Source organism: Bradyrhizobium sp. SZCCHNS2022 (assembly GCF_032377575.1).
GTDB classification, from domain to species: Bacteria; Pseudomonadota; Alphaproteobacteria; order Rhizobiales; family Xanthobacteraceae; genus Bradyrhizobium; species Bradyrhizobium aeschynomenes.
Window position 1 is genome coordinate 2,279,438 of record NZ_JAUHHZ010000001.1, and the last position, 114,605, is coordinate 2,394,042.

Below are 114,605 nucleotides of genomic sequence, written 5' to 3' on the forward strand. Positions count from 1 at the left end.
CGCTGGCCGACGCGGCAACCACTCTGCTGCACGGCGAGGAAGCCGCGCGCACCGCTGCCGAGACCGCGCGCCGGACCTTCGAGGAAGGCGCGATCGCCGAGAACCTGCCGACCGTCGAGGTGGCAAAGAGCGAGCTCGACGCCGGCCTCGGCGTGCTCAACGCCTTCGTCAAGGCCGGCCTCGTCACCTCCAATGGCGAGGCGCGGCGCCAGATCAAGGGCGGCGGCCTGCGCGTCAACGACGTCGCCGTCACCGACGAGAAGATGGCGCTGACGGCGACTGAGCTGACCAGCGAGGGCGTGATCAAGCTGTCGCTCGGCAAGAAGCGGCACGTGCTGGTCAAGCCTGCATAGCCGCATTCGGTTTTGCCCGCTTGTCAGGGAATGCCGAAAGGCGCTCCCTGGCGGGCATGACGATCAGCGCGCCGCCAGAGCCTGCGCAAACTGAGGAGACGCCGCCCCCGTTGCCCAAGGCCGGGCGCATGGCGTTCGTCGTGCTCGGCCTGTGCTTTGCGCTGTCCGTGCTCGGGCGCGGGCTCGGCGAGAGCTTCACCGTCTTTCTCAAGCCGATCTCCGACGGTTTTGGCTGGGACCGCTCTGAGATCGTCTCGATCTATTCGCTGACGGCGCTCGCCGGCGGCCTCGCGGCGCCGCTGATCGGGCGGCTGTTCGATCATTCCGGACCACGCGCCGTCTTTGCGCTCGGCCTGCTGCTGCTGGGTGCGGCCTTCACGGCGGCCGCGCATGCGCAGGCGCTGTGGCAGTTCCAGCTCAGCATCGGCCTGTGCGTCGGCATCGGCATCGCGCTGATCGGCAACGTGCCCAACTCGATCCTGCTGGGGCGCTGGTTCGGCAAGAAGCTGCCGACAGCGATGGCGGTGATCTATTCGGCGACCGGCGCCGGCGTGCTGATCCTGCTGCCGGGCTCACAGCTCCTGATCGAGGCCATCGGCTGGCGCAGCGCCTATCAACTGTTCGGCGCCGTCGTGTTCATCCTGCTGGTGCCGCTGGCGCTGCTACCATGGCGGCTGTTTGCTGCCGGCGCGCCTCACATCACGAGGTCGGTGGCCGACGAGCTCGCTGATGATGTCTGGACCTTGTCACGCGCGCTGCGTCACCACGCCTTCTGGGCTCTGTTTGCAACCTTCTTCTTCACCGCCGTCGGCATGTATGCGATCGCGCCGCAGGTCGTTGCCTATCTGATCGATGCCGGCTTTGCGCCGCTGCAGGCCGCGACCGCCTGGGGCTTCTCAGGCGTCGTGCTGCTGTTCGGCATGCTCGGCGTCTCCACGCTCGACGGCCTGATCGGACGCAGGCCGTCGGTGCTGTTCTCCTACGCGGTGTCGATCGCGGGCATCCTGATGCTGTGGGCGCTGCAATTCTGGCCAAACATCTTTCTGCTCACCGGCTTCGTCGTCTGCTTCGGCAGCATGATCGGCTCGCGCGGGCCGCTGTTGTCGGCCACGGCGATGAAGATCTTCCGCGGCAAGCGGCTGGGGACGATCTATGGCACCATCACGATCGGCAGCGGACTCGGCTCCGCGCTCGGCTCATGGAGCGGCGGCGTGATCCACGACCTCACGCACGGTTATGACGCGGTCATTGTCTTGGCGCTGATCAGCGTCGTGATCGGGATGATTCCGTTCCTTGTCGTCCCCGCACTTCGCACGTAGCTGCAATCGGCAGCGTTCCGGAGGAACCTCACGAGCTTGTCCGTCCACATAGTGGACATCGCCGAACGATCACGCATTCATGATTAGTAAGCAGCTTGGTGGTAGTTGTTCGGACAACAAGAACGATGAGGACGCCGTGACATTGCTCAGCCACATGAAGTTCCGCACCAAGCTTGCAAGCATGGTGATCCTGGCCATCGCGACGGTCATCGCCATCGTCGCCGTCGCAGGCTGGCTCAGCCGGGAGCGCATGCTGGAAGACCGCATCACCCAGATGCACACAGCGGTGGACCTCATCTACGGTCTCGCCGAGACGCTGCAGACCGAGGTCGCGGCAGGGAAACTATCGGTTGACGAGGCCAAGAACAAGTTCCGCTACCTCGCGCGGCGAATGACGTTCAACAACGGCCAGGGCTATCCGATCGCCTACAACGCCGCCGACTCGGCGCTGCTGTTGAACGCTGCCAATGAAAAGCTCGAGGGCAAGATTCTCGGCACCAAGGACGCCAATGGCGTGCTGATCGCCGATGCGCAGATCAAGGCTGCGCAGCAGAAACCTGAAGGCAGCACGACATCCTATCTCTATCCGCGGCCTGGCCAGACCGAGCCGCTTCGGAAGGTGGTCTTCGTCCGCGCCTTCGCGCCATGGAACATCGTCATGAGCTACGGGCTCTATGTCGACGACATCGAGGCGGACGTCTATGCCCTGCTGGTCCGGCTCGCCGGGATCGGCGCGGCGCTGCTCGTGCTGCTCGGCATCCTGTCCTTCATGATCTCGCACAACGTGGTCGGCGGGCTGCACCGGCTGAAGGACCGGATGCAGGACATCGCCGGCGGCCGGCTCGAGCAGCCGGTGGCCGAGACGGAGCGCGGCGACGAGATCGGTCGCATGGCCGAGACCTTGGAGGTGCTGCGCAGGACGGCGATCACCGCGCGCACGCTGGAGCAGGAACAGGCAGCCACCAAGCAGCACAGCGAAGCGGAAAAGCGCGCGGCGCTGGTTGCGATGGCGGACCGCTTCGACGCCTCCGTCGGTCAGCTCGTTGCGCTGATGGCCTCCGGTGCCGGAGAGCTCGAGGCGACGGCGAAGTCGATGACCGGCACCGCCGAGAGCACCAATGCGCGCGCCACCGCCGTGAGCTCCGCCGCGACGGAGGCGAGCTCGCGTGTGCAGACGGTGGCCACCGCCGCCGAGGAATTGACCTCGTCGATCACGGAGATCAGCCGTCAGGTTGCCCAATCCGCCGAGGTCACCGGACGCGCCGTCGAAAGCGCGCGCCATACCGACGGGATCGTCCGCGCCCTGGCCGACGGCGCCAAGCAGATCGAGCACGTCGCCGAGTTGATCTCGAGCATCGCCGGCCAGACCAACCTGCTGGCGCTCAACGCCACGATCGAGGCCGCCCGCGCCGGCGAAGCCGGACGCGGCTTTGCCGTGGTCGCGGCGGAGGTGAAGAGCCTGGCCAGCCAGACGGCGCAGGCCACGCAGGAGATCGGCGACCGCATCGCCCAGATCCAGAACGCGACGCGGGAAGCGGTCGGTGCGCTCGACGGCATCACCCTGACCATCGAGGAGGTGTCCGCGATCGCCGCCACGATCGGATCGGCGATCGAGGAACAGGGAACGGCCACCGCGGAGATCGCGCGCAACGTCACCCAGACGGCGCAGGCCACCCGCGACGTCACCGCCAACATCGGCGGCGTCTCGACCGCGGCCCATGAGACCGGGAGCGCCGCCGGCCACGTCCTGATCGCCGCCGGCAATCTCTCCAAGCAGGCCGAGCAACTCTCCCGCGAGGTCGACACCTTCCTTGCGGGCGTCAGAGCGGCCTGATTGCTTCGATTTGCTCGAGTGAGCGTCGCCGAACTCCGATGGCCTGCGCGCCTCAATTGTTCGGCGGCAGCTCGCCCGGCGGGTACTGCTGCTTGCCGGTGTTGAAGTCCATGATCTTGCGCGTCACGCCCGGCAGCATCGCCGAGATCGGGTTGATGCGCACCACCGGCTGACTCGGCGTTCCCACGACCTCGTAGGTGACGCCGAACAGGCCTTCATTGCTGCCGCCGAGGAACAGGCCGACAATCGGGATCTGGTTGAACATGTTGTTCAGGCCATAGAGCGGCACGATCGTGCCGGATGCGCGGACCTGGTTGACGTTGTAGTCGATGCTGCCTTCGATGGTCAGGCCGAGCGTCGGCCCCTTCACCACGCCGTCGCGGATCGAGAGCAGCCCGTTCTGCCGGGTGAACTCGGCGCGCAGCATCGTGAAGGCGATGCCTTGCGAGGCTTGCGGCGCGGCACCGGACGCGGCGCGGTCCAGCGCCTGCTCACCCCTGACGGTGAAGTTGCGAACGATCGCCAGCCCTTCCTTGGGGCTGGTGTCGGCGGTCGGCGGCTCCATCGCCAGCTCCAATTCGCCGCCCGCCATCTTCGAATAGGTATCGGCGAAGCGCAGCAGCGCGCCGGCATCGTTGGTCACGAGATAGATCACCTCGCGGCCCTGACGGCGGGCGCGCGGATCGGCGCTGGGCGCCTCGCGACCGACACGGATGTCGGCGGTCACGGGCGTATCGCGGCCGACCTTGCCGCTCAGATTGAAGCTCTTGAAGGCGCCGCCGCGCCTGGAGAGCTTGACGTCGACGCTGCGCAGCGCCTCGCCATTGAAGCCGGCGACAGCGCCGAGCTTGACCTCGGCGTCGAAATCGAGATTGGAGCGCGCCTTGTTCTTGTCGGCGTCCTTGTTGGTGCCCGAGATCGCCGACTTCAGGAAGCCGCGGCCGTCGAACACATCGCCCCGCATCGACAGCTTCAGCACGCCGTCCTGGCCGCGCTCGGCCTTGAGCTGGGTCTTGTCGCCTTCCGACGGCGAATACGTCGGGAAGTTCGCATTCATCAGGTCGCCGTTCTGGTCGACCTCCAGCGAGCCCTTGATCGAGACGCCGCCGCCTTCGATGTTGATGTCCTCGAAGCGAGTCGATTGCGGCTTCGCCACCACGAGGAAGGTCGCCTTGCCCGATTTGCCGGGGTTCTTCACCCAGCCCGGCAGCAGATTGTCGAGTTTCAGCTGCGTCAGATCGGCTTCGACGCCGATCCGGCTGTCACGATCGCTGGCGCCGGCGATCTTGCCGTTGAGCTTCAGCGGGACGTTGCCGGTGATCGCGGTGCCCAGGTCCATGCCGAGTCGCGCCCGGCTGGCATCGTCGAGGATCGCCTGCATCCTGATGTCGGCATCGCCTTCGGTCGGCTTGCGATAGTCGAGGGTCGCCGGCTGGCCGTTGATCTTGACGTCGCCCTTGACCTGATAGCCGGCCGTGTTGGCGACGATCTTGAGCGTATTGGCCTCGAGCTTCTGGTTCATCACCAGTTTGTCGGCGGCAAAACCGTTGAGATCGGCCGTCACCGTGTAGCTGGTGTCGGCCTTGGTGAGCTCGCCCTTGACCGGCATCGCGAGATTGACGCTGGCCTGGAACGTGCCCTTGGTCTGGTTGGGGTCGATCGGCATCGAGGAGAGGTCGCTCAGCCGATCGGACGCGAGAATCTCGGCGGCGGCGGCGACCGGGCCGTCGACCCGCATCCGCACCCGCGACGGCGACGGCTTCGGCGCCATGTCCGGCACCTCGAACACGACGTCGGAGAAGTTGAGCTTGCGGCCTGCCGGCGTATCGGCAACGCCCTGTCCCAACGTCACCGTCGCGGTGCGCCCGGTCACATGCGCCTTCATGTCGGCATCGCGCACCGACGGCAGGCCGTCGACGGGATGAACCGTCACGTTGTTGGCCACGATGTTGACGTCGAGGCCGTCATCGGGAATCGGCGGCCCCTTGCGCGGCAGGTTGCGGGTCGGCGAGTTGACCGCGATGTCCATGCGCTGCACCGAGCCGCGATCGATGCGTTCGATGATCCAGGCGCGCACCTCCGGCACGATCAGAGCCGGCCAGATCCGCTTCATGGCGAGCACCGGCATCGGCGTGGTCGCGAAGCCGAGCTTCAGCCGCGGCTCGCCGGCATAGTCGACGCTGCCGGTGCCGGCGACGCCGATCTCGCCATTGGAGATCTCGGCCTGCGTCAGCAGCACGCGCTTGCCTTCGGTGTCGAAGCGGACGTTGATCGAGATGCGGTTGAAGATCAGCGGCGGATCGTTGGCGATGGCTCCGAGCAGGATCGTGCCGCCGCTGAGGCCGAGCCGCCAGTCGTTGACGCCGTCGTTCGGCGGCTCCAGATGGGCGTTGAGCGTGATACGGTTGGCGCCCGAGATCACCTTGAACGGCGCCACCAGTGCGCGACGGCTGGCGTCCCACTCCATGTTGATCTCGGCGGAGTCGATCGCCATCGGATAGTCAGGCGTGTCGGTGTCGATGATGTTACCGGCGCCGATGTTGAGCTTGCCGCGCATATAGGTCGGCAATCCGTCGCGGCCCAGCTCGCCCTTGATCTCACCGGTGAGCGGCAGGTCCGCCATATAGGTCAGATCCTTCAGCCTGAGCGCCAGCAGGATGTTGCTGGTAGAGACCTTGTCGGCCTTGATGTCGATGGTGCGCACGCCGTTGGCCGGCGGCCCGACCAGGACGCGCAGCAGCCAGGGCTTGGCGCCCTCCTCGCCGAGGCTGAGCGCGACGCCGCCGCCCGAGGGACGGCGCAAGCTGAGACTGATGTTCTCGAACGTCCATTTATTGCCGCGCTGCTGGTCGTCGACGACCAGCACGCCGTTCTTCAGGCCAATCTCGTTCAGGTTCTGACCGTCGAGCCCGGTCAGGCTCAGGCTGTCGAGCCAGTCGAGCCCGGCGAGCAGCCCGTTCTGCGGCGGCGGCGCCACGGCCGTCCCGGATGCAGCCGGCGGGTTTGCTGCCTGCGGCTGGGAGGCTTGGGGTGTGCCGGACGCCGGTCCGGCGGACTGTCCCGGCCGCGGGAAGGTCGGCGGCAGCCCGGCATCGCGCTTGGAGGCGACGCCGGTGGCCAGCGGCTTGCTGGTCTCGCCGGTCGAAACGGTCACGGTGCCGTCAGGGGTGATGCGGATCGCGAGCTCGGCGTCGACCAGCTTGAGGCTCTCGGCGCGCAGCTGGCCCATCAGGAGCGCTGCACCCGACAGCCGCACTTCAGCCTTGGGCGCGCTGGCGACGACGGCGCGATCCTGATCACGCACGACGATGTCGCGGATCCGGACCGCAATCCGGATCCGGCCGGCGCGCTCGATCTGCGTGCCGCCGACCTCGACCGTATTGCCGTGGCCGATATTGTCCTCGATCGCGGCTGCAAGCCACGGCGTCGCCAGATCGAGGCTGATCGGCCCGACACCGAGCCGCAGCCACAGCCCGCCGAAGCCGACGCCCAGAATCAGGAGAAGGACCACCAGCGAGACCACGCAGCGCCGCAACAGCCGGCCGCCCGGCCGGCGCCGCGGACTGGACTCGTCCGAGCGGCCCGAATCGGCACGCGACAGCAGGCGGCGCGCCCGCTGCCCGGCGGCCTCGTCGTGCTCCGCTGCATCTTCGAACTGGCCGGTCACGTCCCAGTCGGCGTCATCCCACTGTTGGCCCTGGGTGTCCGCTTGCAGATGGGGCCGGTGGGGTGATGTCTGTCTTGCCATTGCCTCTCGGTGCTGGCCCCTGGTGTCCGATATGGTGGTGACAATCTGGCTTCGGCCAGATTGGTCGCCGATGGTGCCCCGACCGTTCACGGGGCGCGCCCCTCGCTCGTCGGCATGGCCGCTTCCCGTCGATCCCCGTCACGCTCAACGGGCGCTCCCGAGTCGCCTGCTGTCGTTACGTCCGCCACGCGGGCCGGACGAAGCGCAACATCCCCGTCACTATAACCCGCCGCCGTCAGGTTTGCCCACCCGCTCGTGCCGCTCCACCTGTGCCTCGCCACGGCGACGCGAAATTTGTGGCGGGGAGGCCTGATCCGGGGACGGTACGAGAGTCGTCATTGCTTTGGTACTCACGCATGCTGGTACCCGTGATGTCCAGCGCGTCGCAAGAGGCGTCACCCCCCGTTCGCCGAAGCACGGATGCAAGATCGATCCCGGGACACCGGACAAGAACCGAGATAGTTTCATTCTTGAGCCGCCGAAAGCGACGAAAGGAAGGCGTATGTCAAAGGAATCACGGAAGAAATCCTCTAACCCGGCGTCCTACGGGGCAACGCCCGGGAACCGGGCCGCCGCCGCTGCCAAGACGGCCGCCAAAAAGACCTCCAAGCCGGCAACGACCAAGACCGCGAAGAAGACCACCGCGAAGGCCGGAAACGCCGCCGGCAAGTCCGTGGCCGCCAAATCGGCTCCCGTAAAGGCCAAAGCCGCCAAGCCCGTCGCACCCGCTTCGGCTGGAACCGGGCTTGCCGAAGGTGCCAAGGCCCCTGCCTTCAAGCTGCCCCGCGACGGCGGAGGAACCGCTTCGCTCGCCGACTTCGCGGGCAAGAAGCTCGTGCTGTTCTTCTATCCCAAGGCCAACACGCCCGGCTGCACCAAGGAGGCGATCGACTTCACGCGACTGTCGAAGGATTTCGCCGCCGCCGGCACCGCCGTGCTCGGCGTGTCCGCCGATTCGGTCAAGGCGCAGGACAATTTCCGCGACAAGCACGACCTCGCCGTGCCGCTGATCTCGGACGAGACGCACGCGATGCTCGAGGCCTACGGCGCCTGGGGCGAGAAGTCGCTGTATGGCCGCAAGTTTCTCGGCATCATCCGAAGCACGGTGCTGATCGGCGCCGACGGCCGCGTCGCCAAGGTGTGGCGCAACGTCAAGGTCGATGGCCATGCCGACGCGGTGCTGGCAGCCGTGCGCGACCTGTAGAAACACGCGATGGGGCGTTGGGGGAAAATTAACCATGCAGGGGTCAAATCCCTCCCGTAAATGACGCCGCTGGACGTAACGAGCTCCAGCCGGCGCGGGAGTGCCGATGTCGCATCGTTCCGGCCATCACGCCGAATATCCCCAGCACCATCCTCATGACCGCGGGCACGCCCATTCCCATCGGCGCGCTGCGGCCAGCCATCCGGCACCCGCTGCGGCATCGGCCGCCTCGCAGAGCGACTACACGCTGGTGCATGCCGGCAAGCAGGTGCGCATCGGCCCGGTCGTATTCTGGATCGTGGTCGGCACCGTCAGCCTGCTCGGCGCGTGGTCGGCCGCGACAGCCACCTATTTCGCGTTTCGCGACGACGTGCTGACGCGCCTGATCGCGCGCCAGGCCGAGATGCAATACGCCTATGAGGACCGCATTGCCGAGCTGCGTGCGAAGGTCGACCGCGCCACCAGCCGCCAGTTGCTCGACCAGGAGCAGTTCGACCAGAAGCTCGACCAGATCCTCAAGCGCCAGACCGCGCTGGAGGGCCGCGCCACCGCGCTCGGCAGCATGCCCGACATCACCGGCTCGATCCGCGCGCCGGCGCGGGCGCCGGTCGCGATCGAGCCGCCATCGGCGCCGTCGACGCCCAAACCGTCGCCGATCAGCGACACCGTGATCTTCACTGCGCCGCCGGACCGCGAGGCGCGGCTGGAATCGCGCAGCCCGGTGATGGCCAATGTGCAGCCGAGCCAGGCCACCAAGCTCGCCGGCGTCGACAACGTGCTGACGCGGCTGACCCGCTCGCTCGACCAGGTCGAGGCGCGCCAGATCGCGATGCTGTCCTCCGCCGAGGAGACGCTGGAATCGAAGCTGCGCCGGATGCGCGGCGTGATCACCGATCTCGGCCTCGACATGGGCCATCTCGAAGCGGCCGCGCCGAAGGGCGGCATGGGCGGCCCGTTCGTGCCGGTCAAGCTCGGCGCCGAGTCCGGCCCGTTCGAGCGCCAGCTCTACCGCATCAGCATCACCCGCGCGCAGGTCGAGAAGATGAACCGCACGCTGGCGCTGGTGCCGTATCGCAAGCCGGTCATCGGCGAGGTCGAGTTCACCTCGGGTTTCGGCGTGCGCTCCGATCCGTTCCTCGGCCGCCCCGCAATGCACACCGGCCTCGACTTCCGCGCCGCGACTGGCGATCCCGTCCGTGTCACCGCCAACGGCAAGGTGGTCAACGCCGGCTGGGCCGGCGGCTATGGCCGCATGGTCGAGGTCGACCACGGCAACGGCCTGTCCACGCGCTACGGCCATCTCTCCGAGATCAACGTCAAGATCGGCCAGCAGGTGAAGATCGGCGACATCATCGGCGAGGTCGGCTCGACCGGCCGCTCCACCGGCCCGCACCTGCACTACGAAACCCGCATCGACGGCGAAGCCGTCGACCCGCAGAAATTTTTGCGCGCGGGTGTCCGGCTGAGCGCGGGCTAGCAGGCGTTGCTGAGTTGGGCTTCGCCCATCAGCGAAACACTGCACCTTGAGCCCAAAATCTCTCCCCTGTCATTCCGGGGCGTGCGCAGCACGAGCCCGGAATCCATAACCACGAATGGGAATGATAGACAGCGATGGATGCTCAGTCATCTCGCTCAACAATGGCGGCCTGTGAGTATGGATTCCGGGCTCGCGCTACGCGCGCCCCGGAATGACGGGCAGAGAGATCAATCGTCACGCTCGCAGATCGCCCGCCGTGTCGATCGCCTCACGCCACCAGCGCATGCAGGAAGCGCGTCAGGTCGTCCCACAGCTCGCCCGGCTCTTCCAGGCCAATGCTAAGCCTCACCAAGCCCTCCGCCTCATCCCACGGCCGCACGGTGCGATCCGCCGCGACATCCATCGGCGCGATCAGGCTGTGGGTGCCGCCCCAGGAGGCGCCGATGGCGAACAGGCTGAGATGCCCGAGCGCCGGAGTGATCCGCGCGGTGAACTCCGGCTTGATGACGAGGCTGAACACCGCGCTCGCGCCCTTGAAGTCGCGCAGAAACACCTCTTGACCGGGACAGGACGGCAGCGCCGGATGCAGCACGCGCGCAACCGCCGGCACGTCCTGCAGCCGCTGGGCGAAGTCGCGCGCGACGCGGCCGCTGTGCGCCATGCGCACGCCCATCGTCTCGATGCCGCGCAGCGCCAGCGCCGCCTCGTCCGGCGACACGCCGATGCCGAGCACGCCGAGCACGTCCTTGACCGCCTTGCGCAGGCCGAGGTCCTTCACCGTGATCGAGCCGAGCAGGAGGTCGGAATGGCCTCCGACATACTTCGTCAGCGCCTCCACCGCGACGTCGACGCCATGCGCCAGCGGCTTGAACAGCAGCGGGCTCGCCCAGGTGTTGTCGCACCCCGCGAGCACGCCCCTCGCCTGCGCCGCGCGCGCGATCGCCGGCACGTCCTGCACCTCCATCGTGCCCGAGCCCGGCGACTCCAGCCAGATGAGCTTGGTGCTGGCGTCGATCAGATCGGCGACGCCGCCGCCGATGAGCGGATCGTAGACCTGATACGCGATGCCGCGCTGCGCGAGATAGCCGGCGCACAGGCTGCGCACCGGAGGATAGACGTGATCGGGGATCAGCACCTTGTCGCCGGGCTTGAGCACCGCGAGCATCGTGATCGCGACCGCGGCCTGCCCCGACGGCACCAGCATGGTGCGCGCGCCGCCATGCAGCGCCGTGAGCTGCGCCTCCAGAGTGCGCGTCGTCGGCGTGCCGTGCAGGCCGTAGGTGTAGCCGTCGAGTCCACGCTCGGCGCGCCGCGCGAAATCCCGGGGATCATCATAGACGATCGTCGAGGCGCGATAGGTCGGGACCGCCAGCGACTTGAAGCCGTCCTGGGACACGGCGGGATGCTGAACGCAGCGGGTGAGATCGTGCATGGAAACCTCGTGTGACAACGCGTGCGGCCATGGTAGCGCAACCGCGCGAGCGGCGCGCTCATAACGTCTCAGGACCGGACCGGTATCAGCCCTGCTGATCGAGGACGACATCTACGGCGACATCAGTTTTGGCGAGCACCGTCCACGCCCGTTCGCCGCCATCAGCGCGAAGGCCGACATCATCCTGTGCCGCTCGACGCGGATGACCGACCCCAAAGGCGGCTTCGTGCTGTGGCTGGAGCTGCCGGCGGGCTTCGACGCCGACGCACTCTACGCGCTGGCCATCCGCGAGCGCATCTGCTTCGTGCCGGGCGGGCTGTTCACCGCCAGCGATGGTTATCGCAACTGCCTGCGGCTGAGCTGCAGCCATGACTGGGATGCGCGGATCGAGCGCAGCGTCGAGCGGCTGGGGGAGCTGGCGGGCGACATGCTCGCATAGCCCTCTGCGCCTCCGCGCGCGGCAACTCGCCGGTCAGCGTTTCGCCGGCAGCACGAACACCTGCCCCGGATAGATCAGATCCGGACGGCGGATCTGCTCGCGGTTGGCGCGGTAGATGACGGCGTAGCGCGTGCCCTCGCCGAGGAGACGGCGGCTGATGTGCCACAGGCTGTCGCCGCGCGAGACGGTGATCGTCCTGGCGCCGCCGCCGCGGCCGGGTGAGGACGCCATGTCCTTGAGGTCGGCCGGCGACGCCGCCGCAAGCTGCGTGCGCGCGGCCGATGCGCCGCCGTTTGCCTGCCCCTGGCCGGCGGCCGCAGGCAGCGCGGCCGTGGTCAGCGTCTCCGGCACGTTCAACGGCACCTCCGCGCGCGCCTGAACGGCGCCCGTCTTGGCGTCCACCTCGTCGAGCCGCAGCCGGTCCTTGCCGGCCCAAGAGGCATCCTTGGAGGCATCCTTGATCACCGCGGCGACACGCCCGTCGGCCGTGGCGGTCGCCGTGCTGACGAGGCGGTCGTTGAGATAGATCCGCACGGTCGCCCCGGGCCGGGCGAGGCCGCTGACGCGCAGGTTGCCGTTCGGCTCGAAATCGACGGCCTCGACCGCCACGGCGAGCGGCGCCGAGGCTGCCGGCTTCGACAACACGCGCGTCGGCTGGTCCGGCGCGACCACCGCGACCGTGGGCGGCCGCTTGCCGGCCTCCACCACCACGGCCACGCTCTGCTTGGACGACATCTCCCGGCCATCGGGCAGCCTGGCCCGCAGCGTCAGCTCGAATGTCCCGGCGCGCAGCGGTGGCGGCACCATCGAGAACTGCCCCGCGCGGTCGGCGACCGCCCGGGCATGCGGCTCGCCATTGCGCAACAGCTCGACGGTGGCGCCCGGCGCGGCGCGGCCGGCGACCACAGTCTCGCCTGTGGGCTCCACGCTGACCACGTCGAATGACGGCGCATCGCTCTCGGCCGCCGGCGGCGCGACCGGCGCCAGCAGCGCAGCCAGCCCGCTCGCCTGCTGCTGCGCGGTCGCGAGCGCCGTGGCGGCCTGGCTCGCGCCGCCCTTCTCCGTCGCTGCCCCCTTCTCTGTCGCTGCGCCCTGCTCCGGCGCCGCGGCACGCTGCGGCACCGGCGCCGCGCGCGGGGCCGCAGCGCCATTGTCGCCAGCGGACGTCCACTCACGCGGAAAGATCGAGAGGTCGTGACCGAAGCGCGGCGCAACGACGACGCCAAATGCCGCAAGCGCGAGCGCCGCAACGGCGCCTCCCGCCCAGATCAGTCGCCGGCCGCTTGCGGTGCTCATCGATCGATCGGTCCCGTTCATGGCGAACACGGAGACCACGGCTCCGTCGGCAGGAATCTCGATCCGCCTCATACCATCATGCGGGCCAAAAAGCCATCGCGGGCCGCCGCGGGCCGAGATCAGCGATCAGCCGCGATCTGCCTCGCGCATTCTTCGAACACGCCGCGCAGGAAGCGGTGGCTGGGATCCTGGTCGCGAAACGAGGGCCAGATCATCGACTCCTTCAGTTTCGGAATCTCGAACGGGAAATCGACGTACTTGACCGCATAGTGCCGCGCCAGGTCCTGCGCGAGCAGCCGATGCACCGTCGCGATCCGGTCGGTTCCGCACAGCATCTTGGGGAGCACGCAGAACGAGTCGACGGTGGAGGCCACGTTGCGCTGCCGGCCCGCGCGCGGGAAGAAGAGTTCTTCGAAGGAATGCGTCCCAGGCTCGCCGAGACGGACGCCGACGTGGCCGGCTGCGAAGTAGTCGTCTTCGGTCAGCCTGCCGCGCCTCAGCTTTCGCGCCTGATCCATCAGGCAGACGTGGTCGTCCGAGAGCAGGTGCATCTGCGGATGCGGAATACGCGACGCATAGAGCTCAGGCAGAATCATCAGATCGATGTCGCCGAGCTGAAACACCTGCTCCACATGCTTGGGCAGATGCGAGATCTCGAGCTGGAAGCCGGCGGCCCGTCGCGCCAGCTCGATCGCGACGCGGGACACCAGGGCATACGTCACATAGTCGGAGGCGCAGATCCTGAAGGTGCGATTGACCTTCGCGGGATCGAAATCCGGCTTCGTGCTGATCGCGGCCCGTGCGCGAATGAGCGTGTCCTTGACCGGCTCGACCAGCGCCTGGGCGAGCGGAGTCAGTTCGAACTGGCGCCCCACCGGCGTGAGCAACTCGTCGGCGAAGAATTCGCGCAGTCGCGCGAGCGCCGCGCTGGTCGCCGACTGGCCGAGACGCAAGCGGTCTGCGGCGCGCGTGACGTTGCGCTCGTCGAGCAACACATCGAGCGCGACAAGCAGATTGAGGTCGAACCTGTCCAGCCGCATCGGCGCAAATCCTCCCATTCCCCCATCATGTATCGATCCTATCGATGCCCAGACACATTACAATCGATTTTGGCGAAACACCGCTCCGGCGTAGCGTGACGTCGGATCAGCGTCGGCAAGGGCAAGAAGCCCTGGGCCATGGAGCCCGCGACCGGTCCGGAAACGGGGAGGGAAACATGGGCCGTTGGAGCTCTGGCGGAGCCGTACTCGGCATCTGCCACGTGGCCGGAATGCTGGACCTGGTGGCATTGCCGGTCTGGGTCGGAACGTTCATCGCATTCTATGGTCTGTCACCGGCCCAGGCCGGTGCGACCGTCACGAGCTTCCTGGCGGGCATCGTGCTCGCGAGCCTCGTGACCGCGCGGCTGCTGACCCGGCTCGACCCGCGGACGGTCGTCGTCGCCGGTTTCGTCGTGGCAGCAGCAGCGTTCGGCTATCTCGCGAGCCGGCCCGTCGAAGCGGTGCCGTTCGCGATGCTTCCGGTCATTCACGGCATTGCCGGGCTTGCGGCGGGAGCGGCCCTGTCGATGACGCACGGCACGATCGGCCGGACGGAGAATCCGCACCGCCTGTTCGGCCTCGCCAACGTCGCCCTTGCCGTGTTCAGCGTCGGCTTTTTCGCGGTGGTGCCGGCCCTGGTCCATTCGGTCAGTCCGAGGCTGCTGTTCGCCGTGTTCGCCGGCAGCATGAGCCTTGCGGCCCTGGCGGCTTCGACCAGCTTCCCGCGCGCCCTCGGCGCCGGCGCGAGCGGCAGCGCCGCGTCGCAGGCCGTCCCGAGACCGACGTGGCTGATCATCGCCGCCGTGATCTGCCTCGCGTTCAACCAGTCGCTGGTGTTTTCCTTCCTGGAGCGCATCGGCGATCACAAGGGCTTCTCGCATGCCGATGTCACGACGGTCCTGGTCGCCGTGGGTCTCGTCAACCTCGTCCCGGGAGCGCTTGCCGCGCTGACGCAGAGGCGGCTGTCGCCCGTCGCCGTCGGCATCGCCGGTCCCCTGGTGCAGGCGGTTCTGGCGCTGGTCATCGTCAACGCCACGGGCTTTGCGGCCTTCGCAGCCTTCGCGATCCCCTACGTCTCGGTCGTGATCTTCACGCACACCTTCCTGTTCGGCCTGCTGTCGCAGATCGACCCGAGCCGGCGCGCAGTCGCGGCGACTCCGGCGATGATGATGATCGGCTCGGCCGCCGGGCCTGCCGTTGCCGGCGCAATCGTGGAGACCTCGGGCTATGGCGGCCTGAGCTACACGGCCGTGATCATCTCCGGGCTCGCCATTGTCCTGATGCTGACCTTCAGGGTGCGTACCGCTGCATCGTCTCAAATCCTGCGCTCGGCGTGAGCCTGGCGCCAACGTCCCATTGTCGAGGAGAGTGCTTCCAATGAACAAACATGTGACCAGCACGGGCGGCCTGCAGTTTCCGCAGGACATCGTCTTCTCGGGCTACGCCGCTCCCGTGCGGATCGAGGGCGAGGTGCACGATCTCGAGGTGATCGGCCGCATCCCGCCCGGGCTCGAAGGCGCCTACTATCGCAACAGCGCCGACCACGCCTATCCGCCCTTGCTCGGCAAAGACATCTTCCTCAACGGCGATGGCATGGTGCACATGGTCCGCATCCAGAACGGCCACGCCGATCTCTCGATGCGCTACGTCCGCACCCGCAAGTTCACGGTCGAGCGGCAGGCACGCAAGGCATTGTTCGGCGCCTACCGCAATCCGTTCACCGACTCTCCTGAGGTCGCCGGCGAGGATGCCAACACCGCCAACACCTCGGTGATGTGGCATCACGGCAAGCTCTACGCGCTGAAGGAATCCGGCCGCCCCTATGAGCTCGATCCGGTCACGCTGGAGACCCGCGGCGAGACCGATTTCGGCGGCCAGCTCGCGAGCCGGACCTTCACCGCCCATCCGAAGATGGATCCGCTGACCGGCGAGTGCATCGCCTTCGCCTATAATTGCGAGGGCACTGCCAGCAACGACATCGAGCTCTACACCATCGCCCCGGACGGCGAGTTCACCCGCAACGAGCGTTTCACCGCCCCCTATTGCTCGATGGTCCACGACTTTCTGGTGTCGCGCAACTTCATCGCCTTCGTGATCTGCCCGATGGTCTGCGATTGGGACCGCGTCAAGAAGGGCGAGCCCTATTGGCATTGGGACAGCCGCAAGCAGACCCATGTGGCTGTGATCCCGCGCAGGCAGGGCGTCGCGGGCATCCGCTGGTTCACGGCGCCGAAGCTCGCGATGCAGACGCACACCTTCAACGCCTGGGAGGACGGCCACCGCCTCGTGCTCGACCAGTTCGTCACGGAATCCGGCTGGCTCAGCCAGTTTCCCGACATCCACAATCCCGAGGCCCGGGAGCTGCCCCCCTTCGGCGAGCGCTGGACGATCGATCTGTCCAGCCCGGACGCCGCGATCGAGATCAAGCGCTTCATCGGCCACATCGGCGAAATGCCGGTCATCGACCAACGCTTCGCCATGAGCCGTGTCAGGCACTTCTGGTTTGGCACCAACAATCCCAAGCTCGGCCCGATGCTGCCGTTCGGCCCCAAGGGGCCGCCCTTCACCTGCCTTGGACATTTCGACGAGGAGACCGGCAAGCTGGACTTCTACTACGCCGGCCCCGACAGCTCGCCGGAGGAGCCCTGCTTCGTGCCGCGCACCGCCGATGCACCCGAGGGCGACGGCTGGCTGCTGAGCATCGTCGGGCGACGGGCCGAGAACCGCACCGATCTCGTCATCCTCGACGCCCGCAATCTGTCTGCAGGACCGGTCGCCACGATCCGCTTCCCGTGCCGTGTCCACGAGGGCTTCCACGGCATCTGGGTCAATGCGGACGTCCTTTAGTCCAGCGCCCATCCGACGCCATCACGCCTCGTATAAGGCCAACAACCGGAGGACACCCATGAGCCGCCTGTACGGTTCACTGCACTCGCGCGCGCATCGCTGTGCGTGGATGCTCAAGGAATTGAATCTGTCATTCGAACATGTGGCGACCAACTTCACCGATGGCAGCACCCATAAGCCCGACTTCCTGAAGATCAATCCCAACGGGCGGGTGCCTGCCTTCGTCTCCGATGAGGTCTGCCTGTTCGAATCGCTTGCAATCAATCTGCATCTGGCGCGTCGCCATCCGAGCGACCTCTCGCCGGCCACGCTCGTGGAGGAGGCCCTCGTCACGCAATGGAGTTTCTGGGTCGTGACCGAGATCGAGAAGCCGCTTCTGCTCGCCGCGGCGAACAGCATCCTGTTCGATGCGGACAAGCGTAATCCGAGCGAGCTCAAGGTGGCGCTGACCAAGCTCAGCCGTCCATTCAGCGTTCTCGATCGTCATCTGTCCGAGCATGCCTACCTGCTCGGCGACCGCTTCACGGTTGCCGATCTGAACGTCGCTGCGGTCTTGACATTGGCGCGGCTCGGCTCCCTCGATCTGTCGGAGTGGCCCCGTCTCGACGAATGGCTCGGAAGCTGCCTGGAGCGTCCCGCCGCCGCAGATTGGAAGACGATCAGCTTTCGGGTGCCGCGGCCGGAGACCGACCTCGGCATGCTCGCCATGTTCGTATGAGAGCTACGCCCGCTCTGTCCTGAAGGATGCCGAACTCATGCTGAAACGCGACGACGCCGTGACCATCATCGATGCAGCGCTGCACGAAGGGCGGGCGCGAAATCTTGCGCCGCTCGCAGTGGCGGTGCTTGATCCCGGCGGACACCTCATCGCCTACCAGCGGGAGGACGGCGCGGGCATCATCCGCTTCGACATCGCCTTCGGCAAGGCCTGGGGCTCGCTCGGCATGGGCTTCGGCTCACGCGAGCTGAGCCGCCGCGCCGGCACTCTGCCGACCTTCTTCACGATGCTCTCAGCGACCAGCGGCGGCCGTCTCGTCGCATCGCCCGGCGGCGTTCTCGTGCGCGGCCGGCACCGTGAGGTGCTCGGCGCGGTCGGCATCTCGGGCGACCTCGGTGACAATGATGAGGCTTGCGCGATCGCCGGCATCGTCGCGGCGGGCTTCCAGACGGACGAGACAAGCCAGGCCTGAGCTAAAACATTCACGCAACCAACGAGCCCTGCTCGGCAGAAACATCCCGAGAGCCAAGAGCCGACGGCAAAGATTTCTATTTCTTTTTTTCAGAAAGTATGTATGATCCGCCCGTCCCGCCTCGTTGCGAGGGGCGTACGCGTCGTCACGGACGTTGAGGCGGGATGCGGTGGACGCGGTGGCGATGCACGACGGGCAGCGCTGGCGCGTACGGTGAAGTCGCGTGGTCCTGACCTCCCGAAGCTGAGGCCAAGTCGGCGTCGGTGCAAGATGCATCGCGCTGATGACGGGGGCAAGAAAGCCCGGTCCCCGGGGAGATCGCGTATAAACCGTAAAGCCATCGCGCAGGGAATGCCGGAGTGCTCGGCTAAACCTGTGGTTCCTGCCGCCTGCATTTTTTTCGCAGGCGGGCCATGGGTGAGGCCTTCACCCGGCATTCCCTGCACCCTCGTATCCGAGGGCTCTCTGTTCAAGAACCTGAGCGCCTGGGCGCGCGGCGGGACGTCTTTCGATGCGCCGCCTCCCCCACACGCACGAAAGCGTGCATTTTACTAAAATTGCAGCTTTTGTGTGCAATGCGTAATCGTACGGTGCTTAGATTTTACGCAACATTTAGGGAGACCCGGCCCTCTAGCGCTGATCTGATGCTCTGCATTCAACTTCCGCATGCAGGGGACAATGGAGTCCGTATCTTGCGCAAGAACCTGCCCGTCACCCAAACCGAATACCCCATTACCGACGAGACGCTGATCGTCTCGCGTACCGATCTCAAGGGCAAGCTGACCTATTTCAACGACCAGTTCGTCGATGCCGCAGGCTTCACGCCCGACGAACTGATGGGTCAGCCGCACAACATCGTCCGCCACCCCGACATGCCGGAAGCGGCGTTCGCCAATCTCTGGGACACGCTGAAGCAGGGCAAGCCGTGGGCCGGTGCGGTCAAGAACCGCCGCAAGAACGGCGACTTCTACTGGGTGCTGGCGAGCGCCTCCGCCATTCGCGAGAACGGCGAGATCACCGGCTATACGTCGATCCGCACCAAGCTGCCGGCCGACCAGCGCGCCGAGGCCGAGAAGGTCTATGGCCTGCTCAACCAGAACAAGGCGCAGGACTATGCGATCAGCGCCGGCATCATCCGCCGCCGTTCGGTGTTCGACCGGCTGTCGTTCTTCACGGGGACGCTGCGGGCGAGGCTGACGACCTTCGCCGCGGTGCTGAGCGCCTTTATGCTGATCATCGGTGCGGCCGGTCTGCTGTCGACCCGCGCGAGCAACGCCGGCTTGAAATCGATGTACGAGGACCGCACGGTTCCTCTCGCGCAGCTGTTCGAAATCAACGACCGGACCCTGCAGAACATGTCGTCGCAACAGTCGGCGGCAGCCAACGGCAAGGCGGGCAAATCCATCGACGGCATCGCGCCCCTGATCGAGGACAACAGCGTCCGGATCTCGAAGCTCTGGGCCGACTACATGGCGAGCTATCTGACGCCGGAGGAGAAGGTCGTCGCTGACGCCTACGCGGTCAAGCGCAAGACCTATGTCGACGAGGGCATCAAGCCCGCGCTGGCCATGCTGCAGCAGCGCAAGTTCGACGAGGCGAGCCAGCATATCGCGACCAAGGGACATGACCTGTTCGAGGCCGCCAAGCATGAGCTCGACAAGCTCGTCGCGATCCAGGTCAAGGAGGCCAAGGGGCTCTACGAGGACGCCGAAAATCAGTATCACGTCGTGCTCGCGCTGGTGGCACTGATGATCCTTGGCGGTGTCGGTCTCGGTGCGATGTTCAGCGTGCAGACCATCCGTGCGGTGCTGAAGCCGCTCAAGGTCCTCAACGATTCGATGCAGAGCATCACGGCCGGCAAGCTCGACAACCGCATCCCGGTCGAGCGCGACGACGAGATCGGCGAGGCGCTGCGCAACCTGCAGACCGTGCAGTCGATCGTCCGCTTCAACAGCGAGGAGGTGAAGGCGGTTCAGCGCTCGGCCGAGGTCAAGCGCAAGGCCGAGATGGACAAGCTCGCCCGCGAGTTCGAAGGCGCGATCGGCGGCATCGTGCAGACGGTGTCGTCGGCCTCGTCCGAACTGGAGAGCTCGGCGGGCACGCTGTCCTCGACCGCGACGCGCTCGCAGGAGCTGGCCACCACCGTGGCGGCGGCCTCAGAGCAGGCCTCCACGAACGTGCAGTCGGTCGCCTCGGCCACCGAGGAGCTGACTTCGTCGGTCACCGAGATCAGCCGGCAGGTGCAGGAATCGGCGCGGATCGCCACCGGCGCCGTCGACCAGGCGCGCACCACCAACGACCGCGTCAACGAGCTGTCGAAGGCGGCCGCGCGGATCGGCGACGTCGTCGAGCTCATCAACACCATCGCCGGGCAGACCAATTTGCTGGCGCTGAACGCGACCATCGAGGCGGCGCGCGCCGGCGACGCCGGCCGCGGCTTCGCCGTGGTGGCGTCCGAGGTCAAGGCGCTGGCCGAGCAGACCTCGAAGGCCACCGGCGAGATCGCCCAGCAGATCTCGGGCATCCAGGCCGCCACCCAGGAATCGGTCACGTCGATCCGGGAGATCAGCACCACCATCGAGCGGCTGTCGGAGATCTCCTCCACCATTGCGGCAGCCGTCGAGCAGCAGGGCGCGGCCACGCAGGAAATCTCGCGCAACATTCAGGAGGCCTCGCGCGGCACGACCGAGGTCAACACCACCATCGTCGACGTCCAGCGTGGGGCCTCGCAGACTGGCTCCGCCTCGGGCGGCGTGCTCTCGGCGGCGCAGTCGCTGTCGCACGAGAGCGACCGGTTGCGCCAGGAGGTCGGCAAGTTCCTCAGCAACGTGCGGGCGGCCTAGTCCGCCCGTGACCACCGCCCGGTCGGCCGGATCGGGCGGTCCCGCATGGTGAAGGCATCATGGCCGGCGCCGCCTTCGCGCAACAGCGCGAGAACAGCAGTCCCGATGTGACAGATTGCGGGTTTCCTTGCGCGGCGTCGCGACATAAGTTGCCGCCCCGGGGGTTGCTTCATGCATGAACTGATCGGCGACATCACGCTCTGCATCCTGTTTGCGTGGGTGCTGGGACTGGCGGCACATTACTGGCGCCAGCCCTCGATTCTCGCCTATCTCGTCGCAGGCTTCGCCATCGGCCCCTTCGGCACCGGCTGGGTGAAGTCCCAGGAATCCATCTCGGTGATCTCCGAGCTCGGCCTGATCTTCATGCTGTTCATGATCGGGCTGGAGATCGACCTGAAGAAGATCATCCGCGCGGGCCCGGTGATTCTGATCGCCGGCGGCGTCCAGCTGCTCGGCGGCGCCGCGCTCGGCATCCTGTTCTTCGTCGCGATCGGCATGCGGATGGGCGCCGAGAGCTATGACGCGCTGTATCTCTGCGTCGCCTGCGCGCTGTCCTCGACCGTGATCATCGTCAAGGTGCTGTACGAGAAGCGCGAGCTCGACACCCTGCCCGGCCGGATCACGCTCGGCGTGCTGGTGCTCCAGGACGTATTCGCGATCCTGTTCCTGGCGGTGCAGCCGAGCCTCGACGACCTCCATGTCAGCGTCATCCTGCTGTCCTTCGCCCGCGCCGGTGCGCTGGTCGCGATCGCGCTGCTGCTCAGCCGCTACGTGCTGCCGGCGCTGTTCCACCGTATCGCCCGGACCCCGGAGCTGATCCTATTGGGCGCGCTGGCCTGGTGCTTCCTGATCGGCGAGATCGCCGAGCGGCTGCACCTGTCGCGCGAGATGGGCTCCCTGATCGCCGGCGTGTCGCTGTCCACATTCCCCTATGCGCTCGACGTGACCGCCAAGATCACCACCTTGCGCGACTTCTTCATCACGCTGTTCTTCGTCGCGCTCGGCATGACCATCCCGATCCCGACGATGTCCGTGGTCGGACTGGCGCTGGTGATCGCGCTGTTCACGGTGGCGAGCCGGCTGCTCACGACCTTCACGCCGCTCTACATGATGCGGCAAGGCCTGCGGGCAAGCCTGCTGCCGGCGCTCAACCTCGCCCAGATCAGCGAATTCTCGCTGGTCGTGATCCAGACCGGCGCTGCCGCCGGGCACCTGAAGAACGGCACGTCGGCCGCCGCCTCCTTCGCCTTCGTGCTGCTCGCAGTGCTCTCGACCTTCGTCATCGTGCGCTCCGATCCGATCGCGCGCCGGAGCATCCCGCTGCTCAAGCGGATCGGCCTGCGCGACCTCGACGCCGGCAAGGACGGCGAGGCCGGCCATGACGGCGGCCATGGCGCGGGCCGACCGATTGTGCTGCTCGGCTTCTTCCGTACCGCCAGCGCGCTCCTCAGCGAGATCGAGCGCAACCAGCCGGCCCTGCTGGAGCAGATCGGCGTGGTCGACTTCAATCCGGTTGTGTTCCGCACCCTGTCCGATCGCGGCATCCAGGTAACCTATGGCGACATCAGCAATGTCGATACGCTGGTCCATGCCGGCGTCGGCCAGGCCGAGCTGATCATCCTGAGCATCCCGGACTCGCTGCTCAAGGGTGCCAACAACGAGAAGCTGGTGCGGCACGTCCGCAGCATCAACGCCACCGCCAAGATCGTCGCCACGGCCGACCTGCTCGCCGACGTCAACGACCTCTACAATGCCGGCGCGGACTACGTGACCGTGCCGCGGCTGAGCGATGCCCAGGTGCTGCTCAACCTGATCCAGGACGCCAGCGCCGGCCTGCTGTCCGAGCGCCGACACGAGGCGGAGACCATGCTGGCCGATCGCCGCGAGGTGCTGCCATGAGCCACGCGCCCATCTGGAACATCCGCTCCGATCCCGGTAGACCCGTGCCATGACAAACAGCCACGTCCATGTCGTCGATCACCCGCTGGTCCAGCACAAGCTCACCTTGATGCGCGAGCGCGACCGCTCCACCAAGGGGTTTCGCGAGCTCCTCAACGAGATCGGAATGCTGCTGGCCTACGAGGTGACGCGCGACCTGCCGATCGAGCTGGTCGACATCGACACCCCGATCGCGCCGATGAAGGCGCCGAAGATTGCCGGCAAGAAGCTCACGCTGGCGCCGATCCTGCGCGCCGGGGTCGGCTTCCTCGACGGCATGCTGGCCCTGATGCCGTCGGCGCGCATCGCCCATATCGGGCTGTACCGCGATCCCAACACGCTGCAGGCCGTCGAGTATTACTTCAAGGCGCCGCAGGATCTGTCCGATCGCACCGTGATCCTGATGGACCCGATGCTGGCAACGGGCAATTCCGCCTGCGCGGCAGCCGAGCTGCTCAAGGCGCGCGGTGCCCGCGACATCCGCTTCGTCTGCCTGCTCGCTGCGCCGGAAGGCATCGCGCAGTTCGAAAGGGAGCACCCGGACATCCCGATCTGGACCGCCGCGATCGACGAGAAGCTGAACGACCACGCCTATATCGTCCCCGGTCTCGGCGACGCCGGCGACCGGATGTTCGGCACGAAGTAGGAAACGTCAGGAGGCGCGCGGCGCGGCACGTAGAACATTGAAGATGCGTCCGTCGATCACCAGCAGCGCGCTTCCGATCACCAGCGCGCCCACGATCTCCCGCAACGAAACGGACTCGCCGAGCACCAGATATCCGAGCAGCATCGTCGTCAGCGGGATCAGCAGCGTCACCAAGGTCACATTGGTTGCACCGGAGCGGCGCAGGACCTGAAAGAACACGATGTAGGCGAAAGCCGTCGACAGCGCCGCGAGGGCGATGATCGCGAGCCAGGTCTGAAGCCCAGGCATCGGCAGACGCCAGGGCTGGTCGACCACCCCCGCGACGACGAGCATCATCGCGCTCGATGCCGACAGCTGGAAGGTGGCGGTCGCAAGCGGCGGCGAGTTGGCCAGGTGACGCCGCCCCAGCAAGGCGGCAACGCCGTAGCTGAACGATGCACCGAGACCGAACAGAATGCCGTAGCCGCCACCGACTGACGACCCTCCCCTCAGGACCACGACGCCGACGAGGCCAACGATGAGACCGGCGACCCGGCGCGCCAAGAGCCCTTCCTCTCCGGCCGCGGCCATCACCGCGATCGTGAAGAGCGGCGTGGTGGCGTTGAGAACCGCAGCAAGACCGGACGTGATGTAAGTCTGCCCGATGACGATCAGGCAGAACGGCACGACATTGTTGAATAGCGCCACCGCAAAATAGGGCCGCCACCCGGCGATCCCCCTGGGGAGATCGAGCCCCCGCAGGCGCAGGATGGGCAGCAGGATCGCGGCCGCCAGGGCGATGCGCAACAGCACCAGCGTCAGCGGCGGCAGCTCCTTCAGGGCCAGGCCATTGAAGATGAACGAGCCGCTCCACAGCAGTGACAGCAGACCGAGCAGCGACCAGTCCCGTGGATCCATCCTGTCATTGGGAAATGCCATCGAAGCCCGCCGCTGTCCGAATGTCGGCGATCGTTGCAGCGGCCGCCAAGAACTGTCCACCCGCTTTCCGTCGGTCCAGAGGCTCGCCGCCGAGGTCAGGCCTTCGGCCGCGAGACCAGTTCGATCATGCGGCCCTCGTCCTCATCGGGCATCGCTGCCTTGGCCTGCGCATAGGCCTCGACTGCGGCCTGCGCCATCACGGGGCGCGCGCCGAGCAGCTCCTCGGCGAGCCGCAAGGCATAGGCCGCGTCCTTGTGGCGGAGCGCGGCGGTGAAGCTGGCGTCGGCGAAGTTGCGGGCGACCATGCGCGGGGCGTGGCGCAGCACCTGCGGGCTCGCCGCCACGCCGCTCTGGATCGCCTCCAGCACGAGGTCCATGTCGAGCCCGGCCTGCTCGGCGATCGCAAGCCCCTCGGCCAGGCCTGCGATCTGCATCGCGCCCAGCAGGTTGTTGATCAGCTTGTAGACCGTGCCCGCCCCTACCGGCCCGAAATGCCGGATGGTCGAGCCGATCGGTGCCAGATATGGCCGCGCGCGCTCGAGGTCGGCGGCGTCGGCGCCAACCAGCAAGGTCAGCTTGCCCCCGGCTGCCGCATCCGGCAGCCCCGTGACCGGACAATCGAGATAGATCACGCCACGCGCATTCAGCTCGCGCGAGAGGCGCAGCGCGTGGTCGCGGGATACGGTCGAGCATTCGATGGCGATCGTGCCCACCCGCATGGTGGCCGCAGCACCATCGGGGCCGAGCCAGACCGCGCGCGAGGCATCGTCGTCGGCCACCATCGTCACGACGGCATCGGCATCGATCGCCGCGTCGGCCGGCGACGTCGACCAACGCGCACCGCGCGCGATCAGATCGTTCGCCTTGGCCCTGCTGCGGTTCCAAACCGCAACGGAATGGCCGGCATCGAGATAGCGCCCGGCCATGCCGTGGCCCATGCGTCCGAGCCCGATGAAGGCAATTCGGGCCGCGGTCAATCGACGTCCTCGATTGCGGCACCCGGCGTCGTGCCGAACGCCCGCTGCGCCAGGGTCGCCGCCATGAACTCGTCGAGATCGCCGTCGAGCACGCCGGACGTGTCGGAGGTCTGCACGCCCGTGCGCAGATCCTTCACCATCTGATAGGGCTGCAGCACGTAGGAGCGGATCTGGTGACCCCAGCCGATCTCGGTCTTGGCCGCCTGGTCGGCTGCCGCCTTCTCCTCGCGCTTCTTCAGCTCGATCTCGTAGAGACGCGCGCGCAGCATGTCCCACGCCTGGGCGCGATTCTTGTGCTGGGAGCGGCCGGCTTGGCAGACGACCGCAACGCCGGTCGGGATATGCGTCAGCCGCACCGCCGATTCGGTCTTGTTGACGTGCTGACCGCCGGCACCGCCCGACCGCATCGTGTCGACGCGCACGTCGGACTCCTTGATGTCGATCTTGATCGAGTCGTCGATCACCGGGAAGATCTGCACCGACGAGAACGAAGTGTGGCGCCGCGCATTCGAATCGAACGGCGAGATCCGCACCAGCCGATGCACGCCCGCTTCCGTCTTCAGCCAGCCATAGGCATTGTGGCCGGAGATCTGGATGGTCGCCGATTTGATGCCGGCCTCTTCGCCGAGCGATTCTTCGAGATACTCGACCTTGAAGCCGTGGGTCTCGGCCCAGCGCGTGTACATGCGCAGCAGCATCGAGGCCCAGTCCTGGCTCTCGGTGCCGCCGGCGCCCGCATGGACCTCGAGATAGGTATCGAACTTGTCGGCCTCGCCGGACAGGAGCGCCTCGAGCTCGCGCCGCGCGACGTCCTTCTTCAGCTCCTTGAGCGCGTTCTCGGCTTCCGTGATCACACCGGCATCGTTCTCGGCCTCGCCGAGCTCGATCATTTCGATGTTGTCGCTGAGTTCACGCTCGACCTTGCCGATGCCGGTCAGCGAATCCTCGAGCGAAGTCCGCTCCTGCATCAACCTCTGAGCTTTCTGGGGGTCGTTCCAGAGATTGGGATCCTCGGCGAGCTTGTTCAGCTCCGCCAGCCTTGCCGTCGATGTCTCGACGTCAAAGATGCCTCCTCAGCAGCCCGACAGACTGCTTGATCTCTTCTACGATTTTTTCGATTTCGGCGCGCATGTCGCTCTCTTCGGGCCGCGGCGGACAACGCCGCGGCAATCACGTCTGACAGGGGATGTAGCTGCGCGCAGCGCAAAGCGCAATCGCCCTGCACCACGACAGCACCAGTTTCACCCGTCTGACCCTAGTAAAGGCTTCCCGTTCCCGGACGGATGATGAAGCCGCCGGTGTCTGGCTGGCCGCCACTCTGCGACGGCATCATGCGTCCATCGGCATCGGCCACGCCGATGACGGAGTAGTTGTCCGGCGGCGCCGTGCCCGGCTTGAACGCCTCCATGATCGTGCGGCCGCCGTCACCGGGGCTCGCGCGCATGCCGGTCTTGGAGTCGACACGGACCAGCTTGATGCCGGCCGGGATCTTGAACGGTGTGGCAGGCTTGTCCGCGAGCGCGAGCTTCATGAAGTCCTTGGCGATCGGCGCGGCGAGATGGCCGCCGGTCGCGGCATTGCCTTTGCCGAGCGGGCGCGGCTTGTCGTAGCCCATGTAGATGGCGACCGCGAGATCCGGCGAGAAGCCGACGAACCAGGCGTCCTTGGCCTCGTTGGTGGTGCCGGTCTTGCCGGCGATCGGCTTGCCGACCTCCCTGAGCACGGTTGCCGTACCGGCCTGCACCACGCCCTCGAGCATCGAGGTGATCTGGTACGCCGTCATCGTATCCAGCACCTGCTCGCGGCGATCGACCAGCTGCGGCTCGCTCTGGTTCTTCCAGCCATCCGGCGCGTCGCAGCCGCGGCACTCGCGGGCATCGTGCTTGAAGATGGTGTGGCCGTAGCGGTCCTGGATTCGGTCGATCAAGGTGGGCTTCACGCGGCGGCCGCCATTGGCGATCATCGAATACGCCGTGACCATGCGCATCGCCGTGGTCTCGCCCGCGCCGAGTGCGTAGGACAGATAGTTCGGCAGCTCATCATAGACGCCGAAGCGGCGCGCATATTCGGAGATCAGCGGCATGCCGACGTCCTGCGCGAGCCGCACGGTCACCGTGTTGAGCGACAGCCGCAACGCGTTCCGCAGGGTCGTGGGTCCGAGATACTTGCCGTTGGAGAAGTTGTCCGGGCGCCAGACCTGGCCGCCCTGCCCCTGGTCGATTTCGATCGGCGCGTCCACGACCTGGGTCGAGGGCGTGTAGCCGTTGTCGAGCGCCGACGAATAGACGATCGGCTTGAACGACGATCCGGGCTGCCGGTAGGCCTGCGTCGCGCGGTTGAACTGGCTCTGGTCGAACGAGAAGCCGCCGACCATCGCGAGCACACGCCCGGTGTTCGGATCCATCGCGACCATCGCTCCGGACACTTCTGGCAGCTGCTCGAGGCGATACTGGCCTTCGACCGGATTGCCTTCCTTGAACAGCGGGTCAGCATAGATCACGTCACCCGGCTGCAGAACCTGGGCAACCGAAGTCGGCACCTTGCCGCGGCCGTTGGGGGTCGCCGCGCGCGCCCACTTCACGCCGTCGAGCGTGATCAGGCCGGTCTGCCGTTCCTTGCTGACGGCGCCGCCCAGCTCGCGCGGCGGCTGAAAGCCGATACGCGCCGACTGATCGCTGGTCTCCAGCACCACGGCCATCCGCCATGGCGAGATGTCCGACAGCGACTTGATCTCCGCGAGCTTGAGGCCCCAATCACCCGAGATGTCGAGCTTGGAGACGGCTCCGCGATAGCCCTGCTCCTGGTCATAGCGCACGAGGCCTGCGACCATGGCCTTGCGCGCCATCACCTGGATCTTCGGATCGAGCGTGGTGCGAACCGACAGCCCGCCCTCATAGAGCTTCTTCTCGCCGTAGCGTTCGAAGATGTCGCGGCGGACTTCCTCGGCGAAATATTCGCCGGCGAAGATGTGCGCGCCGGTGTTGCGGCTCGCGATGGTCAGCGGATCCTTGCGCGCCTTGTCGGCGTCGGCCTGCTTGATCCAGCCGTTCTCCAGGAGACGGTCGACCACGTAGTTGCGCCGCTCGATGGCGCGGTCGCGGTTGCGGATCGGATGCAGGCTGCCCGGCATCTTCGGCAGGGCCGCCAGATAGGCCGCCTCGGCCACCGTGAGCTCGTTGACCGACTTGTCGAAATAGACCAGCGACGCCGCAGCGATACCGTAAGCGCCCGAGCCGAGATAGATCTCGTTCAGATAGAGCTCGAGAATCTTGTCCTTGGAATAGGTGCGCTCGATGCGCATCGCCAGCAGCGCTTCCTTGATCTTGCGCGCGAACGACACTTCGTTGGTCAGCAGGAAGTTCTTGGCGACCTGCTGGGTGATCGTGGAAGCGCCCTGCGGACGGCGATTCGAGCCGAAGTTTTGGGCATAGACGACGGCGGCGCGGGCCATGCCCGTGAAGTCGATGCCGCCATGCTCGTAGAAATTCTTGTCCTCGGCCGCGAGGAACGCGTTGATGACGAGCTTCGGCACCGCCTGGATCGGCAGATAGAGCCGTCGCTCCCTGGCATATTCGCCCACCAGCGAGCCGTCGACCGCGTGCACGCGCGTCATCACCGGCGGCTCGTAATCCTGCAGCTGGGAATAATCAGGCAAGTCCTTGGAAAAATGCCAGATCAGGCCTGCCGCCGCCGCCACACCGACCAGGAAGACAACGGTGCCGGCCGCGAACAGGAAGCCCAAAAACCGCACGAGAAAGCGCATCGGCAAATATCCGTTCCAACTCTTGTTCGTCTCTTGGCTTGGACGCGGCGCGCCGGAAAAGACGCGGCCGCCAAATCACGAGGTCGGCTGCGATGCCACGTGACCCATGCCAGAGCAACGCACGGTCAAGCCTATCAGCGGTCAAGCCTATCACAACTCTGCGGAGAAGGAATCCTCACGTGATTCCGGGTGCCTCGCAGCACGTTTATACGGATGTTGCTGTGGCCAAACTAGGGCTTTGCACGTGGCGGAGCGGGCTTGTCCGGCTTCTCGGCACCCGCATTGGCGACGCGCTTGGCCAGAAAGGCGTCGATCGCCTTGGCCATCGCGTCCGCTGTGCGCGACCGCCACGCCTCGGAAACCAGGTTCCCCATGTCGCCCTTGTTGGAGACATAGCCGAGCTCAACCAGGACCGATGGAACGTCGGGAGCCTTGAGGACCCGGAAACCAGCCGATTTGAGCGGCCGCTTATGCATGTGCACCGCGGTCTTCATGTCATTCATCAATAGTCGGGCAAACCTATTGGAAAACGTGCGCGTTTCCCTCCTTGCCAGATCGAACAGGATGTCGGCGACGTCGGCCGGCTCCTCGGTGAGGTTGACGCCACCGATCTGGTCGGCGCGGTTCTCCGCCTCCGCCAGCCGCTCGGCCTCGACGTCGGAGGCCTTATCGGCCAACGTATAGATGGTGGCGCCCTGCGCGGTGCCCTCGCCTCGCGGCAGCGCGTCAGCATGGATCGAGACGAACAGCGCCGCCGACTGCTTCTGGGCGATCCGCACCCGGTCTCCGAGTGGGATGAAGGTGTCGTCATCACGGGTCATGACTACGCGGAACTTGCCGGATCGTTCCAGCCGGTCACGCAGCGCCTGGCCGAAGGCGAGCACCAGGTTCTTCTCCGGCACCTCGCCACCCTGAGTTCCGTAATCGATGCCGCCATGGCCGGGGTCGATCACAACCACGGGCCGGTTGTCCGGCGGGCCGCCGGCGGGCGGGGCTGCGACGGCGACAGTCGTCGGCGGCGGCCTGACGATGGGAGGCGCAACGCCGCCCGTTGCGGTAACGGGCGACGCCGAATCGGCGCCCCTGGACGGCGTACGGCCGTCGACGCCGATCGCACGCGCGAAAGTGGCCTCGTCCACCTCCTCGAGTTCCAGCACCAGCCGCGGCGGCTGGCCATTGGCGGCATCGAGGACGGTGGAGTTCGCGATTCGGGCGGGGCCGGTGAGGTCGAACACGATTCGGGAGCCGCCGGGCATGACCATGCCATAGCGAAACGCCTTCACCAGCCCGCGGCCGCCGGTTCCCGCCCCTGTCGGCAGATGAAAGCTCACCTGCGGCAGATCGACCACCACCCTATAGGGTTCGCTGAGCAGGAACGCCCGGTACGGCACCGTCTTGTCGAGATCGAGCACAAACCGGGTCTGGCGGGAATCGCCGGCCAGCCGCGCATCCGTCGCGATCGGGAACCCCGGACCGGCGACGGCAGGCGGCACCTGACCGACCGGTCCGCTCTGGGCGCGGGCGGGCGCGAAGGCCGCGCATAACATTTGCGTGACGCAGAGCGCCGCACATCCCAGCAAAGAAAGGTAATTTGCCCGGCGAGCTGCCAATTCCGTGCCTCCGCGGGACCGTCTTACCGCAACCAATCCCAGGGGTTAACCGCCTAATTTTGTCATTTTCGTTAAAGGCCACCGATTGTTGCGGTTCCGCGACGCTTCCCTTGCACCGCCTGTCCATTCCTCGTATGTACGAATGGCTGAAGGCTATTCCTTACTGCCGGTTGTGTCGCGTTCAACCTCCCGGTGAAACGCCGGAAGCTTCGTGATCGGGTTCCTCTTGGTTCGTCGATCGTTGCGGAGATTCCTGCGCCTTTCCGACGCTCCATGAAGCCTGCGCGCCCCCGCGCGGCTGCGACGGAGAGCTGGTCACGAGCCGAGTAGCGCCGTTACAGGCGCCGTCTGGCCGAGACTATCCGGGCACGAGGTCAGATATGGCCAAGGTCAGACACGGCGTAGCCTGATACCACATTCCTAACGGAATGGGTGTTGATCCAGGGCAAGCGTCTCGGCGCGATCTGGCTTTCGGCAAAGAGCAAGGCGGCACCCGCTGCCGCCCACATATTCCAGACGGGCCGACGCTTGATGCGCCAGACTGAGTTGCCAACCATGACCAGCGGACGATCCGCGCCGATGCGGGGCCCGACCCCCGCCCGGCAGATCACCCCGCCGGCCTCACGGTTGGCGCGGCGCGACCAGCTGCGTTTAGGCCTTCCCCTCACCCCCGAATCAGGTGGACCGTCGCGTCGTCCGACAGCGCGCCACGCGCTCGCGGCCAATCGCGTCCGTCGCCTCCAAGAGTTCAAATATGCCCAACAAGATGTTGATCGATGCTACCCACCCGGAAGAGACCCGGGTTGTTGTCGTCCGCGGCAACCGCGTCGAGGAATTTGATTTCGAGACGGCCCAACGCAAGCAACTGCGGGGCAACATCTACCTGGCCAAGGTCACCCGCGTTGAGCCTTCGCTGCAGGCCGCCTTTGTCGAGTACGGCGGCAATCGCCACGGCTTCCTGGCCTTCAGCGAAATCCATCCCGACTACTATCAGATCCCCGTCGCCGACCGGCAGGCGCTGATCGAGGCCGAGGAGCGCGCACACCGCGAAGCCGAGGAAGAGAGCGAGAACCGCTCCAACCGCCGACGCAACCGTCACCGCAGCTCCCGGCGCCGCGGCAGCGGCGAGCGCGTGCAGAGCGAGATCGTCGAGGCTGCCGAGGCGGGTCATCCCGCCCCGGCCGAAGACCATGAGGCCGGGCACGACAATCACGAGCACGACACCTACGAGCATCACGCCTACGCGCACGACGATCATACCGACCAGCCGCAGGCCGAACACGCCGAGGCCCAGGGCTTTTCCGAGGCTGCGGCGGAGGCGCCAGGCCACGAGGCAGCGGGCGAGACTGAGCTGAGCCCGGCGGTGGAGCCGCATGGCGATGCCGACGAGCATCATGATGCCGTCGCGCCCCACGACCAGGCCGAGCACAGCCCGGCTGCGGAGCAGCAGGCCGGCGCGGCTGCAGAGGCTGCGGTCGCTGCGGCCGGCGACGCCCCCGCGGTCGAGGCGGCCAGTGCCGCAGCAGTTGCGGACGAGAATCACGACGACCAGCATGATCATGAGACCCACGGTCATGATGAGCATGACCATGACGAGCATGATCATGACGAGCACGAGCACGACGATGACGTCGCCGACATCGCGCCGGTCGCCGAGCATGAAGGCAATGGCGTCACGATCGTCCCGGGAGACGACAATGATGCAGAGGCCGTTGCCGGCGACAACGAGGATGACGACGAGGACGGCGACGAGATCGAGGAAGAGGTCGTCGAATCCGTGGGCGGTGACGACGTGCTCGAGGAGGTGCCGGAGCGCACCTTCCGTCCGCGCCGCCAGTACAAGATCCAGGAGGTCATCAAGCGCCGCCAGGTGATGCTGGTGCAGGTCGTGAAGGAGGAGCGCGGCAACAAGGGCGCAGCGCTGACGACCTATTTGTCGCTCGCCGGCCGCTACGCCGTGCTGATGCCCAACACCGCACGCGGTGGCGGTATCAGCCGCAAGATCACCTCGGCGCAGGATCGCTCGCGCCTGAAGGAGGTGGTGCAGGACCTCGACGTGCCCGAGGGCATGGGCGTGATCCTGCGCACCGCCGGCGCCAACCGCACCAAGCCCGAGATCAAGCGCGACTTCGAATATCTGCTGCGGCTGTGGGAAACCGTCCGCGACATGACCTTGAAGTCGCAGGCGCCGACCCTGGTCTACGAGGAAGGCTCGCTGATCAAGCGCTCGCTGCGCGACCTCTACAACAAGGAGATCGACGAGATCCTGGTGGCCGGCGAAGCCGGCTATCGCGAGGCGCACGACTTCATGAAGATGCTGATGCCGACCAATGTCCGGGCGGTGAAGCAGTATCGTGACGGTCAGCCGCTGTTCTCGCGGATGGGCGTGGAGAGCCAGCTCGACGCGATGTTCTCGCCGACCGTTCAGCTGCGCTCGGGCGGCTATATCGTGCTCAACCAGACCGAGGCGCTGGTCTCGATCGACGTGAACTCCGGCCGCGCCACGCGCGAGCATCACATCGAGGACACCGCCCTCAAGACCAACATGGAGGCCGCCGAGGAAGTGGCGCGCCAGCTCCGGCTGCGCGATCTCGCCGGACTGATCGTCATCGACTTCATCGACATGGACGAGAAGCGCAACAACCGCTCCGTCGAACGCAAGCTGTCGGACTGCCTGCGGCAGGATCGCGCGCGCATCCAGGTCGGCCGCATCTCGCATTTCGGCCTGCTGGAGATGTCGCGCCAGCGCATCCGCGCCAGCGTGCTGGAGAGCTCGACCGAGCCATGCGCGCATTGCGGCGGAACGGGACATGTGCGGTCGGTGTCATCGGTGGCGCTGCAGCTGCTGCGCAGCCTCGAAGAGACGCTGATGAAGGGCGCGACCCACAATCTGGTGGTCCGCACCCGCACGGAGGTGGCGCTCTACGTGCTCAACCACAAGCGCGGCCATCTGCGCGACCTCGAGAACGGCTTCAAGGTCTCGCTCGCCGTGATTGCCGATCCGAATGTCAGCGGCCAGCAATCGTTCATCATCGATCGGGGCGAGCAGGTTCATACGCTGGAGGCCGCCAAGGCGCTGCTCGTGGCGCAAGCGTCCGCCCCCTCCCTCGTGGCCGAGGACGTCTACGACGAGGAGGAGCCGTTCGACATCGAGACGGAGTCCGAAGTCGAGACCGAGGAGACCGAAGGCCTGTCCGAAGATGGGCAGGATGGCGCTGCGGGTGACGGCGAGCGCGAAGGCACCCGCCGCAAGCGGCGCCGGCGCCGGCGCGGCCGCGGCAGCGAGGCCCGCGAGGGCACGCTGCCGGAAGGCGCTTCCGAATCATCGTCTGCCGAGCCCGCCCTCGCCGCCGATCAGCCGGCCGAGGACGGCGAGGCGGAAGACGATGAGGCTGACGAACAGCCTGCTTTCGCACAGGGCGAGGCATCCGATCAGGCCGGCGGCGAGCGGCGGCCCCGCCGCCGCGGCCGCCGCGGCGGCCGCCGTCGGCGTGGTGGTGCAGATGATGGTCTCGCCGCATCGATCGGCGATGAGCTGGCCCCGCCCCAGGCTTCGGAGGCGGAAGCCGCCGTTGCCGATTTCGACGGCAACGGCGTGTCCCATCACGACGAGCCGGCAGAGCAGGCCACGCCGGAGCTGGCCACAGCCGCTGCCGAGGTCGATCAGGCGGCCGTCCCCACCGTGACGGCTGCGTCACAGCCCCCTGCCGCCGACGTTCAGGTGCAGGAGACCGAGGCGCCCAAGTCTGAGACGCCCAAGTCCGAGACGCTCAAGTCTGAGGCGCCCAAGTCTGAGGCACCCAAGTCTGAGACCGAAAAGGCCCCGCGCCGCTCCACGGTCCGCGAAAAGGTCAGCTTCGCCACCGAGCCCAAGCCGGACAACGCGGTTTCGGCCGTGAACGTTGCCGAGAGCAGTCCGACCGCGCCGGCGGCTGACAGCGCTGCACCTGAGCCGGTCGCAACCGAACCGGCGGACTCGACGACGCCTGCGGCTCCGCGCCGAGCCGGCTGGTGGTCACGCCGCTTCGGCGGGCAGTAATCGCCAACGGCTCCGGCGCCGCCCACCGGCGGGAACCCTTCCGACGCAAAACGCCCGGCCAGATGGCCGGGCGTTTTTGTTGGGCTGGCGTGTGGGATCGGGCGTGCCGACGTCGGCTCAGCCGCTCGCGACCGCGGGCTCGACGTCAGACGGACCGACCTGCCGATCGAGCCGCTTCTGCGGGAGATCGTGATCGAGCCCGCCGCCGCCATGCGGCGAACACGGCGGCGATGCCGTTGCCGGCGATGGTCGTGAGCGCGCATCTCGCTCACGAACTCGTCGATCGAGAATGCGATCATGCACGCGGCATCTGCGCCGGATGACAACCGGCAAGTTGGCCGTCAGTGGGACGAAGCCGGCCCAGTGATGCCGCTGGCGCTCGTCGTAGCCCGGTCGGGACGACCAGGCCAACACCCGGCATGGACCGAGCCGCTCCAGCTTCTCCATCCGCTGTGGCAACACGCTCTCGCACAAGCTCGTGCCGAACACGATCGGGGGCACTTCCTTGACGTAGCGATCCCTGCCCTCGAGCGTGATCCGGAAAAGTGGAAACCGGTTTTCCGAAAAGATCATGCTCAAACAAAGAGATAAGATCATGATGCGTTTCCGCCGAAACGCATCATGATCTAACCGAGCCAGCGCGCGATCCGGGCCACCGCCTCGCGCATGTCGTCGGCCGAGCGTGCATAGGAAAAGCGCACGAAGCTGCGGCCGTGGATCGGGTCGAAGTCGACGCCGGGCGTCGACGCGACGTGGGTTTCCTGCAGCATGCGCTTGGCGAACTCGAAGCTGTCGGAGGTGAAGTCGGAGACGTCGGCATAAAGGTAGAAGGCACCATCGGCCGGCAGGAACCTGGTCAGGCCCGCCTTCGGAAAACCCTCGATCAGGATGCGGCGATTCTCCTGATAGCCGTGCTTGATCGATTCCATCTCGGCGCGGCCATCGAAGGCTGCTTCCGCAGCGATCTGCGACAGGGTCGGCACGGAGATCGCCAGATTCTGCTGGAGACGCTCGATCGGGCGGACCAGGGCATCCGGCACCACCATCCAGCCGATGCGCCAGCCGGTCATGCAGAAGTATTTCGAGAACGAGTTGATGATCAGGGCGTCCGCCGACAGCTCGGCCGCGGTGACCGCGGGAAAGGCATAGTCGAGGCCGTGATAGATCTCGTCGGAGATGAAGCGAATGCCGGCCTCACGCGCGGCCGCAATGACGCCGCCCAGCGCCTCGCGCGACATCATCGTCCCCGTCGGATTGGCGGGGCTCGCCACCAGCACGCCCTTCAGCGGCGTCTTACGATGGGCCGCGAGCAGCGCCTCGCCGGTCAGTGCATGGCGGTTCTCGGCCGTGGTCTCGATCAGCACCGGCTCGCAGCCGAGCGCGGTCAGGATGTGGCGATATGGCGGATATCCCGGCACCGTGACGGCGACGCGATCACCCGGCTCGAACATCGCGAGGAACGCCAGGATGAAGCCGGCCGAAGATCCCGTCGTGATCACGATGCGCGACGGATCGATCTCGCAAGCGTGCGTCTCGCGATAATGACGCGCGATTCGTTGTCGCAGCGACGAGAGCCCGAGCGCGGACGTATAGTCGATGCGCGCCCGATCGAGCGCAGCATGCGCGGCCGCGATCGCGGCCCGCGGGGCCGGCGCGGCGGGCTGGCCGACCTCCATGTGGATCACGTGGCCGCCCTCTGCCTCGATGCGCTCGGCCGCAGCCATCACGTCCATCACCATGAACGGCGGAACATTGCTGCGCGCGGACGGCGCCGTGAGGCTGGCGATCCGCTGTTCCAATGTCGGTATCACTGTCGCATCCACCATCAAGATCTGCTATGCACCCCGGCTGTTCGGACCCGCTCCCTGAACCGGCCGGACCCTCGATGGGTCTCATTCGGGACTTTGTTCGCCGCAGATGAGCCGCATTCCGCCGTTTGGTGGGCAATAGCCCGTATCGAGCCTCACGCCAATTGCAAAGATCGCCTGATGTTGCTCCCTATCGTGCTTCGCAAGAAATTGTCCGGCGGACTCGCCGCGATCATCGCGGCAGCGGTGGCGCTTGCACCGTTCGCGCCCGCTTCGGCGCAGCAGGGCAAGGGACCGCCGATCCTGCGCGACACCGAGACCGAGGTGCTGCTGCGCGAGTACACGCGGCCGATCCTGCGCGCGGCCGGTCTCGAGAAGCAGAACATCCAGATGGTCATCATCAATGATGGCTCGTTCAACGCATTCGTCGCCGACGGCCGCCGCATCTTCGTGAACTACGGCGCGATCATGCAGTCGGAAAATCCGAACCAATTGATCGGCGTGCTCGCCCACGAGACCGGCCATCTCGCCGGCGGTCACCTCGCCAAGCTGCGCCAGCAGCTCGCCACCGCGCAGACGCAAATGATCATCGCCACCATTCTCGGCGCCGGCGCGCTCGCGGTCGGTGCCCGCGGCGGCGGCAATAGCGGGCTGGCCAATGCCGGCGCCGCGACGCTGTCGGCGCCGGGTGAGGTCATCCGCCGCTCGCTGCTGTCCTATCAGCGTCAGCAGGAGGAGAACGCCGACCGGGCCGGCGTGAAATTCCTCAGCGCGACCGGCCAGTCGCCCAAAGGCATGTACGAGACCTTCAAGCGCTTCACCAACGAGAGCCTGTTCGCGGCCCGCGGCGCCGATCCCTATCTGCAATCCCATCCGATGCCCGCCGACCGCGTCGAGGCGCTGGAGGGGCTGGCGCGGCAGTCGCCCTATTGGGACAAGAAGGACGATGCCGCGCTGCAAATGCGCCACGACATGGTCCGGGCCAAGATCTCCGCCTTCATGGAGCGGCCGGACACCGTCGCCCGGCGCTATCCGTCCTCCGACAACAGCCTGCCGGCGCGCTATGCACGGGCGATCTCGACCTATCTCCACGGCGACCTGCGCAGCGCGCTGGGCCAGATCGACGCCCTGATCCAGGTGCAGCCCAGCAATCCCTATTTCTACGAGGTCCGCGGTCAGGCCCTGCTCGAAGGCGGCCGCCCGGCGGAGGCGATCGCGCCGCTGCGCAAGGCGGCGCAGCTCTCCAATAACGCACCGCTCATCAACATGTTACTTGGCCAAGCCTTGGTGGCGTCCGAGAACAAGGCCTACACTGAGGAGGCGATCTCGATCCTGCGCGCGGCGGTCGCGCGCGAATCCGAGGCGCCGCTCGGCTATTCCCAGCTCGCGATGGCCTATGGCCGTAAGGGCGACTATGCGGAGGCCGATCTGGCCTCGGCCCAGGCGGCTTTCCTGCGTGGCGACAACAAAACCGCGCGCGAACTCGCATCGCGCGCCAAGACGCGCTTTGCCGTGGGATCGCCGGGATGGGTCAAGGCCGACGACATCGTCGCATCAAAGCCACTTTCGAGCCAGTAGAACGAAGAGATTGCTGCTAACATCGACGCCGGAATACTCAGATACCACCCCAGCCCTCGCCAAGGACCCGATCATTTTGACCAAAAGGACCTCCTTCATGTCGTCATTCCGCACGCTCATTCCCGCGGCGTTGCTTGCGCTCTCGCTCTGCGCCCTGCCGCAGGTTGCGACGGCAGAGAGCTTCTCCGACAGCCAGCGGAGCGAGATCGAGACCATCGTCAGGAACTATCTCATCTCGCATCCCGAGGTGCTCGAGGAGGCGATGGCCGAGCTGCAGAAGCGCCAGACGGCAGCCGAGGCGGCCAAGCACGCAGCCGGCATCGCCAAGAACGCCGAGATGATCTTCAACTCGCCGCGGGGCGTCGTCGTCGGCAACAAGGATGGCGACGTCACCTTTGTCGAGTTCTTCGATTACAATTGCGGTTACTGCAAGCGCGCGATGCTCGACATGATGGAGCTGATGAAGAGCGATCCGAAGCTGAAGGTCGTGCTCAAGGAATTTCCGGTGCTGAGCCAGGGCTCGGTCGAGGCGGCCCAGGTCGCCGTCGCCGTGCGCATGCAGGCGCCGCAGAAATATCTCGACTTCCACCAGAAGCTTCTGGGGGGCCGCGGTCAGGCCGACAAGGCTCACGCGCTCGCCGTTGCCAAGGAGATCGGGCTCGACATGGCCCGCGTCGAGAAGGACATGGCAAGCCCGGAGGCCAAGGCGACGATCGAGGAGAACTTCAAGCTCGCCGAGGAGATGGGCATGAACGGCACCCCGAGCTACGTGATCGGCAAGCAGGTCGTGATCGGCGCCGTCGGCGTCGAGGGCCTGCGCGAGAAGATCAGCACCGCGCGTTGCGGCAAGGCGAGCTGCTGAGCGAAGCGATTGTGCGATCGAGGACGAAAGGCCGGCTGGATCAGCCGGCCTTTCGCTTTTGAACGGCGCGACGCGCACGCTTCTATGGAGAAAGCTTCATGCTCAGCCTCGTCCGCAGCGCCTCGCGGATGTGGTCCCGCGCAATCTTCTCGGCGCGGTCGGGATCGCGGGCTGCGATGGCCTCGATGAGCTCGGCATGCTCCGTGGCCGCCGTGCCGGGGCGTCCCTCTGCCGCGAAAGTCGTGGTGCCGAGCAGCGAGATCGCGACGTGCATGTCGGCCAGCGCGGAATCCAGATAGCGATTGCGTGCGGCACGCTGGATCGCCCCGTGCATGAGACGATTCAGCCGCGCCAACTCGGCCGCGTCCTCTCCACTCGCAAACCGCGCATGGAGGTCGCGGAGCGCCGCGATCTCGGCCGGCGCGGCATATTGCGCCGCGAGTCGTGCCGCCGCGCCTTCGAGGATCTCCCGCATCGCGTAGAGTTCGAGGATGTCGTTCTGGTCAAGGCTGCGCACGATCAAGCCGCGGCCGCCGGCCGGCTGCACCCAGCCCTTCGCCATCAGCCTGCCGAAGGCCTCCCGGACCGGCGTCCGGCTGACGTTCAGCCGCTGGGCGACCTCGTCCTCGCGCAGCCGGTCGCCCGCGCGATAGACGCCATTCTCCAAGGCCTGGCACAGCGCACGGAACACCGCCTCGCCGAGCGAGACGTTGTCGCGATCAATCGTGAACGTGCGCGTTTCGATGGACATGACCGCACTGTCTCACACCCTCGCTTTGAACAACAGCCGCTGTTGCATATTTTTGTATACAATAGTATACGAAATCGAGATCGTCATTCTCTCGGCGCACGACGTTCCGGCGGTCTCTGCGGGCGTCGCAGCCGAACAGCGAGCGTGCACAGCAGGAGGGGCCGGCCCGCCCGATCAGCCCTGCGTCGGGAACGAGGAGTCATGACGGCTGAGAACGATATTCCCGAGCATCCCGTGGCTTACGACGTCGTCGTCGCGGGCGGCGGCAATGCGGCGCTGTGCGCGGCCATCGCGGCCCGGCACGCCGGCGCCTCGGTGCTCGTGCTGGAAGCGGCCTCGAAGTTCTATCGCGGCGGCAATACGCGGCACACGCGCAACATGCGCTGTGCCCACGACACGGCGACGGCAACGTTGAGCGGCCCCTACACCGAGGACGAGTTCTGGGACGATCTGCTGCGCGTCACCGAAGGCCAGACCAACGAGCAGCTCGCGCGCATGATGATCCGCGAGTCCAAGGAGATGCTCGACTGGATCGTCGAGCAAGGCGTGCGCTTCCAGCCCTCGCTCGGCGGCACGCTGAGCCTGGGGCGGACCAACTCATTCTTCCTCGGCGGCGGCCGGGCCATGCTCAATGCGCTCTATCTCACCGCCGAGCGCCTCGGCGTCGACGTGCTGTACGAGGCCGAGGTGGTGGCGCTCGATATCGACTCCGATCGCTTTCGCGCGGCGATCATCCGGCAGCGCGACGGCAGGACGCGCATCCGCGGCAAGGCGCTGGTGGCCGCGGCCGGCGGCTTCGAATCCAACATCGACAGACTGGTGGAAGGCTGGGGCGAGATCGCGCGCAACTTTCTGATCCGCGGCACACCGAACAACCGCGGCACCGTTCTGGACATGCTGCTCGGCGCCGGCGTGGACAGCATCGGCGACCCGACCCAGTGTCACGCGGTGGCGATCGACGCGCGGGCGCCGAAATATGACGGCGGCATCATCACCCGGCTGGACTGCGTCGTGTTCGGCATCGTCGTCAACAAGCACGCGATGCGCTTCTACGACGAGGGCGAGGACGTCTGGCCGAAGCGCTATGCCATCTGGGGACGCCTGGTCGCGGCTCAACCGGACCAGATCGCCTACATCGTCTTCGACGCCAAATCCGCCAATCTGTTCATGCCGTCGCTCTATCCCGCGATCGAGGCCGCCAGCATCGCCGAACTTGCCGGCAAGCTCGGCCTCGATCCCGACGGACTGTCAGCCACGGTCGCCGCGTTCAACGCAGCGGTGCGCGACGGCAGCTTCAATCCCGACATCCTCGACGATTGCCGCACCGAGAACCTGACGCCGCCGAAATCGCATTGGGCACGGCGCATCGATACCGGTCCGTACTATGCTTATCCCGTGCGTCCCGGCATCACCTTCACCTATCTCGGCGTCCGGGTCGACCACGACGCCAGGATGATGATGAAAGCCGGAGGCTCGGCTCAGAACATGTATGCCGCTGGCGAGATCATGGCCGGCAACGTGCTCGGCCGCGGTTATGCCGCCGGCATCGGCATGACCATCGGCAGTGTGTTCGGACGTATTGCAGGCCGCGGAGCAGCAAGACATGCAGCGCAGTGAGGCGTTGACCGAGGCGGATCGCCTGATGACGATCTGCAACTCCTGCCGCTATTGCGAGGGCCTGTGCGCGGTGTTTCCGGCGATGGAGCTGCGGCGCTCCTTTTCCGGCGGCGATCTCAACTACTTGGCCAATCTGTGCCATTCCTGCGGGGCTTGCTATGTCGACTGCCAATTCTCGCCACCACACGAATTCGATGTTCGCGTCCCCTCCGTTCTGGCGCGTGTCCGGCACGAGAGCTACGCCGATTACGCCTGGCCGCGCACGCTGGCGCCGCTGTTCCGGCGCAACGGCCTCGCAGTGTCCCTGATCACCGTCGTCAGCATCGCCCTTTTCATCATCGGCTTCGTCGCGTTCAACGACCCCAGTGCCCTGCTTGCGAGCCGGCATGGTCCAGGCTCGTTCTACGCGCTGATGCCGCACACCACGATGGCCGCGCTGTTCGGCGCCGCCTTCCTGTGGGCGATCGTCGCCTTGATCCAGGGCGCGCGGGCGTTCTGGCACGACATGGGAGAACCGGCGTCGGTGTTGGCAGAGCCACGCCCGTTGCTATGCGCGATTCGCGATGCCGCGAGCCTGCGCTACCTCGATGGCGGCGGCGTCGGCTGCTACAATGAGGACGAGCGGCCGAAGGATGACAGGCGCTTCTATCACCACCTGACCTTCTGGGGCTTCCTGCTGTGCTTCGCATCGACCAGCGTCGCCACGCTCTATCATTTTCTGCTGCAACGAGAGGCGCCCTACCCGCTGTGGGATCTGCCGGTCGTCCTCGGTACGCTCGGCGGGATCGGCATCGTGATCGGGCCGCTGGGTCTTTATGCCGCGAAACGCAAGCGGGAGCCTGCGATGATGGATGAGGGCAGCCGCAGCATGGACGTCGCATTCCTCGCCATGCTCGGGCTCACCGGCGCAACCGGTCTCGCGCTTCTCCTGCTGCGCGAGAGCAGCGCAATGGGCGTGCTGCTGGCGCTGCATCTTGGTGCGGTGTTCGCGCTGTTCGTCACCCTGCCCTATGGCAAGTTCGTGCACGGCCTCTATCGATTTCTGGCGCTCGTTCGCTACGCCCGCGAGCGCCACTAACTATCCGGTTTGGTCATCCGGCGTTCATCAGCCTGAGCATTCGTTCATTTCGTCGCGACCGGTGACATTTTTTCGGAACCATCGGGCGCACGCGGAACGACTCCAATGTCCTGCCGTTGTCGGCGCGGGCAGTGCCACGACAGAGGAGGATCGAGGATGACTAATCGCTTGATGGTATCAGTTGCTGCAATCGCGCTACTGGCGGGTGCAGGCTTTGCTCATGCGCAGGGCGCGGGCGGTGCAGGCGGCGCGGGAGGCCAGTCCGGCGGCGCTGCGATGCAGGGCGGTGCGACCGGCGGCGCTTCTGGCGGAGCCTCGAGCGGTGGCATGAACGCGCCCGGCGGCGCGGCGATGAATCGGGACAGCGCCTCGCCGTCGGCCGGCGGCTCGTCCGACATGCGCTCGAGCCAGTCGGGTCAGAAATCGGGTGCCGAGACGAAGGGCCAGCGCGCCGAGGACGGCATGAAGGGCCCGAATTCGAAGAGCATGAGCTCCGAGAATGACAAGAGCGGCACCAAGAACATGAAGGCCGAAGGTCGCGAAGGCCGCGACAACAACATGAAGGCCGAGGGCCGCGACAGCAAGACCGGCACCAGCACCAACGCCGAGACCAAGACCGGCGGCGATCGCTCGCAGACCACCACCGGACAGGCCGGCGCAGGCGCCAAGCTCTCGACCGAGCAGCGCACCAAGATCACGAGCGTGATCCGCAGCCAGCGCGTCGAGCCGGTGACCAACGTCAACTTCAACATCTCGATCGGCACCCGGGTGCCGCGCGACGTTCGCTTCCACCCGCTCCCGACCGAGGTCGTGACGATCTACCCGCAATGGCGCGGATATGACTTCATCCTGGTTCGTGAGCAGATCATCGTCATCGATCCTCATTCCTACGAGATCGTGGCCGTTCTCGACACCTGATCCCCGACCAGGCAGGTGGTGGAGAAAAGGGGTGGGCAGCAATGCCTACCCCTTTATGCTGACTGATCACACGCCAGGCGTGCACCGGGCAGCCGGGCGTGGTTAACGAGCGATTTCGGGCACTTGGCAGGTTTTTTTCGTGTGACGGGCAAGCTGCCCCATCCCCACAGGCGGCGCCGAAAGGCTTCCCCTTGGCGGCTTTGTTACCTATAACGCCGCCCACTGCCGCCACACCGCCGGGATGGGAATGGCCGAAGACGCGAACAAGATGATCTACGTCCTCAACGGACCCACCCTCGACGTGCTGGGCACCTGCGAGCCGGAGATTGACGGCCGCGTCACGCTGGCCCATGTGGAGCGTCTGTCCATCGAAACGGCTGCCCGGTTCGGGCTGACGGCTGAGTGCCGCCAGTCCGATCATGCCGCGGTGCTGGTGGAGTCGCTCCACGAAGCCCGGGCCAAGGGGGTGGCAGGCATTGTTCTGAATACCGGCGCACACTCTGGCACCTCGGCTGCGCTTTTCGACGCGCTCATGGGGGTGAAGATCCCCACGATCGAGGTGCACATCGGCAACAGTCACGCTCGCGAGCGTTCCCGGCACCACTCTTTCACGGCCAAGGCCGCGTTTGCGTCAATTTCCGGCTTTGGAATCGACGGCTACCGACTCGCGATCACTGGCCTCGCTGCAAAGATTGGCGCCAAGTCCGCCCCGAAGACCGACATCATGGCGCAAGCCTGACGTCCTTCGCCCCACGTCACACAACGTTTCTGGATCACGATCATGGCGCCCCAGCCCGACGACAAGACCACGGCCAAGTCCGAAGACAGCCAGCTCATCCGCGAGTTGGCCGCGCTGCTGGATGAAACCAGCCTGACCGAGATCGAGCTCGAGCGGGCCGGCCTGCGCATCCGCGTCGCCCGCAACGTGACGGTCGCCGCCGCCGTGCCGTCCGCGATCTCGGCGGCAGCTGCGGCCGTTCCGGTGGTCGCCGCGGCCACGGCGGCCGCCGCCGGCGCCGACCTCTCGAAGCATCCCGGCGTCGTGCCGTCGCCGATGGTCGGCACCGCCTATTGGGCGCCGGAGCCCGGCGCCAAGCCGTTCGTCGAGGTCGGCTCCAAGGTGTCGGTCGGCCAGACCTTGATGATCATCGAGGCGATGAAGACGATGAACCAGATCCCGTCGCCACGCGCCGGCACGGTGACGCAGATCCTGGTCGAGGACGGCCAGCCGGTCGAGTTCGGCGAGCCGTTGGTGATCATCGAGTAAGGGCGCGAATGGCGAGTAGCGAAAGGTGCTGCTCCCTACTCGCCATTCGCTATTCGCCATTCGCTTCGTAGGACGCCATGTTCGACAAAATCCTCATCGCCAACCGCGGCGAAATCGCCCTTCGCATCCTCAGGGCCTGCAAGGAGCTCGGCATCTCCACCGTCGCGGTGCACTCCACCGCCGACGCGGATGCCATGCATGTCCGCCTTGCGGATGAGAGCGTGTGCATCGGGCCGCCGCCGTCGAAGGACAGCTACCTCAACATTCCCGCGCTGCTCGCCGCCTGCGAGATCACCGGCGCCGACGCGGTGCATCCGGGCTACGGCTTCCTGTCGGAGAACGCGCGCTTCGCCGAGATCCTCGCCGACCACAATCTGCATTTCATCGGGCCGAAGGCGGAGCACATCCGCCTGATGGGCGACAAGATCGAGGCCAAGAAGACCGCGAAGCGGCTCGGCATTCCCGTCGTTCCGGGCTCCGGCGGCGCCGTCACCCCGGACCAGGACGCGATGGCGATCGCCAAGGGGATCGGCTTCCCGGTGCTGGTCAAGGCCGCAGCCGGCGGTGGCGGCCGCGGCATGAAGGTGGCGCACACCGAGGCCGACCTGCAGCTGGCGCTGACCACCGCGGCCAACGAGGCCAAGTCGGCGTTCGGCGACGCCTCGGTCTATCTCGAAAAGTACCTGCAGAAGCCGCGCCACATCGAGATCCAGGTGCTCGGCGACGGCCGCGGCGGCGCCATCCATCTCGGCGAGCGCGACTGCTCGTTGCAGCGCCGCCACCAGAAGGTCTGGGAGGAAGGCCCCTCCCCGGTACTCGACGCAGCCGCGCGTGCGAAAATAGGCAACACCGTCGCCAAGGCGATGCAGGAGCTGAAATATATCGGCGTCGGCACCATCGAATTCCTCTACGAGGACGGCGAGTTCTATTTCATCGAAATGAACACCCGCATCCAGGTCGAGCATCCCGTCACCGAGATGATCACCGGCATCGATCTCGTGCTGGAGCAGATCCGCATCGCCGCCGGCGGCGACCTGCCGATGACCCAGGACCAGGTCGTCATCAACGGCCACTCGATCGAGTGCCGCGTCAACGCCGAGAACCCCGTCAGCTTCCGGCCGTCGCCCGGCAAGATCCAGCAATACCACCCGCCCGGCGGCCTCGGCGTCCGTATCGACTCCGCCGTGTACCAGGGCTACGTCATCCCGCCATACTACGACTCGCTGGTCGGCAAGCTGATTGTCCACGGCAAGAGCCGGGTCGAGTGCCTGATGCGGCTGCGGCGCGCGCTGGACGAAATGGTGGTCGACGGGATCGAGACCACGCTGCCGCTGTTCCGCGCGCTGGTGCGCGAGCCCGCCATCATCGATGGCGACTACCACATCCACTGGCTCGAGCAGTATCTGGCGGGTCAGAAGACCGACTGAGCCACCGTTTCGAAAAGTGGCCGCCGAGCCGGAACCTTCCGGCCGGCTCTGCGTTCTGCTCGGTCGGAGCAATTCCGCCAGGGGGCAGTGATTTTCAACGACATGCGAGTATGCGGTGGCGCCTGAGGCGAGACGAAGGCGCACGCTGGGTCAGGTCCTGCTGTTGTCGGCGGGATTTCTGGTGCTGGTCGTGGTCAGCACGGCCTCCGTGCTGCTGGTCAACAAGGCCAGGAGCGACAGCGGCTGGGTGGTGCATACCATCGAGGCCGAGAACCAGATCAATGCGCTGCTGCTGGAAGTGCGGCGCGCCGAGAGTGCGGTGCGCGCCTATGTGCTCACCCAGGGGCAGGAGTTCCGCGGGGATCACGAGGCCGCGGTCGCGGCGATCGGGCCCGTGCTCGACAAGCTGACCACGCTGGTGGCCGACAACCAGACGCAGGTGGAGAATCTCGGCCGCCTGCGCCGGGTCATCGAGACCCGGCTGGCGCAGTTCGATCGTGAGAAGGCCCTCGTCGCCTCGGGCGACCTCGCCGGCGCCGTCGCGCTGGTGCGCGACGCGGGCTCGACCCACAGCAGCAACCAGATGCGCAGGACAGCCGAGGCGATGCGCAGCGAGGAGGAGCGGTTGCTGGCACAGCGGACCGCCAATGCGGACGCGAGCCAGCAATTGGCGGCGATCGTGACGATCGCCGGGTCGGCGCTGGTCGTCGTGCTCGCCGTCATCTCGGTGCTGCTGGTGCGCCGCTCGACCCGCGCCCGCGACGACGCCGAGGCGCAGCTGCGCGAGAGCAACCTCAATCTGGAGGCCACCGTCGACGAGCGCACCGCCGATCTGCGCGAGGCCAACGAGGAGATCCAGCGCTTCGCCTACATCGTGAGCCACGACCTGCGCTCGCCGCTGGTCAACATCATGGGCTTCACCAGCGAGCTCGACGAGCTGCGCAACGACATCTTCCGGCGCATCGCGACGCTGGCGCGGGCCGTCTCGGCATCTCCTCCGCCGGCTGAAGGCGCCGAGCCGGAGCTCGAAGGCGCCGACAAGCAACTGTCGGACGATTTCTCCGAGGCGCTCGGCTTCATCAAATCGTCGATCGCCAAGATGGACCGCCTGATCACCGCGATCCTCAACCTGACCCGCGAAGGCCGCCGTGAATTCGTCCCCGTGCGCATCGACACAAGCGAGCTGATCGAGCAGATCGTCTCGACCCTTGCTCATCAGGCCGACGAGGCGCAGACCACCATCCGCGTCGAGCCCCTGCCCGCCATCGTCAGCGACCGCCTCGCGCTGGAGCAGATCTTCTCCAATCTCATCGACAACGCCATCAAGTACATGAAGCCCGGCGTTCCCGGCGACATCGCCATCCGGGCCCGAACCAAGCTGGGTTTCGCGATCTTCGAGGTCACGGATAACGGCCGGGGGATTGATCCCCGCGATCACCAACGTATCTTTGATCTGTTCCGCCGCGCCGGGACCCAGGACCGTCCGGGTCAGGGGATCGGATTGGCGCATGTGCGCGCGCTCGTGCGCCGGCTCGGTGGGACCATGTCGGTCGCGTCGGAGCTCGACCAGGGCAGCACGTTCACCATCACGCTCCCGATCAACTGGAACGTCTCAAACCGGAACTCAGACCGATGACCATGCCCGTGACGATCATCATGATCGAGGACGACGAAGGCCACGCCCGCCTGATCGAGCGCAACATCCGCCGCTCCGGCGTCAACAACGAGATCAAGCCGTTCACCAACGGTACAGATGCGGTGAAGTATCTGCTGGGTGCTGACGGCACCGGCCTCGATCACAAGGGGCACGCATTGCTGATCCTGCTCGACCTGAACCTGCCGGACATGACCGGCATCGACATCCTCAAGATGGTCAAGCAGAACAGCTTCCTGAAGAGCGCGCCCGTCGTCATCCTGACCACGACGGACGACAGCCAGGAGATCAAGCGCTGCTACGAGCTTGGCTGCAACGTCTACATCACCAAGCCGGTCAACTACGAGAGCTTCGCCAACGCCATTCGCCAGCTCGGCCTGTTCTTCTCCGTCATCCAGGTTCCACCCGCCGCATGAGCTCAGCCGCCCCCACGCTGCTCTACATCGACGACGACGCGGCGCTGGCGCGGCTGGTCGAGCGCGGGCTCAAGCGGCTCGGCTTCACCGTGGAGCATGCGCCGGACGGCAGCGCCGGGCTGCAGCGCATCGCACACGGCGGCATCGACGTGGTCGCGCTCGACCAGTACATGCCGGGGCTCGACGGGCTGGAGACGCTGGAGCGCATCATGGCGCTGCCCGATGCGCCGCCGGTGGTGTTCGTCACCGCCTCCCAGGATTCCAAGATCGCGGTGACGGCCCTGAAGGCCGGCGCAGCCGACTATCTCGTCAAGGACGTCCAGGGCGAGTTCATCCCGCTGCTGCAGGTCGCGGCCGAAGGCGCGCTACGCCAGGCCCGACTGCAGAAGGCGCGTGACGAGGCGGAAGCCGAAGTGCGGGCCTCGCGCGACCGCTACGCCGCTTTGGCGGCCGAGCGCGAAGTTCTGCTGCGCGAGGTCAACCATCGCGTCGGCAACTCGCTGCAGATCATCGCCTCGCTGCTGCATCTGCAGGCCAATTCGAGCACGCAGGACGACGTCAAGGCCGCCCTCACCAACGCCATGGGCCGCGTCGCCGCGGTGGCCCAGGTGCACCGCCGGCTCTACACGTCGCAGGATCTCAAGAGCGTGCTGCTGAACCAGTACCTGGACTCCCTGCTCGACGATCTGCGCCGGTCGGCCGAGGGCAACCGGATGTCGCGGCTCACCCTGAAGGCGGAGCCGGTCGAGATCGATCCGGACCGCGCGGTCGCGATCGGCATCGTGGTCAACGAGCTGGTGATGAACGCGGTCAAATACGCTTATCCCGACGGCCCCGGCCCGATTCACGTCGAGCTGAAGCTCGCCGGCGACGACATCGTGCTGTCGATCGCCGACAATGGCGTCGGCCTCAACGCCACCAGCGACCCGCGTTCGACCGGCATGGGCCAGCGCATCGTCAGCGCCATGGCGACCAAGCTGGATGCGACGGTGGAGCCCGATCCGAGCCATCACGGCACCAAGATCGTCGTGCGCTTCCGCTTGACCAAGGATGCGCCGAAGCCGGCCGCCGCCGCGATGGGCTGAGCCCACGGCAGGAATGCCGGCTGCGGCCAACGGACCATCGCGCCGGCTTCGACATCCTGCTAGACTGAAGGGATGAATTCGCGCGACTCCGCAGCGTCCGAGATCACGCCCGAGGTCCTGCTGCGTGCCTATGCCTGCGGCATCTTCCCGATGGCCGAAAGCGCCGACGACCCGACCTTGTTCTGGGTCGAGCCGGAGTTGCGCGGCGTCATCCCGCTCAACGGCTTCCGCGTCGCGTCACGGCTCGCCCGCACGGTCCGCTCGGATGCCTTCTCCGTGACCGTGAACCAGGCCTTCAAGGCCGTCATGGATGGCTGCGCCGAGCCGCAGCCAGGGCGCGAGGACACCTGGATCAACCGGCGCATCCGCGAACTCTACAGCGGCCTGTATGCGCTCGGCCATTGCCATAGCGTCGAATGCTGGCAGGACGGCGAGCTGGTGGGCGGCCTCTACGGCGTCAGCCTCGGCCGCGCGTTCTTCGGCGAGAGCATGTTCCACCGCGCCCGAGATGCGTCGAAGGTGGCGCTGGTGCACCTGGTGGCACGCCTGATCGCAGGCGGCTTCGAGCTGCTCGATACCCAATATGTCACCGAGCACCTCAAGACGTTCGGCGCGGTCGAGATCCCGCGCCGGCGCTACACCGTCCTGCTCGAAAAGGCCTTGCAGGGGCCAGCCGCCAACTTCCTTCGGCTCCCCGTCGACCGGCCGCTCTCGGGAACCGATGCGCTCGCGATCATCGCCGGGCGCGGCTGAGGCCGCTATCGGAACACGCCGCCGAACGGTCCACCCGCCTGGGGCGGCGGAGGTGGCGGCGGCACCTGCTGGGTCTGGTACTGCGGCGGCGGACGCGGCGCCGCCTGCTTCTGCTGCGGCGGCCGCTTCTGGGCAGGCTGCGGCGCAGCAGGCTTCTGATCCGGCGCGGCACTGACCACGGTGGTCTGCGGCTCTTTGCAGTCGACCAGCCAGATGTCGTAGATCGGGTGCTCGACGCCGTGCAGACCGGGGCTGGCCGCAAACATCCAGCCCGAGAAGATCCGCTTCACCTCGCCCTGCAGGGTGATCTCATCCACCTCTACGAAGGCGTCCGTGTTTGCAGCCTCGGTCGCCGGGCGCGTGTAGCAGGCGTCGGTCTTCACCCGGAGCGCGCCAAACTGCACGGTCTCACCGACTTCCTCATCGAAGTTGATGATGCGGCCGGTGATCTTGTCCAATCCGGAGAAGCTCGCCTTCTTGTTCACGATCTTCTGCGCGGGCGGCTCGGTCACGACCTCGTCCCCCGGCTGAATGGTCGCCGGCGTCTGCGGCACCGCGCCGTTCGGCGGGATCGCCGCGTTCTGGGGCGCGCCACGGGGCGGCGCCGGCCGCTGACCGGGCTGGCCGGGCGGCGCGGCCGCGACGGGCGGATTGTTCTGCGGCAGGACGGTCATTCCAGGCGGCGGCGCCAGCGGCTGCGACTGAACCGGGCCCGGAAGGGCGGCGCCCTGCCCCGGCGGCGGGCGAGTCGGCGCCGGCAGCACGCGGCCCTGCGGCAGTTCGGGGATCTCCTCCTCTTCCTCCGGCGGCGGGATCGGTTCCCCGCGCCGCGGAATGTTGCCCGGCGGGCGAGGCACGGGATCGGAGAAAATAGTACCGATCTGCGCGCGTGCGGGCACGGCCAGCGCGAGGGATGTGGCGGCCAGGAACGCCGCGATACCGGTCAGGACGATTGTTCGGTGCATCTCGCGCGGCTTTATCAGGCGAATCGGGGTTCGGGACAATCAAATCGCGTCATGACCCATCCGCCGCTCTCGATCAGCCCTCCCGTTAACATGCCGAATACGGCGGGGGAAGGGCGACTTACCAGCGCACCGCGAGGTGGTCATCTGGTTCATCCAATGAGATAGTTGCATGATCAGAAGATAGCGTGAAACCAACACGCAACAAGGCCGCAGGCGCTGCAAGCCGGGGCCAAGGGAAGGAAGCACATGCCTGATTCGATTCGTCTCGACGGCCGGGTGGCCGTCGTCACCGGCGCGGCCGGCGTGATCGGCACGGCGACCCTGCAACGGCTGGCGGCGCGCGGCGCCCGCATCGTCGCAGTCGACCGCCGCGAGCAGGATCTGAAGGCCGCCATCGGCGATCTGCCCGCGAGCGCCGAGGCGATGGCCATTGCCGCAGATGTCACTGACGAGGCCGAGGTGGCAGCGTATGTGCGCAGCGCCTGCGAGCGCTTCGGGACCATCGACGTGTTCTTCAACAATGCCGGCATCGAAGGCGAGATCAGGTCGATCACCGACTATCCGCTCGAGACATTCCGCCGCGTGCTCGACGTCAACGTGGTCGGCGTGTTCCTCGGTCTCAAGCATGTGCTGCCTGTGATGCTGAAGCAGAACCGCGGCTCGATCATCAACACCGCCTCGATCGCCGGCCTGATCGGCTCGCCGCAGATCGCGGTCTACAGCGCCAGCAAGCACGCGGTGATCGGACTGACCAAGAGCGCGGCGTGGGAATGCACCGGCACCAATGTCCGCGTGAACTGCATCTGCCCCGGCCTGATCGACAGCCGCATGCTCAGCGCGATCATCGAAGGCCGCAGCGGCGCTGCCGTTCCGATCGAGAAGGTCGTGGACCGCGTCCCGGCACGACGGCTCGGCCAGGGCGCGGAGGTCGCGGCGATCGTCGCCTTCCTCGCCTCCGACGATGCGAGCTACGTCTCCGGCGCTGCCTACACCGTCGATGGCGGCCGCACTGCCGCCTGACACCCCCCTCACCTCACCCGCTTGCTCAACTCGACAGGTCCGTTGCCCATGCCCGTTCAGCTCGATGCCGATGCCGCTGCCGTCTACAAGGCGTTCCAGGAGGCCGGCAGGCCCGCTTATGAGTCGCTGACCCCACAGGAGGCGCGAGACTACTATCTGGCTGCGCGCGTCGTGAGCAATCCTGAGCCGCCCGAGCTTGCGGACGTCCGGGAGCTCGCCATCCCTGCCCCGCACGGCGCGATCCCGGCACGGCTCTATCGGCCCAAGACGGTGCGCCAGACCAATGGCCTTGCACCAGGGCTGGTGTTCTTCCACGGCGGCGGCTGGGTGATCGGCAATCTGGACTCCCACGATGTGGCCTGCCGTGCGCTGGCCCATGAAGGCGAGCTGATCGTGATCTCGATCGACTACCGCCTCGCACCGGAGCACAAGTTCCCGGCTGCGGTCGACGACTGCCTCGCGGCGACACGATGGGTGGCTGATAACGCGGCCTCGCTCGGCATCGACGCCTCGAGGCTCAGCGTCGGCGGCGACTCCGCGGGCGGCAACCTCGCCGCGGTCGTCGCGCTGTCGGCACGTGACGGCAAAGGGCCCAAGCTGTCCGGCCAGGTGCTGATCTATCCGGCCACCGACTTTGCGATGAGCCATCCCTCGCACAGCGAGCCCGAGACCAGCGTGCTGCTGACGCATTCGGTGATCCGCTGGTTTCGTGATCACTATCTCAATAGCGCGGCCGACATTCACGACTGGCGCGCCTCGCCGGCCAAGGCGGAGACGCTGGCCGGCCTGCCGCCCGCCTATGTGCTGACGGCGGGCGCCGATCCACTTCGCGACGAAGGCGACGACTATGCGCGCCGCCTGCGCGAAGCCGGCGTACCCGTGACGCACCGGACGCATCCGGGTCAATTCCACGGCTTCTTCACCATGGGCAAGCTGCTCGAGCAGGCCAATGTCGCAGCGCGCGACATCGGCGCCTGGCTCAAGCAGCTCGATCGTCCGAGCGGCGTCTGAGATCGCGCTGCCCCACGCACTGCAGCCGACGTCGCGTTGGCCGGCCTTGCCGGCCAGCGCGGCCAACTTATCTCGTTGATCGCAGTTGGAGACCGCGCATGAAGACCGTGAACCTCGCCGACAAGCTGAGCCAGTTCGCGAGCCATTGGGACCCGCACGTGGTCGCGGACTACAACGACAATGACGTGATGGTCGTGAAGTTCATCGGCGAATTCCCGTTCCACAAGCATGACACGACGGATGACTTCTTTCTCGTTCTCGAAGGCGAGATGGAGATGGACATCCAGGGAGAGCCCTCGCGGACGGTGAAGGCTGGCGAGTTGTTCGTCGTCCCCAAGGGCGTCGTTCACCGTCCGCGCGCGGCAAAGGAAGTCAAGGTGCTCCTGATCGAACCCAAGGGCGAACCGAATTCCGGCGACGCCGACCGCGAACCCGCGCCAAAGCCGCGGATCTGACGCGCCGGGAAAAGTCAGAGCTTCGGGCTTGAAGTATCCAATCCACAGGAACAGGCGAGCATGACAGACATGGAGACAATTCTGGAGATTGCGCTGGCTTGCTTCAGGCCCGAAGAGTGGGACGAGATCAAGCGGATCTGCACGGATCTGCACGACACCTAAGAGGAATGGCAGGCCAGCGCTCAGGAGGTCATCGATACAATCGAGAGCCACCCGAACGAGCGGGTCGTGAAAGTCATCCTGACCGCGGCCGAGCTTCGGAAGTGGCAGCGTGCGACCGGACGAAAAGTCGATGGCAAGGTTCGCTCCCAGCTCACCGCCAAGCGGGCCGGCAAGGCCGACATCGAGCCTTCAGAACCAGACCTCGCGCCCAGGTCCGACGCAGGTGACCACGGCTGACGTTGGTCGCCCAACGCGTTGTTGTGCATTGCGACGGGCTTGCGCCACGACCGTCCATGCACGAAACGAGGCGGAGCACCGCCGAAATGTCCGCTGTTTTTGCAACGCAACCGAGATAGTGTCCCGGCGTCGCGACAACGGCCCATGGTCGGCTGGCGCGCCCCACTCGGAATAGGATTGCCTCCAATGTTCGAACGTCTGACCCGCCAGCCCGATGATCCCCTGCTCGCTTTGATCGGCATCTTCAAGGCCGATCCGCGCGCCGACAAGGTCGATCTCGGCGTCGGCGTCTATCGCGACGAGGCCGGCAACTCGCCGATCTTCGGCGCGGTGAAGGCTGCCGAGCGATTGATCTGGGAGAGCCAGAGCAGCAAGGCCTATGTGGCGCCGGAAGGCGACCAGGCCTTCCTGGACCTGCTGTGGACGATGGTCGGCGGCAAGGCCTCACCGGTGCACGCCGCCGGCGTGCAGACCCCCGGCGGCTCGGGCGCGCTGCGGCTCGCCGCCGACCTGATCCGGCAGGCCGGCACCGGCAAGATCTGGCTCGGCCTGCCGAGCTGGCCCAATCACGCCGGGATCTTCGAAGCCGCAGGCCTCGCGATCGAGACCTACCCCTATTTCGATGTCGCCTCGCAGACCCTTCAGCTCGATCGCATGCTGGAGGCGCTGCGGCGCGCGGCGCCCGGCGATGCCGTCCTCATCCACGCCTCCTGCCACAACCCCACCGGCGCCCCGCTGGCCGCGCAGGACTGGGCCCGCATCACCGACGTGATCGCGACCCGTGGTCTCGTGCCGCTGATCGACTCGGCCTATCAGGGCTTCGGTGCCGGTCTCGACGGCGACGCCGCCGGGCTGCGCGGAATGATCGCGGCCGTCCCCGAGGCGCTGCTCGCGGTGTCCTGCTCGAAGTCCTTCGGCCTCTACCGCGAGCGGACCGGCGCGCTGTACGCCGTCGCCGCCGCGCAGGCCACGGCCGAGACGGCACGGTCCAATCTCGTCGCGCTCGCCCGGACCAGCTATTCCATGCCGCCCGACCATGGTTCGGCGATCGTGAAGACGATCCTCGGCACGCCGGAGCTGTACGCCGACTGGAGCAGCGAGCTCGAGACGATGCGCCAGCGACTGGCGGAGCTGCGCCACGCCTTCGCCGAGGCGCTCGGCGGCCGCTGGTCCAACACCGTCGCCATCGGCGTCCAGGAGGGCATGTTCTCGCTGCTGCCGGTGACGCCGGCGGAGGTGATGACCTTGCGCGAGAAGCACGGCGTGTACATGCCGACCTCCGGCCGCATCAACATCGCAGGCCTCAAGCTCGCCGACGTCGCGCGGGTCGCCGGCCTGTTCAAGTCGCTCTGAGGCGGCGAGCGTCGAGATGACCGGCGTGACCGAGGCGGTGGTGCAGGAGCGTCACAAGCTTTACGAAGACGCGATGGCGCTGACCTTGGGCACGCTGTTCGTGTCGCTCGGCATGCTCATCTATAGCAAGACATTGCTGCTGGTCGGCAGCACCGCCGGGCTGTCGCTGCTGCTGAGCTACGTCAGCGGCTACGGTTTCGGGGTCAGCTTCTTCCTGATCAACCTGCCGTTCTATGCGCTGGCGATCCGGCGCATGGGCTGGCCATTCACGATCCGCACCTTCGTGGCCGTCGCCCTGGTTGCGGTATTCTCGCGGCTGACGACGATTTGGGTCGACATCAGCCATATCGACCCGCTCTACGCGACCGTGATCGGCGCCGGCCTGACCGGGACCGGCCTCTTGATGCTGTTCCGCCATCGCACCGGGCTCGGCGGCATCAACATCCTCGCGCTCTATCTGCAGGAGCACTGGAAGATCCGTGCCGGCTACTTCCAGCTCGCGGTGGATGCGCTCATCATGATCGTCGCGTTCTTCGTGATTCCGGTCGACCGGCTGGCCCTGTCGGTCCTGGGCATCGTGATCGTCAATGTCATCATCGCCATCAACCACAAGCCCGGGCGCTACATGGCGCTGAGCTGAGGCGCCCCATACGGCCACCCGCGCCGGATGCCGCACTGCCGCGCCGCACCTTGCCAGACGGCTCATTCCATGGGATGAAAGCTCTGGTATGCCAGCAATCGAGGCAATGGGTTACCGCCTCCGTCCGCCCCTCCGGGGCGTCTGACGGGCCTCCTCGGTGCGGCTGGATCACCAATAAGAAAAGCAAACGCACAATCTCAAGCCAATCTCTGGGGAGACCAAGGCATGGCACGCAATATCCTGATTCTCGGAGCCTCCTATGGCTCCCTCCTCGGCACCAAGCTGCTGATGGCCGGCCACAACGTGACGCTGGTCTGCCGCAAGAAGACCGCCGAACTGATCAACCGCGAAGGCACGGAAGTCCGCATCAAGCTGCGCGACGAGCCGGCTCACCGTTCCATCTTCTCGCGCGATCTGCCCGGCAAGCTCGACGCCGCCACGCCCGACAGTGTCGACCTGTCGCGCTATGACCTCGTCGGCCTGGCGATGCAGGAGCCGCAATACACCAACCACACCATCCGCGTGCTGATGGTCAAGATCGCCGAGGCCAAGCTGCCGTGCCTCTCGATCATGAACATGCCGCCGCTCCCCTACCTCAAGCGCATCCCGGCGCTGGCCGACAGCGATCTCGAAGAGGCTTACACCAACGCCCAGGTCTGGGAGCGCTTCACCCCTGGTCTGGTAACACTGTGCTCGCCGGATCCGCAGGCGTTCCGTCCGCCGGAGGAAGGCGCCAACGTGCTGCATGTCGGCCTGCCGACGAACTTCAAGGCTGCCGCCTTCGAGGACGAGAAGCACAACGCACTGCTGCGCGAGCTGGAGCGCGACATCGATGCCGTCAGGCTCGATGGCCAGGACGTGCCGGTGAAGCTCAAGGTGTTCGACTCGCTGTTCGTGCCGCTGGCGAAATGGTCGATGCTGCTGACCGGCAACTACCGCTGCATCACGCGCGGCGAGCCGCAGGCGATCCGCGATGCCGTGCATGGCAATCTCGCTCTGTCGAAGTCGATCTACGAGCATGTCGACGCGATCGCGCGCAAGCTCGGCGCCGATCCGAGCGACCAGGTGCCGTTCGAGAAATACGCCAAGGCCGCCGAGAGCCTGCTCAAGCCGTCCTCCGCGGCGCGCGCGGTCGCCGCCGGTGCCCCCTTCATCGAGCGCGTCGACCTGCTGGTGAAGCTGATCGCGCAGCAGATCGGCATGCCCAGCGCCGAGATCGACCAGACGGTGCAGACCGTCGATTTCAAGCTCAACGAGAAGATCGTGCTGGGCGGCTCGACCGCGCAGTGACGCACGCGCTGCGGTCGGCGCCCGCAAAGCTGGGGGCGCGACATCGTCCGTAACGAGATGTGACTTTGCAGGAACGCGCGACCATCGCATGGTTCGCGCGTTCTTTGATTCACATCGTTCGGAATGAAGATGCCGCCCTCCGGGCCTCTCGCTCTCCCCCTGCAGGCTCTGAGCTGGCTCGGCAACCAGGGCACGCGCGCGATCGTCGCGGTGCTGCTGGCGGCGATCGCGGTGCCGCCGCTCGGCGAGCTGGCGCGGCCCTACGTCACCGAAGCGATTTTTCTACTGCTCTGCATCTCGTTCATGCGCGTCGACGTCGCGATGCTGCGCGCCCATCTGCGCCGCCCGCTGCTGGTGGTGGCGGCGACCGCCTGGACCACCATCGCCGTGCCCGGCCTCGTCGGCAGCATCGCGCGCCTCACCGGCGCCGATGCCGCCGCACCCGACCTCACCCTCGCGCTGATGCTGCAGGCGACGGCTTCGCCGATGATGGCCTCGCCGGCGCTCGCGGCCTTGATGGGACTCGACGCCACGCTGGTGCTGATCACGCTGGTGACCTCGACCGCGCTGGTACCGCTGACGGCGCCGGTGTTCGCCTATGTGTTCATGGGCGAGACCTTGTCGCTATCCCCGGCGACGCTCGGGCTGAAGCTCGCCGGCATTCTCGCCGGCGCGCTGGCTGCGGCCACCGCGATCCGCCTCGTCTTCGGCATTGAGACGATCCGCCGCCACCGCGCGCCGATCGACGGCTTCAACATCTGCATTCTGTTCGTGTTCGCTTCCGCCATCATGGCGCACTTTCTGGCAGATCTGCTGGCAGCCCCGTTCCGCATGCTGGGACTCGCGGTGCTCGCCTTCGCGGTGTTCTTCCTGCTGCTGGGGACCACGATGCTGCTCTTCCGCAACGCCGGCCGCGAGCGCGCGATGGCGCTGGGCATGATGGTGTCGCTGCGCAACATGGGGCTGATGCTGGCCGCGACCGAAGGCGCAATCCCGGGCACCACCTGGCTGTATTTCGCGATGAGCCAGTTTCCGATCCACCTGGCGCCGCAGCTGTTGCGCCCATTCGCCGAACGCCTGCGCGCTGCGCCACGTCCATCCGGTGAAAACGATCAGGCCTTGATCAGCCCTGCACGGGAATGAGGCAGCGCAGCATCACGGCGCCGCGGCCACTCGGTCATTAGGAAGGCTGCTATCAAGTCCGACATGCTTGTTGCTGGCGCGCACGGTCAACGCTACGCTCCGCGCGTTGGTGCAGGAGGAATATGTGACAACATCAGACGATCAGAAGATTTCGGAGGACCGCCGCGAGGCGCTGCGCTACGCGCTCGCGATCGGCTCCGGCGCCGCGCTGGCGTCGGCCATGACGACGACACCCGCATCGGCGCAGGCGGCCGGCGACAACACGCTCGACCGCGTGCGCGCCAACAAGGTGCTGCGCATCGCCGTGCTGCCGGGCGAGCTGCCCTATTTCAACAAGGACCTCGTGTCGGGCACCTGGTCCGGCTTCTCGATCGAGATGGCCAACGACATCGCCAAGCTGCTCGACGTGAAGCTGGAATATGTCGAGTCGACCTATGGCAATTCGGTGCTCGATCTGCAGGCCGGCAAGATCGATCTCGGCTTCGCGCTCAACCCGACGCCGCAGCGTGCGCTCGTGATCGACTTCTGCGGCACGGTGTTCCCGCATCCGTTCGGCGCCATGCTGAAGAAGGGCATGGAGGCGAAGACCTGGGCCGACATCAACAAGCCCGAGGTCAAGATCGCGGTCGACGTCGGCTCCGCCAACGAGGCCGTGGCCCGGCGCTTTGCGCCGAATGCGACCATCAAGTCGCTGAAGTCGCGCGACGAGGTGATGCTGGAGATGGCGTCGGGCCGCGTCGACGTCGTCGTCAACGCGCTGATCCTGGGGCTCACCGCGATCGCCAAGAACCCGAATCTCGGCACCTACAAGATCCTGCAATCGCCGTCGGTCGCCATCCCCTCGAGCATGGGCGTCCGCCGCGAGGCCGACAAGCGCTGGCGCGACTTCCTGGCGGTGTGGATCGACTACAACAGAGGCATCGGCCAGATGCGTGAATGGTTCGTCAAGGGCCTCGGCCTTGCTGGGGTCAAGGCCGAGGACGTCCCGGTCGAAGTGAATATCTGACGCCATCGCCACACGCACCGCCGTCATGGCGAGGAGCGCAGCGACGAAGCAATCCAGGGCTACGCGTGCCGCCCTGGATTGCTTCGCTGCGCTCGCAATGACGGTGAGGATGTTGCTACGCCGAGCCTCTCACGCCTTGTCGTAGCTCATGCCGCGCTCGAAGCGCCGGCCCACGAGCGTCGCCGGAAACAGGATCGCGAAGTAGATGATCGCGATGATGGTGTAGACTTCGAGCGGCCGGTAGGTGTCGGCGTTGATCAGCGTCGCGTTGTAGACGAGATCCGGCACCGCGATCACCGACACCAGCGAGGTGTTCTTCAGCTGCGTGACCGACTGGTTGACATAAGGCGCGAGCATCGGCTTCAGCGCCTGCGGCAGGATCACGAGCCGCATCATCCGCCACGGCCGCAGGCCGAGTGCGCGGGCGGCGTCCCATTGGCCGCGCGGCACGCTCTCGATGCTGCCGCGGATGATCTCGGCGTAGAACGCCCCGCCATACAGCGACAGCACCGTGACGGCCGCGACATGCGCGGGAATGTTGACGCCGATCACCACCGGAAACGCGTAGTAGAACCAGATGATCTGCACCAGCAGCGGCGTGCAGCGGAACAGCTCGATATAGGCGATCAGCAGCCAGTCGATGACCACGGGCCGTCCGAGGCGCACGATGCCGACGACGAGCCCGATGATCGTGCCGAGCAGGATGGTGCCGAGCGTGTAGGCCATGGTCCAGCCGAGCCCCACCCAGAACAGATGGCTGTACTTGGCGAGGATGGCGAAATCCCAGGTGTAGTTCATCGCAGCTCCGAGGTGGCGCGCTCGCGGCCCATCACAGATACCGGCCCGGAGCAAACGCCGAGGCGTCGAACGATGGCGCCTCGCCGGCGATCATCGCGGCGATCGCCGCGCCCGTGGCCGGCCCCGTGGTGAAGCCGATGTGCTGATTGCCGAATGCAAGCCACAGGCCGGAATGTCGCGGTGCCGCCCCGATGATCGGCAGCGAATCCGGCAGGCTCGGTCGCGACCCGCGCCAGGGCTGCGCCACCGCGTCACCGAACTCGACCACGCCGCGCGCCAGCGGCACCACCTGCTCGAGCTGGGAAAAGTTCGACGGCGCATCGCGATCGGTCAGCTCGACGCCGGAGGTCACGCGCACGCCGTTCTCCATCGGCGTCATCAGGAAGCTGCCTTCGGCATCATGGATCGGCCGCAGCAGCTGTCGCGAGGGGTTCGGCGCAAACTCCTGGTGATAGCCGCGCTCGAACGCCATCGGCACGCGATAGCCGAGCGGCCGCAGGATGTCCGGCGACCACGGCCCGAGCGCGACCACAACGTGACGGGCGCGGATCTCGCCGTCGCCGAGCACCACGCGCCAGCCGTCGCCGTCCGACGACAAGGCCCGGATCTCGGACTGCCTGAGCACGCCGCCCGCGCCCTCGAACATCCGCGCATAAGCCTTGGTCACGTTGCCGGGCGAGTCGACCGACGCCGTCTGGCTGTGCAGCAGGCCCACTTTGTAGACCGGCAGCATGTTCGGCTCGAGCGCCGAGATCGCCTGGCGGTCCAGCAACTCGCTCTTGATGCCGTACTCGGCCAGAAAATCCTGCTCGGCCTTGGCCGCGCCGAGCGCCTCGCTGCGCCAAGCCTTGAGCCAGCCGGTCTCGCGGATGCGCTGCGGCTCGCCCGATCGGACGATCCAGTCGCGATGGAGCTTCAGCGACGCGCCGATCAGGCCGTGCAGCGCGGTCGCGCGCGGCCTGACGCGGGACTCCACCGCATTGGCCAGGAAGCGCAGCACCCATTCGACGTTGCGCAGCGTCCATGCCGGATCCCAGCGCAGCGCCGCGCTGTTGTTGCCGAGATAGGACGGCAGCGCCCGAAACAGCGAGGGCTTGTTGAACGGCAGGATCGAGCCGGAGGAGAGAATGCCGGCGTTGCCGTAGGAGGTCTCCTCGCCCGGCGCCTTGCGGTCGACCAGCACCACCGACAGCCCGCGCTCGCGAATGGCGTAGGCCGCGGAGACGCCGACGATCCCGGCTCCCAGCACGATGACGTCTGCGGCCTGCGGAGGACTCTGCATTGATCTGAAATCCATCTACATCAGGGTCAGGCCGCCATCGACCGGCAGCACGGCGCCGGTGATGTGGCCGGCGTCTTTCGACAGCAGGAAGCCGACCGCGGCCGCGATGTCGTCCGGCTCGGCGAGCCGCGCCTGCGGATTGGCCGCGGCGGCCTTCTGCCAGGCCGCCGGATCGAGCGAGCCGAGCCGGCCTTCGTCCTTGCGGGTATAACCGGGCACGACGACGTTGGCGGAGCCGCCGGTTGCCGCGAGCTCGATGGCGAGACACTTCACCAGCGCCTCCAGCGCCGCCTTGGCGGCGGCCGACGCCGGAAAGGTGCCGCCCGGCACGAAGCGATGCGCAACGAAGCTGGAGATCGCGACGACCCGCGCCGCCCCGCTCTGCAGCAAGTCCGGCAGCGCCGCGCTCGCCAGCTCATGGAAGGCGGCCGGCATCACCGCCAGGGAACGATCGAGCCCGTCCCGCGGCAGGTCGCGAAAGCTGCGGCGATCCGCAAAGCCCGCGGCATGCACCAGCGCGTCGATGCGGCCGAACGTGGTCCGCGCCGCCATCGCCAGCTCGGTCGCGACACCGGGCTTCGCCAGGTCGCCGCAATGGAAGCCGACCTCGGCACCGGCCTGCCGGCACGCCGCGGCGACATCGCGCAGACGCGCGAGCCCGGCGTCGTCGGCGCCTTGCCCGTGCAGCATCAGTCCCTGCCCAGGCGCGGCCACGCGGCGCGCCACGGCAGCGCCGATGCCGGCTCCGCTGCCGGTGATGATGGTGACACGCATCGCGTCCTGATCCGCCCCTCGGTTTCGCGGGGCGAACTATAGGTCTCACGCCTGCCGATGCCAACACGCGGACGGACATGCGCCGATGTCCGCCGCGCGGGACTGCATCACACCATCGGCTGTCAGAGAACCCAGCCCAGGCTCAGCACTTGGCGCCGACGCTGCAGGTCTTGGTCGATTGCGAGATCGTGCCGCCGGCCAGGCGACATGCGGCGGCGTTGGCGTTCACGCAGGCCACCTTCGCGGAGGTGCAGCCCGCATGGTCGTTCTTCACACATAGCGTCTCGCTGTAGGTGCTCAGAACGTTGCTGCCCTTCTTGCAGACACACATTCCGGTGACCTCGGCTTTCGCGGCAAAGGCGCGGTCGTGACTGCCGACCGAAACAGCAACAAACAAAATCAGCGACAGAAATACACGCATCATATCCTCCATCGGGAGCGGCAATATACACACTATGCGCGCTTCTCGCCCGTGATACAACTTGAAATTGCCTCAATTGAAATCAATCGGCGGCGTCGAGAACCGCCACCGCGCGTCTGTAGAACTCGGCCGCGCGGTCATGCGTCTGGCCGATGCAGACGACACCCAGCTTGCCGAACTCCGACAAGGCCCCGATCAGGTGGAAGGCGACGCCCTCGCCCGCGGCGGCGTGGAAGTGGAGGCCGTTGACCACGGCGATGTCGACGAGGTCGTCGGGCGTCAAGCCGCGATAGGCGCGGCTTTCGAGATTGTCCGACGCGTAGTAGCAGCGCGGCTGGCCTGCGGGCGTGAGGAATTCGCCGCTCCCAGCATCATAGCGCCCATCGGTGAGGAACTGCAGCATCAGGAACGGATGCGTGGTGCCGCCCTTGCGCAGATTGATCTCGATCGCGACGTGGCGCCAGTCCGGCCCGTCGCGAACGGAGATGAAGTCGACGCCGAGCCGGCCGATCACGCCCTTGCGCGCGAGCGCTTCCGCAACCGCCATGCCGCGGGCCTGGATGTCGCGGCGATAGGCGCCATCAGCGGGAAACCGGCAGCCGAGAAAGATCTGCCCGCTCGGTCCGCCCAACACCTGATCGTGGGTCGAGACCGCATCGACCCGGCCGAGCGGGTCGATGCGCAACTGCGCAGACGGCGACTGCTTGACCTGACCCGGAATGAACTCCTCGACGATGCCGCCCATCCCGCGCAGCTTGGCTTCGAAGATCTCCCAGCTCATGCCGCGGGCTTCGAACGCCATGTCCGGCAGGCGATCGCGCAGCCATCGCGGCAGGCCATGGTCGTCGGGGGCCGCGCTGAGATCGATGATGGCATTGCCCTCGCCGGAAAATCCTTCGTTGAGCTTGACCACGGCCTTGCGCAGCTCCGGCCTGCGGCGCTTCAGCTCCGTCAGCGCATCGGTGAGCGCTCCGGCATCGCAGAGATCCTCGAAGCCGTCGGGCAGATCGATGCCGACCTCCTTGAAGATGCGGCGCGAGCCGCTCTTGGATCCCCATGATGACAGCGCCGGATCGCAGCCATAGATCGGCAAACCCAGTTCGAGCGCCAGCCTGCGCTCCAGCTCGGTCACGGTGAAGCAGCTCAGATGCCCAGGGCCGTCCTGCGCCAGCGCCGCGCGAAGGCGGCCAAGAAGACGCGGACGCGCGAGGATCTTCTGTGTCAGCGGCGCGGCGGACGCATCATCGCAGGACAGCAGCGTCAATCTCGCGCGGGCGTGCCCGCCCGGCACGCCGGGCAGCAGGTGCAGATAGTAGTCGATGATGGTCTCGGAGATCGCCGTACTCGTGAGATAGATCACGCGGGTGCGCGGCATGCGCAGCAGGAGAAGCAGGCACAGCATGCGCTCCTCGTAATGATGCACGCCGGAGACCTTGGCGAGCACCTCGGGGTCGAGGCTCAGGCTCGGCACGATCACCACCGTGCGCGGCAGGCCGGGATCGTCGAACAGCGCCGTGTAGGAGGCGGCGAACTGCGCCTGCAGCGCGGCGAACCGGGCGCGCTCGGCAGCGCCGATGCCGTCCTGCGGAGGGAGCGCGACGCCCGTCATTTGCGCGACCTCTGGGGATCGTTGAGCCGCCGCCCGTCGCGGCCGATGCGGTGCATGAGATAGCCGAGGCAGTCGAGCCTGACGGCATCGGGATCGCGCGTCAGCATCGCCGGGATGGCGTCCTGCGCCAGACGGATGTCGCCGCCGCCATAGTCGAAGTAATCATCGCCGTTTTCGGCGGCGACGACCTCGAGCCGGCAGGTCCCGGCATGCGTTCCGAACGACACACCGGCCTCGAGTTCGGCGAAATTCAGTTGATCGAGATCCAGGCGGAAGCGGAAATCCGCATCACTGCCGTCGAATGAGAACGACGCAGCCGCCGGAACCTTGATGATCGCGAAGGTCCGCATCAGATCGATGTCGGCATCGCCGACAGGATGGCTGGGAAAGTGCTGCAAGGTCAGGGCCGCCTCGATCAGCTCGACGGCATGCGCGACCCCCGCCTCGACGCCCGGCTGGCCGCATTCGACGGTGATGGCCGGACACAGCCGCGACAAGGCCGCCGATTGCACGCCGACAGGCTCCTCGAAATACACGACGGTGCGGCCGAACAGCCGCGCCAGCTGCAACGAGTCGTCGTCGCAGCGATTGACGCAGGCATAATGCGGATTGTTGCCGGTGTTGTTGTGGATGTCGATGCTGGCGAACAGCTGCGCACCCGCGGCGCTCGCCACGACCTCGCGCATGATTGCGGCTTCCGGCGACGAGGCATCCGCGGTGCCGGGCCAGGCGCGGTTGTAGTCGTGCTGGCCGGGCAGCGTGCGCACGCCCGCCCTTGCGGCAGCGACGTTGCCGACGAGCAGCTTGATGGCACGGGCCTGCGGCCTGCCCCTCGCGCGCTTCAGGACGGTCTGGATGGCACGCCAGCCGGTGTCCTCATTGCCGTGCAGCAGCACGCTGACAAACAGCGTGCTGCTCTGCCGGCCCGGCAGATCGAACAGCGACGGCCCGGGCAGATGCCGCCACAGCTCCGGCGCCGGCACGTCGAGCAGCACGTCGGGAAAGTGATCGAACCTTGCGAGCGAGAGCGGACGACCCTCGCCCGGGCACGCCGCGCGTTCAGCGCCATCAGCCGTCAATTTGTCCTGCCTCGAGAGCCGCGCAATTCAACCAGCCTAGTCTCGCCCTGCCCCCTGCCCACTGATTCAGATCAACCAGCGGCCACGGTGCGTGCGGCCCGCCGCAGCGCCTGCGGCGGCTGGCCGAAGGCGCGGATGAAGGCGCGGCGCATCCGCTCGGGATCACGAAAGCCGGTCGCTGCGGCGACCAGCTCGATCGGCTGGTGCGAGGCCTGCACGCGATCGCGCGCGACCTCCAGCCGCAGGCGCTCGATCGCCTTGGACGGCGTGGTGCCGGTCTCGGCGACGAATGCGCGGGTGAAATGGCGCGTGCTCATGCCGACGCGCTCGGCGAGGTCATCCACGGTCAGCGGCGCATCCAGATGCTCGCGCGCCCAGGTGAGCAGCTCGGCAAAGCGGCCACTCGGCGCCTTCAGCTCCAGCAGCGAGGAGAACTGCGACTGCCCGCCGCTGCGGCGATGATACAATACGAGCTGACGCGCGGTCTTCTGCGCGATCTCCTCGCCATGATCCTCGGCGATCATCGCGAGCGCGAGATCGATGCCTGCAGTGATGCCGGCCGAGCTCCAGATCTGGCCGTCGCGGACATAGATGCTGTCCGGCTCCAGCTTGACGTTCGGATAGGCGCGCAGGAACTGCCGCGTGCGCTGCCAGTGCGTGGTCGCCCGCCGCCCGTCCAGCAGGCCCGCTTCGGCCAGCACGAAGGCGCCGGAGCAGACGCTGGCCACGCGGGTGCCGCGGCCCGCAAGCTTCTGGACGAAGTTGAGGGTGCATGCATTGCGGCTCGCCGCCTCCACCCCGTCGCCGCCGGCAATCAGCAAGGTCGAAAACGCCGAGACGGGACCGAATTTCCGCGCCACCATCTCGACCCCCGATGACGATCGCACCGGGCCCGGCTGCGCCGCAATCACCCGGATCGACGGTGCAGCCCGCGCATAACGCGCGGCGATTTCGAACACCGAGATCGGTCCGGCGGCGTCGAGCAGTTGGAAGTCGGGGAAGATCAGCAAGCCGATCATGCAGAGGCTCCGCGAGCGCCTGTCCGAAATCGAGGGAACTTCGACATATGAGACGGCCAGCGGATCATGCAGGATGGCGGGCGTCAACCCCTGTTCCGAACGAGCGCACCATGGCCGAACCACTTTCGATTGCCCTTGTCCTGTTCCCGCATGTCACCCAGCTCGATCTCACCGGCCCCGTGCAGGTATTCTCGAGCGTGCCCGGCGCCACACTTCATTTGGCGTGGAAGAGCCTCGAGCCCGTCCCGACCGACTCGGTGCTGACCTTGCTGCCGACCACGACCTTCGCCGACTGTCCTCAAGCCGACGTGATCTGCATTCCCGGCGGCTTTGGCGTCGACGCCATCCTCAACGACGCCGAGGTCATCGACTTCATCCGACGTCAGGCGGCGGGTGCGAAATACATCACCTCGGTGTGCACCGGCTCGCTCGCGCTCGGCGCTGCGGGCCTGCTCGACGGCTATCGTGCTGCGACCCATTGGAGCGCGCGCGAATGCCTGCCGCTGTTCGGCGCAACCGTCAGCACCGAGCGCGTCTGCATCGATCGCAATCGCATCACCGGCGGCGGCGTGACCGCCGGAATCGATTTCGCGCTGACCCTGGTGGCGCAGCTGGTCGATCGAAGGACCGCAGAAGCGATTCAACTCCGGCTCGAATACAACCCGGCGCCGCCCTTTACGGCCGGTTCGCCGGACACCGCCCCGCCCGAGGTGCTGTCAGGCATGCTGGAGCGGATCGCACCGTTCCGGAAGCAACGCATCGCCGCGGCGGAGCGCGCGGCAGCCGGTCTCAGCCCGCCGCGACGGTGACGGCGGCGAGCCCACGGGCTCTGGGCTGCCGGACAGCAAAAAGGCCGCCCGAAGCATCGGACGGCCCGTTGAGCAGATGATCCCCAGCAAAATCGAATCAGCTGCCGGGGGTCCAGGGCTGATAATCGCCGGTCGCCTTCGGGCGGCGGCCGCTGGCCAGGGTCGATCCCGCCGGGCGGTAGGCGAGCGGCGTCCCCGTCAGATTCGGCAGGTGCGGCTTCTCCCATTCACGCGACTTGTAGCCGTCCTGCGTCGGCGGCACGTCGACCATGTGATGCATCCAGGCGTGCCATTCCGGCGGAATGCGGCTGGCTTCGGCGAGGCCGTTATAGATCACCCAGCGCCGCTCGAAATGCAGCACCGGGTCGATCTTGCCGCCGGCGGTCCGATAATAGCGGTTGCCCTGCGCGTCCTGTCCCACCAGCTCGCCGAAACGCCAGGTCCACAGCTGGGTGCCGAAGGTCTGGCCGTTCCACCACGTGAAGAGCTTGAGAAAGAACTGTTTCATGCGCCTGGGGCCGGTTCTGTGAAGGTCCCGGCTCTGATGCCACCGCGCTTGCGACTTGTCCAGTGTCGCCCCGCCGGCGCCCGCGACGACGCAACGGTTCGCACCCGGGAACGACATCCGCTGCCTGCGGTTAGGTCACTTTCCCCTGATGGAGCGACATCGATGACCAAACTGAAGACATTGAGCGCCGCCGCGGCCGTGGCGCTGATTCTGCCGCTGGCTGCAGCGACGACGAGCTTCGCCCAAGGTCCCGGCGGCGGCGGTGCGGCAATCGGCGGCGGTGGCGGTGCAGCCATCGGCGGTGGTGGCGGCGGCGCGATGGGCGGCGGCGCTGCGATCGGCGGCGGCGGGCGCGGCGGCTTCGCGGGTGGCCCTGGTGGCGGCGGCAGCTTCGCCGGACGTGCAGCCGTTGGCGGCGCAGGATTGATGGGCCGTGGTCCGGCGGCCGGAGCCAATGTCGCCGTGAACAATGGCGGCGGCCGCGGCAATTGGAGTGGCGGCAATTGGAGTGGCGGCGGCTGGCATGGCGGTCATCACGGCGGCTGGCGCCACCGCGGCGGCGGCTTCTGGCCGGGCGTGGGCGTTGGCGTCGGGATCGGCCTCGGCAGCTCCTATGCCTACTACAATGATCCGTACTACTACGGGAACGGCTACTACAACGACTACTCCTACTATGACGACTCGGCCCCGGTCGCCGTGGTCGGCCCGGAGCGCGACGATGCGTACTGCGTCCGGCGCTTCAAGTCCTACGATCCCGCTTCCGGGACCTATCTCGGCTATGATGGCCAGCGTCATCCCTGCCCGTAAACGCAGCGCAATTGCATCACACGACACGGGGGCGGCGAGGTAATTACCTCGCCGCCTTTGCTTCGAGAACGCCTCAATGTTTGTTGTTCTGTGTCCAATACGCCACGTCGCAGACTGAAATTCGACGAAATTTCAACAATGTGCCCCGCGGCGTGCAGATGTATTGCTCGTTCCGGTCCAATATCGATTGAGCTCGTGATTCTGCTTCGATGAGCTGAACGCAGGCCCGGTTGACGACTGCTGATGGAACCTCGATCGCGCAGACCCGAGCGCAGTGCAGATCACTGCGCGCCAGCGGTTATGTCGCTCTCGAACGCGCCAAAAACTTTCGAACAAGGAGGCGCGCCTTGCCGACATATCATCACCGCTTTCGACGCAGCGGCACCGGAACTCGGGTGCATCAGGCTGGCCGGGACCATTCCCGAGCTGCATGCGATCCATGTCGATGACTGAGACACGCGGATGATTCATCAGCGCCTCGCTTTGGGGCTCGGGCTTGGAACTCTGCTGGCGATCGGCGCTGCGTCGACGGCGCTCGACATCAAGTCGCGCCAGGACGCGGCCTGGGTGACCTCGTCGCTGAACATCCTGCAGCGGACCTCCGATCTGCGGCTGTTGCTCAGCGAAGCCGAAGCCACCTCGCGGGGGTTCGCGCTGACGGGGACCGAGCCGTTTCGCGCCGAGTTCAACGCGGTCAACGCCAAGATCCCTGCCGCCGTCGCCGATCTGCAGCGCGCGGTTGCCGACAGCCCGATGCCGGCGCAGCTTCTGAACCAGACCGAAGCCCTCATCAGCCGCAGGCTCGAGATCGCCTCGGACGTGATCCGTCTGCGCGCGGCATCGGACCGCGCTGGGCTGGAGGCGCTGGGCAGCAGAGCCGAGGGGCCGGCGACCATGAGCGCGATCACCGCCAATCTCGATCGCTTCGTCGCCGATCAGCGCAAGCTGCTGGCGCAGCGCTCGGCGACGTCGAAGGCCACGGGAGCGCTGCTGCTGGCGATCGACCTGTGCGGCCTGGCGCTGCTGCTGATCATCGCCGGATACCTGATCCGCCGTGCCTATTACGACGATCAGCTGCTGCGGGCCTCGCTGGTCCGCTCCGAGGCCGAAGCCGTCTCGCTGGCCGAGAGGGCCGAGAAGCAGCATCTCGATCTGGTCGAGGCCCACGAGAAGCTGCGCCATTCCGCCGAGATCCTGCAGAGCACGTTCAACAGCATGGCCGAAGGCGTGCTCGTGATCGACGCCGCCGATACCGTCGTGTTCTCCAATCCTGCCGTCGAGCACCTGCTCGGTTATCGGCACGGCCGCAAACTGTCTGAGGTCAGGTCGCGGCTTCGCGTCTACGAGAGCGACGGCATGACGCCGATTGCGGCACACGATCTGCCGACGCCGCGCGCCTTGCGGGGCGAGTCGTTCGACCGGCACGAGGTCATCGTCCACCAGCCCGACCGGGACGAAACGCTGCGCCTGATGATCAGCGGCCGGCCGCTGCGCGACTCGGCCGGAGGCATCACCGGCGCGGCGATGGTCTATCACGACATTACGACGGCGCACGAGACCGAGCGCCTGCTCCAGCAGGCGCAGAAGCTGGATGCGATCGGCAAGCTCACTGGCGGTGTCGCGCACGATTTCAACAACATGCTGACGATCATCACCGGCACCATCGAAACGCTGGCCGACGAGGTGAAGGACCGCCCCGCAGCCGCCGCCACGGCCGCGCTGATCGGCCAGGCTGCCGATCGCTGCACCGAGCTGATCCGGCACCTGCTGGCCTTCGCCCGCAAGCAGCCGCTGCATCCGCGCGACAGCGACGTCAACAGCACGATCCTGGACATTGCCAAGCTGCTGCGACCGACGCTGGGCGAGCAGATCGAGATCAACTCGATCCTGGAGGAGGAAACGCTGATCGCGCATATCGACTCCGCGCAGCTCGCCAACTCGCTGGTCAACATGGCCATCAACGCCCGCGACGCGATGCCCAATGGCGGCAAGCTGCTGCTGGAATCGCGCCGGGTCGAGCTCGACGAAGCCTATGCGGCAGCCAATGCCGGCGTCACCCCGGGCTCCTATGTCATGGTGGCGGTGAGCGATACCGGAACCGGCATGTCGCCAGAGGTTCGCGACCGCGCCTTCGAGCCGTTCTTCACCACCAAGGGGGCCGGCAAGGGCTCGGGCCTCGGCCTGAGCATGGTCTACGGCTTCGTCAAGCAGTCCGGTGGCCACATCAAGATCTACAGCGAAGAGGGTCGGGGCACCACGATCCGCCTCTACATCCCCGTGCCTAAGGGCCAGCCGGCGATCCCTGCCCCGCCCGAGCCGCCGCCGCCACGCGGCGAAGAGACGATCTTCATCGTCGAGGATGATCCGCTGGTGCAGGACTTCGTCGTCTCGCAACTCCAGAGCCTCGGCTACAAGACCATCACCGCGTCGACCGGTGTCGAGGCGCTGGCCAAGATCGACGCCGGCCAGCCTTTCGATCTGCTGTTCACCGACGTCATCATGCCCGGCGGCGTCAATGGCAAGGAGCTCGCCGAGGAGGCGCTGCGGCAACGTCCCGGCACCAAGGTGCTGTACACGTCCGGCTATACGGACAATGCCATGGTCGAGCACGGCCGCATCGACCAGGCGGCGTTGCTCCTCACCAAGCCGTATCGCAAGTCGGAGCTGGCCCAGATGGTGCGGCGCGCATTGGTCGGCCCGGCGGAGGACACGTCGACCGCCGAGGCGCAACGGCGCGCGCAGTCATCCTGACCGCCGCCCGGAACGGGAACCGCGAGCGGCCTGACAAACTGAGATGGAACTCAAACAGACGATTGGCAGGACGCGCGCTCTTGCTTACAACTCATGACATTCCCTGACCGAATTGTTCGCCGTTCACGATAGAGCAACTCATAATCACGATGCGGCTTGATCGACCGCGCGCCTCCAGCGCCCCTGGACACCAGCAATGATTCGCCGGCGGGTGGCGATCGGGCTCGGCCTTGGAACGCTGCTCGCAGTCGGTGCGGCGTCCACGGCGCTCGACCTCAAGGCGCGCCGCGACACCGCCTTGGTCGAGCACACGATGGAGGTTCTCGAAAAGGCGTCCGAGCTGCGCCTGTTGCTGCGGCAGGCCGAAGCAGCTTCGCGCGGCTTTGCCTTGTCGCGCGCCGACCGTTTCGCCACGGAGTTCCAGGAGACCAGCGGCCTCGTTCCGGGCGCCTGGGCGGATCTGCGACAGCTCGTCCGTGACAACTCCGCGCAGAGCGAGCGGCTACGGTCGATCGACGGCGTGGTGCAGCGGCGCATCGCGCTTGCCGGCGAACTGATCCGTCTTCATGCCGCGAACGATCGCGACGGCCTGCAGGCCCTGATGGCGAACGCCCCAGGTTCTGCGGCGATGACGAAAATCAACGAGACGCTCGATGCCTTCACCGAGCAGGAGCGCCGCCTGCTCGGTGAACGTGGCGCGACCTCGCGGCAGACGGGCACCTGGCTGCTGGCGATCGATCTCGCCGGCGTCGCCCTCGTGCTCGCGATTGCGGCCTATCTGGTCCGGCGCGCCTACCTGTCGGACAGGGCACTGCGGACGTCCCTCACCCGCTCGCAGGCCACCGCAACCTCGCTCGAGGCCCAGGCGCTGCAACAGCGAGGCGATCTCGCCGCCGCCTATGACGAGCTGCGCCGCTCCTCCGCCATTCTCGAGAACACCTTCAACAGCATGGCCGAGGGCGTGCTGGTGGTCGATCCCGAGGGCACGATCATGCTGGCGAACGAGGCGGCGGGCCATTTCCTCGGAACCGATGTCGGCAAGACCTTCGCCGAAATGCTCGCCGCGAACCGCTTCTTCGAGAGCGACGGCATGACGCTCGTTGACGACCGGGAGCTGCCGATTACGCGCGCGCTGCGCGGCCTCTCGTTCGATCGCCGCGAGGTGGTCGTCAAGCCGACCGACGGCCGGCCGCAATTCCGCCTGATGGTCAGCGGGCGGCCGCTGCGCAATTCGGCGGACGCGATCAGCGGCGCGGCGCTGGTGTATCACGACGTGACCGAGGTGCACGAGATCGAGCGCCTGCTGCAGCAGGCGCAGAAGCTGGATGCCATCGGCAAGCTCACCGGCGGCGTCGCGCATGATTTCAACAACATGCTGACGATCATCACCGGATCGATCGAAATGCTGATCGACGCCGTTCACGACCGTCCGGCGGCGGCCGAGCTCGCCGTCCTCATCAGCAGGGCCACCGATCGCTGCACCGAGCTGATCCGTCATCTGCTCGCCTTTGCGCGCAAGCAGCCGCTGCGGCCGCGTGACATCGACGTCAATGCCACGGTGGAGGACATCGCCAAGCTGCTGCGCCCGACGCTCGGCGAGCAGGTCGAGGTCAGGACCATTCTCGCCGAAGGCGATCTCACCGCCCACGTCGATTCCGCGCAGTTGGCGAACTCGCTGGTGAACATGGCCATCAACGCGCGCGATGCGATGCCGGACGGCGGCAAGCTGCTGCTGGAGACGACGAAGACCGTGCTCGATGAGGCCTATGCCGCCGCCAACCCCGGTGTTGTGCCTGGCCCCTATGTCATGGTGGCCGTCAGCGACTCCGGCACCGGCATGCCGGCGGAGGTCAAGGACCGCGCGTTCGAGCCGTTCTTCACCACCAAGGACGCGGGCAAAGGCTCCGGCCTCGGGCTCAGCATGGTCTATGGCTTCGTCAAGCAGTCGGGCGGCCACATCAAGCTGTACAGCGAGGAGAACCGCGGCACCACGATCCGGCTCTATCTGCCGGCGGCGCATATGCTGCAACAGACCGAGCCGGAGCGCGCGCAGATTCTGCCGCGCGGGACGGAGACCATCCTGGTCGTGGAGGACGATCCGCTGGTGCGCGACTTCGTGCTCACCCAGCTCGAGGGCCTCGGCTACACCACGCTCCCAGCCTCACACGCCGCGGAAGCGCTGACCATCGTCGCGCAGGGTCAACCGTTCGATCTGCTGTTCACCGACGTCATCATGCCCGGCGGCATCGGCGGCAGCGAGCTCGCGGACACGATCAGGACGACGCATCCCGGGCTTCGGGTGCTCTACACCTCCGGCTACACCGACAATGCGATCATCGAGAACCGCCAGTTGCTGCCGGACGCGCTGCTGCTGACGAAGCCCTATCGTCGCGCCGAGCTCGCCCAGATGGTCCGCCGCGCCCTCGACGGCGCGCCGGCCGGCGGTGCTAGCCCCGCGTCGCCAGCGCCACCGCCCCGAGCGTGAAGGCGAGCGCGGCGATCTGCCCTGCTCCGAGCGGCTCGCGCAGCGCGATCGCGGAGGCGACGACGCCGATCACCGGCACCGCCATGGTGCCGATCGCCGCCACCGAGGCCGGCAGCCGGGCCAGCGCCGCGAACCAGGCGACATAGGCGACGCAGAACTGGATCACGGTCGAATAGAACATCAGTGCCCAGTCGAGCTGGTCGAGCTTCGTCCAGTCCGACGTCTCCACAGCGAATCCGACGATCACGATCGGCACGCAGCCGATGCCGATCTGCCAGGCCGCGGCCGACAACGGCGGCAGCCTGATCGGCAGCTTCTTGGCCATCACCGTGCCGAGCGCGAAGCCGAACGCGCCGCCCAGCACCATCAGGATGCCCGGCAGCTTGTCGCGGCTGGCCGACAGCCCGTTGGCGCCCATGATCGCGGCAAGGCCCGCGAAGGCCAGCACCAGCGCCAGGACGCGCAGCACCGTCGGCCGCTCGCCGAGAATCGGCCAGGCCAGCAGCGAGGCCCACACCGGCATGGTGTAGGCGATCAGCGCCGCCTCCCCCGCCGGCAGCCACAGCAGCGCCAGCCCCATCAGCACCATCCAGGCGGTGACGTTGAGCATCCCCGCCAGGATCAGCCGCGGCCAGATTTCGCGCGGGACGTAGAGGCTCTGGCTTCTGACGACCGCGAGCAGCGCCAGCAGCAGCGCGCCGACCACGCCGGTGGTGCCGCGCAGCGTTAGCGGCGGCAGCACGCCGACCAGATGCTTGGTGACGGGCCAGTTGAAGCCCCAGCCGAGCGAGGTGATGGCGAGAAACATCAGCCCGGCGGGCGTGATCCGCCCGCTGGCCGTTGGCTTGTCTGTCATGGAATCAACCGGCGCCGTCTGTGGGATGATCAGCTTGCCGGCGTTTGTCCGGGCACACCAGGGATTGTGGGACATGCCTGCCCCGCGTCCTGCCCGTAAGGCGCCGTGAGTCCCGCCGATGCAAGCAAAACACACCCGTGTGACGCGAATAAATTTGCCCCTGTGAACAGCGGGACGAAGCCCTGTGGACAGGACGCCGGCCAAATTTTTTTGGTTTCGAATCCGTGTGGACTCGCCGATAGTTACGTCCATCACGATACCGGCAATCGCCCTGGTTATCCCGTACTTTCCCCCATATTTAGTGTTTGATTAGGGAACCCCCACTAGTCCTTGACGGGGGAAGCGGAGTCGTCCTAGCTTCCGGCCCGGTTCGGCGCTTGATCGTGTTTCTCGTTTCGCCGGCCGCTCCCAGAAGGGTTTTTGAGGACGACCGCGCCAGAAGGCCAGAAGGCCCGGCGTGCGGCTTGTCGTCTGTCCCGCGGCGGGGTGGTCGCGATGACGGGGCTGCGAAGGCCCCCACTAGATGTGGGGGCTGTCTTGCAGCGGCGATGGAGCCGGACGGCACGCGTGAGGCGTTGAAGATAGACGGGACCGGGCGACCGGTTGAACTGCGGCGGCACACGAGATCTCGGGGATGGGACTCGCTAGCCACCGCCTTTGGATGCAATGATCCCGGCCGCGAACGCGGTCCGGCAAGAACAATTGGGGCTCGCGATGCGGATTGAACGGCGCAACACCACCGAAGGACAGTCTCCCTATGCAGGGATCGACTTCCGCCTGACCACGTCCGAGATCAAGAATCCGGACGGCTCGGTGGTGTTCCGGCTCGAGAATGTCGAGGTGCCCGAGTTCTGGTCGCAGGTCGCCTCCGACGTGCTGGCGCAGAAGTATTTCCGCAAGGCCGGCGTCGCCGCGCGCCTGAAGAAGGTCGAGGAAGAGACCGTGCCGTCCTGGCTGTGGCGCTCGGTGCCCGACACCGACGCGCTCGCCGCCCTCCCCGAATCCGAGCGCTACGGCAGCGAGCGCTCCGCCAAGCAGGTGTTCGACCGCCTCGCCGGCTGCTGGACCTATTGGGGCTGGAAGGGCAACTACTTCTCGTCCGAGGAGGACGCGGTCGCGTTCTACGACGAGCTGCGCGTCATGCTCGCCAAGCAGATGGTCGCGCCGAACTCGCCGCAATGGTTCAACACCGGCCTGCACTGGGCCTATGGCATCGACGGCCCCGGCCAGGGCCACTATTACGTCGACTACAAGACCGGCAAGCTGACCAAGTCGAAGTCGTCCTACGAGCATCCGCAGCCGCACGCCTGCTTCATCCAGGGCGTCGAGGACGACCTCGTCAATGATGGCGGCATCATGGACCTCTGGGTGCGCGAGGCGCGCCTGTTCAAATACGGCTCCGGCACCGGCTCCAACTTCTCGCGGCTGCGCGGCGAGGGCGAGCGCCTGTCGGGCGGCGGCCGCTCGTCCGGCCTGATGAGCTTCCTCAAGATCGGCGACCGCGCTGCCGGCGCGATCAAGTCGGGCGGCACCACCCGCCGCGCCGCCAAGATGGTCGTGGTCGACGCCGACCATCCGGACATCGAGGCCTATATCGACTGGAAGGTGAAGGAGGAGCAGAAGGTCGCCGCCCTCGTCACCGGCTCCAAGATCAACCAGAAGCACTTGAAGGCCGTGATGAAGGCCTGCGTCAATTGCGAGGGCTCCGGCGACGACTGCTTCGATCCCGAGAAGAACCCGGCGCTGCGCCGCGAGATCAAGCTCGCGCGCCGCGCGCTGGTGCCCGACAACTACATCAAGCGGGTCATCCAGTTCGCCAGGCAGGGCTATAAGGACATCGACTTCCCGATCTACGATACCGACTGGGATTCGGAGGCGTATCTCACGGTCTCCGGCCAGAACTCCAACAACTCGGTGTCGCTGAAGGACGACTTTTTGCGCGCGGTCGAGACCGACGGCGACTGGAGCCTGATCGGCCGCACCAACAAGAAGGTCGTCAAGACGCTCAAGGCGCGCGACCTCTGGGAGAAGATCGGCCACGCCGCCTGGGCCTCGGCCGATCCCGGCCTGCACTTCAACACCACGATGAACGACTGGCACACCTGCAAGGCGTCCGGCGACATCCGCGCGTCCAATCCGTGCTCGGAATACATGTTCCTGGACGACACCGCCTGCAACCTGGCCTCCGCCAATCTGCTGACGTTCTACAACACGTCCACCAAGCACTTCGATGTCGGCGCCTACGAGCATCTCTGCCGGCTCTGGACCATCGTGCTCGAAATCTCCGTGCTGATGGCGCAGTTCCCGTCCAAGGCGATCGCCGAGCTGTCCTACGAGTTCCGCACGCTCGGCCTCGGCTATGCCAATATCGGCGGCCTGCTGATGACCATGGGCCTGTCCTACGACAGCAAGGAAGGCCGCGCGCTGTGCGGTGCGCTCAGTGCGATCATGACCGGCATCGCCTACAAGACCTCGGCCGAGATGGCCGGCGAGCTCGGCGCCTTCCCCGGCTACAAGAAGAACGCCGCGCACATGCTGCGCGTCATCAAGAACCACCGCCGCGCCGCGAAGGGCGAGGCCACCGGCTATGAGGCGCTGTCGGTCAACCCGGTGCCGCTCGACCACGCCCACTGCCCGCAGGTCTCGCTCGTCAGCCACGCCATCCAGGCCTGGGACGACGCGCTCGCGCTCGGCGAGACCAACGGCTATCGCAACGCCCAGGTCACCGTGGTCGCCCCGACCGGCACCATCGGCCTGGTCATGGATTGCGACACCACCGGCATCGAGCCCGATTTCGCGCTGGTGAAGTTCAAGAAGCTGGCCGGCGGCGGCTACTTCAAGATCATCAACCGCGCCGTTCCCGAGGCGCTGCGCGCGCTCGGCTATCGCGAGAGCGAGATCGCCGAGATCGAGGCCTATGCCGTCGGTCACGGCTCGCTGTCCAATGCGCCCGGCATCAACGCCTCGACCCTGAAGGCCAAGGGTTTCACCGATGAAGCCATCGCCAAGGTCGAGAAGGCCTTGCCGACCGCGTTCGACATCAAGTTCGTGTTCAACAAGTGGACGCTCGGCGAGGACTTCATCACCAAGCAGCTCGGCGTCTCGGCGGAGGCGCTGGCCTCCCCGACCTTCGAGCTGCTCGCCGCGATCGGCTTCACCAAGCGCGAGATCGAGGCCGCCAACGTGCACATCTGTGGCGCGATGACGGTCGAGGGCGCCCCGCACCTCAAGGCCGAGCATTACGCGGTGTTCGATTGCGCCAATCCCTGCGGCAAGATCGGCAAGCGCTATCTCTCGGTCGAGAGCCACATCCGCATGATGGCGGCGGCGCAGCCGTTCATCTCGGGCGCGATCTCCAAGACCATCAACATGCCGAACGACGCCACGGTCGAGGACTGCAAGGCGGCGTATCTGCTCTCCTGGAAGCTCGCGCTGAAGGCCAACGCGCTCTACCGCGACGGCTCGAAACTGTCGCAGCCGCTCAACTCGCAGCTCATCAGCGACGATGAGGACGAGGACGATGCGGTCGAGTCCTTCTACGAGAAGCCGATGGCGGCGCGTGCCACCCAGGTCTCGGAGAAGATCGTCGAGAAGCTGGTCGAGCGCATCGTCGTGATGCGCGAGCGCGAGAAGATGCCGGATCGCCGCAAGGGCTACACCCAGAAGGCGGTCGTCGGCGGCCACAAGGTGTATTTGCGCACCGGCGAATACGATGACGGCCGCCTCGGCGAGATCTTCATCGACATGCACAAGGAGGGCGCGGCGCTGCGCTCCTTCATCAACAACTTCGCCATCGCGGTGTCGCTGGGCCTGCAATACGGCGTGCCGCTGGAGGAGTATGTCGACGCCTTCACCTTCACCCGCTTCGAGCCGGCCGGCCCCGTGCAGGGCAACGACTCGATCAAATACGCGACGTCGATCCTCGACTACGTGTTCCGCGAGCTCGCCGTCAGCTACATGTCGCGCTTCGACCTCGCCCATGTCGACCCCTCCGAGAGCAATTTCGATGCGCTCGGCCGCGGCGTCGACGAAGGCAAGCCGTCGGAGGACGGCCCGAGCCAGCAGGCCGCCAAGTATGTCTCGCGCGGCCTGACCCGCTCCCGCACCGACAACCTCGTCGTGATGCGCGGCGGCTCCTCATCGAGCACGGCCGCGGTCTCCGCCCCGCATGACGGCGGCCCGTCGGGCCGCGTCACCGCCCTCTCCGGCTCCCGCGCCGGCGACGCCATCGACGGCGCCGTCGCCCTGAAGCAGGAGGCGCAGCACGACCTCTCGCCCACCGAGAAGCTCGAGGCCCTGCAATGGAGCAAGGCCGGCACGGCCGCGACGCAAATCGCCTCCAAGGCCGAACGCCGCGCCGAAGCCAAGGCCAAGGGCTACGAAGGCGAGATGTGCTCGGAGTGCGGGAATTTCACGCTGGTGCGGAACGGGACTTGTATGAAGTGTGATACTTGCGGAAGCACGACGGGGTGTTCGTAAGAGAGCCCTCTGATCGACAATCGACCCGCTCATGCCCGCCCTTATCACGACGGGCATCCATGAACACAACGGCGGCCAAAAGGCCGCCTTCAATCTGCTTCCTTATGGATGCCTAAGCATCGGGTTACTTCGGCGAACCTTCTTGGGTCTGCAGTACCTTATCTAAAACTCACGTCTCAACAGCGTATAGGACTTGATCCAACTCGCAGAGCGTAAGCCACGGCGCTCGCCATTCACACACATTACAAAACTCTTCCACCGCAAGCGCCAGCGGCGCCGAGGTCTCGACATCGAACAACCAAAGATCTGGGAAATAGCGGGCGTAGTTGCCTGCTAGATATAACCCAACATAAAGAAACCCAAATTCGTTTAGAGCTGGGTCATTAGTCCACATCCGCCATTCGTCTGCATTTATGGTTGCAGCAGGAGACAGCGGCAACTCCGGAAATCCATTGACCCAGTCGGCCATCAGCCTAATCGCAGCACCATAGCCTGCTTCGCGCACATGCACGCGATCTACAGAGTTCGCGTTAATGCGAATCTTTTCCTTAAAGGCAGGAAAGAGGTCACTAGGATGGAAAATGACATCGTGATTGGCTTTCCACTCCGGCCCCGGCCAAACCTCACCCTCGGATTTTCCGCGAGTCAGGCGGGATTGCAAGCCATGCTGCTCAACGAATTCCATCAATAGCGGCGTACAAGACAGGCAGTCAGCGAATGTAATTCCCACTTCTGGAAGCGAAGGGTATGGAGCATCTATCGCCCCAAATAGCAGCTCATATGCAACGTTAGTTCCTCCATCAGGAAGGAACCTCGTAAGCTTACCAGCAAGAGGATGCTCTCGACACGATCTATGCCAGAGTTCAAACGTACCCCGACGTATACCTCCAACACCATGAGGCCTCGCCCGTATCAGGCTAGCAGCGCGCTCCAGATCGCATCCTTGTTTGATCGAGCCAACGCCTATAGAAAGCCCATGATGCCGATGATCTTCTCTGGCGCGATCTAAGCTACTATTGCCAGACTGTTTGTACAATATCTCGGCCAGCGCCAAGCTCATCGTACCATAGTAAAGCAGGTTAGGTCTCGTAGCCAGCGTGACAGCGCCAGCCGCAACAAAATACTCACGCGCCTGCGTGAGGCAGTAGCGAATCTGCTGCGCCTGCTTTCTTACGTCACGATGAAAACGCTTGGGAATATCATGAAGTTCAATCAGGCGCTTGGTCACCAGATCGATGTTTTGAAACTTGCGCAATCCTGACCATGCATAGGAGCTTTCACTTAAAGTTCGCACTTTCTGTGCTCTTTGAATGATCATAAATAAATATGCCGCCATTAACTTGCAGTCACAAGCCAATTCAGTTGGCCTTGGATCGAGAATCCGCGAATTTTCTACGTAGGACGCTACGGTGACTTTGTACTTTAATATTCAATACAAGCTTGTAGCAAGCCTAGGGCAGACTAGCGGACCGTAATCCGCCGCTTGACCGGATCGGCGCGTTACGCTTCGCTAACGCGCCCTACGGATCGAGCCCTAGGCTCCACCTCCCTGCCCCATGCACCTCCACATCTTCTCCGATCTCCACGCCGACATGGCCGACATCAAGCCGATCGAGACCCTGCCCGGGGTCGATGTGGTCGTCGTCGCGGGCGACGTCTGCGAGGGGGCGGTGAACGGGTTTGTGCGGCTGCGCGAGATCGTGGCGGAGGATGTACCGATCGTCATGGTGATGGGCAACCATGAGTCCTATCACCGCACTTTTCCCGAGGAGCTGAAGCTGGCGCGGGCCGAGGCGGCGCGGTTCGGGGTGCATCTCCTCGAGAACGAGGCGGTCGTGCTCGCGGGCGTGCGCTTTGCCGGCTGCACGCTGTGGACCGACTATGCGATCTTCGACCCCGGCTCCGAGGTCCACACCATGGCGGTCTGCCGCGACCGCATGAACGACCATCGCCGCATCACCTGGCGCAAACAGCCCTGGCTGCGCTTCCGGCCGCAGGAGGCGCTCGGCCTGCACCGGACCTCGCGCAGCTGGCTCACGGGCCTCTTGGAGACGCCGTTCGACGGCCCGACCGTCGTCGTCACCCACCACGCCCCCGGCTGGGGCTCGGTCGCCGAGCGCTACCGCAACGACCGCGTGACCGCCGCCTACGCCTCCGACCTCTCGGCGCTGATCCTGGCGACGCAGCCGTCGCTGTGGATCCACGGCCACATCCACACGCCCTCGGACTATCGCGTCGGCGCCACCCGCGTGATCTGCAACCCGCACGGCTATGGCCGCGAGAACCCGGAATTCGATCCGGCGCTGGTGGTGGAGGTGTCACCCTATGAGGGCCGATGACAGCTGATCGGCTTTGCGCTAGTCTGCTGCCATGAAAACCAAAAAGCTCGCAGACATTCTCGAACGGGTCGAGACTTGGCCGGCCGACCTGCAGGATGAACTGGCCGAGATGGCGCGTGAGATCGACGCCGGCGTCACAGGCGGTGAGTATCGACCGAGCGATCAGGAGCTGGCGGGCATCGATCGGGGCCTGCGCGCTGCGAACGAGCGACGTTTTGCCAGCGAGGATGACGTTGAAGCCGCGTTTTCCAAATTCCGATCCCGATGAGGGTCGTCTATACAGACGAAGCCCTGAGGGATCTCGAAGATATCGCCGTCTGGCTCGCTGATCATTACCCAGTCATAGCACCGGCTGTGGAGCGACGCATCAAGCGCGTCGTGGCCCACATTGCACGTTGGCCCTCGAGCACGCGGCGCGTTGCGGACCGTCCCGATGTCCGCGCGGCGTCGCTCGGCCGCTATCCCTACAAAATCTTCTATCGCATCACCGGCGACACAATCGAGATCCTCCACATCCACCATGCTGCGCGGCAACCCTGGATTCCAGAAGGTTAACGCGTTGAAGGTGGTCTGCCGTGACGTCGGTTGGCAAAGAGGTGCACGCGACGCATCGCTGCACCCCGCACGTGGCTGGGCAGGCTCTCTCCTCCGTCATTCCGGGGCGCGCGAAAGCGCGAGCCCGGAATCCATATTCACCAGCTGCTATGGTGGACGCGCATGATCGCGGCCTGCATCTCGCAACTCATACCCGATCGTGATTATGGATTCCGGGCTCGCGCTGCGCGCGCCCCGGAATGACGTGGGGAGAGAGCGCGCCCTTTTGCCGGCGGGGCCCGCGGCGCTACTTGAAGCACACCGACTTGTCGTTCGGGTCGAACGAATTCCCCGGCATCGGCCGCAGCGGGGTCAGCTTGGGATTGCTCGCCACCAGCCGCTTCGAATACGCCCCGAGCGCGGCGTTCATCGTGTTCAGCCGGTCCTGCGCGTCGGTGCGCTGCAGCGGCGCGGTGATGACGCCTGACGCGTAGACCTCCGCACGCGACCATTGCACGCCCTGCACGATGCGGCCGACGAGGCGCGATTTCAGGTCGGCGGCGCTGTCACCCGCGGCGCTCTTGCCGCCGACGACGTTGGGCGGCAAGAGGCTCGGATTGACGATCCAGCCGCGCGGCTTGGCGACGGTGTTGCCGAACAGGATCAGCTCGTCGACGGTGTTGTTCAGCGCCACGTAGTCGCGCAGCGGCAGGCTGGTGTCGCCGGTGCCGGTCTCCTGGACATGGCTGGCGAGATGCGGCCCCGTCGCGCAATAGGTGCCGAACACCAGCTTCACGTTGCCGGAGTCCAGGTACATGTAGCTGCCGGCATCCGAGCCGCCCGGGGGCGACGGCGCGTCGTCGCCGCAGAACGTGCCGTGCGAGGAGGCATCCTGGAGGGAGTGCAGATAGAGCCCGATGCGGGCGATCTGCACCGGCACCGGCGGCTTTTTGGGGTCGTCGAACAGCACGCCGGTGGTCTTGCTCTTGTCGTCGAGAAAGGATTTCAGCTTGGTGTAGTCGACGACGTCGCTGGTGTTGCTGTTGTCGAGCACCTTGGGGCCGGAGGCGACGTTGATCGCCGGCCCGATGGCGTAGTTCTCGAGCAGCGGCACGGTGCCGCTGATCGTGGCGCCCGCCAGGCATTTCGGGCCGCTGAAGTTCGACGAGCCGTTCGGCACGGTGTATCCGACGGTGCACAGCAGGCCCGGTGCCTCGTCGCCCTTCATCGCCCATTGCCGGAGATCATACAGCGTGCCCTGATACACGCTGTCGATGGTGATCGGATAGCCGGGCGGCGGATAGTGGAACGGATACACCGCCTGGACGCCGCTGGCGCCGTGCACGTCGGTGCCCTGCCCGTTCGGCGAGAAGTTCAGCAGGTAATGATACAGCGGCCCCGCGGTCGAAGCGTTGGTGCGCTGGAAGCCGTTGAAGCTCGCGGTGATGTAGCTCGCGCCCGAATTGGTCGACGACGCCTGTCCGCCGCACTGGTCGATCGGCTTGTATTGCGCGTAGTCGGCGTTCTCATTGTACGCCGCGATCCAATACGCCACGTCGGCGCGATAGCCGAGCGCCTGGGCGATGAAATAGGTGGAATCCGCGTGGATCATGCTGCGGCCGGGCGGGATCAGCGCGAACTGCACCGCCTCGAGCAGACAGCTCCGGTTGAGCGCCTCCGCCGGATCCTTGCACGCGCTGGCCGGCGCGATGCAGTTCTTCAGCCCGTCCCTGACGCGCGGGATGCAGATGTCCTCCAGGAACGCCTGCGCCGGGCGCGGCGTGGTGATCGCCCAGCCGAGTGCCGCTGATCCGATGACGATGGAGAGAGTCGAGACGGCAAAGCCTGTGCGCATGAAAAACTCCTCGGTGATTTGAAATCCGAAAAACGCCTTGTTCAAAAGGGCGAAAGCTCAACAGCCGGCGGCAGCTCCGTGATGCATCAGAGATTCGGCACACCGGATTTGATCCTAGATCAACTGATGAATCAATCTAAAGTTGTTTTGCTGGCGGCTCCGCTCGCTCCCAGGGCAATCGCATGTGACGGTCGCAGTTTTGTGCTCATCTCTTTCCACGTCGTCATGGCCGGGCTTGTCCCGGCCATCCACGTCGGCCGGCAAGCTGAGAACGACGTGGATGCCCGGGCCTTCGCCGCGCCGAAGCGGCTTCGGCCGCGCAGGCGGGACAAGCCCGGGCATGACGGAGTCACTGATCGGCAGGATCGCTCGTCAAGAGACTTCGCATCTCCCCGCTCGCTCCTGCTCTCCGTCGTTGCCAGCCATCACAGCCGTCACGGCTTCTTCACTGGGCGATCCAGTACGCCGAGACGCCTGAGGGTCCATTGAAAGCCGCGGCGTACTGGATGCCCGCCTGCGCGGGCATGACAGCCGAGGTTGTGGCGGCTTGCTGGGTTCACACCGCTTCGCTCGCAACGACGCGGAGAGCGCGGCGCGCCGTCGCGCGGGGCGTGTAGCCCGGATGAGCGAAGCGACGGCGCATGCGTTCCATCGACCGAGTTCATCATCATCGCGCGAGCAGTGATTGATCTCGCGCGCGAGCGCCCTACCTGAAGGGGCCGGCCGCCAGCGCCTTTGGCGGATCATGTGTTCCAACCGGCCCATGGGTTTCAGCATGAGCGCTCAGTCCTCGCCGCACGCATCGACCAACGCCGCCGATGACGGCGGGAGCGCGGCCGTCATCCGCATCGACAGCTTCGCCGCCGCGCGCGCGGTGCTGCGCTCGGGCGACGTCCGGCAGGCCGGCTTCAATGCCGAGCTGGTGCATCGCTTCATCGGCCCGCGCCACGCGCCGGTGTTGTACCAGGACGGCGAGCCGCATCAGAAGCAGCGCAGCGCCACCGCGCGGTTCTTCACGCCGCGCGTGGTGGCGACGCGCTATTGTCAGCTGATGGAGGCGACCAGCCGCGACCTCGTGGCGCAGTTTCGGCAGGCGCGGCGCGCCCGGCTGGATGATCTGAGCCTGACGCTGGCCGTCGCGGTCGCCGCCGACATCATCGGCCTGACCGACAGCCCGCGCGATGCGATGGCGGCCCGGCTGAACCGGTTCTTCAGCGCGCCTGTCGGCAAGAGCGCGCTCGTGACGCTGCGCAACGCCGTGTTCGGCCAGCTCCGCACCCTCGCCTTCTACTGGTTCGACGTGCGCCCGGCCATTCGCGCCCGCCGCGCCGAGCCGCGCGAGGACGTCATCTCGCATCTGATCGCGGAGGGCTATTCCAGCCGCGAGATCCTGACCGAATGCCTCACCTATGGCGCCGCGGGGATGGCGACCACGCGCGAGTTCATCGTGATGGCCGCCGTGCGGCTGTTCGAGGACGACGCGCTGCGTGCGCGCTTCCTCGATGCCGACGAGCCGGAGCGGATGACCATTCTCGAGGAGGTGCTACGGCTCGAGCCCGTGGTGTCCACGCTGAAACGCCGCACCGCTCGCCCCATGACGCTGCACACCGATGCGGGAGCGACGACGATCCCGGACCGCAGCCTGGTGGAGATCGACATCGGCGCCGCCAACCGCGACGAAGCCGCCGCCGGCGCCTGCCCGCATCGGCTCGATCCGGACCGTGCACGCCCGGCCAAGGGCAGCGCCAGCCTGCTGAGCTTCGGCGACGGCCCGCATCGCTGCCCCGGCGCCGCCGTTGCGCTGCACGAGGCCGCGATCTTCCTCGGCGAACTCATGCGCGTCCCCGGCTTGCGGCTGGAGCGGCAGCCGACCAGGACGATCAACCCGGTGAGCAGCGGCTACGAGCTGCGCGATGCGGTGATCGTGATGGATTGAGGCGGACGTGCCAGCCTCCATCCCTTCGTCATTTGGTGGCCATCTACATCCATGATGTTCGAAAGCATCCACACCCTCCGCCGTCATGCCCGCGCAGGCGGGCATCCAGTACGCCGTGGCCGCAGTGATCAAGCCGCACCGCCCCGGCGTACTGGATCGCCCGGTCGAGCCGGGCGATGACGGTGGTGTTTGTAGCACCGGCGCCGGCCTCTCTGACGACGGCTCAGCAGCCGTTACGCCGTACGATGCAATCGGCGCGCTCCCTCAGCGCAAGCCCCCCGTCACATGCAGCGTCTCGCCGGTCACATAGGACGCATCATCGGACGCAAAGAACGCCACGGCCGCCGCGATCTCCTCGGCCTTGCCGACGCGGGCCAGCGGCGTGGCGGTCTCGATCCATTGGCGCATGTCGCCTTCGTGCAGGCCGGCGGCGACGACGCCTTCGGTGACGATCATGCCGGGATTGATGGTGTTGACGCGGATCTTGCGCGGCGCGAGCTCCTTCGACAGCACCGAGGAGATCGCATCCACCGCCGCCTTGGTCGCGGTGTACACGGCGGTGTTCGGCGGCGTCAGCGTCGAAACTCCGGAGGAAATGTTGACGATGCTGCCGCCCGCGGGATTGAAATGCCGCACCGCCTCCTGCGACACCAGCAGCAGGCCGAGCACGTTGAGGTCGAAATGCTGATGGAAATGCTCCGGCGTGATGCCGTCGAGCGGCGCAAACCCATAGACGCCGGCATTGTTGACGAGGATGTCGATCGGGCCGAGCGCCTTGACGGTGGCGGCGACGACGGATGTCACCTGCGCCGCGTCGGTGAGATTGCCGCCGACGGCGACCGCCTTGCCGCCCTTGGCGGTGATGGCGGCGACGACGCGCTCGGCGCCGTCCTTGCTGGCGCTGTAATTGACCGCCACCGCGGCGCCTTCCGCCGCCAGCCGCGCCGCGATCGCAGCACCAATGCCCTTCGAGGCGCCGGTCACCAGCGCCACCTTGCCTGCGAGTCTGCTCATCTTGTTCTCCTCTGCGCCAATGGCACATGCTTCAATAGTTCAGAACTAGTGAACTATTGAACCGGCGCAAGGGCGTCGCTATATCTTTTTTCATGGCGCCATTGTTTCACCCGTCGCGGGACGACATCACCCTGGCCGGCGTGCTCTCAGCCCTCGCCGACCCGATGCGGCTGCGCATCGTCAAGGGCCTGATGGAACAGAGCGACTGCATGTCCTGCACCGCCGCGGCGCCCTGCCCCGACATTCCCAAATCGACGCTGTCGAACCACTTCCGCATCCTCCGCGAGGCCGGCCTGATCCAGACCACGAAGAAGGGCGTCGAGCATCGCAACGTCGTGCGCGAGGCCGACCTCAACGCGCGGTTCCCGAAGCTGTTGAAGACGATCTTGGCGTCCGCCGAATAGCGCGAAGGTGGAGTGGGCAAAGGCGCGCCACTTGCCTTGGTGTGAGTTACGCTCTTTCGCGCGCCGTGCCCATCGCCCGCACCCACCGGCGCCGATCCTGGGCATGCGCCGTCCCTCGCGCCGTTTTGCCTACCCTCCGATTGCGCAGATCGCCTCTGCCTCTGATTTTCGCAGAGCATCCGCATTCACCGCCGTCATGCCCGCGCAGGCGGGCATCCAGTACGCCGCGGCCGCAATGATCAGGCCGCATCGCCGGTCTAGCCGGGCGATGACAACTGAGTTTGTGGTGCGGACGACGGCCTAGCGACAGCTCAGCCAGCCCGCTGCGCTCGCAATGACAGAGTTCGGAGTGCTACTTCTCCTGCTCCATCGTCACCGCGACCGCGCCGACCGCCGACAGCCGCACCTTGTCGCCTTCGACGTCGGCGACGAGGCTCTTGTCGATGAAATGATGATGGCCCTTGTGGCTGCCCTCGCCGCTGTCCTTCCTGGTCAGCTTGATACGATTGCCATCGACGCGATCGACGGTGCCGACATGCACGCCGTCGGCGCCGATGACTTCCATATGTTCCTTGATGTCGTGCACGACGAACTCCTCTGCGGCTGATGTGAGAGCTGCGTCAACCGGCTGATGAGCCAAGGGTTCCGTCGCCCGGCGGGCTCGCAATGACGACGGAACGGCTGTTCGCACCATCGGGCTTCCGCCTTGCCCCCGTCGCACACTTCCGACAAAAATAAATCTATTGCCATTTATCCGAACTTATGATCATCTCTCTTCATCCCGGCCCGCCGAGAGGGGCGCTTCGCGATCGTCACGAGACGTGGGGTCTGGGGATGCGGTGGCCGCAGGCGTGCTGCAGCGGGCTCACGGGCTCGCCGACGAACGGCAGGTGTGCGGACGTGAAGACGCGTGGTCCTGGCCTCCCGGTGCTGAGGCCAAGCCGGTGGTGATGATCCGCCGGCGACGGGGTCAAGAAGCCGGTCCCCGGGGAGATCGCGACATAAGCGTGAAAACCATCGCGCGGGGAATGCCGGGTGTTCTCGGCTGAACCTGTGGTGACTGCCGCCTGCTTATCTTCTGCAGGCGGGCCATGGGTGCGGCCAGCGCCCGGCATTCCCCGCGCCCTCTCGCTTCGGAGGGCCGACGACCGGCAAGCCTCGGGCGCCATCTGCGCCGCGGGATCGCGCTCGCGCGGGCGGTGCTACGCCTTGCGCACGGTGCCGAGGAAGCCCTCGACCGCCACGCGAAAACGATCGGCATCATCGGACATGCGGCGCACGGACTCGACCATCGCAGCTCCCGCATTCCCGGTCTGGCGGTTGAGCGCGGCGACCGAACCGATCGTGTCGGTGACGGCGCGGGTGCCCAGCGCGGCCTGCTGGAAGTTGCGCGAGATCTCGGTGGTGGCGGCGCGCTGCTCCTCGACTGCGGCGGCGATCGCGGTCATCTTCTCGTCGATGCCGGAGATGTTGAGGCTGATGGCGCGGATCGCCTCGACCGACTCGCCGGTGGCGGCCTGGATCTCGGCGATCTGCCGGGTGATGTCGTCGGTGGCGGTCGCGGTCTGCGCCGCCAGGTTCTTGACCTCGCCGGCGACCACCGCGAAGCCGCGGCCGGCCTCGCCGGCGCGCGCGGCCTCGATGGTGGCGTTGAGCGCCAGCAGGTTGGTCTGGCTGGCGATCGCGGTGATCATCTTGACCACCTCGCCGATGCGGTTGGCGGCGCGGTCGAGCATCTCGACGGTGGCGTTGGTCTGCGCCGCCCTCTCGACCGCCTGGCGGGCGTCGGCCGCGGAGGCCTGCACCTGGGCGGCGATCTCGGAGACCGAGGCCGTCAGCTCCTCGGTGGCCGCGGCGATGGTCTCGAGATTGCTGGTCGCGGTCTCCGCGGCGCTGGCCACCGCGGCGGTCTGCTCGGTGGAATCGTCCACCAGCCGGCGCACGTCGGTGGCGGAGGTGTCGAGCTGGCCGGTGGAGCCGCTCATGCTGACGATGACCGCCTGCACGGTGTCGTCGAAGCTCCGGCAGGCGCTGTCGATCGCCTGCGAGCGCTCCAGCCGGCGGCCCTGGTCGAGCTCGCGCTCGCGCGACAGCTGGTCGGCGGTGGCCGCGCTCTCGCGCAGGCCCTCGAGCGCGGCCGCCATCGCGCCGAACTCGTCGGCATGGGCGAATTGCGGCACGGGGGTCTGGTAGTCGCGCTGGCCGATGCGCTGGATCGCCTGCATCAGCGCGCCGACCGGGCGCACCAGGCGGACGCGGACCGCGCGCAGCGCCAGGCCGGCCACCACGAGCGCGGCGAGGAAGGCGATGGACTGCACGATCAGGCTGCTCAGCGCCGCGGTCCTGATCGCCTCGGCACGCGCGATCGCGCCGTCGAGCGCGGTCATGCCGATGGCGATGATGCCGGCGAACGGGCCCTGGCAGAACGCGTTCCATTCGGGGGCCGGCATCGCCGGCTTGCCGCTGCCGTCGAAGCCCTTGGTGAGCTGGTCCATGCGCTGATGCGCGGCATCGACCTCGGCGCGCGAGGACTTCACGACCGAGGTGAGCTGGGCGCTGCCGGCGCCGGCCAAGAGGTCGTCGAGACCGGCCCAGCCGGCCGCGACGGTGCCGCGCCACTGGCCGATCGTGCCCTTTTGCGCGTCGTCGAGCGGCTTGGAGCTGTTGATGTTGGGTCGCATCGCCGAGCATTGCAGCCCGTAGCGGTCGCGGACCTGCCAAGCCAGCCGCCGCGCCTGCACCATCTTGGCGATGGTCGGGTCGGTCATCCAGGCCCGGTTGGACACCGCGAGCGAGGCCGCATTGGCGGCGTCGAGCGTCTTGGTCATCGCGTCGTACCAGGCCTGGGTGCGTGCGAGCACCCGCTCGGGCCGCGGCTTGGCGGCCTCGTCGAACAGCAGCTTGAACTGCGGAACCGTCGCCTCCCAGCTCGATTTCAGCCTGGCCGTGAGATCATCCCGCTCGGGCATGTCGACGCCGGCGAGCGCCGTGACGATGCCGTCATAGCCCTTGGCCTCGATGACCTGATATTCGGTGAGCTTGGCGCGCGGATCCTCCTCGCTGAGCAGCACGCTCTGGATGTCGCCGCGATGGGCGCGCATCACCAGGACGTTCTGGAAGATCGCCTTGTCCGCCGCCGTCAGCTGCTCGGTCGCCACGCTCTCGCGATAGCGGCCGGCAGCGCCGCTCATCAGGATTGCCGTCGACACCAGGATGCCCGCCGCCAGGACCGATAGGAGCACCATCAGCAGGGTACTGACCGACTTCTTCATCACGCACCGCCTCACACCAGAAAGTGGCAGGATGGCGCAATTGCACAAATTCTTCCTTAACCATGGACCGGCACACCGACAGCCGAGGTAATCAGTTGCCGAACAGCCCTGCTCCACTCCAACAAAAATCGCGCAAGCCGCAAAGGGGCCGCCGTTGGCGCAGGCTGCGGCGTGACGTGGTGCGAATCGCACCACGCGCTGCGCGGTGGCTGGGGCGGACGGCGAACGCAGCGCCGCGGTGGCTCAAGCTGGGCTGCATAGCCGTGCTGGCGCTCGGCACCTTCGCGCTGGTCAATCTGGCCTATCACGTCGTCCGCAAGCCGACCGAGTTGTTCGTGGTGACCGGCCATTCGCTCGACAAGGAGCCGGACGAGACGTGGCGGCAATACGGCGCGCTGTTCCGCGAGCATGCGACGCGCGCGATCACGGCGGAGCTGCTGGCAGCTCTCGCGCAGACCGAGAGCTCCGGCAATCCGGTGGCGCGCACCTATTGGCGCTGGCGCCTGGCGTGGAATCCGTTCGCGCTGTATCAGCCGGCCTCGAGCGCCGTGGGCTTGTTCCAGATGACGGATGGCGCGTTTGCCGACGCATCCCGTTTCTGCATCCGCGATCATGAGGTCGTCAGCGACGGCTGCGGATCGCCGAGCCTGTACGTTCGCGCCTGGCCGGCACACGCGGTGGCGCTCACGGTGATCTCGCTCGACCGCCAGGTCGCTGCGGTTCTCGCGCGGCACCCTGCCGCAAAGCCGACGGCACAGCAGAGGCAGGATCTCGCCGCCGTGATCCATCTCTGCGGCTCAGGTCCTGGCGCCGGCTTCGCACGCCGCGGCTTCAAGCCCGACGATGGCGAGCGCTGCGGCGACCACTCGGTGGCGGGCTATCTCCGCAAGGTCAATGCGATGAAGAAGCAGTTTCAGAAGCTCGCAGCATCGGAGCGGAGCTGACGCATCGTCTCCACACGGCAGCATCGGCAGCCCGGCCGGTTCCCCGTTAAGCACGTCGGACGTGCCGCTGTGGGCAAGACGCCGGCGTTAAGACATTGGCAACGAACTGCCGCGCATTTTCTCCATCCCATTAGTACAGGAGTCACCATGTCAGAGATCGGCATTCCCGGCGCGCGCATCCGGTCCTTCGTCGAGCGGATCGAGCACCTCGATGGCGAATTGGCGGAGTTGAACGAGCAGAAGAAGGAAGTGTTCGCCGAGGCCAAAGGCGAGGGCTTCGACGTCAAGATCCTGAAGGAGATCATCAAGCTGCGGAAGCAGGACCAGGACGAGCGCGACGAGCACGAGACGCTGCTCGACACCTATATGCGGGCCATGGAAGCGGCCGAGACGGAGACCGCGAAGGTCCCCGAGAAGAAGGCGGCCTGAGACGCGGCTGGCTCGGCCAGCGACATCTCGACAACGACAGCGCGCGATGTCTCTGCAACGCGCGCTGCGACTGTGGCCCCAGGCGATTTTCCTTGCCCGGTTCCATGCGAGCCTCTAACGCTGCGCCACGCTTCTGCCAGCGCCCGAGGATGAGATGACCGACGCGATGACCTGCCCGCAATGCCGCTCCGAGCACGCTTATCAGGACGGCGCCTTGTGGGTCTGTCCGGAATGCGGTCACGAATGGAGCGGTGACGCCACCGGTGCCGCTGCGGCCGATGACGACGCCATCATCCGCGACGCCAACGGCAATGTCCTTGCTGATGGCGACAGCGTCATCGTCATCAAGGACCTCAAAGTGAAAGGCTCTTCCTCGGTGGTGAAGGGCGGCACCAAAGTGCGCAACATCCGCCTGCAGGAAGCCAGCGACGGCCACAACATCGCCTGCAAGATCGACGGCATCGGCCAGATGAACTTGAAATCGGAGTTCGTGCGCAAGGCCTAGCCTTCAATCCTCCCGGAACATTTCGCGATGCCGCGGCGTTCGGTTGAACAACGGGAGAATGACCATGCTGACGGACGACCAGATCGCAACGCTTGCGGATATCGGTCAGGCGATCGCCTTCTCCCCCGCGCGGCAGGACGAGATCGACGGCCTGATCCGCGAGGGCTACGTCGCCAAGGATGGTGACATCTACGAGCTGACGGCGAAAGGCCAGAAGGTGCTGACGGATCGGGGCGCAGGCCTCAACGAAGCCTGAGCGGACGATCCCGCACCGCCGAGTTGCGTTTTGACAGCCGATGGGCCGCCAGACACCTGGACCATCACGCCCGGATCAAACGGACCCTGGTGCCCCAGGGATCCGCGGTCTCCAAACCATTCGTGAGCGTCGTCAGCGCGGCACCGGCCCGACGCAGCCGCGCCTCCTGTCCAGCGAGGAGCTCTTCGCCGCGAACCTCGAAGGAGAACCAGGACAAGCCGGTGGTGCCATCGTCACGGCGGCCGGCGCCGGCGCTGCGCCAGGTGTTGGCGCCGATGTGATGGTGATAGCGGCCTGACGATAGGAAGGCGGCGCGGTCGATCGTGCGCGTCGGGCTGAGGCCGATCAGCCCGGTGTAGAACGCCGCCGCCTGACCGATATCGCCGACCTTCAGATGGACATGACCGATCCGCAAGTCCTCCGGCGCTCCGGCGTAGTTCGTGGTGCGCGCATCGGTGAGCGCGACCAGATCGTCGACGTCGAGCTGCTCCGTGCCCATGCGAACCGAGCCGTCGCGCCACTGCCACAACTCGGGGGCGCGGTCGGCGTAGACCTCGACGCCGTTACCTTCGGGATCGTCGAGATAGACGGCCTCGCTGACATTGTGGTCGGCAAAGCCGGTCAGCGGCGTGCGGTTGCGCGCGACATGCACCAGCCAGCGCGCGAGGTCCTTGCGGGTCGGCATCAGAAAGGCGGTGTGAAACAACCCGGCGGCGCGCGGCGATTCGCGGTTCGCATCCGGGCGCGGCTCGAGCTCGACCAGCGCCACGCCGCCGGCGCCGAGCCGGACCGACGTCTCCGTCCGCTGCAGCACCGAGAGGCCGATGACGTCGCGGTAGAAGCCGGCGACCTTGTCGGGATCGTTCACGCGCAAGGTCACCATGCCGATCCGAATCGGCGTCCGGCTCGCGAAGGTCGGGCCCGGCGCGGCGCTCTCGCCCCCGCCCTCAGCGCGCGCGGCGGCGACGGCGGCCATTGTGATCGATGAAACGCCGGCGAGCTCAAGAAGCGCGCGGCGGGTGAAATCGACTGTCATCACGTCCCCCAGAATGGTCCGTCTTCCTACGGAACCGCCGCCCGAGGACGCAAGTCCGCCGCCCATCGCCCCCGTCACGTCCGTGTGAAATACGGTATCCGAACGCTTCCCGCATTCGGAATGCAGCGGCGAACCGGGGCATTCAGGACAACCGCCCCTGAACGCCTCAGGACTGCGCAGGCGCTGCCTGCAGTTTGGCTTCGGCGAACGACGGATCGTAGCTCAAATTGAAGCGGAGTAGACGCAGCTAAATCCAAACAGCCAACTGATCAGCAGCGCAGGAGATCGGCCCTCGGAGCGATGCGTGACGTAAGCAGTGAATCCATCACGTTTCTGTCGCCATGAAGTGACACCCGTATCAATCCTTCCCGTAGCAGCACGGCCTGGATTCATAACTTGGCATGAACTCTGCTTTCTCGATCCTCACCGGGTCCCACTCTTTGGAGGCAGAATCAACGTGCTCGTCACTCTCGTCGCAATGCTATGCAACGGCCAGCTCTGCATGGAGAAGGTCGTTACCAACAGCGAGATGTCCGGCATCACGATGGCATCATGCGCAGTCAGTGCGCAGATTGGTATCGCAGACTGGATGTCGAAGGGTCCTTACCACGAGTGGCATCTGCAGAGTTACAAGTGCGTCGCCGGCAAGTACGTGCCGAAGACCAACGCCTGATCGCGTCCCCGGCCGGCTGGCGCCCGGATTCACGGGACCGGCCGCCGGATCCGCCGTCGCGTGCAGCACTGTCGAACGTTGGACGCTCGCGACGTCGCGTTCGGGACAAGCGCGGAAGGAAAACGGCGCTGCTTGTGCGCAAATGAGCCCAGCAGCGGCGTTTTTCAGGCCAGCTCACCGCTGGCCCGCTTCCTGCAACACCCCCTCGTGTCAACGAAGGGATGCGTGTCATGCCGTTCTACAGCTTCCATTGCGCCACCTGCGCGCAGGACGTCGAGTTGCTGATCGGGATTTCGGAAAAGCCGGTGTGCCCCACCTGCGGCGGCCGCAAGCTCGCCCGTCTGCCCTCGCTGCCGGCGCCGCCGGCGCGGAGCCCCGGCATGATCAAGGCAGCGCGCGCGCAGGCTGCCCGTGAGGGACATCTCAGCAACTTCAGTCGAGCCGAACGCAAGAAGGGCTGATCCCCGGATGGCGGCCGGCGGGGTACGTCAGTCCGAGGTGATCTGCACCTCGGGGACATCGTCCTCGGGATCGTCGATGTCGAGCCCATCCTCCTCGTCGAGATCCACACCAGACAGACAAACGTCGCCGTCGTCGATGACGAGTTGGACCGGCTGCAGCGCCTTGCCCTGACAAGGCCCAATGAAGCACCGTCCGGTATCGAGATCGAATTGCGCCCCATGCTGGCTGCAGACGAGGAAGTTGCCCTCCTCATCCATGAACTCGCCCGGACGCTTGTCGAGTCGTGCACCTTGATGCGGGCAGGCATTCTCGAATCCGTAGAAGTTGTTGCCTTTGCGCGTAACCAGGATTGGCCAGGGCTTCGCGCTGCCATCCGGATCACGCCGCTGCAGCACGAAGCCGCGCGCGCTGCCGTCATCGACTTCGTAGGTCGCGCAGATCGCAAACAGCGTGTTCATCAGCAGTCTCCCCTCGCCGCGCAGCGGATCATGCACACGCGATGCGCGCCAAGCGAGCCTCGACGCGCGTCCGCGCCAGGACGCCGGCGTATGGCGCATCCGCGACATTGCGGGGTGCCAGAACGGATCGCAGCAAGGGCCGTGCCACACACCATCGATGGCCGCCGAGGACCGTCTCAGGCCAGGGGCAGGCCGAGCCGGCCAATTCCGGGAAACTTCAGAGCCGGCCGACGCACATCGAGGCCGAGGACCCCGCCGAAGACGTTCAGCTCCAGCCCTTCGATCCAGCCCACGGTGAGACCGAGATAGCCTCCCAGTGAGACGAACAGACCGGTTCCGGAAGCCGTACGTCCCCACCACCCGTCATAGGGGAAGTCCTTGCCGATCGCAGTCGGAGGCAGCACCGCGTTCAGCTCAGGAACGGCGTTCAGAGCCGCCTGCACGAAGGTGTTCGAGTTCGGTCCGGGCCACGCATTGTAGTCGCCATAGGCGCGGAAGCGGTAGCCCTCGATGACGCTGCGAATCCTCGGAATCACACGCTCGGCTTCGTCACCATCAACGGCCAGCACGGTTTCCGGCAGCGCACCGAACCAACGCCCGTCCGGCGCGAAACCGTCGATGCGGATCGGCTCGCCCCACGCCGTGTAGTCGTAGCGTGTGTAGCGCCGGGCGCCCTTGTCCTTGACGACGATCCAGGTGTGGACCGCGAAGATGCCGCGCCAGCGCACCGTCCGTGCAGCGAACACGCGAACGACGGCATCGACGTTCTGTTCGGGAGGCGGCAGCAATCCCGCGCTCGACCGGTCCGCCGCCTGCCAGCCGCTGCCGCGGTCGCTGCGCAGATAGTTTGCGGCGGACAGTGAGATCGGGGCGACGAGGAGCAGCAGGAACAGGAGCACGAGCTTTTTCACGGCAGCCGAGGATGGCGTTCAATTGCAGGACGACCACACGCATGTAGTCATCGCCTTCGCTTGTCGCCATCCACGAGCCGGGCGTTTCCGCGCCTCGCCGCCAAGCCCGGGCTGCGTCAATGTCGCCGGAAACCACCGCCGGGCCCGGAACGACCACCGCCCCGGCCGACGCTTGCGCCCATGCGCGGCCCACTCATGCCCGAGTTTCCGAAATGGGGGGCTGCGCCGGCGAGCGCTCCTCCCCCGCCCATGGCGCGCATGCCGCCCATTTGCGCACGTGCACTCTGCGGCGGGCCGCTGATGCGCCCCATGGAAGGCTGCGCGATGCCGACAGGCATCGCGCTCTGCGCATTGCCGCCCGGCATTCGCGGTCCGGAGGGGCCTGTCGGGTGTGGTGCAGGCGATCCTGTCGCCAAGCGCGGCGTCGGCATGGGCTGACCGCCAGTTCCGGTAGGCGTGCCGGCGACGGGGTGCCCCATCCCGGCAGGACCGCGACCTGCACCGCCGATGTTGGTGCCGGGCTGCGGCGGATTGTGCGCCATCGCTGGTGGATGGTGACGCCAGTAGCGGTTCCAGAACGCATGGCGATGAAACCACGGCCGTCCGAAGTAGAAGCTGCTCCAATACGTGGTCAATACGAACGGCGCCACCGGCACGTATTCCACATATTCGGGCAAAGAGACGTACTGCTCGCGATATAGATAAGAGAGCGCCTTCGCCGCCACCCAACCGCGTTCGCCATCGACGCTGACATCGCACCAGGCCCCACCCTGGATGCAGCCGTGGATGGTGACACGAGTGCCCGCCGGAATGCGCTCGACGACCGGAAAGCCGGTGCCCGGTCCTGCTCGCATCGTGGCCGATTTGCGCAGCAGCCCCGGAGCAGCCGCAGCCAGCGATACGGACGTCGTGAGCATCAGCGCGGCGACGAGACACGTAGTGAGCTTCAGCACGAGCACCTCCTGTCCGCTTCCGGCGGCGCATCGCCCGCGCATGGGACGTCGGCCGCTCCGGCATGAACATGACAGGGATGGTGGCAGTCTATCGCGGCAACCTCACGGCAATCCCATGGAGGCAACGGTATGTCAGCGTGTCAGGACCGCGCTCGGCGGACAGCGACTCACGGCGCGCCGTTGTGCGAAAGGATCTGCGCGACACCGCCCAATCCGCGGCGAAACGCTTCATCGAACGTGACACCACGAAACTCCCAGTGATGCTGCACGCCTGCCGCATCAAGCTGCCATCGCACGACCCAGCCGAGCTCGGCATCGTCCCAGGTAAGCCGGCCCAGCAACGTCGCCTCGGCGCCCGGCACCGTCGCAGCGAGGGTAGCAGGCGGCAGCTCGGCGCGGCCAAGCACGATCGAGCCCGCCTGCGATGCAGGGAGGAGGATGGTGAGGCCGCGCTTGCTCGCGGCGGCCCGCAAGGCATCGCGCTGCAGATCCGACTGCCGATCGTCGGAGGTGACGAGATAGGTCCGGCTGCCCGACGACATTGCCACCACGGCCGCGACCAACGGCCGCGGCGCCAGCCACGGATTGATGTCGAATGAGCGCAGCAGATCGTCGATCTTGCCGCGATCGAACGACACGGTCAGGTCATAGGGGCGGTCGCGTGTCCCCTGCTCATCGCGCTTCGGCTTGCCCGACATCTGGTCGTGATAGTCGAAGCCCGTGACGTATTCGCCCGCCCGCAACTTGAGGGGCGCAAGCCTCTCATCCTCCTTGAGCTGAAAGGCGCCGGACACCTTGATGAGGACATCCTCCAGGCAAAGCGCAAAGCCAGCCCGGCGATTGTCCTCGCCCTGGCCGGTGACGACGGTTTGCGCCCGGTAGAGATCATCGGTCCCTGCCCTTGCGACAGGACACAGACCGACGATCAGCCACAGCGCAAGATACCATGCGCAACATCGCTCGAAACGTCCCCGCAGCCGCATCGCGCGTCCTCGGTGGGGCCAAGCTATTTCTGTCGGTCAAGCTTGATGATCGTCTTCGCTCCGGTGCCGTCGGCGGTCGAGAACGTGACGCGATCACCGGCATGAACCTCCTCGATCATCGCATTGTCCTTGACCTTGAACTCCTCCGCCGCGGCGTTTGCCCCCACTGTTCCAGCCTGAACGCGCTTGATGGCGACGGTTCCATTCAGACGGTTGATGCCCGTCACGACGCCTGCAACGCCTTGGTCCGCGGCAAGCGCAGGCAGGCTCGACACGAGAGCCGCGACCGCGGCCAGAGTGATCGTTGCTGCTTTCATCGCTGTTCTCCTGCTTGATCGCGGCAGACAAGACGCTGCGCCGCTCTTTTGGTTCCGGCTGCCAGCCTATCAGCCCCGACTGCAATCACACATGAACGCGGCCATTCGAGCCGCCGCAACTCATCTGCGCGCCTCATTCTGTCGCGTCCATGCTCAGGTCGGCCTTCAGGCATTCTGCAGGCAGCCCGTCTCATTTAGTCACTTTCGATCGTTTGTCATCACACGCATGGGTCCATCACGGCGCAGGAACCGCGTAACGTCGAATTCATCATTGCGTCATGATGCGCCTTGACAGCATCGGCGCGCAGGAGGAGCATCGCGACGCTGTTTGTTTGCTCGACGATCGATCCACGGCATCGCAGCGGCGAGCCAACGGCAGCAAGCAAACCGGATTGCAAGGAGGCTCTATGACTCCACCTCCGTACCAGAACCGCTGAATGCGACGGTATCGCTTCGGACCATCGCATAGCGGCAACTCACGAACGGCACGCCGGGACTCGGCTTAGAGGGCTGCATCAGCGAGGCATGGCCCCTTGCCGGCCCGGCGCTGTGCCGTGAGCGATGAATCTTCGATGCAGAAGTCTCCACCGGACTCGTTGGCGCCGGGTAACCGAGTCGTGAGTGGTGACTACGCAAAGCCGCCGAGAGCGCCAATGGACATAGCGCCGTTCATGACGCCAATGGACAAAGCAAGGAGCAAAATCCGCTCACGCTCTCAACAGCCGGCATTGCACCATGCCCGACATTGCACGCGACATACCGAGCTGGCGTCGGCTGCGTACCGCAGCTACCTGTTGTAGCAGCTACTTGTTGTAGTCGTAGAAGCCCTTGCCGGTCTTACGTCCGAGTTGCCCTGCGGCCACCATTTCCTTCAGCAGTGGCGCCGGGCGATATTTCGGATCGTTGAAGCCGTTGTAGAACACCTCCATCACCGACAGCATCGTATCGAGTCCGATCAGGTCCGCCAGCGCCAGCGGGCCGATCGGATGATTGCAGCCGAGCTTCATGCCTTCGTCGATGTCGGCAGCGGTGGCAATCCCTTCCGAATAGGCGAAGATGGCCTCGTTGATCATCGGGCACAGGATGCGGTTCACGGCAAAGCCGGGACTGTTCTTGGCGGTGATCGCCACCTTGCCGATGCGCTTGGCGAAGTCGGCCGCCGCAGCGTGGGTGGCATCGGAGGTCTGCAGGCCGCGGATCAGCTCGAGCAGCGCCATCATCGGCACGGGATTGAAGAAGTGCATGCCGATGAATCGGTCAGGCCGGTCGGTCGCGGTGGCGAGCTTGGTGATCGAGATCGACGAGGTGTTGGTGGCGATCAGCGCCTCGGGCTTCAGGCCGGCGCAGAGGTCCTTGAGGATCTTGTGCTTGAGCTCCTCGTTCTCGGTCGCGGCCTCGATGACCAGATCGCAGCTCGACAGCTTGGCCTTGTCCGTGGTGCCGGAGATGAGCGACAGCGCCTTGTCCTTGTCGGCGACCGTCATCTTGTCCTTCTTGACCAGGCGATCGAGGCTCGAGCCGACGGTGGCGAGCCCACGCGCCACCGCCTGCTCGGAAATGTCAACCATGACGATTGGCAGGCCGGCCGCCGCGCACACCTGCGCGATGCCGTTGCCCATGGTGCCTGCTCCGATGATGCCGACCGTCTGAATCATTGCCGATGCCTCTCTCCTGTCGCTCGGGACCTCGTCCCGCAGTCAGGTGTTGCTTAACAGGCTATCGCCTTGCCCGGTAGGCCCCAGCAGGCCCCCGGCGACGCCTCCGGAGGGCCCGGCCTGAGCAGCCCGTCAAGCGGCGGCGAGGCGCATCGATCTGGAACGGATGCATCGCCCTCTCGTTGGTCGTGCACTCGGCCGACGAGATCGGTCGGGCCGAGCAGCGCGGGAGGCGAACGATGGACGGCGGAGCAGCAACATTCTGGGGTTGGGGGATCGGCATCGTCATCCTCGGCCTCGTCCTTGCTTATGCAGCGACGCGGTCCGGACGGTTGCGTCCCGGCGAGCGTGCCAGGCTCGACGAGAACACGCGTGCGTCGATCGCGGCGCACGATCAGGCCGAGCGCGCCAGCGGCGCCGGATCGCGCGTCCCCGGAATGCAGAGCAACACGCCCTATGCCCTGCTGATCCCGATCGTCGTGGTCGCCGCCGCCATCGCGCTGATGTTCTGGTCGTTCGCCGGCGACAAGGGTCCACGGCAGGACGCGCAGGCGACCAGCCAGCAGACCACCGGCAATGCGGCCTCGAAGCAGAGCGCCCCCGCGGCGGCCGCGCCGACCGCCCCAGGCAACGATACGGCCAGCGACAGTGCGCGAGGCAGTGGCCCGCTCAACCAGAGCCGTTGAGACTGTCGCGCACCGCGCTCTGATCATGGCGCCCAGCGGCTGCCGCACTCATGGGCTCGCACGCCGGCAACGCATCAGGCAGCGGGAATTCGCACTCACGCAGTGGGATGGAGGACGGGAATGGGACTGGCTCAATACGCAATCGTCGCGGTCGAAGATCACTGGAGCGTGCTGCACGACGGCAATGTCCACGGCGACTATGCGACCAAGGAAGCCGCATTCGAGTCGGCGGCAGCGGCGGCGACGCTGGCGCTCAAGCAAGGGCACGAGGTTCATCTGAGCGTGCCCGGCAATGATCCGGAGAGGTCAAACAACTAATCAGCTCGATCGGCGGCAGTTCTTTCGGGAACCGACTTCCGCGCGTCGTGAACTGCACGCTAACGTGTGTTAGCGACATGAACGCGCCGATGCCGCACTCTTCCGTCCAGAACGACAGGAGTTCGGCCATGACCCTCAAGAGAAACCGGCACAAGCAGATCATCCCGTTCGCGGAGCGTCTGCAGCAGGCCGCCACGGCCGCGCGCGATGCAGCTGAGCTGCTCCCTGCGGGACTGGAACGCGACATCCTGTTGAAGAAGGCGCTGCAGGCCGAGACCGCCGCGCACATCAACGAGCTGTTGAGCGCCCCGATCATGCAGGCTGCTGACAGATAGCGCTCTCTCTGCGGCAGAGAACCGTATTGCCGCCTGCTGGACCGTGCCACTGCCGAGGCGCGACCGCATCCAAACGCTTGGATTGGGCGAAGACAGGCGTCTCGGCGAGGATGATGATGGCGCGGATCTTGGTCGGCACATCGGGATGGCACTACGCCTCCTGGCGCGGCGCCTTCTTCCCTCCGGCCTGCTGATCAGCATCAGCTGCCGTTCGCAGCGGGCGTGATCAGACCGGGCCGGACTTCGTCTTTGCCTGGAAGGCCTCCAAGTTCATCACGCATTGGAAGCGCCTGTCCGAGCGCTCGGTGAACAGCATCGCGCTGACCGCAGAGAGCCGACCGCCTCGCATGATCCATTTCCAGTTGACGATGTGTGGAAACTAGGCAGCGGAGCCTAGAGGCAGGATCAATCACGGGACGTCGGTGATCGCCAGATTGTCGCGGCACTCCATCGGACCCCGTAGTTCAACGGGATCTTGCAGCGATGATCCAACGTCGTTCCGCGTTCGCGGGTGTGGCCACGCGATCTCATCCGGAACAACGCTGTCATCGGTCCCAACGCTCATGCAAAAAGAAGCGCAGCTGATGAGGTATTATGCTAACATAAGTTATTGTAGTCGCAGCACATGGAACCCCTATAAGCGATCCCGGGGGAACCGCTCTTTGAGTCATCTTGTACGCAAGCTCGAGAACTTCGTCCGCCTCTCTGCGGCCGACCGCCTGATGCTCAACCGCGCAGCGGTGCAGCGGGTCAGGACCTTTGCGCCACGGACCGACATCGCCCGCGAAGGCGAGAAGCCGAAGGATGTCCATCTCATCCTGAACGGCTGGGCCTGCCGCTACAAGCAACTCGAGGATGGCCGTCGTCAGATCGTCTCGTTCTTCCTGCCCGGCGACATCTGCGACCTCAACATCTTCATCCTGCGCGAGATGGACCATTCGATCGGCACCATCACTCCAGTCTCGATCGCCGATTTGTCGCGCGAGTTCTTCGACGAGATCAGCACCGGCTATCCGCGCATCGCCACCGCATTCTGGTGGGAAACCCTGGTCAACGCCGCCATTCAGCGCGAGTGGACGATGAATCTCGGACAGCGCACCGCGTCCGAACGAATGGCACATCTGCTGTGCGAGCTGTTCTTCCGGCTGCGTCTCGCCGGCCTCGCCGAGGACAACAGCTGCAGTTTCCCGTTGACCCAGGCGGATCTGGCCGAGGCAACCGGGCTGTCGAAGGTCCACGTCAATCGCACGCTTCAGGAGCTGCGGGCCAACAACCTGATCGTGCTCAAGGGCAAGATGCTGGTGCTGCCGGATCTCGAGCGCCTGATGAGCGCCGGCCTGTTCAATGCGAATTACTTGCATTTGGATCGAGAAGGTCGTCAGCTCGATGCGAATGAGTGAGGCGTTCCGGGCGCTGCCGCATCCGACTTGCGCGAGGCTGGCCGGCTCGGGCACTCTGCCTGGGAAACGGCGATGGTTGAACAGCGCATGGCTGACGGGCCCTTCGAGCAGGAGATCGTGCAGCGCCTCGGGCTGATGCCGAACCTGTTCCGGCCGACGCCCACGGCGCCCGAGACCGTGCGGCAGTTGTGGCAGCTCGCGAAATGCGCCTATCTCGATGCGCCATTGCCGGCGCTGTTCAAGGAGCGGCTTGCGGTCCATCTCTCACGCCTCAACGGGTCGTCCTATTGCCTCACCCGGCATTTCGGCTTCCTGATCGGGCTCGGCACCCCCGCCGCAGATGCGGCATTTCAGCCGGAGACGCTCGATCAGGCCCGCGCTCTGCTCTCGTTTCCGCTCGCAGATCCCGCGCGCATCACGGCGGCACTGACCCGTCTGGAGGCGGTCGAGGACCCCATCGACATTCCTGAGCCAGGCAGCGACGGCGAGGCCGACCTGCTCGACGCGGCTTCGGCCATGTTCGTTTCGAGCCAGGCGGCCGCTCGCTCGAGGCTGGCGCTTCGCAAGGCGTTCGGCGAGCCCCGCTTCGAAGTCCTGACGGCGTTCATGGCCTATCTGCGCATGGCGCATTTCTGGGCCGACGCCCATCCCGAGCTCTCGCTCGATCCCGACGTGCTGGCAGTCACACGGTCCGATCCGGATCTCGCCATTCGCCTGGCCTGCGGTGAGCCGCGCCACCACGACATGCCGGCGTCTGCCAAGCCCGCTGCAAACGGCAGCGAGGCCAGCGCGCATCGATTGCAGCGCATCCTCGAGATCGACTCGGTCGGCGTGTTGTTCTTCGATCATGTCGAGGGCACGCTGATCGATGCGAACGACGCCTTCCTCAACATGACCGGCTATTCGCGCGAGGAGGTCGCGAACCGCCAGCTGACGTGGCAGCGCATGACACCGCCGGAATGGCGCGTCAGCTCCGCTGCCCAGATCGACCTGCTGCAGCAGACCGGCCGGATCGGTCCGTACGAGAAGGAGTATTTCCGCAAGAACGGCGAGCGCACCTGGATGATGTTCGCCGGCCGCGACATTGGCGACGGCACCCTGGTCGAGCTTGCGATGAACATCGACGACCGCAAGCGGACCGAGGCCGCGCTGCGCGACAGCGAGACGCGCTTCCGCCAGTTCGGCGAGGCGTCCTCCGACGTGTTGTGGATCCGGGACGCAGACAGCCTGCATTGGGAATATATCAGCCCCGCATTCGAGGCGATCTATGGCGCCCCGCGCGCGGCCGTGCTCCAAGGCGATCATATCACGCCATGGACCGATCTGATGCTGGCCGAGGATCGACCACGCGCCGTCGAGAGCCTCGACCGTGCGCGGCGGGGCGAGCGCGACAGCTTCGACTTCCGCATCATCCGACAGACCGACGGCGCGATCCGCTGGCTGCGAATCCGTAGTTTCCCGATGGTCGATGCAACCGGTCACGTCCAGCGCATCGGCGGCATCACCCAGGACATCACCGCAGTCGTGTCGGCCAACGAGCATCAGAAGTTCCTGCTGGCCGAGCTGCAGCACCGGGTGCGCAACCTGCTCGCCGTGATCCGCTCGATCATCAGGCGCACCGGCGACAGCAGCGACAGCGTCGAGGATTTCGCAGGCCATCTCGAGGGCCGCATCTCCGCACTGTCGCGCATCCAGGCCGTGATCACGCGCGATCCGGTCGCCGGCTTCGATCTTGCCGAGCTGATCGCCGACGAGCTGCGCGCAGGCGCCGCGCGCGAGGACCGGCAGTTCTCGCTGTCGGGTCCCTCGCTCCGGATCAAGGCGAAGGCGGCCGAGAGCATCGGGCTTGCGATGCACGAGCTCGCCACCAATGCGCTGAAATACGGCGCGCTGACCGTTCCGCGGGGCTTCATCAGCATCGAATGGCGTCTCGACGAGCGCGACGCGGCCCGTTCTCTCGTGATCGACTGGACCGAGACCGGGATGTCCGGGCACCGGATGACGGCGGGCAGGCAGGGATTCGGAACGGTGCTGCTCGAGCAGATGCTGCCCTATGATGTCGGCGCGCAGGTGACGCGCCGTTTCGAGCCGAGCGGCCTGCGTTGCGAGATCAGGCTGCCGGCCGACGATATCCTGAAGCGCTGACCGGTTGGCAGGGGTCGCCGAGCGTGCAGGGGTTGGCCGCGGTGCAGCCCTGTGCCGTCGGGTAGCCTTCGTCGGTCATTAGGGGTATGCTCATCCTGCGACCTCAGATCAGTGTCGAGCGACGTGCGCAACCGTCCTGCTCTCTGGCCGCAAAGACTGTGGCCGCAAAGGCTCTGGCCGCCAAGTCCGGACTGCAGTGTCTTGATCGTCATGCGTTAGCTGCCATGCGCTGACGGCCATGCCTTTGCCTTGGTTTGGCCTGATATGGCAGGGAGTGCGGAGGACACGAGTGAATCGGCCGAGCATCGGCGCGGCGGAACGATGATGGGGCGTTCCGAGGCATCCGCTCAGGCCACGACCAACACCGTGCACATGCAGAAGCATGCGCACACGGGACAACCGGTATCCAGGTTCTGTGCTGATGCGGCCTCCGGGCCGAGCGTCTCGTGACGTCGTCATCGTCAGACGACCTCGTCATCCGGCGCTGTTACCACGAGACGTTGCTGCCACGAGACGTTGGTACGACGACGTTAGTACGACGACGCGTTGGTAGGACGACACGCTGGTAGGACATGTCGGGTAGGACATGTCGGGACAGAGCCGAGCGCCGCCGCCGAGGCGGACGACAACGGAGGACGGAGCGTCAATGCTTGCAACGACCACCACCAAAGATGCGGATCAGCAGCCCCATGCCGTGATCGATCCCGACATCGTGCTGGCAGCGCGGGCCGACCGGCCCGGCATCGAGGCCGATCGCCGGAGCGTGCAGCGTCCGCCGGAGGTTCCCTCGCCCAAGATCGATCCCGAGTTCCGAACTCAGCCGCCCAGCGGCCTTGCGGAGGTCGAGCGGCGGACCACGGTCGGCACCTGGATCGTGCGCACCGTTCTGGCCGTGCTGTTCGCCGTGGGCAGCGCGGTCGCAGCAGCCGCCTGGCAGAGCTATGGTGACCAAGCCCAGGAGATGATCGCACACTGGATGCCGCGGATCTCGCTGGCCTCGAATGTCGACAAGGATGCAGCTCCGCAGCCGGCAGCGCCAGCGGCGCAGGAGAGCGCCGCAGCCACCCCATCGCAGACGCAGGATCCCGCGACGGGTGCGATCAGCGCGAGCGCGTCGCAGGAGCAGGCGCAATTGCTGCAATCCATGGCTCACGACCTCGCGGCCCTGACCCAACAGATCGGCGAGCTGAAGACGAGCCTCGCCCAGCTGAGGTCCGGCCAGGAGCAGATGGCGCGCGAGATGGCGCGCGTGGCGGAGGCCAAGGCGTCCGACAAGGCGTCCGAGCGGACGGCGGAAGCGCGGCCGTTCGACCCGCGGGCCATCGAGCAGACGATACGGCCGCGCCAGGCCCCGCGGCCCGCAACCGCCGCCGTGACGCCGGGGCAGCCCGCAGCGGCGGTGCCGCACCGCCCGCGGACGCCACCGTCGTCGGCAGCCAACATGGTTCCGCCGCCCCCGGCGCCGATGGCCTTGCCGTCAGCACCGGCCGATCCGGATCAGCCGGTCGTACGCCCGCCGATGCCGGTGCGCTGACGCCGCTGGGCGCAGCGCTCGCAGACATCTCCACCATCATCCGCAGCAGGGTTGATGCAGCGGCCCGATGCACTTGTCGCCACGAGGCTTTCCGAGCTAAGGAACTGCGCCTGAAAAGCCTATCTGCGAGGGGTTCATGAGCCTGACCGATCCGACCGTTCTTTCCACCTCCGACCTCGCCGACCGCATCGCGATCCTGCGCGACAACATTCGCCAGATCACCGAGCAGGCCGCCTCGCAGTCGGGCGCCGCCGACGAGGAGCGCAACGCCGACCGTCTGGCCCAGCAGAGCGAGGAGCTGGAGATCCTGCTCAAGGAGCAGGAGCGCCGCCTCAACAAATAGGCCGCTGCCGGCGCGATCAATTCGCGCTTGCTGCACTGCCCTCGTTGTTGATCGCGCCGCAGTCCGAGGCTAGCCTTACCGAAAATACTTGCCGAAGATAAACGGGAGGTCTGCTCGGTATGCGTTCCAAATTGACCATTGCGGCATTGCTGATGAGCGCGGCCGTGGCTCCGGCCAGCGCCGAGCCGCGCCATGTCTACACGACCTTGGTGCTGGAGGCGTTCGCCACCAAGGTCGAATGCCCCGGCATCGACGTCGCCTATCAGGATCTGGTGAAAAAGGCGCAGGACATGCAGATGCCTGACGGCACCACCGAAAAGGTCCGCAAGGCCATCGCCTACATGCACACCGGCGGCAAGATGGGCGAGAAGCAGGACGACGATCTGATGGCGGAGGTGGCCATCGCCACGCAAACCATCGACCTGGATCAGCGTCGCTTGGGCATGACGAATTGGTGCGAGGCGCACAAGAAGACCCTCGCCGGCTTCATCCGCCCCAAGAGCTGAGATCCAGGGCTGAGACCGAGGGCTGAGACCGAGGGCTGAGACCGCGAGCCGAGAGCATGGCCTGAGCACGCTGGACGATGCACCGGCTGCGGGGCACGCAACGGGGCGCGTCTCCAAACACCGATGCTCGCGCGTCCGCTGAACCGCCGCGGCAGCCTGCATCGGACGGCCGGATGACCTTCGCCGCCTGCGAAGGAACCCGAACGGCCGCCGATGCTTGGCTCTGTCTGATCGCCGCCGCGGAGCAACGCCATGCGCATCGAGACCGCCTTTCTGTTCGACCTCGACGGCACCCTGGTCGACAGCGTCTACCAGCATGTGCTGGCGTGGAAGACGGCGCTCGATGCCGAGAATATCGAGCTGTCGGTGTGGCGCATTCATCGCAAGATCGGCATGAGCGGCGGGCTGTTCACCAACCAGCTGCTGCGCGAGACCGGCTTCGCGATGGAGCCGGACCGGATCGAGCGGCTCAGGCGCGCGCATGCGGCAGCCTACCAGGAGCTCGGACGTCGGGTCCGTCCCCTGCCCGGGGCCCGCGAGCTGCTGGCCTTCCTGACCGATGCCGGCATCCCCTGGGCGATCGCGACATCAGGCCGGATGGAGACGGCCGCCGTCAACCTCGCAGCGCTGGGCGTCGATCCCAGGCAGAGCCCGGTCGTCACGCGCGACGAGGTTCGCTACGCCAAGCCCGATCCCGACCTGTTCCTCGCGGCAGCCGCCCGCCTGGACGTACCGATCGAGCGCGCCGTGGTGGTCGGTGACAGCATCTGGGACATGCTGGCCGCAACGCGCTGCCGTGCGCTCGGCGTCGGCCTCCTCAGCGGCGGCTATGGCTCGGAGGAATTGCGCCAGTCCGGAGCGATCCGCGTCTACGAGGATCCGGCCGATCTCCTCGGCCATATCGACGAGGTCGGCGGCCGGCGCTAGCCCGCGCTCAGCTCTGCGGGCCGGACAGCGAGATGTCGCGCTCGGCGCGGAACACGTTGGCGTAGAGATTGGCGATCCACTGCCGCCCCGTCGAGGTCATATTGAGATAGCGGATCTCGGTCTGGATATGGGGCGCGACGCTGTTCCAATAGAACTGCGGATAGCGGTTGACGATATCGGCGGGCGAGCCGTAGCCCAGCTGCCGGTTGATGCCGACCTCCTCGAATTCGTGATACAGCGCATTGGCCTTGCGGATGTAGTTGGGATCGCCGAGCTGGCCGATCAGATCGGCGGCGCGCACGATCGACTGCTCCTCGTCGAACAGCTGGCCGGCGAGCGGCGGAAAGCGCGTGCCTTCGATGGCGCGTGCGATGCGATCCTTGTCGAGCGGCGCCATGCCTTCGATGCGGTTGATCACGTACAGTTTGGAGCGGTCGACGTGATACGGCATCAGGCTGGCATCCGATGAGCCGCGCGGCAGGCAGATCTTGCGGCCGCCGCGATCGACGACGAACCCGTCGCTGTCGTCCTCCTTGAACAGGCCCCGGACATAGCCGATGTCGTGCAGCAGGCAGGCCATGATCACATGGACGTAGTCTTCCGCCGTCATGTGGCTGTGGAGCGCGCGCCCGCGCAGGATTTCGTGGCCAGCCAGCGTGACCAGCAGCGTGTGCTCGACGTTGTGGTACAGCGCATCGCTGTTGCCGATGCATTCCAGCGCGATGCGCGCGGCCGCCGGAAGCATCTCCGACAGCTGAGTGTGGGAGGATCCGAACCGCCGGCGCATATAGGAGCTGAGGAACCGCTCCAACGCCGCTGCCGCGAGCTCCGGTAAGGTCATCATCGCTGCCGCCCCGCCTCAGACAGCTCAAAACACAACGCTAAAGACACAACTCGGCAAAACGCAAATCGCCAGGACGCTGCTCGAAAAGGCACGGCTCAGGACACGGCTCGATGTCGGACGCGAGCGGTCGAACACATCAGGGCGCAACCGTCCGCGTCGCGCACGGAGCATAGCGCAGGTTGCGGATGTCGGCCACACCCGGATGACGATGCCCGGGAAATTGCGGGCGCCGTCCCATCTCGTTTGGCGGCGGGGCAGCGAGCCGACAGCGAGCCGGATCGCACTCGTCGCAGGCAACGCGAATGCCGCTGCCCGGCCGCAAGGCTCAGGCGACGTCAGCCCGCGGGGTTTCCTCAGGCTGCGCCGCGAGCGCGTCGAGATCGACGAGCGCAGGATCGTCCGGCGTCGGCTCGCTCTGCTGCGGCCCGCTGCCATGGACATGCATCAGCGTCTGCACCCGCCGCGCATTGAGATAGTCGACGTGCTGGTGCGCCAGTGCGAGCGGCAACAGCGCCTTGGGCAGCGCCGTCATGGTGAAGGCGGGAACGCGCTTCACCTCCTCGCCCTCGCGCCAGGTCAGCGGATTGAGCGTGTAGATCATCTGGCGGTCGGTCTCGGGCGCGGGCAATTGCCTGACCTCGGGCGGCGCCAGCAGCGCGACGTTGATGTTGCCCGCCCGCGTGCGCGTCGCCGCCGTACGCAGCTCCCAGCAGATCAGCTCGGCGGCCGACAGCACCTCGCGGCGGATATCGTCGACATCGGCGGCGAAGCGGCTGGCCTCGGTCAACGCGGCACGGCCGCGCGTGACCGCGTCCACGAGGGCCGCCGCACCGATCTCGAAGCGCGGAACCGCCTGCTCGATCGCGGACGCCACCGCCTCGATCTCGTTGGCGGCGCGGTCGCGGTCGCGCTGCGCCACCGCATCGGCAAAGGCGCGTTCGGCCAGGACGATCTGCTCGTCGCATTCGGCCACGGACGCGCGCAGCGCCTTGGCCTTGTGCTCGACCGCCTGCATCTTCGCTTCGGCGCGGTCGAGTTGGCCGTTGCTGGCCCCCGCCTTGGCGAGCCGCTCGGCGGCGACGCGCTTCTCCTCCAGCGCCCGCTCGGCCACGCGCAGCCGCTCCGCCAGCCGCTGCCGCGCCGCCTGCTTGTCCTTCAGCGCGCGCTCGAAGATCTCGACCGGGCTCAGCTCACGCTTGAAAAAGACCATGGCAATATCCCTGGACGGCGGTCGTGCCGACGACGTTGGTCAACGGCGAATCCGCTGCCGAATCATTGCCTGAATCTTGCGGGCAAATTGGGTCGGAAACCAGGATGAGAATGCGGACGCCCCCTCTTGACGGGCAGCCCCTGCCACGAATGCGCGCAGCAGAGTCGGCGCATGCGCCCGAGCGCGCCGCCGACGATTCACTAAAATCAGAACGATGAGGTCAGCTCTGATGCGGCCCGCGCATCATCTTCATGGCTTCCGCGATGTGGCGCCATTCTCTGGCCTCCTCCGCCTCGCCGCCCGTCTCGCATCTTAGCGCCTGTTGCGCGGCCTGCGCGATCGCGGCAGGCCCGTGCATCTCCAGCATCTGGCGCGCGACGGCATGAATCTTCGTTTCGGACATCATACGCGGTGCTCCTATCGCCCTGGAATTCGCCGTTAACCACGACGCACGCGATGAGTTCCAGAATCGCGCAATTGTGTGATTCCGGTCACGGCAGATGCGGTTCCAAAAGGCAACACTGCGCCCGTAATTTACCTTACGTGCTCAATCGTAATTTCGCGCAGCGCGCTGCGCTGCTAGTTGTGAGATAGATTCGAGCGATGGTGGCTGAGGAGCGAGACATGACACAGGTCTTCTTTCATTGCTCCAACGACGATGAGATCCTGATCGACCGGCGTGGAACCGCGGTTCTCGATCTCTCCGAAGCGCGCGACCACGCGACGCGCGTGATGCACGCGCTGATTTCGGCAGAGAGCGAGGAGGACTGGCGCGACTGGGTGCTTCACGTCGCCGATGACCTCGACGAGGAGATCTTCGCGGTGCCGTTCTCATCCATCCTCGGCCGTATGCATTGAGATCGAGGCCCGTGATGTTCGCGTCTGGAAATCTCCGCCTGGCTGCGTTGCGCGATCGCTGGAAGAGCTTCTTCGCGCTGGTCAGCGATCCCTACCGTCCCGAGCGCTACTACATGCGCGGCCCCGGCCCGAAATGGCGCGCGAAGTACGGAACCCGCCGTGTGACGCAGAGCTGACGCACTCGTCGGCCGCCCAGGAAGCGGGTCGTCCCCAACCGCATTCTTCTCGCCACATTTGTCCTTCATTTCGGCGGCGGTGAGACGAAGGGGACATCGCATGACCAGAATGCTGGCCACAACGGCGCTTGCAATCACACTCATGACATCCGCCTTGATGCCGTCAGCGCGAGCCGACGAGCATCGCGGCGGCGATGCTGCGCTCGGCGCCTTGTCGGGCGCCGTCGTGTTCGGCCCGGTCGGCGCTGTCGCAGGCGCCGTGGTCGGCTACACCGCCGGCCCTTCCATCGCCCGCTCCTGGGGCTTCCGACGCTCGCGCGCAGCCCGCTCCCAGCAGGTCCGTCGTCCGGTCCGCGACAGCCAGGCGGCAATGGTCGACTCCGCGCAGCCGCCGCAGGCGGCGCCGCGCAGCGCACCGTCGCAACCGAGGACAGCCGCCGCCGCGCCGCCGGCCCCGCGCGGCCCCGTCGCACCGCCGGTGCAGACGCTCGAATAGACCCCGCGCGGCGGCTCAATAGCCGCGAGCGCGATCGACGACGTTGAGCAGCGGCTCGCCGCGCAGCAGCCGCCGGGCGTTCTCGGCGACCTGCTGCGCAATCGTCTCCCAGGACGCGATCGCCGCCATGTGCGGCGTCACCAGCACGCCCGGCTCGCGCCACAGCGGGTGGTCCGCAGGCAGCGGCTCCTGCTCGAACACGTCGAGCACGGCACCGCGCAGATGACCGCTGCGGATGAGCGCGACCATGTCGTCCATCACAAGGTGCTCGCCGCGGCTGCACAGGATCAGCGCCGCGCCCTTCGGCAACCGGCTCAGACGCGCCGCATCGAGCAGCCCGACCGTCGACGGCGTGAGCGGCAGCAGCGAGACCAGGATATCGGCCTCGCTGAGGAAGTCATCGAGCGCATCGGCACCGCTGAACGTCCTCACGCCGTCGAGCTGCTTGGGCGAGCGCGCCCACGCGCTGACAGCGTAGCCGAGCGCGACGAGACGGAGCGCGGCGTCGGTGCCGAGCGCCCCGAGCCCGAGAATGCCGACCCTGCAATCCCCGGCCGCACGCTGCTCGTAGCGGCGCCAGAGGCCGTCACGCGCATTGCCGATCACGCGGTCGAAATCGCGATGAAAATACAGCGTGCTCCACAGCACGAACTCGGTCATCGCCGAGGTGATGTCGGGATCGACGATCCGGCACAACGGCACATCGGGAACGGCCGGGTCGGACAGGATGTTGTCGACGCCGGCGGCGATCGAATGGATCAGCCGCAGCTTCGGCATCGCCGCAAGCGCGCCGGGCTCCGGCTTCCAGCACACCGCAAGCTCCGCGTCGCGTGCGGCGGGCTCCGGCCAGGATGCGACGGTCACGCCCGGCAGCTCGCGCGCGAGCACCGCCTTCATCGGATCCATCAGCCCCGGGCGGCTGAGAAGTGCAACGCTGATCATGCCGGCCGTAGCCCGCACCATTGCGCGACGAACATCGCAATGGAGAGCGTCGTCTTGCGCACGCTGTCGAGATCGACGCGCTCGTCGAACGCGTGCGGACCGATACCGTAGGGGCCGTAGCACAGCGCCGGAATGCCGTAGTCGACCGTGTAGTAGCGCGTGTCGTTGACCGCCGTGGACAGCCGCACGTCCAATGGCTTTTCGAACACCCGCGCATGAACCTCGGCAAGCGCGGCCTCGGCAGCGCTGCCGGGCTCGCAGACGGCGGGATCGGCCTGGAAGCCGCTCCACACCAGCTCGACCGGATTCTCCGACAGGAAACTATCCGTCGCCTGCGCCCTGGCGAGGCACTGTTCGATGCCGGCCATGGCCTGTGCCGGCGTCTCGCCGGGCAGCACGCCGAGGCGGCAATCGAGATCGCACCAGGCCGGCGTCGAGCTCGCCCAGTCGCCGCCCTTGATGATGCCGACGTTGAACTTGATCGGATCCTTCACGCCTGAGAACCACGCGTTCGAGGTGGCGCGCGCGTTGATTTCCTTGGTGTGCTCCTGGAAGGCGCGGATCAGATGCATCGCCGAGAGAATGGCGTTGGTGCCGGTCTCCGCATAGGCCACGTGCACCGGCGTGCCGCGCACGCGCAGGCGAAACCAGATCGCGCCGACCTGGGCGCGGGTCAGCGTGTGGCCGGTCGGCTCCGGGATCAGGCAAGCATCAGCCGTATAGCCGCGCATCAGGGTCGAGAGCGCGCCGTTGCCGGTGCTCTCCTCCTCGGTCACGGTCTCCAGGTGAATGCGCCCGTCCGGCACGAAGCCGGCGGCCTTGATGGCATCGAGCGCGAAGATCATCGCGGAGACGCCGGCCTTCATGTCCTGCGCGCCGCGGCCGATCATCCAGCCCTCGCGCACGATGGCTTCATAGGGCGCGTCGCTCCAGAGGTCGGTCGGTCCCTCCGGCACGACGTCGATGTGGCCCTGCAAGATCAGGCTGCGGCCCTTGCCCTCGCCGTCGAGCGTCGCCACCACTTGCTTGGAGCCGTCGAGCGCAATGCTGTCCATCGGCGCGGCCTTCGGATGCCGCATCAGGTCGACGTCGGCGAGGTTGAAGCGGTCGACCTTGTAGCCGCGCGCTTCGAACTCCTTCGCCAGCCAGTCCTGCACCGGCGCTTCCTCGCCGCGCAGGCTGCGAAACTGCACCAGTTGCTGCAGGAAGGCGACCTGCTGCTTGAAGTTGGCATCCACAGCGGCGGCGAGCCGCTCCATCACGTCGTTCGGCACAGCCGCCGCAGTTTCAGTCACGCAAAGCCTCCAGCCTTCCCAACTCACCCTGCCCGCGTCACGCGGCCAGGCATTTCTCCAGGATCGCCAGCCCCTCGTCCACGATCGCGTCCGACGCCGTCAACGGCACGAGAATGCGGATGGTGCTCGCAGTCACGCCGCAGGATAGCAGAATGAGTCCGTTCTCGTGCGCCACGCGGGTCACGCGCTTGGTCATCTCGGCATCCGGCTCGTCGCTGCCACGCTGCTTGAGAATATCGAATGCAACCATCGCGCCAGGACCGCGCGGCCCGGAAACCGGAACCAGATTGTTGGCGCGCGAGAAGCGCTCGATCGCCGCCCTCAGCCGTTCGCCGATCGCATTGGCGCGGTCGAGCAGCTTCTCCTGCTCGAACACGTCGAGCACGGCGAGCGCCGCGGCGCAGGCCAGCGGATTGCCGCCATAGGTGCCGCCGAGGCCACCCGGCTCGGCCGCATCCATGATCGCGGCGCGGCCGATCACGCCGGACAGCGGCATGCCGCCGGCGAGGCTCTTGGCGACGCAGATCAGGTCCGGCTGCACGTCGTAATGCTCCATCGCGAACATCTT

103 protein-coding genes and 1 pseudogene (2 of these 104 running past the window's edge) are annotated in these 114,605 nt (G+C 66.4%); 64 read left to right on the top strand and 40 right to left on the bottom strand.

Annotated features, from left to right (window positions below):
* The 3 genes from tyrS to QXZ94_RS10130 form a co-directional block, all read left to right on the top strand.
* A protein-coding gene (gene tyrS, locus QXZ94_RS10120) for a tyrosine--tRNA ligase (RefSeq protein WP_315720288.1) crosses the window boundary here: on the top strand, window positions 1-353 show its final stretch. The gene continues 901 nt to the left of window position 1, outside the view; 353 of the gene's 1,254 nt are visible here — the last part of the coding sequence; the start codon falls outside the window, past its left edge; the stop codon is at window positions 351-353.
* A 56-nt stretch (window positions 354-409) separates the two neighbouring features.
* Complete coding sequence (locus QXZ94_RS10125) at window positions 410-1,672, top strand: MFS transporter (protein WP_315720289.1); 1,263 nt, start codon at window positions 410-412, stop codon at window positions 1,670-1,672.
* Window positions 1,673-1,808: 136 nt separating this feature from the next.
* Complete coding sequence (locus QXZ94_RS10130) at window positions 1,809-3,506, top strand: methyl-accepting chemotaxis protein (RefSeq protein WP_315726187.1); 1,698 nt, start codon at window positions 1,809-1,811, stop codon at window positions 3,504-3,506.
* 52 nt (window positions 3,507-3,558) lie between these two features.
* On the opposite strand, the gene QXZ94_RS10135 is transcribed toward QXZ94_RS10130, so the two are convergent.
* Window positions 3,559-7,254, bottom strand: coding sequence for a DUF3971 domain-containing protein (locus QXZ94_RS10135; RefSeq protein WP_315720290.1), 3,696 nt, complete (start codon window positions 7,252-7,254; stop codon window positions 3,559-3,561).
* A gap of 502 nt (window positions 7,255-7,756) precedes the next feature.
* Here QXZ94_RS10135 and QXZ94_RS10140 point away from each other — a divergent pair.
* Entirely contained in the window at window positions 7,757-8,458 is a 702-nt protein-coding gene (locus QXZ94_RS10140) for a peroxiredoxin (RefSeq protein ID WP_315720291.1), read from the top strand.
* A 106-nt stretch (window positions 8,459-8,564) separates the two neighbouring features.
* The gene (locus QXZ94_RS10145; protein ID WP_315720292.1) at window positions 8,565-9,935 is read left to right on the top strand and encodes a peptidoglycan DD-metalloendopeptidase family protein; all 1,371 of its coding nucleotides are present in this window, start codon (window positions 8,565-8,567) and stop codon (window positions 9,933-9,935) included.
* 268 nt (window positions 9,936-10,203) lie between these two features.
* Here the strand turns inward: QXZ94_RS10145 and QXZ94_RS10150 are convergent, their stop codons facing one another.
* A complete protein-coding gene (locus QXZ94_RS10150) occupies window positions 10,204-11,367 on the bottom strand; it encodes a trans-sulfuration enzyme family protein (RefSeq protein ID WP_315720293.1) in 1,164 nt (387 codons plus the stop codon).
* Window positions 11,368-11,569: 202 nt separating this feature from the next.
* Between QXZ94_RS10150 and QXZ94_RS10155 the strand changes: the two genes are divergently transcribed.
* Window positions 11,570-11,806 (top strand): hypothetical protein, encoded by a 237-nt coding sequence (locus QXZ94_RS10155; RefSeq protein ID WP_315720294.1) that lies wholly within the window; start codon window positions 11,570-11,572, stop codon window positions 11,804-11,806.
* 33 nt (window positions 11,807-11,839) lie between these two features.
* Here QXZ94_RS10155 and QXZ94_RS10160 read toward each other — a convergent pair whose 3' ends face one another.
* Window positions 11,840-13,102, bottom strand: a complete 1,263-nt coding sequence (locus tag QXZ94_RS10160) for a LysM peptidoglycan-binding domain-containing protein (protein ID WP_315720295.1) — start codon at window positions 13,100-13,102, stop codon at window positions 11,840-11,842.
* Window positions 13,103-13,221: 119 nt separating this feature from the next.
* The gene (locus QXZ94_RS10165; RefSeq protein WP_315720296.1) at window positions 13,222-14,142 is read right to left on the bottom strand and encodes a LysR family transcriptional regulator; all 921 of its coding nucleotides are present in this window, start codon (window positions 14,140-14,142) and stop codon (window positions 13,222-13,224) included.
* A 176-nt stretch (window positions 14,143-14,318) separates the two neighbouring features.
* Here QXZ94_RS10165 and QXZ94_RS10170 point away from each other — a divergent pair, with 176 nt between their 5' ends.
* The 7 genes from QXZ94_RS10170 to upp all read left to right on the top strand — a co-directional run bounded on the left by QXZ94_RS10170 (window position 14,319) and on the right by upp (window position 23,606).
* The gene (locus tag QXZ94_RS10170; protein ID WP_315720297.1) at window positions 14,319-15,479 is read left to right on the top strand and encodes an MFS transporter; all 1,161 of its coding nucleotides are present in this window, start codon (window positions 14,319-14,321) and stop codon (window positions 15,477-15,479) included.
* A 40-nt stretch (window positions 15,480-15,519) separates the two neighbouring features.
* Window positions 15,520-16,989: a carotenoid oxygenase family protein gene (locus QXZ94_RS10175; RefSeq protein ID WP_315720298.1), complete on the top strand. Its 1,470-nt coding sequence runs from the start codon at window positions 15,520-15,522 to the stop codon at window positions 16,987-16,989.
* A gap of 58 nt (window positions 16,990-17,047) precedes the next feature.
* The gene (locus QXZ94_RS10180; protein WP_315720299.1) at window positions 17,048-17,707 is read left to right on the top strand and encodes a glutathione S-transferase family protein; all 660 of its coding nucleotides are present in this window, start codon (window positions 17,048-17,050) and stop codon (window positions 17,705-17,707) included.
* Window positions 17,708-17,744: 37 nt separating this feature from the next.
* Window positions 17,745-18,179, top strand: coding sequence for a GlcG/HbpS family heme-binding protein (locus tag QXZ94_RS10185; protein WP_172108503.1), 435 nt, complete (start codon window positions 17,745-17,747; stop codon window positions 18,177-18,179).
* A gap of 692 nt (window positions 18,180-18,871) precedes the next feature.
* Window positions 18,872-21,022, top strand: coding sequence for a methyl-accepting chemotaxis protein (locus QXZ94_RS10190; protein WP_315720300.1), 2,151 nt, complete (start codon window positions 18,872-18,874; stop codon window positions 21,020-21,022).
* A 171-nt stretch (window positions 21,023-21,193) separates the two neighbouring features.
* Entirely contained in the window at window positions 21,194-22,921 is a 1,728-nt protein-coding gene (locus QXZ94_RS10195) for a cation:proton antiporter (RefSeq protein ID WP_315720301.1), read from the top strand.
* A gap of 49 nt (window positions 22,922-22,970) precedes the next feature.
* On the top strand, window positions 22,971-23,606 hold the full coding sequence (gene upp, locus QXZ94_RS10200) for a uracil phosphoribosyltransferase (protein WP_315720302.1): 636 nt from the start codon (window positions 22,971-22,973) through the stop codon (window positions 23,604-23,606).
* Window positions 23,607-23,612: 6 nt separating this feature from the next.
* Here the strand turns inward: upp and QXZ94_RS10205 are convergent, their stop codons facing one another.
* From QXZ94_RS10205 to QXZ94_RS10225, 5 genes are all read right to left on the bottom strand, one after another.
* A complete protein-coding gene (locus tag QXZ94_RS10205) occupies window positions 23,613-24,524 on the bottom strand; it encodes a DMT family transporter (protein ID WP_315720303.1) in 912 nt (303 codons plus the stop codon).
* A 95-nt stretch (window positions 24,525-24,619) separates the two neighbouring features.
* Window positions 24,620-25,501, bottom strand: coding sequence for an NAD(P)-dependent oxidoreductase (locus QXZ94_RS10210; RefSeq protein WP_315720304.1), 882 nt, complete (start codon window positions 25,499-25,501; stop codon window positions 24,620-24,622).
* Window positions 25,498-26,632, bottom strand: a protein-coding gene (prfB, locus tag QXZ94_RS10215; protein WP_315720305.1) for a peptide chain release factor 2 whose coding sequence is annotated in 2 segments (ribosomal slippage) — window positions 25,498-26,562 and window positions 26,564-26,632 — 1,134 coding nt in all. Because the reading frame shifts where the segments join, the coding sequence is not laid out codon by codon here. Before prfB ends, QXZ94_RS10210 begins: the two co-directional genes overlap by 4 nt.
* A gap of 124 nt (window positions 26,633-26,756) precedes the next feature.
* Window positions 26,757-29,264, bottom strand: a complete 2,508-nt coding sequence (locus tag QXZ94_RS10220; RefSeq protein ID WP_315720306.1) for a penicillin-binding protein 1A — start codon at window positions 29,262-29,264, stop codon at window positions 26,757-26,759.
* A gap of 230 nt (window positions 29,265-29,494) precedes the next feature.
* Complete coding sequence (locus QXZ94_RS10225; protein WP_315726189.1) at window positions 29,495-30,811, bottom strand: N-acetylmuramoyl-L-alanine amidase; 1,317 nt, start codon at window positions 30,809-30,811, stop codon at window positions 29,495-29,497.
* A gap of 817 nt (window positions 30,812-31,628) precedes the next feature.
* Here QXZ94_RS10225 and QXZ94_RS10230 point away from each other — a divergent pair.
* Window positions 31,629-34,913: an Rne/Rng family ribonuclease gene (locus QXZ94_RS10230; protein WP_315720307.1), complete on the top strand. Its 3,285-nt coding sequence runs from the start codon at window positions 31,629-31,631 to the stop codon at window positions 34,911-34,913.
* A gap of 117 nt (window positions 34,914-35,030) precedes the next feature.
* Here QXZ94_RS10230 and QXZ94_RS10235 read toward each other — a convergent pair whose 3' ends face one another.
* Together QXZ94_RS10235 and QXZ94_RS10240 are read right to left on the bottom strand one after the other, a co-directional pair.
* A complete protein-coding gene (locus QXZ94_RS10235) occupies window positions 35,031-35,492 on the bottom strand; it encodes a hypothetical protein (RefSeq protein ID WP_315720308.1) in 462 nt (153 codons plus the stop codon).
* Window positions 35,493-35,539: 47 nt separating this feature from the next.
* A complete protein-coding gene (locus QXZ94_RS10240; RefSeq protein ID WP_315720309.1) occupies window positions 35,540-36,739 on the bottom strand; it encodes a pyridoxal phosphate-dependent aminotransferase in 1,200 nt (399 codons plus the stop codon).
* A 162-nt stretch (window positions 36,740-36,901) separates the two neighbouring features.
* Between QXZ94_RS10240 and QXZ94_RS10245 the strand changes: the two genes are divergently transcribed.
* Both QXZ94_RS10245 and QXZ94_RS10250 read left to right on the top strand, forming a co-directional pair.
* Window positions 36,902-38,299: a M48 family metalloprotease gene (locus tag QXZ94_RS10245; RefSeq protein ID WP_315720310.1), complete on the top strand. Its 1,398-nt coding sequence runs from the start codon at window positions 36,902-36,904 to the stop codon at window positions 38,297-38,299.
* A 97-nt stretch (window positions 38,300-38,396) separates the two neighbouring features.
* Window positions 38,397-39,161 (top strand): DsbA family protein, encoded by a 765-nt coding sequence (locus QXZ94_RS10250; RefSeq protein WP_315720311.1) that lies wholly within the window; start codon window positions 38,397-38,399, stop codon window positions 39,159-39,161.
* 82 nt (window positions 39,162-39,243) lie between these two features.
* Here the strand turns inward: QXZ94_RS10250 and QXZ94_RS10255 are convergent, their stop codons facing one another.
* Window positions 39,244-39,912, bottom strand: a complete 669-nt coding sequence (locus QXZ94_RS10255; protein ID WP_315720312.1) for a GntR family transcriptional regulator — start codon at window positions 39,910-39,912, stop codon at window positions 39,244-39,246.
* A 201-nt stretch (window positions 39,913-40,113) separates the two neighbouring features.
* Between QXZ94_RS10255 and tcuA the strand changes: the two genes are divergently transcribed.
* From tcuA to aat, 10 genes are all read left to right on the top strand, one after another.
* Window positions 40,114-41,529, top strand: coding sequence for an FAD-dependent tricarballylate dehydrogenase TcuA (gene tcuA, locus QXZ94_RS10260; RefSeq protein WP_315720313.1), 1,416 nt, complete (start codon window positions 40,114-40,116; stop codon window positions 41,527-41,529).
* The gene (gene tcuB / locus QXZ94_RS10265; RefSeq protein ID WP_315720314.1) at window positions 41,516-42,607 is read left to right on the top strand and encodes a tricarballylate utilization 4Fe-4S protein TcuB; all 1,092 of its coding nucleotides are present in this window, start codon (window positions 41,516-41,518) and stop codon (window positions 42,605-42,607) included. Before tcuA ends, tcuB begins: the two co-directional genes overlap by 14 nt.
* A gap of 156 nt (window positions 42,608-42,763) precedes the next feature.
* On the top strand, window positions 42,764-43,525 hold the full coding sequence (locus tag QXZ94_RS10270; protein ID WP_315720315.1) for a DUF1236 domain-containing protein: 762 nt from the start codon (window positions 42,764-42,766) through the stop codon (window positions 43,523-43,525).
* A 247-nt stretch (window positions 43,526-43,772) separates the two neighbouring features.
* Entirely contained in the window at window positions 43,773-44,264 is a 492-nt protein-coding gene (locus QXZ94_RS10275; protein ID WP_315720316.1) for a type II 3-dehydroquinate dehydratase, read from the top strand.
* A 42-nt stretch (window positions 44,265-44,306) separates the two neighbouring features.
* Window positions 44,307-44,792: an acetyl-CoA carboxylase biotin carboxyl carrier protein gene (accB, locus tag QXZ94_RS10280; RefSeq protein ID WP_315720317.1), complete on the top strand. Its 486-nt coding sequence runs from the start codon at window positions 44,307-44,309 to the stop codon at window positions 44,790-44,792.
* A 77-nt stretch (window positions 44,793-44,869) separates the two neighbouring features.
* Window positions 44,870-46,219 (top strand): acetyl-CoA carboxylase biotin carboxylase subunit, encoded by a 1,350-nt coding sequence (accC, locus tag QXZ94_RS10285; RefSeq protein WP_315720318.1) that lies wholly within the window; start codon window positions 44,870-44,872, stop codon window positions 46,217-46,219.
* Between the two features lie 115 nt (window positions 46,220-46,334).
* Window positions 46,335-47,855: a sensor histidine kinase gene (locus QXZ94_RS10290; RefSeq protein WP_315720319.1), complete on the top strand. Its 1,521-nt coding sequence runs from the start codon at window positions 46,335-46,337 to the stop codon at window positions 47,853-47,855.
* On the top strand, window positions 47,852-48,289 hold the full coding sequence (locus QXZ94_RS10295) for a response regulator (RefSeq protein WP_172109443.1): 438 nt from the start codon (window positions 47,852-47,854) through the stop codon (window positions 48,287-48,289). The genes QXZ94_RS10290 and QXZ94_RS10295 overlap by 4 nt, the downstream gene beginning before the upstream one ends.
* A complete protein-coding gene (locus QXZ94_RS10300) occupies window positions 48,286-49,374 on the top strand; it encodes a sensor histidine kinase (protein ID WP_315720320.1) in 1,089 nt (362 codons plus the stop codon). The genes QXZ94_RS10295 and QXZ94_RS10300 overlap by 4 nt, the downstream gene beginning before the upstream one ends.
* A gap of 72 nt (window positions 49,375-49,446) precedes the next feature.
* Window positions 49,447-50,127: a leucyl/phenylalanyl-tRNA--protein transferase gene (aat, locus tag QXZ94_RS10305; RefSeq protein ID WP_315720321.1), complete on the top strand. Its 681-nt coding sequence runs from the start codon at window positions 49,447-49,449 to the stop codon at window positions 50,125-50,127.
* Window positions 50,128-50,132: 5 nt separating this feature from the next.
* Here aat and QXZ94_RS10310 read toward each other — a convergent pair whose 3' ends face one another.
* A complete protein-coding gene (locus QXZ94_RS10310) occupies window positions 50,133-51,092 on the bottom strand; it encodes a DUF2155 domain-containing protein (RefSeq protein ID WP_315720322.1) in 960 nt (319 codons plus the stop codon).
* Between the two features lie 246 nt (window positions 51,093-51,338).
* On the opposite strand from QXZ94_RS10310, the gene QXZ94_RS10315 reads away from it, so the two are divergent.
* The 9 genes from QXZ94_RS10315 (at window position 51,339) to QXZ94_RS10355 (ending at window position 59,409) form a co-directional block, all read left to right on the top strand.
* Complete coding sequence (locus tag QXZ94_RS10315; protein WP_172109447.1) at window positions 51,339-52,112, top strand: SDR family NAD(P)-dependent oxidoreductase; 774 nt, start codon at window positions 51,339-51,341, stop codon at window positions 52,110-52,112.
* Window positions 52,113-52,160: 48 nt separating this feature from the next.
* Window positions 52,161-53,123, top strand: a complete 963-nt coding sequence (locus QXZ94_RS10320; RefSeq protein ID WP_315720323.1) for an alpha/beta hydrolase — start codon at window positions 52,161-52,163, stop codon at window positions 53,121-53,123.
* A gap of 98 nt (window positions 53,124-53,221) precedes the next feature.
* Complete coding sequence (locus QXZ94_RS10325) at window positions 53,222-53,578, top strand: cupin domain-containing protein (protein WP_172109449.1); 357 nt, start codon at window positions 53,222-53,224, stop codon at window positions 53,576-53,578.
* Between the two features lie 228 nt (window positions 53,579-53,806).
* Window positions 53,807-53,977 (top strand): hypothetical protein, encoded by a 171-nt coding sequence (locus QXZ94_RS10330; protein WP_315720324.1) that lies wholly within the window; start codon window positions 53,807-53,809, stop codon window positions 53,975-53,977.
* Between the two features lie 186 nt (window positions 53,978-54,163).
* Window positions 54,164-55,330, top strand: coding sequence for an amino acid aminotransferase (locus tag QXZ94_RS10335; protein ID WP_315720325.1), 1,167 nt, complete (start codon window positions 54,164-54,166; stop codon window positions 55,328-55,330).
* A 16-nt stretch (window positions 55,331-55,346) separates the two neighbouring features.
* Complete coding sequence (locus tag QXZ94_RS10340) at window positions 55,347-55,970, top strand: YitT family protein (RefSeq protein WP_315720326.1); 624 nt, start codon at window positions 55,347-55,349, stop codon at window positions 55,968-55,970.
* Window positions 55,971-56,195: 225 nt separating this feature from the next.
* Window positions 56,196-57,260 (top strand): ketopantoate reductase family protein, encoded by a 1,065-nt coding sequence (locus QXZ94_RS10345; RefSeq protein WP_315720327.1) that lies wholly within the window; start codon window positions 56,196-56,198, stop codon window positions 57,258-57,260.
* Window positions 57,261-57,389: 129 nt separating this feature from the next.
* Window positions 57,390-58,403 carry a Na+-dependent transporter gene (locus QXZ94_RS10350; RefSeq protein ID WP_315720328.1) on the top strand — a complete coding sequence of 338 codons (1,014 nt, stop codon included), beginning with the start codon at window positions 57,390-57,392 and terminating at the stop codon, window positions 58,401-58,403.
* A 124-nt stretch (window positions 58,404-58,527) separates the two neighbouring features.
* The gene (locus QXZ94_RS10355) at window positions 58,528-59,409 is read left to right on the top strand and encodes a transporter substrate-binding domain-containing protein (protein WP_315720329.1); all 882 of its coding nucleotides are present in this window, start codon (window positions 58,528-58,530) and stop codon (window positions 59,407-59,409) included.
* 129 nt (window positions 59,410-59,538) lie between these two features.
* On the opposite strand, the gene QXZ94_RS10360 is transcribed toward QXZ94_RS10355, so the two are convergent.
* The 7 genes from QXZ94_RS10360 to QXZ94_RS10390 form a co-directional block, all read right to left on the bottom strand.
* Window positions 59,539-60,207, bottom strand: a complete 669-nt coding sequence (locus QXZ94_RS10360; RefSeq protein ID WP_172109456.1) for an amino acid ABC transporter permease — start codon at window positions 60,205-60,207, stop codon at window positions 59,539-59,541.
* 31 nt (window positions 60,208-60,238) lie between these two features.
* Entirely contained in the window at window positions 60,239-61,489 is a 1,251-nt protein-coding gene (locus QXZ94_RS10365) for an FAD-dependent oxidoreductase (RefSeq protein ID WP_315720330.1), read from the bottom strand.
* Between the two features lie 15 nt (window positions 61,490-61,504).
* A complete protein-coding gene (locus tag QXZ94_RS10370; protein WP_315720331.1) occupies window positions 61,505-62,263 on the bottom strand; it encodes an SDR family NAD(P)-dependent oxidoreductase in 759 nt (252 codons plus the stop codon).
* A 142-nt stretch (window positions 62,264-62,405) separates the two neighbouring features.
* Window positions 62,406-62,696, bottom strand: coding sequence for a hypothetical protein (locus QXZ94_RS10375; protein WP_315720332.1), 291 nt, complete (start codon window positions 62,694-62,696; stop codon window positions 62,406-62,408).
* Window positions 62,697-62,766: 70 nt separating this feature from the next.
* On the bottom strand, window positions 62,767-64,293 hold the full coding sequence (locus tag QXZ94_RS10380) for a peptide ligase PGM1-related protein (RefSeq protein WP_315720333.1): 1,527 nt from the start codon (window positions 64,291-64,293) through the stop codon (window positions 62,767-62,769).
* On the bottom strand, window positions 64,290-65,372 hold the full coding sequence (locus QXZ94_RS10385; protein ID WP_315720334.1) for a M14 family metallopeptidase: 1,083 nt from the start codon (window positions 65,370-65,372) through the stop codon (window positions 64,290-64,292). The genes QXZ94_RS10380 and QXZ94_RS10385 overlap by 4 nt, the downstream gene beginning before the upstream one ends.
* 71 nt (window positions 65,373-65,443) lie before the next feature.
* Entirely contained in the window at window positions 65,444-66,391 is a 948-nt protein-coding gene (locus QXZ94_RS10390) for a GlxA family transcriptional regulator (RefSeq protein ID WP_315720335.1), read from the bottom strand.
* A gap of 110 nt (window positions 66,392-66,501) precedes the next feature.
* On the opposite strand from QXZ94_RS10390, the gene QXZ94_RS10395 reads away from it, so the two are divergent.
* Window positions 66,502-67,200, top strand: coding sequence for a DJ-1/PfpI family protein (locus tag QXZ94_RS10395; protein WP_315720336.1), 699 nt, complete (start codon window positions 66,502-66,504; stop codon window positions 67,198-67,200).
* Window positions 67,201-67,297: 97 nt separating this feature from the next.
* Here QXZ94_RS10395 and QXZ94_RS10400 read toward each other — a convergent pair whose 3' ends face one another.
* A complete protein-coding gene (locus QXZ94_RS10400; RefSeq protein ID WP_315720337.1) occupies window positions 67,298-67,708 on the bottom strand; it encodes an NADH:ubiquinone oxidoreductase subunit NDUFA12 in 411 nt (136 codons plus the stop codon).
* 162 nt (window positions 67,709-67,870) lie between these two features.
* Between QXZ94_RS10400 and QXZ94_RS10405 the strand changes: the two genes are divergently transcribed.
* The 3 genes from QXZ94_RS10405 (at window position 67,871) to QXZ94_RS10415 (ending at window position 73,751) form a co-directional block, all read left to right on the top strand.
* Window positions 67,871-68,515 (top strand): BA14K family protein, encoded by a 645-nt coding sequence (locus QXZ94_RS10405; protein WP_315720338.1) that lies wholly within the window; start codon window positions 67,871-67,873, stop codon window positions 68,513-68,515.
* A gap of 462 nt (window positions 68,516-68,977) precedes the next feature.
* Window positions 68,978-71,266 carry a CHASE3 domain-containing protein gene (locus tag QXZ94_RS10410; protein WP_315720339.1) on the top strand — a complete coding sequence of 763 codons (2,289 nt, stop codon included), beginning with the start codon at window positions 68,978-68,980 and terminating at the stop codon, window positions 71,264-71,266.
* A gap of 196 nt (window positions 71,267-71,462) precedes the next feature.
* Complete coding sequence (locus QXZ94_RS10415) at window positions 71,463-73,751, top strand: CHASE3 domain-containing protein (protein ID WP_315720340.1); 2,289 nt, start codon at window positions 71,463-71,465, stop codon at window positions 73,749-73,751.
* Here QXZ94_RS10415 and QXZ94_RS10420 read toward each other — a convergent pair.
* On the bottom strand, window positions 73,714-74,607 hold the full coding sequence (locus QXZ94_RS10420) for a DMT family transporter (RefSeq protein WP_315720341.1): 894 nt from the start codon (window positions 74,605-74,607) through the stop codon (window positions 73,714-73,716). The two genes, QXZ94_RS10415 and QXZ94_RS10420, sit on opposite strands and share 38 nt — an antisense overlap.
* 714 nt (window positions 74,608-75,321) lie before the next feature.
* Between QXZ94_RS10420 and QXZ94_RS10425 the strand changes: the two genes are divergently transcribed.
* The gene (locus tag QXZ94_RS10425) at window positions 75,322-79,086 is read left to right on the top strand and encodes a vitamin B12-dependent ribonucleotide reductase (RefSeq protein ID WP_315720342.1); all 3,765 of its coding nucleotides are present in this window, start codon (window positions 75,322-75,324) and stop codon (window positions 79,084-79,086) included.
* 169 nt (window positions 79,087-79,255) lie between these two features.
* On the opposite strand, the gene QXZ94_RS10430 is transcribed toward QXZ94_RS10425, so the two are convergent.
* On the bottom strand, window positions 79,256-80,422 hold the full coding sequence (locus tag QXZ94_RS10430) for a YaaC family protein (protein WP_315720343.1): 1,167 nt from the start codon (window positions 80,420-80,422) through the stop codon (window positions 79,256-79,258).
* A 220-nt stretch (window positions 80,423-80,642) separates the two neighbouring features.
* On the opposite strand from QXZ94_RS10430, the gene QXZ94_RS10435 reads away from it, so the two are divergent.
* From QXZ94_RS10435 to QXZ94_RS10445, 3 genes are read left to right on the top strand one after another with little or no spacing between them, the layout of a single operon-like run.
* Window positions 80,643-81,425, top strand: coding sequence for a metallophosphoesterase (locus QXZ94_RS10435; protein ID WP_315720344.1), 783 nt, complete (start codon window positions 80,643-80,645; stop codon window positions 81,423-81,425).
* A 31-nt stretch (window positions 81,426-81,456) separates the two neighbouring features.
* Window positions 81,457-81,693, top strand: a complete 237-nt coding sequence (locus QXZ94_RS10440; RefSeq protein WP_315720345.1) for a hypothetical protein — start codon at window positions 81,457-81,459, stop codon at window positions 81,691-81,693.
* Entirely contained in the window at window positions 81,690-81,980 is a 291-nt protein-coding gene (locus QXZ94_RS10445; protein ID WP_315720346.1) for a type II toxin-antitoxin system RelE/ParE family toxin, read from the top strand. The genes QXZ94_RS10440 and QXZ94_RS10445 overlap by 4 nt, the downstream gene beginning before the upstream one ends.
* Window positions 81,981-82,266: 286 nt before the next feature.
* Here the strand turns inward: QXZ94_RS10445 and QXZ94_RS10450 are convergent, their stop codons facing one another.
* Window positions 82,267-83,814 (bottom strand): hypothetical protein, encoded by a 1,548-nt coding sequence (locus tag QXZ94_RS10450; RefSeq protein WP_315720347.1) that lies wholly within the window; start codon window positions 83,812-83,814, stop codon window positions 82,267-82,269.
* A 775-nt stretch (window positions 83,815-84,589) separates the two neighbouring features.
* Here QXZ94_RS10450 and QXZ94_RS10455 point away from each other — a divergent pair.
* A complete protein-coding gene (locus tag QXZ94_RS10455) occupies window positions 84,590-85,750 on the top strand; it encodes a cytochrome P450 (RefSeq protein ID WP_315720348.1) in 1,161 nt (386 codons plus the stop codon).
* 264 nt (window positions 85,751-86,014) lie between these two features.
* Here the strand turns inward: QXZ94_RS10455 and QXZ94_RS10460 are convergent, their stop codons facing one another.
* Window positions 86,015-86,764: a glucose 1-dehydrogenase gene (locus tag QXZ94_RS10460; RefSeq protein ID WP_315720349.1), complete on the bottom strand. Its 750-nt coding sequence runs from the start codon at window positions 86,762-86,764 to the stop codon at window positions 86,015-86,017.
* Window positions 86,765-86,856: 92 nt separating this feature from the next.
* On the opposite strand from QXZ94_RS10460, the gene QXZ94_RS10465 reads away from it, so the two are divergent.
* Window positions 86,857-87,168, top strand: coding sequence for an ArsR/SmtB family transcription factor (locus QXZ94_RS10465; protein ID WP_172109477.1), 312 nt, complete (start codon window positions 86,857-86,859; stop codon window positions 87,166-87,168).
* A 352-nt stretch (window positions 87,169-87,520) separates the two neighbouring features.
* On the opposite strand, the gene QXZ94_RS10470 is transcribed toward QXZ94_RS10465, so the two are convergent.
* Window positions 87,521-87,754 carry a DUF2171 domain-containing protein gene (locus QXZ94_RS10470; protein ID WP_315720350.1) on the bottom strand — a complete coding sequence of 78 codons (234 nt, stop codon included), beginning with the start codon at window positions 87,752-87,754 and terminating at the stop codon, window positions 87,521-87,523.
* A gap of 616 nt (window positions 87,755-88,370) precedes the next feature.
* A complete protein-coding gene (locus QXZ94_RS10475; RefSeq protein WP_315720351.1) occupies window positions 88,371-90,440 on the bottom strand; it encodes a methyl-accepting chemotaxis protein in 2,070 nt (689 codons plus the stop codon).
* 164 nt (window positions 90,441-90,604) lie between these two features.
* On the opposite strand from QXZ94_RS10475, the gene QXZ94_RS10480 reads away from it, so the two are divergent.
* The 4 genes from QXZ94_RS10480 (at window position 90,605) to QXZ94_RS10495 (ending at window position 92,574) form a co-directional block, all read left to right on the top strand.
* Window positions 90,605-91,384: a transglycosylase SLT domain-containing protein gene (locus tag QXZ94_RS10480; protein WP_315726192.1), complete on the top strand. Its 780-nt coding sequence runs from the start codon at window positions 90,605-90,607 to the stop codon at window positions 91,382-91,384.
* Window positions 91,385-91,531: 147 nt separating this feature from the next.
* Complete coding sequence (locus tag QXZ94_RS10485) at window positions 91,532-91,813, top strand: DUF2312 domain-containing protein (RefSeq protein WP_172109480.1); 282 nt, start codon at window positions 91,532-91,534, stop codon at window positions 91,811-91,813.
* Window positions 91,814-91,967: 154 nt separating this feature from the next.
* On the top strand, window positions 91,968-92,318 hold the full coding sequence (locus tag QXZ94_RS10490) for a zinc ribbon domain-containing protein YjdM (protein ID WP_315720352.1): 351 nt from the start codon (window positions 91,968-91,970) through the stop codon (window positions 92,316-92,318).
* A 64-nt stretch (window positions 92,319-92,382) separates the two neighbouring features.
* Window positions 92,383-92,574 carry a hypothetical protein gene (locus QXZ94_RS10495; protein ID WP_172132070.1) on the top strand — a complete coding sequence of 64 codons (192 nt, stop codon included), beginning with the start codon at window positions 92,383-92,385 and terminating at the stop codon, window positions 92,572-92,574.
* 64 nt (window positions 92,575-92,638) lie between these two features.
* Here the strand turns inward: QXZ94_RS10495 and QXZ94_RS10500 are convergent, their stop codons facing one another.
* Window positions 92,639-93,610 (bottom strand): VOC family protein, encoded by a 972-nt coding sequence (locus tag QXZ94_RS10500; protein WP_315720353.1) that lies wholly within the window; start codon window positions 93,608-93,610, stop codon window positions 92,639-92,641.
* 457 nt (window positions 93,611-94,067) lie between these two features.
* Between QXZ94_RS10500 and QXZ94_RS10505 the strand changes: the two genes are divergently transcribed.
* Together QXZ94_RS10505 and QXZ94_RS10510 are read left to right on the top strand one after the other, a co-directional pair.
* Window positions 94,068-94,283 (top strand): hypothetical protein, encoded by a 216-nt coding sequence (locus QXZ94_RS10505; RefSeq protein WP_315720354.1) that lies wholly within the window; start codon window positions 94,068-94,070, stop codon window positions 94,281-94,283.
* Window positions 94,284-94,513: 230 nt separating this feature from the next.
* Window positions 94,514-94,744: an FmdB family zinc ribbon protein gene (locus tag QXZ94_RS10510; protein WP_172109485.1), complete on the top strand. Its 231-nt coding sequence runs from the start codon at window positions 94,514-94,516 to the stop codon at window positions 94,742-94,744.
* A 27-nt stretch (window positions 94,745-94,771) separates the two neighbouring features.
* On the opposite strand, the gene QXZ94_RS10515 is transcribed toward QXZ94_RS10510, so the two are convergent.
* The 6 genes from QXZ94_RS10515 to QXZ94_RS10540 form a co-directional block, all read right to left on the bottom strand.
* On the bottom strand, window positions 94,772-95,203 hold the full coding sequence (locus QXZ94_RS10515; protein WP_172109486.1) for a Rieske (2Fe-2S) protein: 432 nt from the start codon (window positions 95,201-95,203) through the stop codon (window positions 94,772-94,774).
* 176 nt (window positions 95,204-95,379) lie between these two features.
* Window positions 95,380-96,102, bottom strand: coding sequence for a DUF3750 domain-containing protein (locus QXZ94_RS10520; RefSeq protein ID WP_315726194.1), 723 nt, complete (start codon window positions 96,100-96,102; stop codon window positions 95,380-95,382).
* Between the two features lie 128 nt (window positions 96,103-96,230).
* A complete protein-coding gene (locus tag QXZ94_RS10525; protein ID WP_315720355.1) occupies window positions 96,231-97,067 on the bottom strand; it encodes an SH3 domain-containing protein in 837 nt (278 codons plus the stop codon).
* Between the two features lie 167 nt (window positions 97,068-97,234).
* Window positions 97,235-98,050 carry a DUF2066 domain-containing protein gene (locus tag QXZ94_RS10530; RefSeq protein ID WP_315720356.1) on the bottom strand — a complete coding sequence of 272 codons (816 nt, stop codon included), beginning with the start codon at window positions 98,048-98,050 and terminating at the stop codon, window positions 97,235-97,237.
* 23 nt (window positions 98,051-98,073) lie between these two features.
* Window positions 98,074-98,367: a copper-binding protein gene (locus QXZ94_RS10535; protein WP_172109489.1), complete on the bottom strand. Its 294-nt coding sequence runs from the start codon at window positions 98,365-98,367 to the stop codon at window positions 98,074-98,076.
* Window positions 98,368-99,170: 803 nt separating this feature from the next.
* A complete protein-coding gene (locus QXZ94_RS10540) occupies window positions 99,171-100,022 on the bottom strand; it encodes a 3-hydroxybutyryl-CoA dehydrogenase (RefSeq protein WP_315720357.1) in 852 nt (283 codons plus the stop codon).
* Between the two features lie 239 nt (window positions 100,023-100,261).
* Here QXZ94_RS10540 and QXZ94_RS10545 point away from each other — a divergent pair, with 239 nt between their 5' ends.
* From QXZ94_RS10545 to QXZ94_RS10590, 10 genes and pseudogenes are all read left to right on the top strand, one after another.
* Entirely contained in the window at window positions 100,262-100,708 is a 447-nt protein-coding gene (locus tag QXZ94_RS10545) for a hypothetical protein (RefSeq protein ID WP_315720358.1), read from the top strand.
* Window positions 100,709-100,828: 120 nt separating this feature from the next.
* Entirely contained in the window at window positions 100,829-101,026 is a 198-nt protein-coding gene (locus QXZ94_RS10550) for a hypothetical protein (RefSeq protein ID WP_042340824.1), read from the top strand.
* Between the two features lie 128 nt (window positions 101,027-101,154).
* Window positions 101,155-101,361 carry a hypothetical protein gene (locus QXZ94_RS10555; protein WP_315720359.1) on the top strand — a complete coding sequence of 69 codons (207 nt, stop codon included), beginning with the start codon at window positions 101,155-101,157 and terminating at the stop codon, window positions 101,359-101,361.
* Between the two features lie 203 nt (window positions 101,362-101,564).
* Window positions 101,565-101,699 (top strand): annotated as a pseudogene (locus QXZ94_RS34400) (DUF72 domain-containing protein); the annotation flags it as partial.
* A gap of 324 nt (window positions 101,700-102,023) precedes the next feature.
* A complete protein-coding gene (locus QXZ94_RS10565; protein WP_315726196.1) occupies window positions 102,024-102,761 on the top strand; it encodes a Crp/Fnr family transcriptional regulator in 738 nt (245 codons plus the stop codon).
* 72 nt (window positions 102,762-102,833) lie between these two features.
* Window positions 102,834-104,906: a PAS domain S-box protein gene (locus tag QXZ94_RS10570; RefSeq protein ID WP_315720360.1), complete on the top strand. Its 2,073-nt coding sequence runs from the start codon at window positions 102,834-102,836 to the stop codon at window positions 104,904-104,906.
* Between the two features lie 646 nt (window positions 104,907-105,552).
* A complete protein-coding gene (locus QXZ94_RS10575) occupies window positions 105,553-106,440 on the top strand; it encodes a hypothetical protein (protein ID WP_315720361.1) in 888 nt (295 codons plus the stop codon).
* Between the two features lie 136 nt (window positions 106,441-106,576).
* Window positions 106,577-106,783, top strand: a complete 207-nt coding sequence (locus QXZ94_RS10580) for a hypothetical protein (protein ID WP_172109498.1) — start codon at window positions 106,577-106,579, stop codon at window positions 106,781-106,783.
* A 119-nt stretch (window positions 106,784-106,902) separates the two neighbouring features.
* A complete protein-coding gene (locus QXZ94_RS10585) occupies window positions 106,903-107,289 on the top strand; it encodes a hypothetical protein (protein ID WP_315720362.1) in 387 nt (128 codons plus the stop codon).
* Between the two features lie 252 nt (window positions 107,290-107,541).
* Window positions 107,542-108,216, top strand: coding sequence for an HAD family hydrolase (locus QXZ94_RS10590; RefSeq protein WP_315720363.1), 675 nt, complete (start codon window positions 107,542-107,544; stop codon window positions 108,214-108,216).
* A 7-nt stretch (window positions 108,217-108,223) separates the two neighbouring features.
* On the opposite strand, the gene QXZ94_RS10595 is transcribed toward QXZ94_RS10590, so the two are convergent.
* From QXZ94_RS10595 to QXZ94_RS10605, 3 genes are all read right to left on the bottom strand, one after another.
* Window positions 108,224-109,060 (bottom strand): HD domain-containing protein, encoded by an 837-nt coding sequence (locus QXZ94_RS10595; RefSeq protein WP_172109501.1) that lies wholly within the window; start codon window positions 109,058-109,060, stop codon window positions 108,224-108,226.
* A 325-nt stretch (window positions 109,061-109,385) separates the two neighbouring features.
* Complete coding sequence (locus QXZ94_RS10600) at window positions 109,386-110,270, bottom strand: hypothetical protein (protein ID WP_315720364.1); 885 nt, start codon at window positions 110,268-110,270, stop codon at window positions 109,386-109,388.
* Window positions 110,271-110,490: 220 nt separating this feature from the next.
* The gene (locus tag QXZ94_RS10605) at window positions 110,491-110,673 is read right to left on the bottom strand and encodes a hypothetical protein (protein WP_315726198.1); all 183 of its coding nucleotides are present in this window, start codon (window positions 110,671-110,673) and stop codon (window positions 110,491-110,493) included.
* 221 nt (window positions 110,674-110,894) lie between these two features.
* On the opposite strand from QXZ94_RS10605, the gene QXZ94_RS10610 reads away from it, so the two are divergent.
* The 3 genes from QXZ94_RS10610 to QXZ94_RS10620 all read left to right on the top strand — a co-directional run bounded on the left by QXZ94_RS10610 (window position 110,895) and on the right by QXZ94_RS10620 (window position 111,800).
* Window positions 110,895-111,128, top strand: a complete 234-nt coding sequence (locus QXZ94_RS10610; RefSeq protein ID WP_172109503.1) for a DUF6894 family protein — start codon at window positions 110,895-110,897, stop codon at window positions 111,126-111,128.
* A gap of 14 nt (window positions 111,129-111,142) precedes the next feature.
* Window positions 111,143-111,304 carry a hypothetical protein gene (locus QXZ94_RS10615; RefSeq protein ID WP_172184744.1) on the top strand — a complete coding sequence of 54 codons (162 nt, stop codon included), beginning with the start codon at window positions 111,143-111,145 and terminating at the stop codon, window positions 111,302-111,304.
* A gap of 100 nt (window positions 111,305-111,404) precedes the next feature.
* Entirely contained in the window at window positions 111,405-111,800 is a 396-nt protein-coding gene (locus QXZ94_RS10620; RefSeq protein WP_315720365.1) for a hypothetical protein, read from the top strand.
* A 15-nt stretch (window positions 111,801-111,815) separates the two neighbouring features.
* Here the strand turns inward: QXZ94_RS10620 and QXZ94_RS10625 are convergent, their stop codons facing one another.
* The 3 genes in view from QXZ94_RS10625 to gabT are tightly spaced (at most 37 nt apart) and all read right to left on the bottom strand, a layout consistent with a single transcriptional unit that may run on beyond the window.
* Window positions 111,816-112,742 (bottom strand): glyoxylate/hydroxypyruvate reductase A, encoded by a 927-nt coding sequence (locus QXZ94_RS10625; protein ID WP_315720366.1) that lies wholly within the window; start codon window positions 112,740-112,742, stop codon window positions 111,816-111,818.
* A complete protein-coding gene (locus QXZ94_RS10630) occupies window positions 112,739-114,037 on the bottom strand; it encodes an ArgE/DapE family deacylase (RefSeq protein ID WP_315720367.1) in 1,299 nt (432 codons plus the stop codon). The genes QXZ94_RS10625 and QXZ94_RS10630 overlap by 4 nt, the downstream gene beginning before the upstream one ends.
* 37 nt (window positions 114,038-114,074) lie before the next feature.
* Window positions 114,075-114,605, bottom strand: the 3' end of a protein-coding gene (gene gabT, locus QXZ94_RS10635) for a 4-aminobutyrate--2-oxoglutarate transaminase (RefSeq protein ID WP_315720368.1). The gene runs 759 nt beyond the window's last position; 531 of the gene's 1,290 nt are visible here — the last part of the coding sequence; the start codon falls outside the window, past its right edge; the stop codon is at window positions 114,075-114,077.

Bases quoted from the DNA above. Each gene is read 5' to 3' on its own strand.
- QXZ94_RS10125 (WP_315720289.1), top strand. From the start codon at position 410: ATGACGATCAGCGCGCCGCCAGAGCCTGCGCAAACTGAGGAGACGCCG.
- QXZ94_RS10135 (WP_315720290.1), bottom strand. From the start codon at position 7,254: ATGGCAAGACAGACATCACCCCACCGGCCCCATCTGCAAGCGGACACC.
- QXZ94_RS10140 (WP_315720291.1), top strand. From the start codon at position 7,757: ATGTCAAAGGAATCACGGAAGAAATCCTCTAACCCGGCGTCCTACGGG.
- QXZ94_RS10145 (WP_315720292.1), top strand. From the start codon at position 8,565: ATGTCGCATCGTTCCGGCCATCACGCCGAATATCCCCAGCACCATCCT.
- QXZ94_RS10150 (WP_315720293.1), bottom strand. From the start codon at position 11,367: ATGCACGATCTCACCCGCTGCGTTCAGCATCCCGCCGTGTCCCAGGAC.
- QXZ94_RS10155 (WP_315720294.1), top strand. From the start codon at position 11,570: ATGACCGACCCCAAAGGCGGCTTCGTGCTGTGGCTGGAGCTGCCGGCG.
- QXZ94_RS10160 (WP_315720295.1), bottom strand. From the start codon at position 13,102: ATGAGCACCGCAAGCGGCCGGCGACTGATCTGGGCGGGAGGCGCCGTT.
- QXZ94_RS10165 (WP_315720296.1), bottom strand. From the start codon at position 14,142: ATGCGGCTGGACAGGTTCGACCTCAATCTGCTTGTCGCGCTCGATGTG.
- QXZ94_RS10170 (WP_315720297.1), top strand. From the start codon at position 14,319: ATGGGCCGTTGGAGCTCTGGCGGAGCCGTACTCGGCATCTGCCACGTG.
- QXZ94_RS10175 (WP_315720298.1), top strand. From the start codon at position 15,520: ATGAACAAACATGTGACCAGCACGGGCGGCCTGCAGTTTCCGCAGGAC.
- QXZ94_RS10180 (WP_315720299.1), top strand. From the start codon at position 17,048: ATGAGCCGCCTGTACGGTTCACTGCACTCGCGCGCGCATCGCTGTGCG.
- QXZ94_RS10185 (WP_172108503.1), top strand. From the start codon at position 17,745: ATGCTGAAACGCGACGACGCCGTGACCATCATCGATGCAGCGCTGCAC.
- QXZ94_RS10195 (WP_315720301.1), top strand. From the start codon at position 21,194: ATGCATGAACTGATCGGCGACATCACGCTCTGCATCCTGTTTGCGTGG.
- upp (WP_315720302.1), top strand. From the start codon at position 22,971: ATGACAAACAGCCACGTCCATGTCGTCGATCACCCGCTGGTCCAGCAC.
- QXZ94_RS10205 (WP_315720303.1), bottom strand. From the start codon at position 24,524: ATGGCATTTCCCAATGACAGGATGGATCCACGGGACTGGTCGCTGCTC.
- QXZ94_RS10220 (WP_315720306.1), bottom strand. From the start codon at position 29,264: ATGCGCTTTCTCGTGCGGTTTTTGGGCTTCCTGTTCGCGGCCGGCACC.
- QXZ94_RS10225 (WP_315726189.1), bottom strand. From the start codon at position 30,811: ATGTTATGCGCGGCCTTCGCGCCCGCCCGCGCCCAGAGCGGACCGGTC.
- QXZ94_RS10230 (WP_315720307.1), top strand. From the start codon at position 31,629: ATGCCCAACAAGATGTTGATCGATGCTACCCACCCGGAAGAGACCCGG.
- QXZ94_RS10240 (WP_315720309.1), bottom strand. From the start codon at position 36,739: ATGGTGGATGCGACAGTGATACCGACATTGGAACAGCGGATCGCCAGC.
- QXZ94_RS10245 (WP_315720310.1), top strand. From the start codon at position 36,902: ATGTTGCTCCCTATCGTGCTTCGCAAGAAATTGTCCGGCGGACTCGCC.
- QXZ94_RS10250 (WP_315720311.1), top strand. From the start codon at position 38,397: ATGTCGTCATTCCGCACGCTCATTCCCGCGGCGTTGCTTGCGCTCTCG.
- QXZ94_RS10255 (WP_315720312.1), bottom strand. From the start codon at position 39,912: ATGTCCATCGAAACGCGCACGTTCACGATTGATCGCGACAACGTCTCG.
- tcuA (WP_315720313.1), top strand. From the start codon at position 40,114: ATGACGGCTGAGAACGATATTCCCGAGCATCCCGTGGCTTACGACGTC.
- tcuB (WP_315720314.1), top strand. From the start codon at position 41,516: ATGCAGCGCAGTGAGGCGTTGACCGAGGCGGATCGCCTGATGACGATC.
- QXZ94_RS10270 (WP_315720315.1), top strand. From the start codon at position 42,764: ATGACTAATCGCTTGATGGTATCAGTTGCTGCAATCGCGCTACTGGCG.
- QXZ94_RS10275 (WP_315720316.1), top strand. From the start codon at position 43,773: ATGGCCGAAGACGCGAACAAGATGATCTACGTCCTCAACGGACCCACC.
- accB (WP_315720317.1), top strand. From the start codon at position 44,307: ATGGCGCCCCAGCCCGACGACAAGACCACGGCCAAGTCCGAAGACAGC.
- accC (WP_315720318.1), top strand. From the start codon at position 44,870: ATGTTCGACAAAATCCTCATCGCCAACCGCGGCGAAATCGCCCTTCGC.
- QXZ94_RS10295 (WP_172109443.1), top strand. From the start codon at position 47,852: ATGACCATGCCCGTGACGATCATCATGATCGAGGACGACGAAGGCCAC.
- QXZ94_RS10300 (WP_315720320.1), top strand. From the start codon at position 48,286: ATGAGCTCAGCCGCCCCCACGCTGCTCTACATCGACGACGACGCGGCG.
- aat (WP_315720321.1), top strand. From the start codon at position 49,447: ATGAATTCGCGCGACTCCGCAGCGTCCGAGATCACGCCCGAGGTCCTG.
- QXZ94_RS10310 (WP_315720322.1), bottom strand. From the start codon at position 51,092: ATGCACCGAACAATCGTCCTGACCGGTATCGCGGCGTTCCTGGCCGCC.
- QXZ94_RS10315 (WP_172109447.1), top strand. From the start codon at position 51,339: ATGCCTGATTCGATTCGTCTCGACGGCCGGGTGGCCGTCGTCACCGGC.
- QXZ94_RS10320 (WP_315720323.1), top strand. From the start codon at position 52,161: ATGCCCGTTCAGCTCGATGCCGATGCCGCTGCCGTCTACAAGGCGTTC.
- QXZ94_RS10325 (WP_172109449.1), top strand. From the start codon at position 53,222: ATGAAGACCGTGAACCTCGCCGACAAGCTGAGCCAGTTCGCGAGCCAT.
- QXZ94_RS10335 (WP_315720325.1), top strand. From the start codon at position 54,164: ATGTTCGAACGTCTGACCCGCCAGCCCGATGATCCCCTGCTCGCTTTG.
- QXZ94_RS10340 (WP_315720326.1), top strand. From the start codon at position 55,347: ATGACCGGCGTGACCGAGGCGGTGGTGCAGGAGCGTCACAAGCTTTAC.
- QXZ94_RS10345 (WP_315720327.1), top strand. From the start codon at position 56,196: ATGGCACGCAATATCCTGATTCTCGGAGCCTCCTATGGCTCCCTCCTC.
- QXZ94_RS10350 (WP_315720328.1), top strand. From the start codon at position 57,390: ATGCCGCCCTCCGGGCCTCTCGCTCTCCCCCTGCAGGCTCTGAGCTGG.
- QXZ94_RS10360 (WP_172109456.1), bottom strand. From the start codon at position 60,207: ATGAACTACACCTGGGATTTCGCCATCCTCGCCAAGTACAGCCATCTG.
- QXZ94_RS10365 (WP_315720330.1), bottom strand. From the start codon at position 61,489: ATGCAGAGTCCTCCGCAGGCCGCAGACGTCATCGTGCTGGGAGCCGGG.
- QXZ94_RS10370 (WP_315720331.1), bottom strand. From the start codon at position 62,263: ATGCGTGTCACCATCATCACCGGCAGCGGAGCCGGCATCGGCGCTGCC.
- QXZ94_RS10375 (WP_315720332.1), bottom strand. From the start codon at position 62,696: ATGGAGGATATGATGCGTGTATTTCTGTCGCTGATTTTGTTTGTTGCT.
- QXZ94_RS10380 (WP_315720333.1), bottom strand. From the start codon at position 64,293: ATGACGGGCGTCGCGCTCCCTCCGCAGGACGGCATCGGCGCTGCCGAG.
- QXZ94_RS10390 (WP_315720335.1), bottom strand. From the start codon at position 66,391: ATGATCGGCTTGCTGATCTTCCCCGACTTCCAACTGCTCGACGCCGCC.
- QXZ94_RS10395 (WP_315720336.1), top strand. From the start codon at position 66,502: ATGGCCGAACCACTTTCGATTGCCCTTGTCCTGTTCCCGCATGTCACC.
- QXZ94_RS10400 (WP_315720337.1), bottom strand. From the start codon at position 67,708: ATGAAACAGTTCTTTCTCAAGCTCTTCACGTGGTGGAACGGCCAGACC.
- QXZ94_RS10405 (WP_315720338.1), top strand. From the start codon at position 67,871: ATGACCAAACTGAAGACATTGAGCGCCGCCGCGGCCGTGGCGCTGATT.
- QXZ94_RS10410 (WP_315720339.1), top strand. From the start codon at position 68,978: ATGATTCATCAGCGCCTCGCTTTGGGGCTCGGGCTTGGAACTCTGCTG.
- QXZ94_RS10415 (WP_315720340.1), top strand. From the start codon at position 71,463: ATGATTCGCCGGCGGGTGGCGATCGGGCTCGGCCTTGGAACGCTGCTC.
- QXZ94_RS10420 (WP_315720341.1), bottom strand. From the start codon at position 74,607: ATGACAGACAAGCCAACGGCCAGCGGGCGGATCACGCCCGCCGGGCTG.
- QXZ94_RS10425 (WP_315720342.1), top strand. From the start codon at position 75,322: ATGCGGATTGAACGGCGCAACACCACCGAAGGACAGTCTCCCTATGCA.
- QXZ94_RS10430 (WP_315720343.1), bottom strand. From the start codon at position 80,422: ATGGCGGCATATTTATTTATGATCATTCAAAGAGCACAGAAAGTGCGA.
- QXZ94_RS10435 (WP_315720344.1), top strand. From the start codon at position 80,643: ATGCACCTCCACATCTTCTCCGATCTCCACGCCGACATGGCCGACATC.
- QXZ94_RS10440 (WP_315720345.1), top strand. From the start codon at position 81,457: ATGAAAACCAAAAAGCTCGCAGACATTCTCGAACGGGTCGAGACTTGG.
- QXZ94_RS10445 (WP_315720346.1), top strand. From the start codon at position 81,690: ATGAGGGTCGTCTATACAGACGAAGCCCTGAGGGATCTCGAAGATATC.
- QXZ94_RS10450 (WP_315720347.1), bottom strand. From the start codon at position 83,814: ATGCGCACAGGCTTTGCCGTCTCGACTCTCTCCATCGTCATCGGATCA.
- QXZ94_RS10455 (WP_315720348.1), top strand. From the start codon at position 84,590: ATGAGCGCTCAGTCCTCGCCGCACGCATCGACCAACGCCGCCGATGAC.
- QXZ94_RS10460 (WP_315720349.1), bottom strand. From the start codon at position 86,764: ATGAGCAGACTCGCAGGCAAGGTGGCGCTGGTGACCGGCGCCTCGAAG.
- QXZ94_RS10465 (WP_172109477.1), top strand. From the start codon at position 86,857: ATGGCGCCATTGTTTCACCCGTCGCGGGACGACATCACCCTGGCCGGC.
- QXZ94_RS10475 (WP_315720351.1), bottom strand. From the start codon at position 90,440: ATGAAGAAGTCGGTCAGTACCCTGCTGATGGTGCTCCTATCGGTCCTG.
- QXZ94_RS10485 (WP_172109480.1), top strand. From the start codon at position 91,532: ATGTCAGAGATCGGCATTCCCGGCGCGCGCATCCGGTCCTTCGTCGAG.
- QXZ94_RS10490 (WP_315720352.1), top strand. From the start codon at position 91,968: ATGACCGACGCGATGACCTGCCCGCAATGCCGCTCCGAGCACGCTTAT.
- QXZ94_RS10495 (WP_172132070.1), top strand. From the start codon at position 92,383: ATGCTGACGGACGACCAGATCGCAACGCTTGCGGATATCGGTCAGGCG.
- QXZ94_RS10500 (WP_315720353.1), bottom strand. From the start codon at position 93,610: ATGACAGTCGATTTCACCCGCCGCGCGCTTCTTGAGCTCGCCGGCGTT.
- QXZ94_RS10510 (WP_172109485.1), top strand. From the start codon at position 94,514: ATGCCGTTCTACAGCTTCCATTGCGCCACCTGCGCGCAGGACGTCGAG.
- QXZ94_RS10515 (WP_172109486.1), bottom strand. From the start codon at position 95,203: ATGAACACGCTGTTTGCGATCTGCGCGACCTACGAAGTCGATGACGGC.
- QXZ94_RS10530 (WP_315720356.1), bottom strand. From the start codon at position 98,050: ATGCGGCTGCGGGGACGTTTCGAGCGATGTTGCGCATGGTATCTTGCG.
- QXZ94_RS10535 (WP_172109489.1), bottom strand. From the start codon at position 98,367: ATGAAAGCAGCAACGATCACTCTGGCCGCGGTCGCGGCTCTCGTGTCG.
- QXZ94_RS10540 (WP_315720357.1), bottom strand. From the start codon at position 100,022: ATGATTCAGACGGTCGGCATCATCGGAGCAGGCACCATGGGCAACGGC.
- QXZ94_RS10545 (WP_315720358.1), top strand. From the start codon at position 100,262: ATGGACGGCGGAGCAGCAACATTCTGGGGTTGGGGGATCGGCATCGTC.
- QXZ94_RS10550 (WP_042340824.1), top strand. From the start codon at position 100,829: ATGGGACTGGCTCAATACGCAATCGTCGCGGTCGAAGATCACTGGAGC.
- QXZ94_RS10555 (WP_315720359.1), top strand. From the start codon at position 101,155: ATGACCCTCAAGAGAAACCGGCACAAGCAGATCATCCCGTTCGCGGAG.
- QXZ94_RS10570 (WP_315720360.1), top strand. From the start codon at position 102,834: ATGGTTGAACAGCGCATGGCTGACGGGCCCTTCGAGCAGGAGATCGTG.
- QXZ94_RS10575 (WP_315720361.1), top strand. From the start codon at position 105,553: ATGCTTGCAACGACCACCACCAAAGATGCGGATCAGCAGCCCCATGCC.
- QXZ94_RS10580 (WP_172109498.1), top strand. From the start codon at position 106,577: ATGAGCCTGACCGATCCGACCGTTCTTTCCACCTCCGACCTCGCCGAC.
- QXZ94_RS10585 (WP_315720362.1), top strand. From the start codon at position 106,903: ATGCGTTCCAAATTGACCATTGCGGCATTGCTGATGAGCGCGGCCGTG.
- QXZ94_RS10590 (WP_315720363.1), top strand. From the start codon at position 107,542: ATGCGCATCGAGACCGCCTTTCTGTTCGACCTCGACGGCACCCTGGTC.
- QXZ94_RS10595 (WP_172109501.1), bottom strand. From the start codon at position 109,060: ATGATGACCTTACCGGAGCTCGCGGCAGCGGCGTTGGAGCGGTTCCTC.
- QXZ94_RS10600 (WP_315720364.1), bottom strand. From the start codon at position 110,270: ATGGTCTTTTTCAAGCGTGAGCTGAGCCCGGTCGAGATCTTCGAGCGC.
- QXZ94_RS10605 (WP_315726198.1), bottom strand. From the start codon at position 110,673: ATGTCCGAAACGAAGATTCATGCCGTCGCGCGCCAGATGCTGGAGATG.
- QXZ94_RS10610 (WP_172109503.1), top strand. From the start codon at position 110,895: ATGACACAGGTCTTCTTTCATTGCTCCAACGACGATGAGATCCTGATC.
- QXZ94_RS10615 (WP_172184744.1), top strand. From the start codon at position 111,143: ATGTTCGCGTCTGGAAATCTCCGCCTGGCTGCGTTGCGCGATCGCTGG.
- QXZ94_RS10620 (WP_315720365.1), top strand. From the start codon at position 111,405: ATGACCAGAATGCTGGCCACAACGGCGCTTGCAATCACACTCATGACA.
- QXZ94_RS10625 (WP_315720366.1), bottom strand. From the start codon at position 112,742: ATGATCAGCGTTGCACTTCTCAGCCGCCCGGGGCTGATGGATCCGATG.